This is a genomic window from Streptomyces sp. NPDC102278 (assembly GCF_044766345.1).
GTDB lineage: Bacteria > Actinomycetota > Actinomycetes > Streptomycetales > Streptomycetaceae > Streptomyces.
On sequence record NZ_JBIWLV010000003.1, the window covers coordinates 1 to 111245 of the forward strand.

Consider the following 111245-nt stretch of genomic DNA (forward strand, 5'->3'; position numbering starts at 1 on the left):
AGGGGCACCCGTGTACTGGACGTACTCGGGTGCCCCGACAACGCCGCCAGGGGCGGCACCGGGCGCCGCGACCCCGGCAAGATCCGAAAGAGACGGCCAGGGCGCGCCGCGCTTCGAGGCGCCCGGACGGGCCTCAGGCGCTCTCGCGCGGGTCCTGCCGGAGCTGGGCCGCCTGGCCGCCCACCAGGGTCACACCGGCCGCGTGGAGCTCCTCCAGGGCCCGCGCGGTGGTGTGCGGGGACACGGCGGCCGTCAGGTCCAGCAGCACGCTGGTGGTGAAGCCGGCCCGGGCGGCGTCCAGGGCGGTGGCGCGGACGCAGTGGTCGGTGGCGATGCCGACGACGTCGACCTCGGTGACGTGCCGCTCGCGCAGCCACTGGGCGAGGCCCTCGCCGTTCTCGTCCTGGCCCTCGAACCCGCTGTACGCGGCCTCGTACGCCCCCTTGTCGAAGACGGCGGCGACGGCGCCGGACGCCACGGCGGGGGCGAAGTTCGGGTGGAAGCCGACGCCCTCGGTGCCCGCGACGCAGTGCACGGGCCAGGAGGTCTCGTAGTCCGGCTCGGCCGGCGGGCGGGCGAAGTGCGACCCGGGGTCGACGTGGTGGTCGCGGGTGGCGACGACGTGCCGGTAGCCGGGCGTGGCCTGGCCGATGAGCTCGGTGATGGCGGCGGCGACATCGGCTCCGCCGGTGACCGCGAGGCTGCCGCCCTCGCAGAAGTCGTTCTGTACGTCGACGACGATCAGTGCGCGGTGCATGTCGCGTGTCCTTAGGTCGATGTGATGTGCCGGTGCGCGTGGCTCCTCCCCCGCCCCACGCCTTCCCGAACCTGGGCCGTGAACGCGGCCGGGGCGCGGCCGGCGGGGCGGGGAGCGGCCCCCGGGGCCGGCCCGCCCCTCCCGTCGGCCGGCTACGCGTACTCGGTCGGGATCACGGCCTCGCCGCGCGACAGCTGCGTCGCCGACAGCGGCAGCCGACCGAGCACCGCCCGGTGCCGGTCCCGCACGGCCTCCAGCGGTTCACGAGCCACCACCTCGCCGCCCTTGACCAGCTGCACGAGCAGCTGCCGGTCGGCGAGCGCCGCCGGCACCGGGCCGGTGCCCAGGACCTCGGCCTCGGCCACGCCGTCGGCGTCCGTGCGACGGGCCGCCCACTTGCGGCCCCCGACGGAGGTCTTGCCGCCCGAGGACTTCTTCGCCACCGGAGCCAGCGCCGCCTTGGGGTCCGCGGACGTCGCCCGCGCCACCAGCTTGTAGACCATCGAGCACGTCGGGTGCCCGCTGCCGGTCACCAGCTGCGTCCCGACGCCGTACGCGTCCACCGGGGCGGCCGCCAGCGAGGCGATCGCGTACTCGTCCAGGTCCGAGGTGACCACGATCTTCGTCGCGGTCGCCCCCAGCTCGTCGAGCTGCTGCCGTACCCGGTGGGCGACCAGCAGCAGGTCGCCGGAGTCGATGCGCACCGCGCCGAGCCCGGTGCCGGCGACCTCCACGGCCGTGCGCACCGCCTCCGTGACGTCGTACGTGTCCACCAGCAGCGTGGTGCCGCTGCCCAGCGAGGCCACCTGCGCGGTGAAGGCGTCCCGCTCGTTGTCGTGCACCAGGGTGAAGGCGTGGGCGCTCGTGCCGACCGTGGGAATGCCGTACCGGAAGCCGGCGGCCAGGTCCGAGGTGGAGGTGAAGCCGCCCACGTAGGCGGCGCGGGAGGCCGCCACCGCCGCGAGTTCGTGGGTGCGCCGCGCGCCCATCTCGATGAGCGGCCGATCCCCGGCCGCCGAGGACATCCGGGAGGCCGCCGCGGCGATCGCCGAGTCGTGGTTGAGGATGGAGAGGATCACCGTCTCCAGCAGCACGCACTCGGCGAAGCTGCCCTCCACCCGCAGCACCGGCGAGCCGGGGAAGTAGACCTCGCCCTCGGGGTAGCCCCAGATGTCGCCGGAGAAGCGGTACGAGGCCAGCCAGTCCAGCGTCCGCATGTCGACGACGGCCCGCTCGCGCAGGAACTCCAACACGGCGGCGTCGAAGCGGAAGTTCTCCACCGCGTCCAGTACCCGACCGGTGCCGGCCACGACGCCGTAGCGACGCCCCTCGGGCAGCCGGCGGGTGAAGACCTCGAAGACCGAGCGCCGCTCGGCGGCGCCGTTGGCCAGGGCGGCTTGCAGCATCGTCAGCTCGTAATGGTCCGTGAAGAGCGCCGTCGACGGCACGTCCACCGGCAGGCCCAGGTCCGCAGGGTTCATGGCACGGATGCTAGCGCACATCTCGTCAAAGTGACGAGATGTGGGGGCCCGTTTGTGCGACCGGCCGGTCGCAGTGGCAGCATGGGACAAGTGAGTGTTGCTCCCGTAGAGATCGAACGCACCGAATCGGCTGAAGAGACCTTCGCGGTCCCCGAACCCGACGTCCCCTGGGTGACCCTGGTGCACAACGACCCGGTCAACCTCATGAGCTACGTGACGTACGTGTTCCAGGCGTACTTCGGCTATCCCAAGGACAAGGCGACCAAGCTGATGCTCGACGTCCACCGCAAGGGACGGGCCGTCGTCTCCAGCGGCACCCGCGAGGAGATGGAGCGCGACGTGCAGGCCATGCACGGCTACGGCCTGTGGGCGACGCTCACCCAGGACCGCAACTGATGAGCGGCGCGTTCGAACCCGCGCGGGACGGCGAGGGCGCCGCCGTCGCGTTGGAGGAGATCGAGATCTCCATCCTGCGCTCCCTGGCCGTGCAACTGCTGGAGCTGATCGGCCCGGGCGCACCCGAGCCGTCCCCCGACGCGGACCCGCTGGCCGTCCTCTTCGCCTCCGACGGCCCCACCGAGCCGCCGTCCGACCCGGCGCTGGCCCGGCTCTTCCCCGACGCGTACGGAGGCCCCGGCGCGCCGGAGCGGGGCGTGGACCCCGCCGAGCTGACCGCGCGGTCGGCGGAGTTCCGCCGCTTCACCGAGAACGACCTGCGCACCCGCAAGCGGGAGGACGCGCTGGCCGTCGTGCGCAGCCTGGACCGGCTCACCCCGGCCGGCGACGGCGCGGCGGTGCTGGAGCTGACCGGGGACCTGCGACTGCGCTGGCTCGGCGCCCTCAACGACCTGCGGCTGACCATCGCGGCCCGCCTGGACATCACCGAGGACGACGAGAGCGCCGTGCTGTTCCGGCTGCCGGACGACGATCCGCGCAAGCCGATGGTGATGGCCTACCTCTGGCTGGGCGGCCTCCAGGAAACGCTCATCGAGACCCTCTGAAGCACGGAGTCGTTCGCTCAGCGGACGCTCAAATCCGGATAACGATCAGATCACCACGATGCGGTGATCTGATCGCTTCAGGGACACAGTGTCCCGATTTTTTTATGCCCCGCGTCACATTTCTGCCGCTCCGGCACCCGTAAGCCCGTGATAAATCTTCACGACCGCCGACGGGGCGCCACCCATGTCCCCCGGCTCGCTTGAACCGGCTGATCGCCGGCGTGCAGCTCCATCCGTATCCGGGGGGATCGAGGACCCGATCCGCAGCCTTCGAAGGCGCGGGTCGGCGTGGAGAAAGGCGCACCAGACATGACCTCTGTGCAGGTCGAGCACGACAAGACGCCCGGCGAGGGCACCGGGGCCGAGGGCGGCGAGGGTTACCACCGCGCACTCGGCGCCCGCCAGATCCAGATGATCGCGATCGGCGGGGCCATCGGCACGGGCCTCTTCCTGGGCGCGGGCAAGGCCATCTCCAAGGCCGGCCCCAGCCTGATCCTGGCCTACGCCATCGCGGGCCTGGTCATCTTCTTCATCATGCGGGCCCTGGGCGAGCTGCTCATGTACCGCCCCGTGTCCGGGTCGTTCTCGGACTACGCCCGCGAGTTCCTCGGCCCCTTCTGGGGATACGTGACCGGCTGGACGTACTGGCTGTTCTGGGTGGTCACCGGCATCACCGAGGTCACCGCGGCCGCGCAGTACATGTCGTACTGGACCCATGACAGCTTCCCGCAATGGGCGTACGCGCTGATCTTCACGGTCATCCTCTACGGCGCCAACCTGATCTCCGTGAAGCTCTTCGGTGAGCTGGAGTTCTGGTTCTCCATGGTCAAGGTCACCGCCATCGTCGGCATGATCCTGATCTGCGCCGGCATCCTCACCATCGGCTTCTCCGACGCCGCCGACACGGCGACCGTCACGAACCTGTGGAACGACGGCGGCTTCTTCCCCAAGGGCATCGGCGGCACGCTGATGACCCTGCAGATCGTCATGTTCGCCTTCCTCGCGGTCGAGCTGGTCGGCGTCACCGCCGGCGAGTCCAAGAACCCCGAGAAGACCCTGCCCAAGGCCATCAACACCGTGCCGTGGCGCATCGCCGTCTTCTACGTCGGCGCGCTGATCATGATCCTGTCGGTCGTCCCGTGGCACGAGTTCCAGCCCGGTGTCAGCCCCTTCGTGGCCGCCTTCGAGAAGATGGGCCTCGGCGTCGGCGCCGCCATCGTCAACTTCGTCGTGCTGACCGCCGCCCTGTCGTCCTGCAACTCGGGCATGTACTCCACCGGCCGCATGCTGCGCGACCTCGCGCTCAACGGCCAGGGCCCGAAGTTCTTCACGAAGCTCACCAAGAGCGGCACCCCGCTGATCGGCACCACCTTCTCGGCCGCCCTGATGCTGGTCGGCGTCTGGATCAACTACGTCGCCCCCGGCAAGGCCTTCGACTACGTCGTCTCCTTCGCCACCATCTCGGGCATGTGGGCCTGGATCATGATCCTGGTCTGCCAGATCCGCTACCGCGCCAAGGCGGACCGCGGCCTGCTCCCGCAGTCCCCGTTCCGGGCGCCCGGAGCCCCGTACACGAGCTGGTTCGCGCTGCTCTTCATCGGCATGGTCATCGTGATGATGGGCGTCGACAAGGACGCGCGCGTCTCCCTGTACTGCGCCCCCCTGTGGGGCCTGATCCTGGGCGTCTCGTACCTGGTCATGAAGTCCCGCAACCCGGCGGGCGCCGCCTTCGGCAAGGGCGCCGAGCCCGCCCCGGTCGACGAGACCTCCAAGGGCGCGTAGCCCCTCAGACGGCCCCTCCGGGGCCTCGTGTCCGCCATTCGGGCCCGCTCGTACCACGCCTCGGTACGAGCGGGCCCGTCTGCTTATCCTGTCGGTCATGCTGACCCTCACCCAGGCGCTGTACGACCAGATCGTCGAGCACGCCCGCAAGGACCACCCCGACGAGGCGTGCGGGATCGTGGCCGGCCCGGCGGGCACCGGCCGCCCGGAGCGGTTCATCCCCATGCTGAACGCGGCCCGGTCGCCCACGTTCTACGAGTTCGACTCGAAGGACCTGCTCAAGCTCTACCGCGAACTGGACGACCGCGACGAGGAACCCGCGATCGTCTACCACTCGCACACCGCGACCGAGGCCCGTCCCTCGCGCACCGACATCACCTACGCCAACGAGCCCGGAGCGCACTACGTGCTGGTCTCGACGGCCGACCAGGACGGGCTCGGGGAGTTCCAGTTCCGCTCGTACCGCATCGTCGACGGGGTGGTCACGGAGGAGGAAGTACGGGTCGTCGAGGCCTACTGACCAGTATGTGAGCGGTATCGGTCCACGATGCGGGATCACACTCCAAACGGGGGACCGGGAATCGTTAACATGACCGCATGGTTTCCCACGACGTGAGCATCGAGACGCCCGGCAGGCTGCTGCTCGTGGCGCGGCTGCACGTCGATTTGTGCCGCCTCGCAAGCGCCATCTGTCCTGCTGCCTGAGCACCACAGCCCGCCGCGCCGGGCCCCCACGCGCGTTCCCACACTTCACGCTTAGACGACACTGGAGCCTGCCATGGCCATCGAGGTCCGCATCCCCACCATCCTCCGCACCTACACCGACGGCGAGAAGGCCGTCACCGGTGAGGGCAGCACCCTGGCCGACCTGTTCTCGGACCTGGAGACCCGCCACAAGGGCATCCAGGAGCGCATCGTCGACGAGTCCAAGGGCGGCGAGCTGCGCCGCTTCGTGAACGTCTACCTCAACGACGAGGACGTCCGCTTCCTCGCGGGCATCTCCACCGAGCTGAAGGACGGCGACAGCGTCACCATCCTCCCGGCCGTGGCCGGCGGCGCCGAGTAATGCGTTACGACTCCCCGCTCGCGGCCGTGGGCAACACGCCGCTGGTCCGGCTTCCCCGGCTCTCGCCCTCCGCCGACGTGCGGATCTGGGCGAAGCTGGAGGACCGGAACCCGACCGGCTCGATCAAGGACCGCCCCGCGCTCCACATGGTCGAGCAGGCCGAGAAGGACGGCCGGCTGTTCCCGGGCTGCACCATCCTGGAGCCCACCTCCGGCAACACGGGGATCTCGCTCGCCATGGCCGCGAAGCTCAAGGGCTACCGGATCGTGTGCGTCATGCCGGAGAACACCTCGCAGGAGCGCCGCGACCTCCTTCGGATGTGGGGAGCCGAGATCATTCCGTCCCCGGCGGCGGGCGGTTCGAACACCGCTGTGCGGGTGGCGAAGGAACTGGCGGCCGAGCACCCCGACTGGGTGATGCTCTACCAGTACGGAAACCCGGACAACGCGGGCGCCCACTACGCCACGACCGGCCCGGAGATCCTCGCCGACCTCCCGTCGATCACCCACTTCGTCGCGGGCCTGGGCACCACCGGCACCCTGATGGGCGTCGGCCGCTACCTGCGCGAGCACGTGCCCGGCGTCAGGATCGTCGCCGCGGAACCCCGCTACGACGACCTGGTCTACGGGCTGCGCAACCTCGACGAGGGCTTCGTCCCCGAGCTGTACGACGCGTCGGTGCTCACCACCCGCTTCTCGGTCGGCTCGGCCGACGCGGTCACCCGGACCCGGGAACTCCTGCGCGAGGAGGGCATCTTCGCGGGCGTCTCCACCGGCGCCGCCCTGCACGCGGCGATCGGCGTGGGCCGCAAGGCGGTCGCGGCCGGCGAGAGCGCCGACATCGTCTTCGTGGTGGCCGACGGCGGCTGGAAGTACCTGTCCACCGGCGTCTACACGGCCGAGACGACGGAGGAGGCCATCGAGGTCCTCCAGGGCCAGCTCTGGGCCTGAGCCCGACCGTCCCGTCCCCGCGTCCCGTCCCCGCCGGCCCGGCCCCGCGACCCGGCCCGCGGGGGTGGGATGCGCGGGCGGGACCCCACCCGCGCCGGCCCCACCGTCAGCCCGTTCCTCCGCCGAGCCCCTTGACCTCGTCCCACACCGTCGGGTCCACCACGCCCGACCGGCGCGCGAACTCCCACAGGGACACCTCCTGCGGCCGGTCCGCCTCCAGGAAGCTCTTGCGCCCCTGCGCCCCGACCACCCCCGGCGGCAACGGGATCACCCCCGCGTGCCGGTCGTCGTACTTGCGGGTGATCCACGCGACCCGCGCCCGCGCCGTACGGGCCCGTACGGACAACACCAGACACGGCCGGCCGTCCGCCAGGACCCACAGCTCACCCGGCCGCACCCGGGGCGGCGGCCCCGGACCGTGCGGCGTCACGGCGCCCCGCCCGACCCACCGGCGCGGCCCGGGGACCAGCACCAGCACGACCACGGCGACCGCCGCGGCCACGGCGGGCCACCAGGACGTGTCCATGTTCCGACCGTAGTCTCGCGGCCGCCCCCCGGCGCGGCAGCGGTGGCAACGTCCGTACCCGCCGTCGCTCCCCCGGGTGACAGCACAGGTGATTCGCCCCACAACGGCCCGCCGCGGAGGAGCGACCGGACGTTTCGCGCCTTACGCTCGACCCACGCACGGCCCGCATTCCGTCCACGGACCGTCCACGGAGGTTCACGCTCCATGAAGCTCACCGTCGTCGGCTGCTCGGGGTCGTTCCCGTCCGCGGAATCGGCCTGTTCGAGCTACCTCGTCGAGGCCGACGGCTTCCGGCTGCTCCTCGACATGGGCAACGGCTCCCTCGGCGCCCTCCAGCGGCACTGCGGCCTCTACGACCTCGACGCGATCTTCCTGAGCCACCTGCACGCCGACCACTGCATCGACATGTGCGCGTACTTCGTCGCCCGCTACTACCGGCACGAGGGCGGTCGCTGCGGAACGATCCCCGTCTACGGACCCGAGGGCACCGAACAGCGGCTCACCACGGCCTACGAGGACGTGCCCGACGCGAACTCGATGAGCGAGGTCTTCGACTTCCGCACCCTGAAGTCCGGCAGCTTCGAGATCGGCCCGTTCCAGGTCCGCACCGAGAAGGTCTGCCACCCCGTCGACTCGTACGCCATCCGCGTGGAACACGAGGGGCGCTCCCTCACCTACTCCGGGGACACCGGCACCTGCGCCGAACTGGGCCTGTTGGCCGAGGGCGCCGACCTGTTCCTGTGCGAGGCCTCCTTCACGCACGGCAAGGAGAACATCCCGGACCTCCACCTCAACGGCCGTGAGGCCGGGGAGTACGCGCGCGGCGGCAAGGTCGGTCGACTCGTCCTGACCCACGTGCCGCCGTGGACGGACGCCCGGCGCAACCTCGCCGACGCGCGCGCGGTCTACGACGGCCGGGTCGACCTCGCCCACCCGGGCGCCGTCTACGAGGTCTGACGCACCGGCGTCGTTGCCCGTTCCCCGCCCGTACGACGAAGCCCCCGCCCTCCCTTCCGGGAGCGCGGGGGCTTCGTCGTGCGAAGTGGCGCGGGGCCTACTTGGCCTCGGCCTTCTGCAGTTCGGCGAGCTCCTCGTCGGACTCGCGGCCCGGCGTCGGAAGGTTGAACTTGGTGATCGCGAAGCGGAAGACGAAGTAGTACAGGACCGCGAAGCACAGGCCGACGGCGACCAGGCCCCACGGGTTGTTCGCGATGCCCAGGTTCAGGAAGAAGTCGACCGCGCCGGCGGAGAAGCCGAAGCCGTCCCGCATGCCCAGGGCCCAGGTGAGGGCCAGGGAGACACCGGTCAGCACCGCGTGGATGGCGTACAGCACCGGGGCGATGAACATGAAGGTGAACTCGATGGGCTCGGTCACACCGGTGACGAACGCGGTGAGCGCGAGGGAGAGCATCATGCCGCCGACGACCTTGCGGCGCTCGGGGCGGGCGCAGTGGACGATCGCGAGACAGGCGGCCGGGAGGGCGAACATCATGATCGGGAAGAAGCCGGTCATGAACTGTCCGGCGGACGGGTCACCGGCGAGGAAGCGCGCGATGTCACCGTGGACGGCACCGTTGGAGGTGTCGAAGGAGCCGGCCTGGAACCACGGGAAGGAGTTCAGCAGGTGGTGCATGCCGATCGGGATGAGCGCGCGGTTGGCGACACCGAAGATGCCCGCGCCGACGGCGCCGGAACCGGTCAGCCACTCACCGAAGTTGTGCAGACCCGTGCCGAGGACCGGCCAGATGAGGCCGAAGACGATGCCGGTCACCAGACCCGCGAGGGCGGAGAGGATCGGGACGAGGCGGCGACCGCCGAAGAAGCCCGCCCAGTCCGGCAGCTTGGTCCGGTAGAACTTCTGGTAGAGCAGCGCGGTGATGACACCCATCACGACACCGCCGAGCACGCCGGCGTTGACCGGGGCGTCGACGTTGACGATCTTGCCGCCGACGACCTTGGCGACCTTCGGCAGGTTGCCGTCGGTGAAGGTGGCGAGCACCTTCTGGAAGACCAGGTAGCCGGTGACCGCGGCGAGGGCGGTCGAGCCGTCCGACTTCTTGGCGAAGCCGATCGCGATGCCGACGGCGAACAGCAGCGCCATGTTGTCGAGGATCGCGCCACCACCGGCGGCCATGTAGCCGGCGATCTTGAGGATGAACGTCGGGAAGACGTTCTTGTTGCCGAGCATGTCGTCCGCGCCCAGGCGGAGCAGGAGCGCGCCCGCCGGCAGCACCGCGACGGGGAGCATGAGGCTCCGGCCGATGCGCTGCATGACGGCCATCACGCCAGCGCCCTTCTTCGTTTCCGCAGCGGTGGCTGTGGACATGGTCTTCCTCCAGTGGGCAAGGCGCCGCCCGGGGACTGAAAAAGGGGGCTTGGCGGCGTCTCAGAAAGGGGGGACCCGGGGCCGGACAAGCCCTCATGGTCTACACCACTTAGTGGTGTAGACCAGTTGTAGCACGGTGAGGTCTACGTAAGGAACCCGTCATTTTCGTGGGGGAGAACACACGGGGGCACACACGGCAAAAGCCCCCGGATCCCTGAGGGTCCGAGGGTCTTGAGTCCGGGACTTGAGCCCGTCCTGCGACTATATCCACTGCTTTGGCAGTGTCGCGCCACCGGCCACCGGCCACCGGCCACCGGCCACCGGCCATCGGCGTGCGGGCCCCGGCGTGCGGGGCCCGCTCCCGCCGGGGCCGGCCGCTACGCCTTGGTGTTGTCCGCCTCCATCGCCTCGATCTCCTCGTCCGTCTCCCGGCCGGGCGTCGGGATGTCGAACCTGGTGATCGCGAAGCGGAAGACCGCGTAGTAGACCACCGCGAACCCCAGGCCGATCGGGATGATCAACCACGGCTTCGTCGCCAGTCCCCAGTTGATGACGTAGTCGATCAGGCCGGCCGAGAAGCTGAAGCCGTCGTGGACGCCGAACGCCCACGTCACCGCCATCGACACACCCGTCAGCAGCGCGTGGATCACGTACAGCAGGGGGGCCACGAACAGGAACGAGTACTCCAGCGGCTCCGTGATGCCGGTGACGAAGGACGTCAGGGCCACCGACAGCATCAGGCCGCCCACCTCCTTGCGGCGCGCCGGCTTCGCGCAGTGCGTGATGGCCAGCGCCGCCGCCGGGAGCGCGAACATCATGATCGGGAAGAAGCCGGAGAGGAACTGCCCGGCGTTCGGGTCGCCCGCCAGGAACATGGCGATGTCACCGTGGACCACCTGCCCGTCCGGCTTGGTGTAGCTGCCGAACTGGAACCACACCGGCACGTTCAGGAACTGGTGCAGGCCGATCACCAGCAGCGCGCGGTTCGCGACGCCGAAGATGCCCGCGCCCCACGAGCCCAGTCCCACCAGCCAGTCGGAGAAGCTCTCCAGCGCGTCACCGATCGGCGGCCAGATCCACAGGCAGATGACGGCGAACCCGATCGCGACGAACGCCATGATGATCGGGACCAGGCGCCTGCCGTTGAAGAAGCCCAGCCAGTCGACCAGCTTCACCCGGTGGTAGCGCTGCCAGAACCAGGCGGACAACAGGCCCATCACGATGCCGCCGAAGACCCCCGGGTTCTGGAAGGTGTACTCGGCGAACGCGCCGTCGGCCCCCAGACAGCCGCCCCCGATGTCGCGCGTCCCCTCCGGGCAGGGCTGGGGGAAGGCCCGCAGCACGCTCCGGTAGACGAGGAAGCCGACGACCGCGGCCAGGGCGGTCGAGCCGTCCGCCTTCTTGGCCATGCCGATCGCGACGCCGATGCAGAACAGGAGGGGGAGGCCCAGGTCGGCGTTGAGCAGGGAGCCGCCCGCACTCGCCATGACCCTGGCCACGTCGTTCCAGCCCAAGCCCTCCGCGCCGAACACGTCGGGCTGGCCGAGCCGGTTCAGGATCCCCGCGGCGGGCAGCACGGCGATGGGCAGCTGGAGGCTGCGTCCCATCTTCTGCAGTCCCTGGAAAAGGCCGTTCCACCACTGCTGTCGTGGCGCTGCCGCAGCGCTGCTCGTGCTCATCGGCGTCCTCCCTGGCCGGCCCGTTTTGGCAGTCGCCCCACGTGCGGCACACTGGTGTAGACCACTTGTGATGCGATGGCATTTCACCCGCCCGGAGGGCAGGTTGATGTTGATCGTCATCATTCGGCAGATGCCAGGCACGCGCTCGTGTAGATGGGCCAACCGTGAGTTACCGTGACGAAGCGGAGCTCCCGGGTGGGTAGTCAGGCATCCGGCCGCCGAGACTCGTTCTTCGTAAAACTCAGGGAGAAACACATGGCCACCAAGGCTGAGAAGATCGTCGCCGGGCTCGGCGGTATCGACAACATCGAAGAGGTCGAGGGCTGCATCACCCGCCTGCGCACCGAGGTCAAGGACCCGGGTCTGGTCGACGAGGTCGCGCTGAAGGCCGCCGGCGCCCACGGCGTCGTCAAGATGGGCACCGCGATCCAGGTCGTCATCGGCACCGACGCCGACCCGATCGCCGCCGACATCGAAGACATGATGTGAGCTGAGCGCACCCGCTCCGCACCCCCGTGCGCGCGCCCGGCGCGCGGACGAACAGGACCCCGTACCGGACCCTCCCGTACGGGGTCTTCCCGTTCCGCCGCACCGACTAGGCTCGCCACCATGTCTCGCATCGACGGCCGCACGCCCGCACAGCTCCGCCCGGTCACCATCGAACGCGGATGGAGCAAGCACGCAGAGGGCTCCGTCCTCATCTCCTTCGGCGACACCAAGGTCTTCTGTACCGCCTCCTTCACCGAAGGCGTCCCGCGCTGGCGCAAGGGCAGCGGCGAGGGCTGGGTCACCTCCGAGTACTCGATGCTGCCCCGATCGACCAACACCCGCGGCGACCGCGAGTCCGTCCGCGGCAAGATCGGCGGCCGCACCCACGAGATCTCCCGCCTCATCGGCCGCTCGCTGCGCGCCGTCATCGACTACAAGGCCCTCGGCGAGAACACCATCGTCCTCGACTGCGACGTCCTGCAGGCCGACGGCGGCACCCGCACCGCCGCCATCACCGGCGCCTACGTCGCCCTCGCCGACGCCGTCGCCTGGGGCCAGAAGAAGAAGCTGATCAAGGCCGGGCGCAAGCCCCTCGTCGGCACCGTCGCCGCCGTCAGCGTCGGCATCGTCGACGGCGAGCCCCTCCTCGACCTCTGCTACGAGGAAGACGTGCGCGCCGAGACCGACATGAACGTCGTCTGCACCGGCGACGGCCGCTTCGTCGAGGTCCAGGGCACCGCCGAGGGCGAGCCCTTCGACCGCAAGGAACTGAACGCCCTCCTCGACCTGGCCGCCGGCGGCTGCGCCGACCTCCAGGCCCTCCAGCTCGGCGCCCTGGAGCTCCAGACTCCGTGACGGCAACCGTCGGGCCTCGCCCGGCGTCTACGCGGATACGCGGTACGGGCGCACGGTGTCACCACCGTGCGCCCGTCCACGTGTCCGCGCATCCGGGTATCCGCGCTCGTGTACCCGGGGCATCCACGACTCCCGGGGGGACCCGCATGAAGCTCTCGCCCAAGCCGAAGCACCGCATAGCCGCCGTCGCCATCGCGGCCGCCCTCGCCATCCCGGCCCTCACCTCCTGCGACGCCATCTCCACCGCGATGGACTGCGCCAACACGGCCGTGGCCATCGCGGACAGCGCCAACGACCTCCAGCAGGCGGTCTCGCAGGCGGGCAACAGCCCGCAGGACGCCCAGAACGCGCTCAACGCCATCGACACCAACCTGAAGAAGATCGGCGACCAGACGGACAACGCCGACCTGAGCAAGGCCATCGACTCGATGACCGCCGCCGTGAAGAACGTCCGCACCTCCATCGAGAACGGCAACGTCAACCCCGACATCCAGCCGGTCGCCGACGCCGCCTCGGAGATCTCCAAGGTCTGCACCCCCGGCTGACCCGTCGCCGGGCACCGCGGGGCGACGCGGGATAATCGGCGCATGACGACCTCGCCGCGCCTGATCCTCGCCACCCGCAACGCGGGCAAGATCTCCGAACTCCACGCCATCCTGTCCGACGCCGGCCTGCCCCACGAGCTGGTCGGCGCGGACGCGTACCCGGAGATCCCCGACGTCAAGGAAACCGGCGTCACCTTCGCCGAGAACGCCCTGCTCAAGGCACACGCCCTCGCCCGGGCCACCGGCCTGCCGGCCGTGGCCGACGACTCCGGCCTCTGCGTGGACGTCCTGAACGGCGCCCCCGGGATCTTCTCCGCCCGCTGGGCCGGCGCCCACGGCGACGACAAGGCCAACCTGGACCTGCTCCTGGCCCAGATCGGGGACATCGCCGACGAGCACCGCGGCGCCCACTTCGCCTGCGCCGCCGCCCTCGCCCTCCCGGACGGCACCGAACGCGTCGTCGAAGGCCGGCTCCCGGGCACCCTGCGCCACACCCCGGCCGGCGCCGGCGGCTTCGGCTACGACCCGATCCTCCAGCCCTCGGGCGAGACCCGCACCTGCGCGGAACTCACCGCGGCGGAGAAGAACGCCATCTCCCACCGCGGCCAGGCCTTCCGGGCCCTGGTCCCGGTCATCCGCGAACTGCTCGGATAGCACAAAGGGCCTGTGAATCGTTCTGCGATTCACAGGCCCTCACGGTGCGGCGGAAGGGATTCGAACCCTCAAGCCGTTTCACGGGCCACAGATCCTAAGTCTGCTGCGTCGCCGTTGCGCCACCGCCGCCAACCGCCTGCCATGATAGCGGGCGGCCGGCGGCCCCCGCCGACGCGTTCGGCCGGCACGCGGCGACGGCCTCACCGGTGCCATGTGAGGGTGGTCGCGCGGCAGTTGGGGCAAGGCGGTCGACGGCCCCCGCGCCCGCCGGAATCAGATGCCCAGGTCCTTGATGATCTTGGCGACGTGGCCGGTGGCCTTGACGTTGTAGAAGGCGCGCTCGACCTTGCCGTCCTCGTCCACGACCACCGTCGAGCGGATCACGCCGGTGACCGTCTTGCCGTACAGCTTCTTCTCGCCGAAGGCTCCGTACGCCGTCAGGACCTCCTTCGCGGGGTCGCCGACGAGGGTCACCTTCAGGCTCTCCTGCTCGCGGAACCTCGCCAGCTTCTCCGGCTTGTCCGGGGAGACGCCGATGACGTCGTAACCCGCCTGGGCCAGTACGGCCAGATTGTCCGTGAAGTCGCACGCCTGCTTCGTGCAGCCCGGGGTCAGGGCGGCCGGATAGAAGTACACGATGACCTTGCGGCCCTTGTGGGAGGCAAGCGAGACCTCGTTGCCGTCCGCGTCGGGCAGGGTGAAGGCGGGGGCGGTGTCGCCCGGCTCAAGTCGCTCGCTCATGTCAGGAGTCTCCTCGGGAGGGGATCGGTACGGTCCGAGACTAAGCTGACAGACTGTTCATGGTGGGCTACGCCCCCTCAACGACCGACCACGACGACGGAGGCAGCGCGGTGCCGGAAGCCAGGACCCCCGCACAGGAAGCCAGGACCCCCGCACAGATCGAGGCGGACATCGTCCGCCGCCGCGAGCAGCTCGCCGAGACGCTCGACGAGATCGGTGTACGCGTGCACCCGAAGACGATCGTCGGGGACGCCAAGGCCCGGGTGGTCGGCGTCGTCGATCACACCGCCGGGCGGGCCGTCGTCGCCGCGAACCGTCTGGTGACGGACGTGAAGGGCGGCCTGCGGCACGACGACGGAGCGCCGCGCCTCGAACGGATCGTGCCGGTGGCGCTGTTCGCGGTCGGTGTCGTCGGACTGGTGGTACTGGCCGTGCGCCGCAAGCGCTGATGGCCCGGCGTCGTACACGGCGCGCGCGGGCGGGTAGGTTCGGGGCGTGAGCGACGACACCACCACCCACGACAAGCTGCCCATCCGCATGCTGCACGACCGCGTGCTCGTACGGTCCGACTCGCCCGAGGGCGAGCGGCGCTCGGGCGGCGGCATCCTGATCCCGGCGACGGCCGCGGTGGGCAAGCGGCTCGCCTGGGCCGAAGTCGTCGCCGTCGGACAGAACGTCCGGGGCGTGGAGCCCGGCGACCGGGTGCTGTACGACCCCGAGGACCGCGCCGAGGTCGAGGTGCGCGGGGCGACGTACGTGCTGATGCGCGAGCGGGACCTGCACGCGGTGGCCGCGGAGCGGCTCGCGGGGTCCGAGGACTCCACGGGGCTGTACCTGTAGGAGCGCCACGCGCGCGGCGAAGGGCTGGTGGCCGAGGTCACCGGCCCTTTTCGTCGTCTTTTGCTACGGTGGGAAAGAACCCCGACGAGACGCGCCGTACCGGGTGGCCTTGGCTGTACGACAAGACGACGCACCCCGTTCGCTCTCGTTCCGGAGGTGCCTGTCATGGCCTGGGTTCTGCTCATCGTCGCCGGTCTGCTCGAAGTCGGCTGGTCGATCGGCATGAAGTTCACCGAGGGATTCACCCGGCTGTGGCCGAGTGTGTTCACGGGCGCCGGGATCGTCGCCAGCATGGTGCTGTTGTCCTACGCCGCCAAGACCCTGCCCATCGGCACGGCCTACGGGGTCTGGGTGGGCATCGGCGCGGCCGGCGCCGCGGTGCTGGGCATGGCGGTGCTGGGCGAGCCCGTCACCGCCGCCCGGATCTTCTTCATCTGCCTGCTGTTGGTCGCCGTGGTCGGCCTGAAGGCGACGTCCGGTCACTGACCGCCGACCGGACGCCGCCCCGCCGCGGGCGTCATTCCAGATAGTCCGCCGGGGGGCGGCCCCGGAGGGTCCCGCCCTGACTCGGGCCGCCCGGGGTCTGATCGCCCCGGGTGTCGCCCCCGGTGCTCTGGCCGCCCCGGGTCGGGCCGCCGGCGGTGTCGCCCCCGGTGGTCTGGCCCGCGGTGTCCTGTCCGCCGTTGGTCTGGCCGCCCTGGGTGTCGCCCCCGGTGGTCTGTCCGCCGTTGGTGTCGCCGCCCGTGTTCCGGCCCCCGTTGGTCTGTCCCTGGTCGCGGCCCTGGCCCTCGTTCCGCCCCTGTCCCTGCGTCTGCCCCTGGTCCCGGCCGCCCCGGTCCCCGCCGTCGGTCGGCCGGGCGGGCCGGCTCGGCGGTACGGGCGCCACGGGGGTCCGGCTACCCGGGGGCTGCGGGCGGCCCGGCTCGACGTCCGGCGCGGGGGGTGGGGCCGCGCCCTCCTGGAGTTCGAGGTCGAAGTCGACGGGGTCCGTGGTCTCCAGGGCCGTCTTCGTGTACGCCGCCCAGATGCGCGCCGGGTACCCGCCGCCGCCGATGCGGTTCTCGCCGAGGGCCCCGTACAGGGACTCCAGCCTGCCCGTGTCGGGGTCCTGGCCCATCATCGACACCACCGTGACCAGGTCCGGGGTGTACGCGGCGAACCACGCGGCGCGGTCCAGTTCGGCGGTGCCGGTCTTGCCGGCCGCCGGCCGGCCGGCGGCGAGGGCCGCCGTTCCCGTGCCGTTGTCCACCACGCTGACCAGCATCGAGGTGGTGGTGTCGGCCGATTCGCGGCTGACGGCCTGCTGTGGGGTGCGGTCGGGCAGGCGGACGGCGTCGCCGCCCTTGCTGATCTTCTCCAGGAAGGTGTACGGGGTGCGGCGGCCGTGGTCCGCGAGCGTCGCGTAGGCCTGGGTCATGTCGAGGACGCTGGCCTGGATGGTGCCGAGCGCCATCGCCGGTCCGGGATCCCAGTTCGGGGTGTCCGCGGGGATGCCGAGGGCGACCGCGGTCTCCTTGACCTTGTCGGTGCCGACGTCGACGACCATCTGCGCGAAGACGGTGTTCACGGAGAGGTCGGTGGCGGTGTTCACGGTGATGTTCCCGTACGACAACCGCCCCTCGTTCTCGGGTGCGTAGACCAGCCTGGTGCCCACGACGCGGCGCTTGTCGTCGCCGTTGTACAGGGTGTTCGGGGTGATGGGACGGCCGTCCTGGGTGCGGGAGCCGTTCTCGACGGCGGCCGCGAACACGAACGGCTTGAAGGTGGAGGCCACCTGGTGGTCGTGCCGGGTCGCGTTGTTCACGTACTGCCGGGTGTAGTCGATGCCGCCGTACAGGGCGACGACCTTGCCGGTGGCCGGGTCGATGGAGACCCCGCCGGCCCGCACGACGCGGTCGGCCTTGCGCGCCTTCGGGTCGAGTTTGGCGACCAGCTCGCCGTCGACGGCGGCGACGAAGGCGTTCTGGCGGCGCCTGTCGATGGTCGTGGTGATCCGGTAACCCCCCTCGGCGAGGGTCTTGTCGTCGAGGATCCCGCGATCGACGACGTAGTCCTTGACGGCCTCCACGAGGTAGCCGCGCTGCCCGGAGAGCCCCGCCGCCGGCCGGAGCTTGCCGGGTTCGGGGAACCGGGCCGCCGCGCGTTCGGCCGGGGTCATCCAGCCCTTCTTCACCATGCCGTCCAGGACGTAGTTCCAGCGGGCGACGGCCCGGCCGCGGCTCTGCGGGTGGGCGACGACGTCGAAGGCGCTCGGGGAGTTGAGAAGGGTGGCGAGGTAGGCGCCCTCGGCGGTGCCGAGGGCGGTCACGTCCTTGCCGTAGTAGGCCTGGGCTGCGGCCTGGACGCCGTAGGCGTTGCGGCCGAAGTAACTGGAGTTCAGGTAGCCCTCCAGGATGTAGTCCTTCGACTTCTCGCGCCCGAGTTTGATCGCGATGAAGAACTCCTTGGCCTTCCGCTTCACCGTCTGTTCCTGGCCCAGGTAGTAGTTCTTGACGTACTGCTGGGTGATGGTCGAGCCGGACTGCCTGCCCTTGCCGGTGAGCGTGTTCCAGGCGGCGCGGAGCATCGCCTTGGGGTCCACCGCCCGTTCGGAGTAGAAGTCCCGGTCCTCGGCGGCCAGTACGGTCTCCTGGACCGTGCGCGGGATCTGGGAGAGCGCGACGTTGACCCGGTCGACCTCGCCGTCACGGGCGAGCGGGGAGCCGTCGGCGTAGAGGTAGACGTTGGACTGGGCGGTGGCGGCGGCGTTGGCGGGCGGGATGTGGACCAGCAGGTAGCCGGCGATCAGGGCCCCGCCGACCAACAGGGCGAGCAGCAGGATCCCGCCCAGGAGCATGCGCCAGGTGGGGACGATCCGGCGCCAACCGGTGCGCCCGCGTCCGGACTTGGCCGACTGCGGGCCGGTGTTCACGGCCGCGTTCCCGGCGGTGTTCGCGGCACCGTCCCCGTCCCGGTGCGTGCTCCCGGGGCCGCGTCCGATGCTCGGCGTCGGTGGTGGTTCGTCGGGGGAGTCCGGGTCGCGAGGAGTCCAGCCCGGGGGTGGTGACTGGTCGCTCATCTCCTGGGCTCCTCGCGGCCGCCTTGCCAAATGTCCACATCTGTCCCTCATGGTGTCTACCCGATGGCCGGTGATTCCGCGTCGGACGGGCATAAAACGGTCGCGTGGATCGCCCCTCCGCACTAAGCTCGCGCGCTTTGGCCGACACAGGAACGACGTGGGAAACGGAGGGATACGGTGCGTCAGAGAGCTGCTCTCTACACGGCCGTCGCGGCCGGCGGATTCCGGCGCTACGCCACCTACGGGACGGCGACCGCCGCCGGTGTGTTCACCAACACCGTGTTCGGTTTCATCGTCGCGTACACATACATCGCGCTCTGGGACGAGCGCCCCGGCCTCGGCGGGTACGACCAGGCCGAGGCCCTCACGTTCGTCTGGGTCAGCCAGTCGCTGCTGGCGGCCGGCGCGCTCATCGGGGGCGGGTTCCAGGAGGAGATCCAGGAGCGGGTCCGCACGGGGGACATCGCCGTGGACCTGTACCGCCCGGCGGACCTCCAGATGTGGTGGCTCGCCTCCGACCTGGGCCGGGCCGCCTTCCAACTGCTGGGGCGCGGGGTGCTGCCGATCGTGGCCGGCGCGCTCGCGTTCCGGCTGGCGCTGCCGACCGACCCGTGGCGCTGGCTGCTCATCCTGGTGTCCGTGACGCTCGGGCTGGTGGTCGGCTTCGGGGTGCGCTACCTGCTCGGGCTGGCAGCCTTCTGGCTGATGGACGGGACCGGGATCAACATGATGGCGACGGTCGTGTCGATCTTCTGCTCGGGGATGCTGCTGCCGCTGACGGTCTTCCCGGGCGCCTTCGGGGAGTTCGTCCGGGCCCTGCCGTGGGCGGCGATGCTCCAGGTGCCGATGGACGTGCTGATGGGCAAGCACTCCGGGGCCGGCGACGCCGCCGGGGCGTTGGCGTTCCAGGTGTTCTGGGCGGTCGTCCTGCTCGGGCTCGGACGACTGGTCCAGGCCGCGGCGACGCGCAAGGTGGTGGTCCAGGGTGGCTGAGGCGACGCTGGAGCGGCCGCCGGTCGGGGCGCGGGAGGTCCCCGGGCGCGGACGCGTGCGGGAGGGGCTGCGCGGCTACGGGCTGATCGCGGCGATGTGGATCCGGTCGACGATGACGTACCGGACGTCCTTCCTGCTGTCCACCTTCGGGAACGCGGCGATCACCCTGCTCGACTTCGTGGGGATCTACATCATGTTCTCGCACGTGGACGAGCTGGGCGGCTTCACCCTGCCCGAGATCGCCCTGCTGTACGGCTCCTGCTCGGCCTCGCTGGGCCTGGCGGACCTGCTGTTGGGCAACACCGACCGGATCGGCGTCCGGATCCGGGACGGCTCGCTCGACACGATGCTGGTCCGGCCGGTGCCGGTGCTCGCGCAGGTGGCGGCGGACCGGTTCGCGTTGCGACGGGTGGGGCGGATCGCCCAGGGGCTGGGCGTGCTGACCTGGGCGCTGTGGACACTGGGCCCCCAGGTGACGTGGACGCCCGGGAAGGTGCTGCTGGTACCGGTGATGATCACGGCCGGTGCGGCGATCTTCGGGGCGGTGATGGTGGCCGGGGCGGCGTTCCAGTTCGTCGCGGGGGACGCGGCGGAGGTGCAGAACTCCTTCACGTACGGCGGCTGCACGATGCTCCAGTACCCGCCGACCGTCTTCGCGAAGGACCTGCTGCGCGGGGTGACCTTCATCGTGCCGCTGGCCTTCGTCAACTGGCTGCCCGCGCTGCACGTGCTGGGGCGGCCCGATCCGCTGGGCCTGCCGGGATGGGCGGCGTACCTGAGTCCCCTGGTGGCCTTCGTGGTGTTCCTGCCCGCGTCGCTGGCGTGGCGCGCGGGAGTTCGTTCGTACCGCAGCACGGGGAGTTGAGCAGGGATGGCAACGGACACGTTGATCTCGCTGGACGGGGTCGAGAAGGTCTTCGACGTACGGCGCCGCGTGGGCCTGGTGCGTCGGGAGAAACGTCGGGTCAGGGCCGTGGACGGGATCAGCTTCGAGGTCGCCCGGGGCGAGGTGGTCGGCTACATCGGGCCGAACGGCGCCGGCAAGTCCACCACGATCAAGATGCTGACGGGGATCCTCACCCCGAGCGCGGGCCGGCTGCGTGTGGCCGGCATCGACCCGGCGCGGGAGCGGATGCGGCTCGCGCACCGGATCGGCGTGGTGTTCGGGCAGCGCACCACCCTCTGGTGGGACCTGCCGCTGAAGGACTCGTACGGGCTGATGCGGCGGATGTACCGGATCCCGCCGGGGCGGTTCAAGGAGAACCTGGAACGCTGCGTGGACCGCTTGGACCTGGCCGAGCTGCTCGACGTACCGGTACGCCAACTGTCCTTGGGGCAACGGATGCGCGGCGACATCGCGGCGGCGCTGCTGCACGATCCGGACGTGCTGTACCTGGACGAGCCGACGATCGGCCTCGACGTGGTGAGCAAGGCGAAGGTGCGCGGTTTCCTGCGGCAGTTGAACGAGGAACTCGGCACGACGGTCCTGCTGACCACGCACGACCTGCAGGACATCGAGCAGCTCTGCGAGCGGGTGATGGTGATCGACCACGGGCGGTTGATGTACGACGGCCCGCTCGGCGGGTTGCACACCTCGGTGGCCGGCGGCGAGGGCGAGCGGACGCTCGTGGTGGACCTGGAGCGGGAGGTCCCGCCGATCGAGGTGGTCGGGGCGCGGGTGGTGCGGGTGGACGGGCCCCGGCAGTGGCTGGCGTTCCCGGCGCGTGCGTCGGCGGCGCCGCTGGTGGCCGCGGTGGCGGCGCAGTACCCACTGGTGGACCTGTCGGTACGGGAGCCCGACATCGAGGACGTGATCGCGCGGATGTACGCGGGGCGGGGGTGAACTCGGGGTGAAGCCCGGGTCGGGCGGCCTCCTCGGGCCGTACACCTCGCCGGGATCACTGCATAGGCTGGGCCACATGAGTGACGATCGGCCGGAAAGGCCGTTGCCGGAACTGAGGGCGTCCGATGCCGACCGGGACCGGGTGGTGGAGCGTCTGCGGGACGCCGTCGCCGAGGGCCGGCTGGACATGGAGGAGTTCGAGGAGAGGCTGGAGGTCGCGTACACGTCCCGCACGTACGGAGAGTTGGAACCGCTGACGCGCGACCTGCCCGCGGAGCCGGGAGCCGCGGCCCCCCTGGCGTCCGGGCAGCCCGCGCCCGCCGGCTCCGGTGTCGCCTGGCCCGCGCGGATCGGCGGCTCGGGCACCTCCGCGACAGCCGTCGCCGTGATGTCGGGATTCCAGCGCAAGGGGTACTGGACGGTGCCCGCGCGCTTCAACGCGGTGGCGTTCTGGGGCGGCGGCGAGCTGGACCTGCGGGAGGCGAACTTCGCGCAGCGCGAGGTGGTGATCACCTGCCTGGCCGTCATGGGTGGCATCGAGATCACCGTGCCGCCGGGCGTGGAGGTGGACGTACGGGGCATCGGGGTGATGGGAGCCTTCGACCAGCGGCTCACCTCGGATCCCGTGGAACCGGGCGCTCCGCGGGTGGTCGTGACGGGCCTCGCCTTCTGGGGCGGAGTCCAGGTCAAGGTCAAACCGCCGAAGCAGCCGAAGCAGGCGCGCGGCGGGAAGCCCCGCAAGGAGCTGTAGGGCGGACGCCGCGGGTCGGGGGGCGTTCGCCCGGATCGCCGACGGTCGTCCCTCGGGGGGACCGGTACGGCGCGCCGGGAACTCCTCGGGCCTCCCGGGAGTCGGATGCTATGCAGACAAAACCGGCCACCGGGGGAAGGCAGGAGCACGTGGAAGACGTGGACAACCGCGACAAGGCGCACGTCGGGGCCGCCGCCCCGGCCGTACCACCCGCCCGAGGCACGTTCGTGTTCAACGCGGCGGACGAGGAGCGGCAGCGGGGCGTACGCCGGATGAAGACCACCGCCACCGGTCTGCTGATCCTGGTGGCGCTGGTCTACGTGCTCGCCACGTGGGCCGAGCACAGGGGTGCGGGCGGCTGGGCCGGGTACGTCGCGGCGGCGGCCGAGGCGGGCATGGTCGGCGCGCTCGCCGACTGGTTCGCGGTCACCGCGCTGTTCCGGCGGCCGCTGGGCCTGCCCATCCCGCACACCGCGATCATCCCGACGAAGAAGGACCAGCTCGGCGTCTCCCTCGGGGAGTTCGTCGGGGAGAACTTCCTCTCCGCGGAAGTGGTGCGGGCCCGCCTCGGCGCGCTCGGCATCGGCGGCCGGCTCGGGTCCTGGCTGGCGGAGCCCGCCCACGCCGACCGGGTCACGGCCGAGTTGGCCACCGCACTGCGCGGGGCCCTGACCGTCCTGCGCGACGCCGACGTCCAGGCCGTCGTCGGCGAGGCGATCACCAGACGGGCCGAGTCCGCCGAGATCGCTCCCGGCATCGGCAAGACGCTGGAGCGGGTCGTCGCGGACGGTGGGCACCACCGCGGCGTCGACCTGATCTGCGTCAAGGCGCACGACTGGCTCGTGCTGCACGGGGACTCGGTCATGGACGCGGTGCAGGGCGGCGCCCCCGGCTGGACCCCCCGGTTCGTCGACCGCAAGATCGGCGACCGGGTGTACAAGGAACTGCTGCGCTTCGTCACCGAGATGCGCGACATGCCCGAGCACCCGGCGCGGGCCGCCGTGGACCGGTTCCTGAAGGACTTCGCGACCGATCTGCAATCGGACACCGACACCCGGGCGCGGGTCGAGCGCCTCAAGAACGAGATCCTGGCCCGGGGCGAGGTACAGGACGTGATCGCCTCCGCCTGGACCGCGATCCGGTCGATGATCCTCTCCGCGGCGGAGGACGAGCAGAGCGAACTGCGCCTGCGGGTGCGGTCCTCCCTGATGTCCCTGGGCGCGCGACTGGCCACGGACGGCAGGCTCCAGGGCAAGCTGGAGGGCTGGATCGAGGGCGCGGTGGTGTACGTGGTCACCACCTACCGGGCCGAGATCACCTCGCTGATCACCGACACGGTGGCGGGGTGGGACGCGGAGCACACCTCGCGGAAGATCGAGGCGCACATCGGTCGGGACCTGCAGTTCATCCGGATCAACGGCACCGTCGTGGGCGCGTTGGCGGGACTGCTCATCTACTCGGTGTCGAAGGCGTTCGGGGCGTAGGCCCTGTCGTCGCGGTGACACCCGGCCCGGCCGCGGGCCCCGCACCCCGAACGGAGCCGGGGCCCGCCGGGCCGGGTCAGCCCCGGTCGGCCACGGCCCAGGCGGCGGCCGCGACCACGCCCGCCGCGCCGACGACGGCCGGCCAGGCGCCGACCTTCCGGGCCAGGGGGTGGGCGCCCGCGAAGCCGGCCACGTACAGTGCGCCGAGTCCGGCCGCGGCGGGCGCGCCGGCCCGGCGGTGCCACTCACGGCCGGCGGCGATGCCGGCGGCGCCGAGGACGACCCCGCCCAGGGGGCGCTTCCCGGTCCACCGGGCGACGGCGTAGCCGCCCACCAGCCCGGCCGCCGCCACCAACGAGGTCGGTACCCGCTCCATGTGTCCCACTCCCTCTGCGCGTTCTGACGTGGCCGCCCCGCACGGCCCGGTGCTCCGGCAGTCCGGCGGCCCGGCGGTCCGTGGGTACGGCTGTTCCCACGAGGCTAACGCGAGCGCCGGGCCATCCGACGGGCACCCAGCGCCCCGCACACCATCACGATCCCGCCGATCACCGAGTCCGGCACCGCGGCCTGCACCGCACGCGGCAGCAGGGCCACGCACCCGAGCACGAGGAGGAAGGCGAGAACGCACCCGCCGACCGCACGCAACAGTCTGTCCACGGCTGGACAACGCGCCGTCCGGTTTCCCGACACGCAGACCGGGGAGGGGATTTGTCGCACACTCTCCTGATCCGCGTGATGCCCGTCCCGGCAACCCGAAGCGCATAAATTCGCTCTCCCAAGACAAACGGGAAATTCCCCACCACGGCCCTCGGGTCACCACGGCCCTCGGGCCACCACGCCCCCCGGTTCCCGTCCGCGGGAACCGCCACCCCCACCGCCCCACCTCGACATCAGGAGCCCGGACATCGTGATCTGCTACGGACAGGCCGTCCTCGACCTCGCGGACGAACTGGTCGACGCCTACGCCGACGTCTTCTCCGCCCCACCGTGGAACGAGGATGAAGAAACCATTCGCCTGTTCGCGGCCCGCCTCCCGGCGGACGCCCGGCGCCGTGGCTTCCGTACCGCCCTCGCCCAGTCCGCGACCGGCATCGACGGCTTCGCCACCGGCTGGCTCACCCCGACCGTCTTCCCCAAGAACCGCGCGTACGCCCAGGTCGCCGCCCAGCTCGGACCGGCCCGGGTGAAGGAACTCCTCACCGGCGCGCTGGAGATAGACGAACTCGCCGTGCGCCCCTACGCGCGCGGGCGCGGCACCGCCCGCGACCTGCTCACCGAGATCACCGCCGACGCCCCCGACCGGCGCGCCTGGCTGCTGACCTCCCGACTGGCCCGCGACACCGTGGCCACGTACCGGCGCCTGGGCTGGCACGAGGTCACCGCGCTCCCCGGCACCGAGACCGGCGTCGTCGTCTTCCTGGCCCCGGACCACCCGAACCGCTGATCCCGGCCCCGCCCGGGGGTGGGCCGCACCGCCACCGGGCAGGTCCGCGCCATGACCACCACGCAGCGGACCCGCCCGAACCGGCCGATCCGACCGACCGAACCGAGCCGCCCGCCCCGGCCGGCACGCCCGGCCCGCCCGACGAAGGGGGCCGGCACGCCCCGGCCCACCCGGCACCGGTACGACCTGGCCACCCGCCGGCAGCTCCTCGCCGCCGGCGTCCCCTCCGGGACGATCACCTCCCGGAGCCGGCCGGGCGGCCCCTGGCAGCGGCTGCTGCCCCGCGTCCACTTGCTCCAGACCGGCCCCCCGGACCAACGGCAACGCGCCCTCGCCGCCGTGATGTACGCCGCCGAACCCGCCGCCGACCCGCTCACGGGGGACACCGCCGCCCTCACCGGCGGCGCCGCCCTCGCCCTCCTCGGCGTCCGCGACGCCCCCGACACCCCGGCCGACGTCCTGATCCGGGCCCCGCGCCGGGTCGCCGCCGCGGCCGGCGTCCGTCCGGTCCCCACCCGCCGGTGGCCGCGCACCATCGCCGTCCACGGGGTGCCGAGCACCCGCCCGGTGCGTGCCGCGGCCGACTTCGCGGCCCGCGCCGCGGACCCCGACCTCATCCGCACCGTCCTGGCCCAGGTCGTCCAGGTCGGCTGGTGCCACCCGCAGGACCTGCACGCCGAACTCCGCTCCGCCCGCCTGTTGGCCCGCCCGGCCGTCCGGGGGGCCGCGTCGGAACTCCTGGTGGGCGTCCGCTCGGTCGCCGAGGCCCTGGCCTGCGAGGCCCTGACCGCCGGTGACCTGCCCACCCCCCTGTGGAACGCCCGTCTCCACACGCCCGGGGGCGCCTTTTTGGCCTCCCCGGACGCCTACTGGCCCGACGAGGGCGTGGCCCTGGAGATCGACTCGGTCGAGTACCACTTCACCCGCGACGCCTGGCACGCCACCCTCCGGCGCCGACTGCGCCTGGAGGCCCACGGCGTCCTGGTGGTCAGCGCGACCCCGGCGATGGTGCGCGACACCCCGGCGGAGGTCCTGGCGGCCCTGCGCGTCCTGCTCGCGCTGGGTGGCGGGCCGCGCCCCGGGCGACCGAGGGTCGTGGCCCGGGGCCACGTCCAGTTGGCGCTGCCCGTGGCACCACAATGAAGGGGTGGAAGCCCTGGAGAGCACTCCCGACGTCCGCGCTCGCATGAGCCGGCAGAAGAGCAAGGACACCAAGATCGAGGTGGCCCTGCGGAAGGCCCTGCACGCCTCGGGGCTGCGGTTCCGCGTCCACGGCCGCCCCGTGAAGGGAGTGCGCAGGGAGGCCGACATCGTCTTCGGTCCGGCGCGGGTCGCGGTCTTCGTGGACGGCTGCTTCTGGCACGGCTGTCCGGAGCACGCGACCTGGCCCCGGCGCAACGCGGACTTCTGGCGGGCGAAGATCGAGGGCAACCGGGCCCGGGACCGGGACACCGACGCGCGGCTCGCGGAGGCGGGCTGGCTGGCCGTACGGGTGTGGGAACACGAGCCGCCGGCCGAATCGGCGGTCCGGGTCGCCGAGGTGGTGGCGCGCCGGAGGGCGGAACGCACCGCCCGCGCCGTCGCCCGTACCGCCGCCCGCGCCGCGGTCGCCCGCCCGGTCGCCGGCGGTGTCCGTACCGTTGCCGGTGAGGCTCCTGCCGAGGACGGCGGGCCGTCGGCCGGGTGACCTCAGGTCACATGTGGCGGGCGAGGAAGGTGTGGATGGCCTCGGCCAGCGCCGTGCCGAGACCGACGGGGACGGCGTTGCCGATCTGACGGGCGATCTGGATCTTCGTCCCGTACCACTTGAAGTCCTCGGGGAACCCCTGGATGAGGGCGGCCTCGTAGTGGGTGATGGGGCGATCCGCGGTGGGGTGGAGGTACCGGCCCTTCTCGGGCTTGTAGAACTCGGTACGGATGGTCACCGACGGCGTGTGCGCCCGCAGGCGCCCCATCACGTCCCCCGAACCCGAGTTGTGGTTGTCCCAGCTCTCCGTGGAGAGGTAGAACTCGGGCCCCTTGAGGCGCTTGTAGTCCGGCCCCTCGGTGGACAGGCGGATGTTCCCCGACCGGTCGAGGCGGTAGTGGACGCCCCGGAGGTCCTTGCGGTTGCCGTTCTCGGGGATCGCCTTGTACCTCGCGCGCGAGAGGTCTTCCGGGCTGCGGCCGAAGTGCAGGTCGGTGGTGAGGTGGTGGCCCTGCACGCCGTTCACGAGGGCGGGCTCGCCGCCGCGCGGATCCGGCATCCGGTCGAGGAGGGGCCGCTTCGCCGACCTCTCGAAGACCGTCGAGACCGGCTCCCAGCGCGGCAACGTGGGCGGGGCGTCGAACAGGGACGTCTGCCGCTTCGGGTCGGTGCCGGTGCCGGTGCGGTCGCCGGTGCCGTCGCCTCGCGGGAAGCCGGAGGCGGTGTCGGCCCCGTCCGTGTCGGGCCCGTCCGTGTGGCCGTGCTTCGCGTGCGTGGGTTCGGGGTGCCGCAGCACCTCGCCCAGGTCCTTGCGGGTGCAGATGACGATCACGCGCCGGCGGGCCTGCGGCACGCCGTAGTCGGCGGCGTTGAGCAGCGCGGGCACCACGGTGTAGTCGTACAGGGGGTGCCCCGGCGTCTGAGAGGCCGTCCGCAGGTCCTCGAACTGGGGGGACTTCAGGAACCGGTCGACGTTCTCGATCACGAAGACCTTGGGGTGGACCCTGGCCACGACCCGGACGTATTCCTGCCACAGCTCGTTGCGGGGGTCGTCCGGGTTCTGCTTGCCCAGTCCGGAGAACCCCTGGCACGGCGGGCCGCCCATGATCACGTCGACCTCGCCCTTGAACGGCGTGGGGTCGAAGCCGGCGATGTCGCCGGGGTAGACGTGCGCCCCGCCGAAGTTCGCCGCGTACGTGGACGCCGCCGCGGGGTCGAACTCGACCGCCGCCACCGAGGTGAACGGGTTCACGCCCGATCGCGGGGTGTAGTGCGAGAAACCAGCAGAAAAGCCGCCCGCCCCGGCGAAGAGGTCCATGACCCGGATCTGGCCAGGCCGGGACGGCTGGGGCTGCTTTCTGGTCATGGGGGGCAAGTGTAGTCGGGGGGCATCGCCTCGAAGGCCCCTCCGGCGGCCCCCGCCCGGGGGCCTATTCGCCGTGGCACTCAGCGTACGGCTTGCCCGAGGCGCACCAGCAGGAGTCCGTCCGGGCCGGCGGCCACGAGGTGGCCTTGCCGCGGGCGGCGAGGGTGGTGGCGAACTCCGCGAGCAGGCTCGGGGAGGCCGGGGAGGTCTTCTCCGAGGCCGCGAAGGCCTCGAACGCGGGCACGCTCGCGGTGACGATCCCCAGGTTGGTGGTCCCCGAGGCGGCCAGGGCGCGCAGGGAGGCCTCGATGTCCCGCAGGTGGGCCTCGTGCGAGGGGTACTCGGCGGCGAGGGTCGGATAGCTGGTCAGGAGTTCGGCCAGTTCCCGCTGGGGCCAGTGCAGGATGGCCACCGGGAAGGGGCGGGAGAGGGCGGCCCGCCGGTCGCCCAGTTCGGCCCGCAGACGGGCGATCTCGGCGCGGAGCTCGGCCGGGTCGTCGGAGCCCAGGGCCCAGATCCGCTTCGGGTCGTGGAGCTCGTCCAGCGGGATCGGCCCGATGTGGCGGGTGTCGGCGACCATGTCCCAGTCGTCGTGCGGAACCCCGAGGAGACGGCGGACCCGGTGCCGGCCGGTGATGAGGGCGGCAGTGGCCCGGGTCAGGGGGGTGTTGTCCGGAATGAGGAGGTTCGCGGCCTCGGTGAAGCACTCCTCCGAGGCGGTCAACTCGTCGTGGGCCTCCAGGGCTTCGGCGATCACCTCCCAGGGGGCCGGATCGACCGGCGCGGCGGTACGGATGCCCTGGATCAGGGCGCGAGCCTCGGCCTCGTGACCGTACTCCCACAGGTTCGCGGCCTGGAGGGCCTTGACGAGGTGCGGGTTGGCCGGCTCGCCGGCGAGGAGTTGGTCGTAGAGCGTGCTCGCCCGGTCGCGTGCGTCGGCCAGTTCGAGGTGGGCCGCGGCCTGGAGGAGCAAGGGCTCCTGGTCCTCGGGGTAGCGGGTCGCCGTGCGGATGAGGCGCTCGGCTTCGGCGATGTGCTCGGCAGGCGTGTCGGGGCGCATGGTTCACACCGTACTGGCCATGGTCAGTTGACGGGGGAGGACTTAGGGTGCCGCCCGTGCGGGATCACATACCTGTGGTGGTGCAGGGGAGCGGCCGGCGGGGGCGTCGGGCCGGTCTCGCGGGGACGCTGTGGGCGGCCGCCGAGCTGACCGTCACGGCCGGCGTGGTGGTGTTGTTGCTGGTGGTGCACCAGGTGTGGTGGACCAACCGGCAGGCCCTCGCCTCCGCACGCGACGAGGTCCACGCCCTGGAACGGTCCTGGGCCGAGGAACCGCCCCGGCGCCCGGCCCCCGCCCCCGACCCGTCGCCCTCGGGCGGGGGGACGGCGCCGACCCCCGACGACGGCCCGGAGCCTCGGGTCGACCCGGGGTCGGGCGCGGGCGCCGGGGCCGGTCCCGGTTCCGGCGGGTCCTCCTCGGCCGGCGCCCCCGGCCGCGCCGGCGAGCCGCCGGCGCGGGAGCGGTCGTACGCGATCCTGCGCATCCCGCGCCTGGGCCTCGTGGTGCCCGTCGCGCGGGGGATCGACAAACGGGCCGTCCTGGACAAGGGGTACGCCGGGCACTACCCCGGCACCGCAGCGCCCGGCGCGCGCGGGAACTTCGCGCTGGCCGGGCACCGGAACACCCACGGCGAGCCCTTCCGGTACATCAACCGGCTGCGCGCGGGGGACGAACTGATCGTCGACGTGCGGGGCGAGCGGTACACGTACGTCGTGGGGAAGGTCCTGGCGCAGACCACCGAGCGGGACACCGGGGTGATCGCGCCCGTGCCCCACAGCGTGGTCGGGCCCGATCAGGGTTACGGCGAGCCGGGTTCCTACATCACCCTGACGACCTGCACGCCCGAGTACACGTCCAGGTACCGGCTGGTGGTGTGGGGGACCCTGCGGAGCTGAGGGAGATCGGGGGCCCGGAGCCGGGACCGTTGTCGGTAGGGGCGGTTATCATCGGGGCGAGCAGCAGGTCTCGTACGCGAGTTAGTGAGAGGAGGCGGTCCACATGACCGGACGACCCGTCGGTCGTTCCACCGGTCGCTCCGGCGCGCGCCTCTCCGCCCTCCTGTCCTGCGTGGTCTTCTCACGGGGATCGCAGCTGGTGATGACCCTGCTGCTGCTCGGCGGGTTCCTCGGACTGCTGCTCGGGGAGAACGGCCTGGCCGCGGCCGTGGTCGCGCTCGCCGCCGCCGTGGCCGTGGGCGCCGCTGCCCGGGCCGCCGGCCTCGTGCGGCCCGTGCCGCCCCATCGCATACGCACCGCCATCCGCGATCGCGAGCACCGTACGGCGTTCCTGCCGCAACGCGATCCCGACGCCTCCGGCCGGTCGCGGCCCAGGGCACCCGGCCGCCTCGTCCCGACGGCCGCGTAGGGGCGCGCAGATCGCCTTGTCCCACCACTGATCACTGCTGTGCCCCTCGCGGGTCGTCACGCCGAAAAGCATCTCTTTCGACGTTCGACGAGACCCTTCGGAGGGCCCGCGTGTCCGTTTTCACTCATCTTGTTGCCCAGCTGGGCCGGCTCTTGGAGCCGGTGCTGGCCGAGTCCGCGACCGCTGCCGCGATCGTGCTGTTCACCGTGCTCGTCCGGCTCGCCCTGCACCCGCTCAGCCGGGCCGCCTTCCGGGGCGCGACCCCGATGGCCGGCTGCCTGCCGATGCTGCTGCAACTGCCGGTGTTCTTCGTGATGTACCAGGCCTTCTCCTCGGCCGAGGTGAGCGGGGCGGCCAACGAACTGCTCGGCCACCGCCTCTTCGCCGCGCCGCTCGGGGACCGCTGGAGCGACGCCCTCGGCGAGGGCGGCGTGTTCGGGGCGTCGGGGCTGGTGTTCCTCGGGCTGTTCGCGGCGATCGCGGTGGTGGCCGCCTGGAGCGCGGTCCGGGGGCGGCGGGCCGCCGCGGCCGCGCCGCCGGTCCCGATCGCCCTGCCCGTCGGCGCGGCGAAGGGCGCCGCGGCCAAGGGGGCTGCGGCCAAGGGAGCCGCGGCAAAGGTCGGTGCGCACGGGAAGGCCGGCGCCAAGGGGGGTGCGGCGGTCGGCGCGGGCGCGCTGCCGCAGGTCACGGCCGAGCAGCAGGCGATGATGCGCAAGCTGGGCGGCGTACTGCCCCTGCTGTCCTTCGGCACGTTGATCACCGCCGCCGTGGTGCCGCTGGCGGCCGGTCTGTACCTGCTGACCACCACCGCGTGGACCGTCGCCGAACGCGTCTGGCTCCAGTACCGCAAGGAACGGCGGGGCGACGGAGCGCAGCGTTCCAGTCTGTGAACAGGGTCTTGCGGATCGGTCATCCATCTTGGAGGATCGACCAATCCTCCGATGGCCGCAACCCATCGGCCGGCCCGGGCACGCCCATGGGCCGACCACCCACGACCACGGGAGAATGCCCATGAAGCTGCTGCGTGTCGGACCGGTCGGGTCGGAGCGCCCCGCGCTGCTCGACCAGGACGGAACCCTGCGGGACCTCTCGGGCCTGATCACGGATGTGGACGGCGCCCTGCTCGCCGACGACTCCGTACTGTCCCGCGTACGGGACGCGGCGACCGCCGGGGAGCTGCCCGTGCTCGCCGCCGAGGGGCTGCGCGTCGGGTCTCCGATCGGCCGCATCGGCAAGATCGTGGGCATCGGGCTGAACTACTTCGCCCACGCGACCGAGGTCGGCGCGGAGCCCCCGGCCGAGCCGATCCTGTTCCTCAAGGCCGCGGACACAGCGGTCGGCCCGGACGACACGGTGCTGATCCCGCGCGGCAGCGTGAAGACCGACTGGGAGGCGGAGCTCGGCGTCGTCATCGGCGCCACCGCCCGCTACCTGGACTCCGCCGAGGAGGGCCTGGCCCACGTCGGCGGGTACACGCTGGTGAACGACGTCTCCGAGCGCGAGTTCCAGATCGAGCGCGGCGGCACCTGGGACAAGGGCAAGAACTGCGAGACCTTCACCCCGCTCGGCCCCTGGCTGGTGACGGCCGACGAGGTCGCCGACCCGCAGCGGCTGGACGTGCGGCTGTGGGTCAACGGCGTCCTGCGGCAGGACGGCAACACGGCGGACCAGATCTTCCCCGTCGGCGAGGTCGTGCGGTACCTGAGCCACTTCATGACGCTGTACCCCGGCGACGTCATCGTCACCGGCACGCCGGCCGGCGTGGCGATGGGCCAGCCGGAACCGAAGCCGTACCTGCGGGCGGGCGACGTCGTGGAGCTGGAGATCGAGGGTCTCGGCCGGCAGCGCCAGGAGTTCAAGGGCGCGTAGGTCGTCTCCGCAAGGGCCCGGCCGGTCGGGCACACGGGGGGAGGGGCGGGTCGCCGATCGGGCGGCCCGCCCCTTCGCCGTCACTGCCTCAGAGGCACGTCACTGCTCCAGTGACACCGCCACGCCCTCGTCGGACGACCGGCGGGCCGCCTCCAGGACCGTCAGGCAGTCGGCCGCCTCCCGGGCGGTGACCGGGGCGGGACCGCCCGCGCGCAGGGCCCGCTCGACCGCCGCGTAGTACGCCGGGTAGTCGCCGTGCTCCGTCGGCACCGGGATACCGCCGCCGGTCAGCGGGGATTCGCCGGAGCCCAGCCGGCCCCACAGGTGCGGTTCCTCCTCGCCCCACAGCACGGCCTCCGCCGTGCTCGGCCGCAGGCCCTCGCGCAGCGCGGCCTCCTGCGGGTCGAGGCCGTACTTGACGTAGCCCGCGCGGGAGCCGAGGACCCGGAACCGGGGCCCCAGCTGCGCGGTCGTCGCGCTGACGTACAGGTGGGAGCGGACCCCGCTCGCGTGGGTGATCGCGATGAACGTGTCGTCGTCCGCCTCCGCGCCCGGGCGGCGCACGTCGGCTTCCGCGTAGACCCGCACGGCCGGACCGAACAGCACCAGCGCCTGGTCGACCACGTGGCTGCCGAGGTCGTAGAGCAGGCCGCCGAGCTCCTCGGGCTTGCCGGACTCCCGCCAGCCGCCCTTGAGCTGCGGCCGCCACCGCTCGAACCGGGACTCGAAGCGCTGCACCTCGCCGAGTTCGCCGTCCGCGATGAGCCGGCGCAGGGTGAGGAAGTCGTTGTCCCAGCGGCGGTTCTGGAAGACGGACAGGAAGACGCCGGTGCGCTCGGCGAGGGCGGCGAGTTCGCGGGCCTCGGCCGCCGTCGCGGCGAGCGGCTTGTCCACGACCACCGGGACGCCGGCGGTCAGGGCGGCCGTGGCGAGCGGGACGTGCGTCTTGTTGGGGGCAGCGATCACGACCAGGTCGACGGGCTGGGTGCCGTCGCCGTCGGACCAGAGCGCTTCGGGGGACTCCGCGATCCGGACGCCCGGGTGGGCCTCGCGGGCCTGGGCCTGGCGGTCCGGGTCGGAGGTGACGACCGTGTCGAGGACGAGCCCCTCGGTGGCGGACACCAGCGGAGCGTGGAAGACGGAACCGGCGAGTCCGTAGCCGATGAGTCCGACGCGGAGCGGGGAGGTGGCGTTCATGGGCATACTTTGGCAACAGTGTTGCCTAAGTGCAAGGAGAGTCGGCAGGGTGAACCGGGGCAATCAGCCCAATGAGGGCAACGACGGAAGTCGGGGCGGTGCCAACCTGCCGGCGCTGCGCGGCCACAACGAGGCACTGCTGCTGGACCTGTTGCGCGCGGCCGGACCGGCCGGACTCGGGCGCACCGAACTCGCCGCCCGCACCGGCCTCACCCCGCAGGCCGTCAGCAAGATCACCGTACGGCTGGTCGCGGACGCGCTGGTCACGGAGGCCGGGCGCGGCGCATCGACCGGCGGCAAGCCGCGCACCCTGCTGCGGCTGGTCCCCGAGGCCCGGCACGCCATCGGGGTGCACCTGGACCGCGACGAGCTGCGCGCCGTACGGGTCGACCTCGCGGGCGGCGTCGTCGAGCGTCGGCAGGGTCCCCTCGACTTCGGGGCCGGACCCCGGGCGGCGGTGGAGGAGGTGGCGCGGGTGATCACGGGCCTCCGCGATGACGCCGGGGCGCCGCCGCTGCTCGGCGCGGGGGTCGCCGCCCCGGGCCCGCTCGACTGGCGCACCGGCGTGTTCGGCCCGGTGACGGGCTTCCCCGAATGGGAGGGTTTCGCGCTGCGGGCGGCGCTGGCGCAGCGGCTGGGGCCGGACCTGCCGGTGGTGGTGGACAAGGACACCAACGCCGGGGTCGCCGTGGCCGGCCCCGACCCGGGCGGCTCGGTGTACCTGCACGTCGGGACCGGCCTGGGCGCGGGGCTGCGGCTGGCCGGCGAGGTGTACCGGGGGGCGCGCTCGGCGGCCGGGGAGTTCGGCCACCAGGTGCTGGAACTGGATGGGCCGCGCTGCCGGTGCGGGGGGCGGGGGTGCGTGGAGGCGCTCTGTCTGGGCGCGGTGGACCGGGGCGACCTCACCGGGGCGGCGCGGATCCTGGGCGAGGGCGCCGCGAACGTGGTGGCGCTGCTGGACGTGGAGCGGGTGCTGCTCGGCGGGCGGGTGGTGGAAGGCGCCCCGCAGGTGTTCCTGGCGGGGGTGCGGGCCGCGCTCGCCGCGCGGAAGGCGATCCCCGCACCGGTCGTCGCGGTGGCGGCGGGCGGTGTCGCGGAGGGCGCGGCGGAACTGGTGCTGGGGGCGTTCTTCGGGCGGGGCCTGGGCCGGTAACGCCCGGGCAGGGCGGGGTCGGTGGGGTCGGTGGGGTCGCCGGTGGGGGTGGGGTCGGTGGGCCGCCGGTGAGGGCGGGTGTGGCCGGCTGGGCCGGGGTCCGCGGGCCGGTGTCGCGGTCGGCGGATCGGCGGGGCCGGACGGGCAGGGGTCGACCTCAGACGGGCAGGGGTTGACCTCGTGGGCTGATCGGGCGTAAACCGGGACGGACCGGGCGCGGCGGCCCGCTCGGCGTCTCGCGCGCGTGGAAAGGTGCGAGCAGGGCCGGAGTGATTGTCGCCTGGTCCGATCATCGTCCCCGTCCGGCGAGCTGCGAAGGTCTTCCATGCGAATGCGCAAAGCCCTTGCCCTCCCCGCCGCGTTTCCCGCCGTGCTTCCGCCCGCCCGCCCGGCCGCCCTCCCGGCCGTGCTCCCGGCCGTTCTCTCCGCCTGCGTCTCCGCCGCCCTCCTCGTCGCCCTCGCGCCCGGCGCCCGCGCCGACGTCGGTGCGGGCGGGGGAGCCCGCCCCGCGCCCGCGCTGCCCTCCCGGGTCCAGGCCACCTGCGGGGACGGCAAGAGCACCGCCTTCCCCATCGGGGCCCGGATCCGAGGCGGTCCGGCCGTCTACCGGACCGGCGGCGGCGCGCAGTCCTGGTTCCTGGACCTGACCAATACCACCGGCGATCGCTGCACGGCCATCCACCCCGTGATCGTCTTCACCGACAAGGCGCGCGCCCTGCGCCCCGCCGATCTCCGGATGGACTTCGACGCCCCCGGCGGCCCCTACCCCGTCTCCCTGGAGCACACCGACCGCGACGAGATCATCGCCGTCTTCGACGGCGGGGACGCCTTCTCCGGGTTCTCCGTGGCCGGCGGGGGTTCCCTCACCGTCAAGGTGCAGCTGGCCTTCGCGCCCGACGCCCCGCTCGGCGAGGTGGTCGCCGACGCGGCCCTGGTCCAGCGCAAGGCCGACGACGGGGACTGGGTCGGCGAGGCCGGCGGGTACCGGTTCTTCGTGGAGGGCGCCGAGGACTCCGCCGAAGGGGGCGCGCTCGCGCACACCGGCCCCCGCGAGTGGGTGTACGCCGCCGGTTCCGCGGTCGCCCTCGCCACCGGCGGCGGCCTCCTGCTCGCGGCCCGCCGACTGCGCGCGCGGGCCGCGCGTTGATCGCCGTACACCTGGCCCACGTACAGTCCCAGGGTGGAAGAACACCTCAGGTACCAGCCGCACCGCCCCGGCCGGCCCGTGCGTTCGGGGATCCCCGAGCACGGTCGCGTCCCCAAGTACTACGCGGTCAAGGCCCGTATCTCCGTGCTCGTCGAGGAGCTGGGGGAAGGCGGGTCGCTGCCCACCGAGCGTGATCTCGCCGAGCGGTACGAGGTGTCGCGGGAGACGGTGCGCCAGGCCCTGCGCGAACTGCTGCTGGAGGGGCGCCTGCGGCGTTCGGGGCGCGGCACCGTCGTCGCCGGGCCGAAGCTGGAGCAGCCGCTCTCACTGGCGAGCTACACCGAGGGCGTACGCCGTCAGGGCCGCCGCCCGGGCCGTACCCTCATCGGCCTGGAGCAGTTCCCCTGCCCGACCGAACTGAGCGGCGGCATCGGCGCCGAGGTCGGCGAGCCGGTCTGGCACCTGGAGCGGGTGCTCCTCGCGGACGACGAGCGGGTGGGCCTGGCGAGCACGTACATCCGGGTCGCCCGGGCGCCCCGGCTGGACAGCGATTTCAAGCCGGACTCCTCCTTCTACGGCTACCTCGGCGACAGCCTCGGCATCGCGTTCGGCGGCGCCGACGAGAAGCTGGAGACGGTGCTCGCGACACCGCGCGAAGCGCTGCTGATCGGCACCCCGCCCGCCCTTCCGATGCTGCTCATCCACCGTTTCTCACGGGACCAGGGGGGCGCCCCCCTGGAGCGCGTGCGTTCGCTCTACCGTGGTGACAGGTTCAGCTTCACGACGCGGCTTCGGCCCGAATAGCGGAGCACCATCCACGAACAACCACCTCCAAAGGGGCGTAATGTCATCACAGAATGGTAACGGGTCTAGTCCAAACGTCGAGGTCTGTTCACCGTCGCGCCACCGGCCGGCCCCTCGTGGGACACGGCCCGCGCCCACCGTGGACGGCGTGAGAGTCATAGTCGTCGGAGGCGGCGTGGTCGGCACCATGCACGCCTGGCAAGCAGTCGAACGCGGCCACGAGGTCGTCCAGATCGAACGGGAGGCCGAGGCCCGGGGCGCGTCACTGCGCAATTTCGGTCAGATCTGGGTCAGTGGACGGGCCGGTGGCGAGGAGCTCGACACCGCCCTGCGGGCCCGCGAGCTCTGGGAGCGCATCGGCGCGCAGGTGCCCGGCCTGGGCTTCCGCGCGATCGGCTCCCTCACCCCCGTACGGGGCGCCCGCGAGTACGCCGTGGCGGAGGCGGCCGCGGCCCGGCCCGACGCCGCCGCCCGCGGCTACGAGCTGGTCGGCGCCGCCGCGGCCCGGAAGATCAACCCGGCACTGCGCGGCGAGTTCGACGCCGCCCTGTGGTGCGAGCGGGACGCCGCCGTCGAACCGCGCACCGCGCAATTGCACCTGCGGGAGGCCCTGCGCGCCACGGGCCGGTACACCTTCCTCCCCGGGCGCGAGGTCCGCGAGGTCGTCGGCCCCGGCGCCGTCCGCGACGACCACGGCGACGTCCACCGCGGCGACGCGGTGATCCTCGCCACCGGCGCCTGGCTGAGCGGCCTGGTCCGCGAGTTGGAACCCGACCTCCCCGTGCGCCGGGTCCGGCTGCAGATGATGCAGACCGCCCCGCTCGGCGAGCCGTTGACCACGTCGGTAGCCGACGCGGACAGCTTCCGCTACTACCCCGCCTACCGGAGCGACGCCCTGGACGCCCTCAACGCCGAGCAGGCCCAGGCGCCCGTCGCGGCCGAGCACAGGATGCAGCTCCTGATGGTCCAGCGCCGGGACGGCGGACTGACCATCGGCGACACCCACGAGTACGAGCACCCCTTCGCGTTCGACACCCTCGAAGACCCCTACGAGCACCTCACCGGGGTCGTCGAATCCCTCCTGGGCCGCCCGCTGCCGAAGATCCGGCACCGCTGGGCGGGCGTGTACGCGCAGTGCACCGACACCACCCGCGTCGTCCACCGCAAGCAGGTGAGCGACGGCGTCTGGCTGGTGACCGGACCGGGCGGGCGCGGCATGACCTGCTCGCCCGCCATAGCCGAGACCACCGCGAACGAACTGGGCTGGTAACCACACATGAGCACCGAATCCACGAGCATCACGAGCACCGCGAGCACCACGGGCACCACCGAATCCACGGGCACCACCGACCGCACGGGCACCACCGCTGGCACGGTCACCCCCGGCGGGCTGATCGTCCTCGACATGGCCGGCACCACCGTCGCCGACGGCGGCCTCGTCGAGCGGGCCTTCGAGCGCGCCGCCGAGCGCCTCGGCGTCGAACCCGGCACCGCCGACCACGCCGCGAAGCTCCAGTACGTCCGCGACACCATGGGCGAGTCGAAGATCTCCGTCTTCCGCCACCTCTTCGGCAGCGAGGACCTCGCCCGACAGGCCAACGCGACCTTCGAGGAGGCCTACGCGGAACTCGTCGACGGGGGCCTGGTCAGCCCGATCCCCGGCGCCCGCGAGACCATCGAGAAGCTGCGCGGCGACGGCCGCACCGTCGTCCTGACCACCGGCTTCGCCCGCGTCACCCAGGACGCCATCCTGGACGCCCTCGGCTGGCGGGACCTCGCCGACCTCACCCTGTGCCCCGCCGACGCGGGCGGTCGCGGCCGGCCCTACCCGGACATGGTGCTGGCGGCGTTCCTGCGCACCGGCGCGGTGGCCGACGTACGCGAGACGGTCGTCGCCGGCGACACGGCGTACGACATGCTCGGCGGCCGCCGCGCCGGCGCCGGGATCGTGGCGGGCGTCCTCACCGGCGCCCACGACCGCCGGGCCCTCGACGAGCACGGCGCGACCCACGTCCTCGGCTCGATCGCCGAACTCCCCGCGCTGTTGACCCGGGAGTCCGGCACGTGAGCGGAATCCGCTTCGAGTCGGTCTCGGTCGCCTACGACGGCAACACCGTGCTGGACTCCCTGGACCTGACGATCGAGCAGGGCGAGGTCATGGCCCTGCTCGGTCCGTCGGGCTCGGGCAAGACCACGGCCCTGCGGGCGGTCGCCGGCTTCGTACGGCCCTTCGCGGGCCGGGTGTTCATCGGAGACCGGGACGTCACCGCCCTCCCGCCCCACACACGCGGCATCGGCATGGTCGTCCAGCAGTACGCGCTCTTCCCGCACCTGCGCGTCGAGGACAACGTCGCGTTCGGGCTCAAGGCGCACAAGACGCCCCGGTCCGAGATACCCGGCCGTGTCGCGCAGGCCCTGGAGATGACCGGGATGGCCGCCTACGCCAAGCGCCACCCCCGCGAACTCTCCGGCGGGCAGCAACAGCGCGTGGCCATCGCCCGCGCGCTCGCCATCCGGCCCGGCGTGCTCCTCCTCGACGAGCCGCTGTCCGCGCTGGACGCCCAACTGCGCTCCGGGATGCTCGCCGAACTGGCCCGACTGCACCGGGAACTCCCCGACGTGTCCATCCTGTACGTCACACACGACCAGATCGAGGCCCTGACCCTGGCCGACCGGATCGCCGTCATGGACAAGGCCCGGCTCCAGGACTGCGGCACCCCGCGCCGGTTGTACCGGTCGCCGCGCACCGAGTTCACGGCCTCCTTCGTCGGCAACGCCAACCTGCTCCCGGTGACCGTCGCCGACACCGGTGCGGTGTTCGAGGGACGCGCCCTGGAACTCGACCGGGGCCGCGCCGCGCCCGGCGCCGGCGCCACCCTGTGCGTACGCCCGCACCTGATCGGCCTCGGTACGGGCCCCAACGCCCTGGACGGCACGATCACCGAGGTGCAGTGGCGCGGCTCGACGCACCGGCTGTACGTGGACGTCGCGGGCCACCGGATCAAGGCGGACCTGCCCGAACTGCGCGAGACCCCGGCGCCGGGCGACCGGGTGACCCTGCACTTCGAGCCCCGGGACGCGGTGCTGCTGTCGGCGGGGGTGACGGATGGCTGAGGTCGCGGACCCGCGAACGGCCGCCGCCGGGCCGTCGTCCGCCGGGTCCGTGCCCGCCGGGTCCGTGCCCGCCGGGTCCGTATCCGCCGGGTCCGTGCCCGCCGCGCGCGGTGTCCCGCGCTGGGTGTGGAGCCTGCCCCCGGTGGTCGTCCTCGCGCTGGTCTTCCTCTACCCGCTCGCCCTGGTCGTCCGGCAGTCCTTCACCCCCGAGAACGGCGGCGGCGCCTTCGACGCGTACTCCTCCGTCTTCGCCTCCACCGCCTTCCGCGAGGCCCTCGGCACCACCGTCTGGTTGGCCGTCGGCGCCACCGTCGGATGTCTCGTCCTCGGCTTCGCGCTGGCCCTCGTCATCGCCTTCGTGCCCTTCCCCGGGGCCAGGGCCGTCTCCCGGTTCATCGACGTCTTCCTCTCCTTCCCCTCCTTCCTCATCACCCTCGCCCTCCTCTTCATCTACGGCACGGTCGGGATGGCCAACGGGATCTGGACCGACGTCCTCGGCGTCGCGGACGGCCCCTTCCACTTCCTGGCCACACCCTGGGGCGTCCTCCTCGCGGAGATCACCTACTTCACCCCGTTCGTCATGCGCCCGCTGCTCGCCGCTTTCTCCCAACTGGACACCGCCCAGCTGGAGGTGGCCTCCTCGCTCGGCGCCGGACCCGCCCGGATCGTCCGACGGGTGATCCTCCCCGAGGCGCTCCCGGCCCTCGCCGCAGGCGGCAGCCTGGTCCTCGTCATGTGCCTCAACGAGTTCGGGATCGTCCTGTTCACCGGCGCCAAGGACGTCACCACGCTCCCGATGCTCGTCTACGGCAAGGCGATCCTGGAGTCCGACTACACCGCCGCCTGCGTCGTCGCCGTCGTCAACATCGCGATCTCCGTCGGCCTGTTCGGCCTCTACCGGGTGGTGAGCAAGCGTGCTGGTGCATAGCAGGGCCGGCCGCTGGGCCGCCTGGGCCCTCTTCGGCCTCCTCTTCCTGCCCCTCTTCGCACTGCCGCTGCTCGTCGTGGTGGCCGCCTCCTTCTCCACCCACTGGTCCGGCGCCTTCCCCTCCGGCCCCACCACCGAGAACTACGCCTCGGCCGTCCGGGGCGAATCCCTCCAGGCCCTCACCACGTCCCTGGTCACCGCCCTCGTCGCGAGCCTGCTCGCCCTCGTCGTCGGCACGTGGGCGGCGCTGGCCGCCGCCGGATCGAAGAAGCGCGGCAAGCGCGTCCTGGACGCCCTGTTCATGCTGCCGGTCGCCGTACCGTCGGTGGTGGTGGGCCTCGCCGTCCTCGTCGCCTTCAGCCGGCCACCCCTGCTGCTCAACGGGACGAGCGGGATCGTCATCCTCGCGCACACCGTCCTCGTCACGGCCTTCGCCCACCAGTCGGTCTCCGCCGCGATCGCGCGCCTGGACCCCGCGTACGAGCAGGCCGCCGCCTCCCTGGGCGCACGTCCCGCCCAGGTGCTGTGGCGGATCAGGATCCCCCTGCTGCTGCCCTCCCTGACGGCCGCCGCCGGGCTCTGCTTCGCCCTGTCCATGGGCGAGTTGAGCGCCACGATGATGCTCTACCCGCCGGACTGGATGCCCCTGCCGGTCCGCGTCTTCACCGCCACCGACCGGGGTTCGCTCTTCGGCGGATCGGCCGTCGCGGTGGTCCTGATGGCCACCACCCTGCTGGTGCTCCTGGTCGTCTCCCGCATCCGCACCAAGGCGTCCTACCGCTGACCCGCCCCGGTCACGCCCGCGCCACGCACCCCTCCCCGTCACGCCCCCTCGCCGCCACTCCCCACACCGTTGAACCCCTGCTGACTCCCTTTCCCGTAAGGAAGCCCCATGCCCGGCAAGCGCAACAGCCTCCGCATTCCCCTTCGCACCGTCGCCGCCGTCAGCGGGGGCCTCGCCCTCGCCGCCGGCCTCACCGCCTGCGGCGGCGGATCCGGCTCCGCCGACTCCAAGGCCGACGCGAAGGTCGTCACCGTCTACAGCGCCGACGGCCTCAAGGGCGAGAAGGGCGACGGCTGGTACGACAAGGTCTTCGCCGCGTTCACCAAGGAGACGGGCATCGAGGTCAAGTACGTCGAGGGCGGTTCGGGCGAGATGGTGCAGCGCGCCGTCCGCGAGAGGACCAACACCCAGGCCGACGTACTGGTCACCCTGCCGCCCTTCATCCAGCAGGCCGACGGGAAGGGCCTCCTCCAGGCCTACGCCCCCCGGGGCTCCGAGAAGGTCAACGGCGGCGACAAGGCCGGCGACGGGAAGTGGACCTCGATCGTCAACAACTACTTCGGCTTCGTCTACAACAAGAAGGAGTTGCCGCAGGCCCCCAAGACCTGGGAAGAGCTGCTGGACGCCAAGTACAAGGGGCGGCTCCAGTACTCCACCCCGGGCGTCGCGGGCGACGGCACCGCCGTGCTCGTCAAGTCGATGCACGACTTCGGCGGCAAGGAGCCGGCGATGGAGTACCTGAAGAAGCTGCAGGCCAACAACGTCGGCCCGTCCTCCTCCACCAGCAAGCTCGCCCCGAAGACCGACAAGGGGGAGCTGCTCGTCGCCAACGGCGACGTGCAGATGAACTTCGCGCAGGCCAAGTCCATGCCCAACCTCGGCATCTGGTTCCCGGCCAAGGACGGCGGCAAGCCCACCACCTTCTCCCTGCCGTACGCGGCCGGCCTGGTCGACAAGGCCCCGCACACCGAGAACGGCCGCAAGCTCCTGGACTTCCTGCTCGGCGAGGAAGCCCAGAAGCTGGTCAGCGAGGTCGGCGGCGGCTTCCCGGCGCGCACCGACGTCAAGCCGACCGACGCCAACGCCGTCCAACTCACCAAGCTCATGGCGGGCGTCGAGATCTTCGAGCCCGACTGGGCGGACATCGACAAGAACCTCACGGCCCACGTGGACGCGTGGAAGTCGGCAACCGGAAGCTGACCGGTCACTCTCCGGCCACCTGCCGCCGGGACAGTGACGTGGAGATAACGGGTCTGGACCAAGGAGCGCGCGCCTTCGGTCCGGACCCCCCGCACGCCCACCCGCGCCGTCCCCACGATCCCTCCCGGAGGATCACGTGCCCCCTGCCCTGCCACCGCGCCGTGTCCTGACGGTCGCCGCCGCCGCCACCCTGCTGGCCACCGCCCTCGGCGCGCACCCCGCCGGCGCCGCCGAGACCGCCACCACCGACAAGGTGCTCGTCATCGGCCTCGACGGCGTGGTCCTCGACCGCGTCAAGGCCGCCGACGCGCCCCACCTCAACGGCCTGATGGCCCAGGGTCTGACCGCGAAGAGCACCCTGTACGCGAATCCGATGGCCGCCACCTCCTCCGGCCCCGGCTGGTCCGGCATCGCCACCGGCGTCTGGCCCGACAAGCACGGCGTGAAGGACAACTCCTTCACCGGCAAGAACTACACGGCGTACCCGGACTTCCTGACCCGCGTCGAGAACGCCAAGCCGGCCCTCAACACCTACGCGGCCGCCGACTGGGAGCCCGTCACCTCCACCGACCAGAACGGCCCGATCTTCTCCTCGAAGGTCGACAAACGGCTCTCCCTCAAGGGCGATCGCGACGGCTACGGCAGCGAGGACCCCAAGATCGCCGCCGCGGCCGCCACCGAACTGCGCGACCAGAACCCGGACGCCGCCTTCGTCTACCTCGGCGAGGTGGACCACGCGGGGCACACCTCCGGCGCGGCGAGTCAGGAGTACCTGAACGCCATCGCCCGCGTCGACGTCCTGGTCGGCAAGCTCCTGACCGCCGTCGAGAGCCGCCCCACCCGCGACCGGGAGAACTGGAAGATCCTGGTCACCACCGATCACGGCCACACCGACGGCGGCGGCCACGGCGGGTCCACGATCGCGGAGCGCGGCACCTTCGTCATCGCCAAGGGCGCCGGGATCCCCGCCGGTTCGGTACGCACCGACGTACGGCTCGTCGACGTCGCCGCGACCGCCCTCGCCCAGGTCGGCGTCAGCGGCTCCGCCCTCGACGGGGTCCCGCTGGACGCCCCCGACAACGACCCCTTCGACACCCTGCGCCCCACCCTCCGGGCCCGCGTGGACGAGACGGGCATCCCGGCCGGCGTGAAGGGCTTCACGCACACCCCGCCGGCCGGCTGGGCCGTGGACAACTCGAAGATGGGCACGGGCGGCGTCACCGAGTGGGCCGGCTGGGCCTTCGCGACGGACGAGTTCTGGAGCCAGTCGCAGCGCGACCAGTGGCGCGAGCTGAACGTCCGCTCCCGCGACGTGTTCGCCGTGGCCGACTCCGACGAGTGGGACGACAAGAGCCACACCGGCACCTTCGACTCCACCCTGGTCACCCCCAAGTGGCCGGTCACCGGCGGCTCCACGAAGACCCTGGCCTACCGGACGCACTACCGCCACGAGGCCGGCCAGATCGCCCAGGTCCTGGTGTCGTACAACGGCGGCGCCCCGACCGTGGTCAAGACGCACACGGCCGACGCCCTCGCCAAGACCGAGAACCTGACGCTCCAGGTGCCGGCCGGCGCCACCGACGTCCAGGTCCGCTTCCGCTACAGCGGCACCAACAACTGGTTCTGGACCGTGGACGACGTCACCCTCGGCTGAGCCGCCCCGAGGGGCCCGATGTCCGGGCCGTGGACGGCCTCCACGCCCACGGCCCGCCCCGGATAGGGTGGTACAGACCAGAGACCCGAGGTCAGAGGCCCCGCAGAGCGGAGAACAGTCCCGTGGCAGAGCGCAAGCCGATCGAATCCTGGCTCACCGACATGGACGGGGTCCTCATCCACGAGGGCACCCCGATCCCCGGCGCGGATGCCTTCATCAAGCGGCTGCGCGAGTCCGGCAAGCCCTTCCTGGTGCTGACCAACAACTCCATCTACACCCCGCGCGACCTCCAGGCCCGCCTCAACCGCATGGGCCTCCAGGTGCCCGTCGAGAACATCTGGACCTCCGCGCTGGCCACCGCCAAGTTCCTCGACGACCAGCGCCCGGGCGGCACGGCGTACGTCATCGGCGAGGCCGGACTGACCACCGCCCTGCACGACATCGGCTACATCCTCACGGACCACGAGCCGGACTACGTGGTGCTGGGCGAGACCCGCACGTACAGCTTCGAGGCGATGACCAAGGCCGTCCGGCTGATCAACGGCGGCGCCCGCTTCATCTGCACCAACCCCGACGAGACCGGCCCGTCCACCGAGGGCCCGCTGCCCGCCACGGGCGCGGTCGCCGCGCTGATCACCAAGGCGACCGGCAAGCAGCCGTACTTCGCCGGCAAGCCCAACCCGCTGATGATGCGGACCGGCCTGAACGCCATCGGCGCGCACTCCGAGAGCAGCGCGATGATCGGCGACCGGATGGACACCGACGTCCTGGCCGGGCTGGAGGCGGGCATGCAGACCTTCCTCGTGCTGACCGGCCTCACCTCGATCGAGGACACCGAGAAGTTCCCCTACCGCCCGACGAAGACGGTCGACTCGATCGCCGACCTGGTCGATCTCGTCTGACACGGGATCACCCCGGTCCCAACGCGTACGGCTGACACGTACGGGGCGTACGGCTGACACGTACGGGCCAAGCGGGCGCCGCTCCGGATGCGGAGCGCCGCGCCGCGCGTGAGGCTCCTTGTCGAGGAGGTTCACCATGCGCAGTGCTCTGATCGCTTTCCGTGCCACCGGGGTGGCCGTCGCCCTGACGGCCCTCACGGCCGTGACCGCGCCCGCTGTCGTCGCCGAGGACTGGAACAGGGACCGGGACCGCGGCAGCGTCTCGGTCCGGCCCAATCCCGCCGAACCGGGGGACCGGGTCAAGCTGGAGGTCCGCGGCTGCGAGTGCGACGGGGCCGCCGCCAACTCGTCCGTGTTCGCCTGGGAGGCCAGGCTGTCCCCGGGGCGCGGCGACCGCAAGGTCCTGTGGGGCGAGGCGACCATCGCCCACCATGCCGAGCCCGGGTGGCACGAGATCCGGGTCAAGTGCGAGGGCCGCGAGGTGCGCGGCTCCCTCCAGGTCCACCGCGGCCGCCCGAACCCGCACCACACGCCGGTCTGGCCCGTCCACGCGGGCGGCGGCGGCATGGCCGCCGAACTCGCCGCGACCACGAAGATCGCCAAGGAGCGGGAACAGGCCCGGGCCGCGGAGGGCGCGCGGGCGAGCGTCACCGCGAAGAAGAGCCATGACGCCGACGGCCCGGGACTGCCGCACACGGTGATCGGCGCCGTCCTGGCCGCCGCCGCGACGCTGGCCGTCGCCGGTCGGGCCCTGACCCTGCGCCGCCGCCGCAGCGGCGCGTGAGGGTCCGCCTCCGGTGACCGGGGAGCCGAGGAGCTCCGGCGGATCCCGCGTGCTGACCGTCGCCGCGTGGTCGGTGCTGGTGTGCGGCCTGTGGCTGTGGGGTCGCGAGATCACCGGGGTGCCGCCCCCGGCCGGCGGTCAGGCGGGCGGGGTGGTGGTCCCGGGGCTGCCGGCGGCGCACGCGCCGCTGGACGGTTCCCTGCCCGCGCGGGTCGACGTACCCGCCATGGGCATCCGGGCGCCGGTGATCTTCCGCAGGCTCGACGCGCAGGGCGCGATCGAGCCACCGCCCTACGAGAGTCCGGGCACGGTGGGCTGGTGGAGCGGCGGCACCCTGCCGGGCGCGGCCGGGACGGCGTTGATGGTCGGCCACGTGGACACGAAGTCCAAGCCCGCGGTGTTCTTCGGGCTGAGCACCGTCGAGCCGGGCGGCAAGATCCGGGTGCGGCGGGCGGACGGTTCGGTCGCGGAGTTCACGATCGAGGACGTCAAGGTCCACGAGCGGGCGGGCTTCGACCCGGCCAAGGCGTACGGCCCGCGCGTCAAGGGGCGGGCCGAGCTGAGACTGGTGACGTGCGGGGGAACCTACGACAAGGCGGCCAAGCAGTACACGGCCAATGTGGTGGTTTCCGCCTACCTGACGGGCGTCGACTCCCGGACCGGAGAGGCCGCCTGAGACAGGGCCGGACGAGGGAACGAAGAAACCCCCCGAGGCTTTCGCCTCGGGGGGTTTCTTCTCGTCTGTGCGCCGCCAGGGACTCGAACCCCGGACCCGCTGATTAAGAGTCAGCTGCTCTAACCAACTGAGCTAGCGGCGCTTGGTGACAGGCAAAACTCTACCCCACCTCCAGAGGTGCTCGTGACCAGCCGCGCCCGTGTTGTCCGATTAACCCATGTTTAAGGGGTTTGTCGTGCACGATATGTCTGGGCCGAGCCGCATCTGATGCCCCGCCAGATGTGTGCCCGGACGCCGGACCAGTGGACGAGCAGGGGAGTGGACGGAACCGCATGACGATGCAGCCTCCGATGCATGTGCAGATGCCGCAGCCGATGCCCATGCCGGTCTTCGAGGAGTACGAGCCCGCGGGCGACTGCGTCTGCCTCGGGTGCGCGCAGCGCCGTCGCACCCTCGCCCGCGCGCGGGCCATACCGCTTCGCGACGGCGGCCACCTCGCGGCCCGCGGCGCGCGCCGGGCGCTGGTGCTCGCCACCGCCGCCGGCGTGGTCCTGGGCGGCGGCGGCTCGGCCGCGTTGGCCGCCTCCGCCGCGGTGCCCCACCTCGGCCCGGTGCGGCTCGACGGTCCCGACCCGGGCTCACCGCAGGGCGGTCGATCGCCGCTGCACGGGCCGAAGGGCACGCCCGCCAAACCCGGCGGCCTGCCCGGCGCCCCGTCGGCGATCCGGCGCATCGACCGGACGACGATCATCAACCGGGCGAAGCTGTGGCTGGACGCCAAGGTCCCCTACAGCATGTCCGAGTACTGGTCGGACGGCTACCGGCAGGACTGCTCGGGCTACGTCTCGATGGCCTGGAACCTCGGCACGAACGAGTGGACCGGCAGCCTCGACACCTTCGCCACCCGGATCACGAAGGAGGAGCTGCTGCCGGGCGACATGCTGCTCTTCCACAACCCGGCGGACCCCAACAACGGCTCGCACGTCGTCCTCTTCGGCGGCTGGGTCGACGGGACGCGGACGCACTACGTCGCCTACGAGCAGACCCGCCCGCACACCCGCAAGCTGGCCACCCCGTACGGCTACTGGTCCAACGCGACCAAGTACCTCCCCTACCGCTTCAACGGGGTCACGGGGGGCGTCACGGGCGGGGCGCCCCCGGTGACGCCCGTCGAACTGCCGGCGACCGGGTCCCCGCCCGCGGTGTCCTCGACCTTCCCCGGCGCCTCGAAGTTCGGGCCGGGCGCGAACAACGAGTACGTGACCCAACTCGGCCGGTTGCTGATCGAACGCGGCGGCGCCCGGTTCTACCCCACCGGCCCGGGCCCGGTGTGGTCCGACGAGGATCTGCTGGCCACCCGGGCGTTCCAGCGGGCACAGGGCTGGAGCGGCGCGGACGCCGACGGGATCCCCGGCGCCCACACCTGGCGGCTGCTGGCCCTGCGGCAGGGCAAGAACATCCCGCCGGCCGCATCGACCACACCCACCAAGCCCGCCACGCCGACCAAGCCCACCACGCCCGCCAAGCCCACCAAGCCGACCAAACCGACGACGACGCCGGTCAAGGCCGGCCTGCCGGGGCCGGGCGGGGTGCCCGCCTACCCGGGGAAGGCCGTCTTCCGCCCGGGCCAGTCCCACGCGCTCATCACCGCCCTCGGTCGCCGACTGGTGCAGAAGGGCTTCGGCACGCACTACACGTCCGCCCCGGGCGCCCTCTGGAGCGAGGCCGACCGCCGCAACGTCGAGGCCTTCCAGCGCGCCCAGGGCTGGCGCGGCGCCTCGGCCGACGGCTACCCGGGCCCGGAAACCTGGCGCCGGCTGTTCGCATGACGGAGGCAACGATGTACCCCACCCGCACCACGTCCACGACGGGCGACTTCCCCGTTCCTCCGGTCCCGAGCGGCAGCCGGCCCCACGCCGCGGGCGCCTGGGCGGCCACCGCCGCGGGGGAGGGCCCGACCCGGCCCGACCCGTCGGCGCCCTCCCGAGCCCCCCGCCCGGGGCGCTGGACCACCGCGGCCGCACCGGTCGAAGCGGTGCCCCCGGCTCCGGCTCCGGCCGCGTCTCCGGCTCCGGCCGCGACCGCGACCGCGACCGCGCCCGAACCTGCCCCGGCCGCGGTGCCAGCCCCGGCCTCGGCTCCGGCCGCGCCGGCGCCCGAACCCGCCCCGGCCCCGGCCTCGGTGCCAACCCCGACTCCGACCCCGACCCCGGTCCCGGCCCCGGTCCCGACCCCGACCCCGGCCCCGGCCGCGGCCGCGGTGCCGGCCCCGACCGCGGCCCCCGCCTCGGTCCCGCCCCGCCCCACGTGGGCGCCCGACGTGCGGGCCGCGACCGCCGTCCCCGCGACCGCCGTCCCCGCGCCCGGCGCCGCCGGCCGCGTCGACGAGCCGCCCGCGTACGGTCCGGCGCCCCTGCCGCACCCGGCGCACGCCGCCGACCGACCGGACGAGGCGCGGCCCCGGCCCGCCGACGACGCGCCCGCCCGGGCGGCCGTGCCCGAGCCGCCCGCCAGGGCGCCGCACCCGGCGCTCGCGTGGCCGGCGTTCGCCCACGCGGGTCCGCCCGGGGCGGCGGACCCCGGCGCGGGAGAGCCGCGCCCCCGCCACGCCCGCCCCGAGCCGGCGGAGCCGGTGCTCGTGCCGGAGTACCGCGGCTCGGTCCCCGTGGAGCCGGAGCGCCGCCCGCTGCGCGCCGTCCCACCCGGGCCGCCGGCCCCGACGGCGTACCCGACCCACGCCCACGGGCACCCGGCCGACGGTCCGTACCAGGACACCGCCCGGCCCCGCCGCGCCGACGGGTTCGCGCCGCCGTACCCGTACGAGGCGCCGGCCGACGCGGTCGAGCCGGTGGACCGCGCGGTCGAGGAGGACCCGGTCGAAGCGGTCCCGGACGCGTGGAGCCCGGACGCCTGGGCGCACCCGGACGGGGTGCCGGCCGCGCGCGGCGAGGTGGACGCGCCGCCGGAGGCCCCGCGGGCCAGGCCCGTGACGGACCGCCACCCCGCCCCGGCCCCCGAACCCCACCCCCCGGCCGTCCCCGCCGTGCAAGGTCACCCGCAGGACGAGCTCTGGCCGCCCGCCGAACCCCTCGTGCGAACGGTCCCGGGACCGGACACGGCCGGTGTCGCGGCGGACGACGTCGCCGATCTCGTCGCCCGGGCCGTTGCCCGGGGCATGGCGGAGGCCGAGGTGGACGACACCCGGGACCTTCCCCTCCTCGGGACCGCCGCGGGGGCCTCGGCCACCGCGGTGCCCGTGCACCTGCCCTTCCTCGGGCAGGCCTCGCCGGAGAGCCCGGCCCCGGCCGAGGCCCCGGCCGCGCGGCCGTCCGGGCAGGCGGCCCGCGCGCCCCGTCCCGCGGCCGGCCGTCGTGTCCCCCGGGGCGACGACCGGCTCCGCGAACACCGCGGGCCCGTGCTCCCCGGCTGGATCGCCGTGGCCGTCGGCGGCCTCGCGCTGGCCGGCTGCTCGGCGGTGCTCTGGCGGGCCGGCGCCGTCCCCGACGCGCTCGCCGCCGCCTTCGGGGCGGCCCCGCGCGCCTACCACGGGCTGCGGGCGACCCACTGGCCCCCGCTCGCCTTCCTCGGGATCGTCACGCTCCTCGCGCTCGGCGGGCTCGGCCGGGCCAAGGCCGGTCACGCCTGGGTGCTCACCCTCTTCGGCAGCTACCGGGGCACGGTGCGGCGCACCGGCCTCACCTGGGTCAGCCCCCTGCTGCTGCGCCGGCGGGTGGACGTACGGCTGCGCCACTGGCGCAGCGAGCCCATGCCCGCGGTGGACTCGGGTGGCCTCGCCCTCCAGGTGGTCGTGCAGGTCGTCTGGCAGGTCAAGGACACGGCCCGCGCGACCCTCGCCGTCGAGGACCACACGGACTACCTGGCCGAGCAGGTCGAGTCGGCGATGGCCCGGGTGCTGTCCCAACTGCCGGCCGACGCCTTCCACGACGACGCCCCGACGCTGCGCGACGCCGAGGCGGTCGGTGACGCGCTGACCCGCCTGCTGGCGGCCGAGACCGAGGCCGTCGGGGTCGAGGTCTTCTCCGCCCAGCCCACCCGGATCGAGTACGCCCCGGAGGTGGCGGAGGCCATGCGGCGCCGGCGGATCGCGGCGATCGACGCCAGGCACCGGGACGCCGTGCTGTCCTCGGTCGTCGACGCGGTGGACGACACGGTCCACCGGCTCACGTCACGGGGGATCGTCGAACTGGACGACTACGAGCGCAAGGCCCTGGTGAAGGACCTCACCGTGGCCTTCTACACCGGTCGCTCCGACCAGTAGCGGCGGGCGGCGGCCGGGACGCGGGAGAAGGCGGGGAAGACGGGAGCGACGCGGCAGAAGACGACGAGCGACGCGAAAGAACGGGTGGCCGGGAACGACCGGACCACCCGTTTTCCCATTGGTATAGACATGGCCAACTCCGGTCAATAATCTGGGACTTGGTCTAGACCTAGAAATCATCCCCACGCGTGCGCACGCTCTCGTCAGACTCCCCCCCCACGTCCAAGGAGCATCATGCGTTCCTTCCGCATGCCCAAACGAGCCGGCGTCACCGCCCTCGGTCTCGGCCTCGTCGCCGGCGCCACCCTCCTCGGCACCCCCACCGCCAGCAGCCACGGATACACCGACACCCCCATCAGTCGCCAGAAGCTCTGTGCCAACAAGACCGTCTCCAACTGCGGCCAGATCCAGTGGGAGCCGCAGAGCGCCGAAGGCCCCAAGGGCTTCCCGGCCGCCGGACCGGCCGACGGCAGGATATGCGCGGCCGGCAACGCCCAGTTCGCCGAACTCGACGACCAGCGCGGCGGGACCTGGCCCGCCACCCGGGTCAACAGCGGCCAGAGCTACAGCTTCCGGTGGCAGTTCACCGCCAACCACTCGACCACCGACTTCAAGTACTACGTCACCAAGAACGGCTGGGACCCCACCAAGCCGCTCACCCGGGCCGCCCTGGACCCCCAGCCCTTCCTCACGGTCGCCTACAACGGCGCCCGACCCCCCATGACCACCGTCCACCAGGGCGCCATGCCGAGCGGGAAGACCGGTCGGCACATGGTCCTGGCGGTCTGGACGGTCAACGACACCGCGATGGCCTTCTACTCCTGCTCCGACGTTCAGTTCTGACGTAACGTCAGCTAACCTCCGGCGGCATGCGGACGACGACCACACCCGAGACCGTCGCGGAGCTCATCGCGCGCCAATGGGGCGACCACCGACCCGGGCTGAGGCACGAGCACGCCGTCCTCAGCCGACACCGGACCGCCCAGGAGGCCGCGGCGCGCGCCGCGCTGCTCGTCGACCTCCTGCCGCCGGAGGCCGAGCCGCATCTGGGAGTGCTGCTCGACAACACCCCGGAGTTCCCGTTCTGGCTCGGCGCGGCGGCCCTGGCCGGGGCCGCCGTCGCCGGGATCAACCCGACCCGGCGCGGCCCCGAACTGGCCCGCGACATCCTGCACACCGACTGCCGGATCCTCGTCACCGAGCGCGCCCACCTGCCGCTGCTGCGCGGGCTCGACCTGCCGGGCGTACGGATCCTCGTGACCGACACCGAGGAGTACGCGCGGCTCCTCGCGCCCTACGCGGGAGCCGAGCCGGGGGAGGCCGTGCTCCGCGGTGGCCCCACCCCCGCCTCCCGGATGCTCCTCTACTTCACGTCCGGCTCCACCGGCGCCCCCAAGGCCGCCCTCTGCACCCAGGGCCGACTGGCCGCCGCCGGAGCCTCGCTGGCCCACCGGTTCTCGGTCACCCCCGACGACGTCCACTACGTGTGCATGCCGCTCTTCCACGGCAACGCGGTCATCGCCGACTGGCTGCCCGCGCTGGCCGGCGGCGCGTCCGTCGCCCTGCGGCGGCGCTTCTCGGCCTCCCGGTTCCTGGACGACGTGCGAACCCACGGGGCCACCTACTTCACCTACGTCGGCCGGGCCGTCCAGTACCTGCTGGCCACCGAGCCCCGCCCCGACGACCGCGAGCACACCCTGCGGCTCGGCTTCGGCACCGAGGCCGGCGCGGTGGACGCCGCCCGCTTCACCGAACGGTTCGGGGTCCGTCTGGTGGAGGGCTACGGGGCCACCGAGGGCGGCGCGTCCGTGGTCCGCACCCCCGACACCCCGCCGGCCGCACTGGGCCGCGCCGGCGCCGGGGACGACCTCGCGGTCATCGACCCGCGGACGGGAACGCAGTGCCCGGCCGCGGTGCTCGACGGCTCGGGCCGCCTCCTCAACGGCCGCGAGGCCATCGGTGAACTCGTCAACCGCCGCGGCGGCCTCTTCGAGGGGTACTGGCGCAACCCCGAGGCCGAGGCCGCCCGCACCCGCGACGGCTGGTACTGGACCGGCGACCTCTTCTTCCGGGACGCCGCCGGATTCCTCTACTTCGCGGGCCGCACCGACGACCGACTGCGGGTCGACAGCGAGAACCTGGCCGCCGCCGTCATCGAGAACGTCCTCGCCCGGTGGGAGGACGCGGCGGCCGTGGCCGTCTACGCCGTGCCGGACGAGGTCGCGGGCGACCAGGTGATGGCGGCCCTCGCCCTGCGTCCGGGCGCGGATTTCTCCCCGTCGGCGTTCGCCGCCTTCCTCGCCGCGCAGCCCGACCTGGGCACGAAGATGCCGCCGCGCTACGTCCGGATCGTCCCCGAGATGCCGACGACGGCCACGAACAAGGTCCACCGCGTGGCCCTGCGCCGCGCCGGCTTCCGCTGCCCGGACCCCGTCTGGTGGTCCCCGCCGGGCGAGCCGGGATACCGGCTCCTGGACGCGGACGCCCTGGCCGGCCTGCTCTGCGCCTACGAGGCCCGGGGCCGCGCCGACCTCCTGGACCGCTGACCCGGGCACCGCGTCGGTCATGGTTTTGAGCACCCCCGGGGACCGGGTACTATTTTTTCTGTCAGGCGCCGCTAGCTCAGTTGGTTAGAGCAGCTGACTCTTAATCAGCGGGTCCGGGGTTCGAGTCCCTGGCGGCGCACCTGTACTTCGGGCGGTTTCCGGTTCACCGGGAACCGCCCGAAGTGGTTTCCGGGGTTCGCCCCCGCGGGCGCGGCCCGTCAGAGCGTGAGCGACAGCAGCAGCGGCGCGGCCTTCCGGTTCAGCGTCTCGGCCGCGGCCCGCAACCGGTGCGCGTGCTCGACGGGCATCGACAGGGCCAGGCACCCCACCGCGGCGCCGGCGGTGATCGGTACCGCCGCGCAGACCGTGCCCACGGCGTACTCCTGGAGGTCCAGCACGGGCACGGTGGCGGGCTGACTGTCCAGCTTGGAGAACAGGACGCGTTCGTTCACGATCGTCTTCGACGTCAGTCGGGCGATCTTGTGCCGGGAGAGGTGGTCCCGTCGTCCGTTCTGGTCGAGCTGGGTCAGCAGGCACTTGCCGACCGCGCTGGCGTGCGCCGCCGATCGGAAGTCGACCCACTCGTGCACCTTCGGGGTGCGCGGGCTGTCCGCGAACTGGGTGATCCGGACCTCGCCGTCGACGTACCGGCTGATGTAGACCGCCGCTCCGACCGAGTCCCGCAGCCGGTCCAGGGTGTCCTGGAGCTTGTCCTGGAGGGCCTGCTGCCGGTCGACGCCGGAACCGAGGAGGACGAGCGAGTCCCCTATGGCGTAGGCGCCCTCGGACACCTGGAGCACGTACCCCTCCCGGCGCAGCATGAGCAGCATCGGGGACAGGTGGACGGAGGGCAGACCTGTCTCACGCGCGATCTGCGCGTCGGTCACACCGCCGGTGTGCCGTGCGATCGTTTCGAGTACGCGAAGGGCGTACTGCACCGAATGGAACGGCGCGGTCGGCTCGGGCTTCAGCGCCACGGTTTCCCCCTAGCAGGTTGTTACCGCTTGCTCTCCCACGATAGCCATCAAGAGGCCGGTGTGGAGCGCCTGTTGAAGAGATTGATGGCTCAATCAAGTCCCTCTGCCTGGATCTACCCGTCCGGCATATGCCATGGGCATGACCGGCCCCGGCGGGCTGTCGGGAATGCCCCGGCGCCCCCGATGGTTCGAATTCTTCGTACGGACATGCAGGAGGCCGCCAGGGCCGCACGGGACGGGAGCGACGATGAGTGACGCCGGGGACGAGGGAATCAGGGCAGCCGGGACGGAAGGGACCGCGGATCCGATCCGGGGGACCGTACGGGGGAGCGCGCCCGTCCCGCTCTCGGTACTGGACCTCGTCACCGTCGGGGCCGGCAGCACCGCCCACGCGTCGCTGCGCACCAGCGTGGCGATCTCCCGGCTGGCCGAATCCCGGGGGTTCCACCGGCACTGGGTGGCCGAACACCACTCCATGCCCGGCGTGGCCAGTTCCTCCCCGGCGGTGATCCTCGCCCACCTCGCCGCACACACCTCCCGGATACGACTCGGCTCGGGCGGGGTCATGCTGCCCAACCACGCCCCCCTGGCCGTCGCCGAGCAGTTCGGCACCCTGGAGGCCTTCGCCCCGGGCCGGGTCGACCTCGGACTGGGCCGCGCCCCCGGCACGGACCCCCGTACCGCGGCCGCGCTGCGCGGAGCCGGCCGGGCGGACGACGCGGCCGACGGATTCCCCCGCCAGTTGGGGGAGCTGATCCGCTTCCTGGACGACGACTTCCCCGACGGTCACCCCTACGCCCGGGTGCACGCCGTCCCCGGCCCGGTACAGGGCCCCGCCGGCCGGCCGCCGATCTGGCTGCTCGGCTCCTCCGGTTTCAGCGCCCGCCTCGCCGGCGAGCTGGGTCTGCCCTTCGCGTACGCCCACCACTTCTCGGCGGCCGGCACGATTCCCGCCCTGGACCTGTACCGGCAGAGCTTCCGGCCCTCGGCCGTACTGGACACCCCGTACGCCCTGATCGGGGCCGCGGCCCTGGCCGCCGACACCGACGAGGAGGCCCGGGCGCAGGTGCTCACGGGCGCGCTGTCGATGCTGCGGCTGCGCGGCGGTCGGCCCGGTCTGGTCCCGACGCCCGAGGAGGCGGCCGCGTACCCCTACTCGCCGCTGGAGCGGGAGTTCGTGGACGGTTGGCTCGCGAACATCGTCCACGGCACCTCCGACGAGGTCCGTGAGGGACTCGACGACCTGGTGAAGCGGACGGGCGCGGACGAGCTGATGTTGACCGCCAACGCCCACGGCGGGGATGCCCGGTTGCGCTCGTACGGGCTCATCGCAGATGCGTACGGCATGCCGACGGAGGACTCGAACTCCGCCTGAGCGGACAAGAACGGGGTTTGGCTGGTTTGTTGCCAAAACCTTGCCGGCACATGGCTTAGTGCAGCCTTAAACCGCTCGTCACCCGGGGTGGCGGGCGGTTCTTCATGTGCCCTCAGGTCTCTGACAAGGCACTTTGGCGCCCGAGTGGTCTAGTCCTTCTTTGGTCCAAACCATTGACTGGGGGCCGGGGTGATCGCTATCACTTCTCTCACCTGAAGCTGATGCCCCCCTCCCACCCCCCGGAGTCAGTTCATGCACATCCGTAAACCCCTCGTTGCGGCCGCCGCCACGGCCGCGCTGGCAGCCGGAGCGCTGGCCGGCTTCGCGGGCCTCGGCACCGCCCAGGCCGCGGACGCCGCGAGCACGGCGAGCGCCGGCGGCGTGAAGATCGCGTACTACGACCAGTGGAGCGTGTACGGGAGTGCCTTCTACCCGAAGCACCTCGACACCCGCGGCATAGCGGGCAAGCTGGACGTGATCAACTACTCGTTCGGCAACATCCACCCCACCAACCTCACCTGTTTCGAGGCGAACAAGGCGGCGGGCGACGACAACAACCCCAACGCCGGTGACGGCGCGGGCGACTCGTACGCGGACTACCAGAAGTCCTTCAGCGCGGCCGACAGCGTCAGCGGGGTCGCCGACAAGTGGGACCAGCCGATCGTCGGCGTCTTCAACCAGTTCAAGCAGTTGAAGGCCAAGTACCCCCACCTGAAGATCAACATCTCGCTGGGCGGCTGGACCTACTCGAAGTACTTCAGCGACGCGGCCAAGACCGACGCCTCCCGCAAGAAGCTCGTGTCGTCCTGCATCGACCAGTACATCAAGGGCAACCTGCCGGTCGAGGGCGGATTCGGTGGTGCGGGCGCGGCCGCCGGCATCTTCGACGGCATCGACATCGACTGGGAGTACCCCGGCTCCTCCGGCGGTCACCTGGGCAACCACTACGCCCCCGAGGACAAGCAGAACTTCACGCTCCTGCTCAAGGAGTTCCGCAGCCAGCTCGACGCCTACGGCGCGGCCAACGGCGGCAAGAAGTACCTGCTGACCTCGGCCCTCCCGGCCGGCCAGGACAAGATCAAGTACATCGAGACGGACAAGATCGGCGCGTACCTCGACTACGCGAACATCATGACGTACGACATGCACGGCGCCTGGGACAGCGACGGCCCGACGTACCACCAGTCCCCGCTGTACTCCCCGGCCGGCGACCCCACCGACCCGATCGCCCCGGGCACGCAGAAGTACAGCATCGACAACGCCATCGACTCCTGGATCGACGGCAACCCGGCCTACGGCATCGCCGGCGGCTTCCCCGCCAACAAGCTGACCCTGGGCTACGAGTTCTACTACCGCGGCTGGAAGGGCGTCCCCGCCGGGGCGAACAACGGCCTCGCCCAGTCCGCGACCGGCGCCTCCGCCGCCCGGCCCACCAGCCAGCAGGCGGGCATCGCCAACTACAAGGAGCTCGGCGGGCTCGTCGACAACCCGGCGAACACCTTCTGGGACGACCAGGCCAAGGCCTCGTACTTCTACAAGGACGGCGAGTTCTTCACCGGCCTGAACCAGAAGTCCATCCAGGCCCGGGTCGACTACGGCAAGCAGCGCGGCCTGGCCGGCGCGATGATGTACTCCCTCCTCGGGCTGGACAACAACACCACGCTGCTGAACCAGATCTCGGACGCCCTCGGCGGCACCACCCAGCCGCCGACCACCCCGCCGACCACGCCTCCGACCACTCCGCCCACCACCCCGCCGACCACGCCCCCCACCACGCCTCCGACGACGCCGCCCACCGGCTGCGGCTCGGTCCCGGCGTACGTCGCGGGCACGGTCTACACCGGCGGCAGCGAGGTCTCCCACAACGGTCACAAGTGGAAGGCCCAGTGGTGGACGCAGAACGAGGTGCCCGGCTCCACCGGTGAATGGGGTGTCTGGAAGGACCTCGGCGCCTGCTGATCCCCCCACCCCGCGCCGAGCGCCGGCCGCCCCCGCCCCCTCCCGGGGCGGGGGCGGCCGTGTTACGGGGCAGCGGCGGCCTTGTCCGCGCACCGGCGCGCCGGGAACAACCCCCGACCCGTCTCGGGTTGACTCCGGACATGACTGCCACGCCATTCGAGCCGCGCGCGCTGCTCGCGGGGAGCCGCCTCGGCGTCCTCGCCACGATCAAGTCGAACGGACTGCCCCAACTCTCGCCCGTCATGCCCTACTTCGACCGGGAGTCGGGTCTGCTCCACGTCTCGATGACCGAGGGACGGGCCAAGACGGCGAACCTGCGCCGCGACCCGCGGGCCGCCCTGGAGGTCACCGCCCCCGACGGCCGGTCCTGGGCCACCGCCGAGGGGCCCGTGACGCTCGTCGGCCCGGGCACCGACCCGCACGGCCCCGAGGTCGACGCGCTCGTCGACTACTACCGCCTCGCCGCCGGGGAACACCCGAACTGGGAGGAGTACCGCTCGGTGATGGTGTCCGACCGCAGGGTGCTGATGACGATGACGGTCGAGCGCGTGTACGGCGACAAGCTCGGCTGACCGCGCCCGCTACCCCAGGGCCCCGGGGCGCGAGCCGATCATCTCGGCGATCCGTTCCGGGGCCACGGCCCGCGAGTACAGCCAGCCCTGACCCGTGTCGCAGCCGACGCGGCGCAGGCGCGCCGCCTGGCCCGCCGTCTCCACGCACTCGGCGGTGACCGTCAGGCCCAGCCGGTGGGCGAGTTGGACGAGCGCCTCCACGATCGTCTCGTCGGCCGGGTTCGGGTGCGATCCCTCCTCGTACCGGAACCCCCGGACGAAGGAGCCGTCCAGCTTCAGCACCGACACCGGCAACCGGCTCAGGTAGGCCAGGTTCGAGTACCCGGTGCCGAAGTCGTCGATGGCGATCCGCACACCCATGTCGCTCAGCGCCTGGAGCGCCTGCAACGGCCGCCCCGCCGAGCCCATCACCGCCGACTCGGTCAGCTCCAACTGGAGCAACTGCGGGGCCAGTCCGGTCTCGGCGAGGATCTCCGCGACATCGCCGACCAGGTCCGAGTCCCACACCTGGCGCACCGCGACGTTGACGGAGACGAACACCGGCGCGTCACTGGGCTGTTCGATCTGCCAGCGACGCGCCTGCCGGCAGGCCGTCCGCAGCACCCACTGTCCCAACTGGACGATGGAGCCGTCCTCTTCGGCGATGCCGATGAACCGATTCGGCGTCAACATCCCGAACTGCGGGTGGTTCCAGCGCACGAGGGCCTCCACCCCGCGCACCGTCCCGCTCTCCAGGTCCACCAGGGGCTGGTACTCCAGCCGGAACTCGTCCCGCTCCACCGCCGGCCGCAGGGTCGAGGACAGGGCCTGACGGGTCATGCGGTGCGCGTTGCGCTCCGGGTCGAAGAGGGTCCAGCGGGCCTTGCCGTCGGCCTTCGCCCAGTACAGGGTCGTGTCGGCGGCCTGCATCAGCGCCGTCGCCGAGGTCCCGGCCGCGGCCCGCTCCACCACCCCGATCGAGGCGGAGACCGACAGCCGTTGCCCGGCCAGGTCGAAGGGCTCCTGTACGGCGTTCAGCACGCTCCGCGCCAGGTCGGCGAGTTGCTCGGTGCCGGTGGAGTCCTCGACCAGCAGGGCGAACTCGTCGCCGCCGAGCCGGGCCACCAGGTGCCCGCTCGTGCGCCCGTACCCGCACTGGTCGGCGCACTGCGTCAGTCGGGCCGCGACGGCCGTCAGCAGCCGGTCCCCGACCCGGTGGCCCAGGGTGTCGTTGACGGCCTTGAACCCGTCGAGGTCCAGGTAGCACAGCCCGATCCGGCCCGTCCCGCCGTGCTCGTACGAGGAGTGCTCCAGGGCGGCGGAGAGCCGCTCGAAGAACAGTGTCCGATTGGGCAGCCGGGTCACCGGGTCGTGCATCTGGAGGTGGCGCAGCCGGGCCTGGAGGTCGCGCCGGTCGCTGATGTCGGCGACCGACAGCAGCACGTCCCGGGTCCCGGGGACCGGCCCGAGGGTGACCTCGGTCCACAGCGAGTGCCCGTCGGGGTGCTTGAGGCGGCGGGTGCAGCGCAGTCGGGCCTGCCGGCCGCGGAGCACCTCCTGGTAGGCCTGCCAGGTGCGGGCCTCCGCGGCCAGGTCCACCAGGTCGGCGGCGGACCGTTCGACGAGCGCGAGCGGTTCGGCGCCCAGCAGCGCGGCGAGCGCCTCGTTGGCCGCGACGACGTGACCGCTCCGGTCGACGACGGCCATCGCGAGGTGGGCCGCGTTGAAGGCGGCCTGGAAGTCGCGCCCCCCGGACGTGCGCGGGGATCGCCGGGCCGACTTCGCCGGCGCCGCGGATCGGGTCGACGTACCGGGTTCCGTCGCCATGCCGGGCACGGCCGGCACCGCCGGGTGACGCTCCGTAGTGGCCGATCGGATGCTGTCGGCCGCCGAACCGGTTCCCTCTGAGGTTCCGCTCACCGTTGGCTCCCGCAGTGCTCGTGAGTGTCCGTGCAGGAAAGTGTGCCGATCATAGAGGCTGCCGGACGGCCCCATCCAGCGGCGTCGCCGTACGGAGGGCGGTGGTTCGCGGTGATGACGGATCGTCGGCCGATCGCCGCGTGATCGTTTCTGCGCGGCTGTGAGCGCCCGAAGGCCGCAGCTGATCTCCCGTGATCGGTCGTGACGTTCTGTAGGTGCGTCCATGAAGTCCGGGGGTCACCGACTTGACGTATTACTCACTCGTGTGGGGCAGCGGAACAGGGCATTAGTAAGACAATCGCCTCAAGGTGGACAGGAGGGTACGAATCCACCACCGGAGGTCGATGTGCCGCGACAGCAGACACCCGGGGGAGTGGACCGCTCCCGCATCCGAAGTACGGCGGCCGTCGTCACTTCCATGGCGGCGCTCGCCGCGATGTCGCTCGTCGCCACCCCCGCGGTGGCCGCTTCCGGTGCCGGCCCCTGCGCCCTGACCCGTACGACGGCGCACCATTCCCTCGGCCTGGACACCTGGAACGGCGCCTACCCCAGGCCCGAGCGCACCCTGAATGCGGTCATGGTCTTCCTCTCCTTCCCCGACCATCGCACCGCCGTCACTCCCGAGGAGTTGACCGGCGACTACTTCCCGGCCACCAGCGATTTCTTCCAGCGGGCCTCCTACGGGCGCTTCCGCCTGGCCCCGCACCCGCAGAAACAGTGGATCCGGATGCCCAAGCCGTCCACCGCGTACGGAATACAGCGCGACTGGGCCCCCGAGGACCGGGCGGCGTACCTGCGGGACGCCGTCGCCACCGCCGACCCCGAGGTGGACTTCAGCCGGTACGACGTCGTGTACTTCATCGCCGACCCGGACGCGCCCGGAGTGGACTCGGACGCCACGAAGGTCGTCAACTTCGACCGTCCGATCCGGGCCGACGGCACGGACCTGCGGCGGATCGTCACCGTCTTCGAGCAGCACCCGCCGGACCGCAACGTCCTCGCGCACGAGACCGGCCACGTCTTCGACCTGCCCGACCTCTACCACCGACCGTCCGACGGCAAGGGCGACTGGGACACGTACGTCGGCGACTGGGACGTCATGGGCAGCCAGTTCGGGATGGCCCCGGACCTGTTCGCCTGGCACAAGTGGAAGCTGGGCTGGCTGAGCCCGTCCCAGGTCGACTGCGTGCGCTCCGGCTCCTCGCTGCACACCCTGCAACCGCTCGCGGAGGGCGTTCCCAGCGGCGGCACCGGCGGAACCCGGCTGGCGGTGGTCCGCACGGGCCCCGGCAGCGCGATCGCCATCGAGGCCCGGGGCTCCGCGGGCAACGACGGGGACACCTGCACGGAGGGCGTCCTGATCTACCGGGTCCGCAACGAGCCGGCCTCGGGCGGCGGCCCGATCGAGGTGCTGGACGGCCACCCGGGCACCGAGGCCTGCTGGGACCGCTCCGTGTACCCGCCGCTGGCGGACGCCCCGCTGGAGGTCGGCGAGTCGTTCACGGTGCCGGGGGAGCGGATCCGCATCGAGGTGGCGGACCGGACCCAGTCCGGCGCGTACACCGTCAAGATCACCACATAGCCCCACGGGCCCCCGCCCCAAGGCTCCCGGGGCACGAAAAAGGCCCCCACTCGCGTGGGGGCCCTTCTCCGTCTGTGCGCCGCCAGGGACTCGAACCCCGGACCCGCTGATTAAGAGTCAGCTGCTCTAACCAACTGAGCTAGCGGCGCTTGGTGACGAGCTAGACATTAGCATCAGGATCGGCCGAACCAAAAATCGATACCTGCAGGCGGGCGGCGTGCAGGAAGGCCCAGAGCAGCGAATCCGCGCCCGGCAGCCAGGGACGCCGGGAGTCCGGGGCCACCAGCCAGCGGGACGGCCCGGGGGAAGGCGCCAGCGGCGGCACGGTGACGGCGTCGCCGTGGCCGTGACAGAGCGGGGCGGCCGTGGCCGGGTCCCACTCCTCCCAGGCGAGCAGGGCCGGCAGCCGCTGGGCGGTGCCCGGCGCGGCGAAGAGCAGCGTCCGGCCGCGGTGCACGGCGGCGGGCCCGGAACCGGGCCCCTCGGCCCAGAGCAGGTCGAGCATCCGGCGCCCGAGGACGACGGGGACGTTGACGACGTCGAAGGCGGTCCCGCAGGGCAGCACCGCCGGTGCGGCGGGCCGCTCCCACCACGCGGCGAGCGTGCCGTGCGGGCGGGCACACGCGGAGGCGAGCCAGGCCGCGCCCTCGGGGGTGACGAGGGTCGCGGACGCGGGGGCGGTGCGGACTTCGAGGGCGGCGCAGCCGGTCAGGGTCGTCATGCCGTCAGGTCTACCGGGCGTAGCGCGACCGTTCCGGGGAGTTACGGGAATCCGGGACAGACACGGCCGCCCGGGGGTATGGTGCGCCCCGCATATGCCAGATGTGACGTGCGCCGCACCCGGAACCGGATGCGGCGCACGGGCCGGCGCTTCGCGGACGCGCCCTAGGGGCCGTCCGGGTGGCCGTCCCGCAGCAGGGTCTCGCCGAACTCGATCATCTTGACCGCGTAGTCCTCGGTCCACTCCGCCTGCTCCGCGATCGCCGCCGCCGGCAGCCGGTCGAACCGGCGCGGGTCCGCCAGCTGCGCCGCCGCCACGGCCTGGAACTCCACCGCGCGCTCCTGGGCCGCCCGGAAGGCCAGCGTCAGCTCGGTCGCACGGGCCAGCAGCTCCCGCGGATCGTCCAGCGACTCCAGGTCGAAGAAGTGCTCCGGGTCCGTTGCCACCTCGGAAGGCTCGAAGAGCAGCGGCGCGGGCCGCAACCTCCGCTCGGTGCGCTCGGGCTCTGCCATGCGTGTCCTCCTGCTGCGCGTACGTCGTCCCTTCCGGGCCACCCTCCATTGTCCAACGTCGCGCAAGAGTGCACCCGGGGCGTCAGACGCCCGCCGGCTCCTTCGCGAGCGCCGCGATGTCGTCGAACACGCCGGTGAGCTCGCCCGCGAGCCCCTCCGGAGCCTCGAATCCCGCCTCCCCGACCAGCGCGTTGATGCCGGGGACGGCCACCGACCGCTCGGCCGGCACCATGCCCAGGCGGGTCAGGACCGGCCGCAGCATCTCGGCGGCGGGGGCTCCGCCGGTCGGGCCGGCGCTGTAGCTGACGATGCCGACCGGCTTGCCCCGCCATTCGCGGTAGAGGAAGTCGATCGCGTTCTTGAAGGGGGCGGTGTAGCCGCCGTTGTACATCGGCAGGACGAACAGCACGGCGTCGGAGGAATCGATCAGCGCGCTCCACGCCAGCGTGTGCGGATGGGTGTAGTTGCCGCTGGAGGCGTACTCGGGCTCGTCCAGGAAGGGCAGGGCGATCTCGGCGAGGTCGACCGGGGTGACCTCGAACGCGCCGTGCTCGCGGGCCCGGCCGACGACCCACTCGGCGAGCGGACGCCCCGAGGAGGTGGGGCGGGTGGCGGCGTAGATGACGTGCAGACGGGTCATGGGGCGTTCGTTCCTTCGGCTGTCGGTGCGGTGCGTCGGGGGCAGTCTGGTGGGTGACGCGGCCCCCGACCAAAGCCGGGGACGGGTGATGCGTCAACTGGGCGGATGACGTGCCGCCGAGGCGGGCGCCCGCGCGAGCGCCGCCTCAGGGCCGCCAGGCCACCCGGTGTTCCGCCAGGTGGGCCAGCACCGAGTGATTGGCCTCCCAACCATCCGGGAATTTCACCGTCACCCCCAACTGCACCGGCTCCGACGACGGATGGTCGTCCAGCAGTTCCGCTATGCCCGCCCGGGCCACCACCACGCAGGCGTGCCGGTGCCGGGACGCCAGCACGCACAACCGACCCGTCTCCAGATGGAACGCGGTCGCGTCCGGCCGGCCCGACAGCGGGTGCAGCACCACCGTCAGGTCGAACTCCCGCCCCTGGAGCCGGTTCGCGGTGTCCACCGTCACCCCCGGGACACCCAGCGCCGTCAGGGCCGCCCGCACGGCGGCGGCCTGGTCCCGGTGCGCGGTGCCCACCGCGATCCGGTCGGCGGTCAACGGCGTGGGGCCCGCGGACTGTTCGTCCGCCGTCACCGCGCCCCGGTCCAGTGCCCGGCGCACCACCAGGGCCACCGCCCGCACCGCCTCCGGGTCGGTGCGCGGGGTGTGCCGCGCGGGGAGCTCCAGCAGGCCCCAGCCCGACTCCGCGGCCTCGTCCAAGACCCGGTCCGGGCCCGACCCGTCCGAGGCGACCCCGTACGACAGCCGTCGCTCGCCGGGGCCCGTGCCGCTGCGGAACCGGTTGTACGGGTAGAACGCCCGGGACACCAGCGGCGCGGCCGACGCGGGCAACCGCCAGGACACCGGCAACCGGTGCTGTGGCAGATGCGGGTTGTGCGCGAGCAGGGTGGACACCGCCGAGGCGGAGGGATCGTAGGACAGCCCCGCCCACTGCTCCGCGCCGACCACGCTGAACGGGTCGAGCTGCCCGGGGTCGCCCACGAACAGCGCCCGCTCGAACAGCCCGGCCACGGCCAGCAGCGCGTCCGAGCGCATCTGGTACGCCTCGTCCACGATGGCGTGCTCCCACGGCTCCGTGTCCTTCACGTACGCCCACTTCGCCGCCGTCGAGATGGTGATCGGCAGCTCGGCGAGGTCGGCGGGCTTCGCCGACAGGGTCACCGACGCCAGCTCGCGCAGCGCCGGGTCGTAGGCGTCGCCGTCGCTGCTGTGCAGCCGGCCCACCTTCAGCCCCGGATCCTTGCCGTGCAACCGCAACACCAGATCGTCGACCTGCGCGTTCGTCTGCGCGACCACCATCAGTCGGCGCCCGGCGGCGGCCAGCTCCCGGGCGGCCCGGACCACGAGCGTGGACTTGCCGGCGCCCGGCGGGGAGTCGACGACCACGCCCCGCTCCGCGCCGTGCAGGGTGTCGTGCAGGATGGCGGCGGTCGCCTTGTCGGCGGCCGCGGCCGGATCGAAACTCACAACAGGTCCTCGGCGGTCACGGGATCGGGCGCGGGCAGGTGCGGTCGGTCGGCGCTCAGGTGCGCCGGCGGGCCTCCGTGCGTCCACGGGGTCTTCTCCGGATCGGGCAGCTTGGGGCCGCCGCGCGCGTCGTGCTCGAACAGCGTCCAGCAGAGCCGGTCGCCCTTCTCCGGCACCGAGCCGGGAGCGGGTTCCCTGCCACCGCCCATCTTGTCGAGCAGCCGCAGCACGATCCGCCCCGCCTCCTCGAACCGCACGAACTCGGCCGCCTGCGGACGGCCGTCGAGGGACCGGAACACCTTTGCGCCTCCGCCGTCCGCCAACTGCGGCCGGTCCTCGGTGTCCACCGTCACCAGCGGGCGCGGACGCGGCCGCTTGGCCTGCGTCCACTCCATGACCACCTCGGTGACCTCCCCGGCGAACGCCTCCCCGGACAGCCGCCGACCCGCCATCACCAGTGGGTCGTCCAGTGCCTCCTGGGCGTCGAGACGGACCTGCTCGGTCTCGCGCGTGGCCAGCTTCTGGGCCGCCGTCACCGCGTCGTCGCGGCGCGGCTGCGGGGGCTCGCCCGCCCGCACCCGGTCGCGGTGCCCGGTGTACGACCAGCGGTCGCGGGTCCAGCGCTCCTCGGTCCGCTCCCCGGACGGCAGCGCGCGCAGCAGCTCCAGCGACCGCCACACCGCCGCCCACGTGGGTCGCATCTGGTCCGCGACGAGTTCCCGGACCGCCCGCTCGGCCGGTTCGACGGCGGCGGGGTCACCCGAGGCGCGCGCCGCGTCGTAGCGGGCCATCGCCGGGGCCAGCAGCCGGTTGTCGAAGGCGGGGTCGGTGGCCGGTCCGGCGGGCGGGACCAGCAGCCCGCCCCGGGGGTCGCGGGCGACCTCGGCGCGCAGGGCCGCCTCCGCGCCGGATTCGCCCTCGGGGGGCGCGATCCAGGCGAGCAGGGCGCCCAGATGCTGGTCCTCCAGGTTGCTCTGGCCCGTCGCCCAGTGCCGACCGAGCAGGTCCGTCGCCGACAGCAGCATCGAGGAACCGGGCACCCGGGCCCGCTCCCCGAGGTGGGTGAACCAGCGCCCCAGCAGCGGCACCCGGGCCGGCGCCGGATACGGGTTCTCCGGATCCTCCTCGGCCGTTCGCCGGAACCGCATCGACCGGCCGAGGAGGCGTACGTACTCCACGCCCGCCCGGCTGGGCACGATCAGTTGGGGGGCGTCCAGGCACAGCTCGGCGGCGACCTTGCTCTTGGCGCCGGTCTCGGGGTCGGTCTCGTTGCGCTCCACGAGCTCGACGTCGTCCGCGTACGCGTCCACGTACGGCAGCACCAGGTCGGCCAGTTCCGCGAGGAAGGTCCAGCGCAGGTCGCGGTCGCGCGGCTGAGGGACCACGAGCAGCGCCGGCGCCTGCGGATCGGTGCCGACCATGGCGCCCAGCGGCGCCCCGGCCTCGCCGGCGGTGGTCAGCGGCACGACGACCAGCGGGCGCCCGCTCAGATGCCGGTGCCGTACGGTCGCCAGCGCCTGGGCCCGGCCCGCCCGGACCGCCTCCAGGCGCGCGAGGGTGTTCAGCAGGGGCATGTGGCGGCCTCCGGGGACGTCCGGGCGGGGACGAGCGAGAGGGCCTCGGCGCGCAGTCGGGCGGCCCGGTGCAGCGCGGCCGCGATCGGGTCCTGCGTGCCGCCCGCCCCGGCGGCCGCCGCGAGGGCCGCCTCGACGGTGGTCAGACCGCCCAGTTCGCCCCGCAGGGAACGGCCGAGGGCGGTCACCTCGTCGGCGCCGCGGGCCCGCTCCCGGCAGTGGAAGGCCAGTTCGCAGGCGGCCAGACACTCGGGGGCGTACGCGGCGGTGACGGCGGACACCGCCTCGGTCAGTTCCTCGGCCGGCCGGGCGGGATCGAAGCAGGTCCCCTCCGGCAGGGCGGCGGCCAGGTCCTCGACCCGGGTCAGCCGCTCCAACTGGCGCCGGGTCACGGCGCGCTCGCGCCGCACGTCGACGAGCGCGGCGGTGGGCAGGTTGGAGAAGTCCTTGGGGCAGACCAGCACCACCTGGTGGCCGACGGTGGAGCCGGGCAGCTTCTCGGCGGTCTTCTCCAGGGCCAGCACGTACACGGCGGCCTGCCGCGCGGCGGCGCCCACCTTCGCCGCGTCGGCGCCCCCGTCGATCATCGGGAACGACTTGATCTCCACGACGGTCCAGTGGCCGTCGGGGTGCACCACGACGGCGTCCGGCTCCAGGTAGGCGGGCGTGCCCGCCACCTCCAGGGCCAGCATCGGATGGTCGAGCAGGGTCCAGGTCCCGGCGGCCGTGGCCTCGCGCAGGGCCAGCGCGGGCCGGGCGGCCCGCCCTTCGGGACCGGCGGCGGTGAGATCGGGCAATGGGGCGGCCGGGCCGGGCGGCTCGGCCCCGGCGCCGAGCCGTTCGTGGACCAGGCGCAGCAGTTCGGCCCCGCCGTCGCCCTTGACCTTGGCCTCGAAGGAGTTGCCGCGCACTATCGCGAACTGGGACTGCCCGAAGGGGGCGGGGGAGCCGAGGGCCTGCGCGAGAGCCGTCTTGTCCACGCCGGCCCCGTCGAGCAGGGCCCGTCTGCCGCAGCCCGGGTTGGCGGCGAGGGCGGCCAGCGCCCTGGCGTCGAGCGGGCGGGGCGGCACGGAGGGGCCGCGCAGGTCAGCGAGCCGCTGCCGCAGTGTCGTCGTCTGCGGTGTTCGCTGCGGAGGGCCGCCGGCCGGGTAGGAGCTCACGGGCGGAAGTGTCCCATCCGCCACTGACAATCGTGGTCTTACGCCGGAAACCGGCTGTTCCCGAGTGGAACCGCCTGGTCAGGAGCAGGCCCAGACCCATCACGGCGGCTCCGGCGCCGGCGTCCAGGAAGTAGTGGTTGGCCGTGCCCATGACCACCAGCGTGGTGGCGGCCGGGTAGGCGATCCCCAGGGCCCGCACGAGGGGGCGCCGGCCGTGGGTCCACAGCAGCACCCCGCACCACAGGGCCCAGCCGACGTGCAGGCTCGGCATCGCCGCGTACTGGTTGGTGAAGGATCCGAGGCCGCGCGGGGCGCCGGCCTCGCCGCCCCACCAGCCGTACGCGCTGTACTGGGCCATCGTGTCCGTGAAACCGTGCGCGGCGTCGAGCAGCCGGGGCGGGCAGGTGGGCAGCAGGGCGAAGCCGACCAGCGCCGGCAGGGTGGAGACCACCAGCCAGGTGCGGGCGGCCCGGTAGTGCGCGGGCCGTCGGCGGTGGAGCCAGACCAGGACGGCCGGGGTGAGGAGGTAGTGGAGCGAGGCGTAGCCGAAATCGGCGGGCACGCCCCACCAGGGGGATCCGGAGAAGAGCCGGTTCAGGGGACGCTCGAAGTCGATCCCGAGCACCTCCTCGACGCGCAGGACGGCGAGGCCGTGCCCGACGGCGAGGTCCACGTCGCCCCGCGCCAGGAGCCGGCCGGCGGAGTACGCGCCGTAGACGAGTCCGAGGAGGAGCAGTTCCGTCCACCACCGAGGGGGCCGATGCCTGTCAGTCATGAGGTGTAGGACGCTTGTGCGACCGGGGGAGTTGCCCGGTGTTCATGTGATGGATGATGGACGGACGACGGAACCGCCTCGAAAGCGGGCCGATCCGTACACATCGATATGTACCGGGAGAAATTCACATGGCCCCCCGCATCCTGCTGGCCCGCCACGGACAGACGGCGTGGTCGCAGCTCGGCAAGCACACCGGACGCACCGACGTGCCCCTGCTGGAGGAGGGCAGGCGGGGAGCGAAGCTGCTCGGAGAACGGCTGGCCCGCGAACCGTGGGCGGGCCTGCCCGGCCTGGAGGTGCGCACCAGCCCCCTGGTCCGCGCGAGCGAGAGCTGCGACCTGGCCGGCTTCGGGGCCCGGGCCGAGCCCTGGGACACGCTGATGGAGTGGGACTACGGCGACTACGAGGGCATGACCCCGGCCGAGATCCAGGCGATCCGACCCGGCTGGTTGATCTGGCGCGAGGGGGTCCCCGGCGGCGAGTCCGTCGCGGACGTCGCGGCCCGCGCCGACGAGGTCGTCGCCTGGGCCCGCTCGGCCGAACGCGACGTCCTCGTCTTCGCCCACGGCCACGTCCTGCGCACCCTCGCCGCCCGTTGGCTCGGCTTCGAGGCCTCCTTCGGCGCCCGGATCCGGCTGGAGCCCACCTCCCTGTCGGTGCTGGGCTGGGCGTACGGCGAACCCGCGCTGGAACGCTGGAACGACACCGGCCACCTGGACGGCTGACCGCCGGCGTCGCAGCGCCCGGCCCGGCCGGGGCCCGATCGGCCGGCCCGGGGCCCGGGGCCCGATCGGCTCGACCGGCGCCCGCGCGCCGGGCGGGTCGTCGCGCGCAGGTCAGGCCGTGGCGTGCCGGATCAGGAAGGCGCCGACGCGCGGTGAACGCTGGTGCGGGACCAGCGTCTTGGCCGTCCCCGCCAGTATCGACCTGATCCGGGTCGACTGGACCTCGGCGAGCAGGTCCAGTACCCGGCCGCCCGCCCAGGCGGCCTCGTCGGGCGCCCCCGCGTGGGCCAGGTTGTCGGCGAGCTCGGCGGTGTAGAGGGCCACGTTCCGGGCGAAGTGCGGGTCCTGGAGGTCCGCCGCCCGGCGGGCGTGCCGGGCGGCGCGCGCGTGCTCCCCGAGCGCCGCCCAGCAGCGGGACTCCAAGGACTCCAACTCGGCCTCCCCGAAGAAGGACATCCACTCGGGGTCCGCGCCCGCCGCGCCCCGGGAGAACTCCGTGTGCGCCCGGGCGAGCGCGTCCTCGCAGGCCCTGCGGTCGTCCAGCCCCGCCCAGCCGCCCGCCTCCCGCAGGGCCAGCAGCGACAGCAGTCGGGGCGACCCCAGCGAGCGGGCCGCGCGCCGGCCCGCCTGGGCCGCCCGCACCGACTCGCGGGGCCGCCCGCAGTCCCGCGCCAGGAACGCCATGTTGCTGAAGGCGTGCGCCTCCAGGGCGGGGTCGCCCGACACCCGGGCCGTCGCCAGGGCCTCCGCGTAGTGCGAGCGGGCGTCCTCGAAACGGCCCGAGTCGTGCGCCAGCCACCCCACCGAGACCGCCAACTCACCCGCCCCCGCGTGCAGTCGGTCCTCGGTGGACTGCCGGGTGGCCCCGGCGTCGAGCAACGCGTAGGCGGTGCGCAGGGGTTCGGCCGCCCGCCGGTACAGGGCGTCGGCCCCGTGCCGGTCGTCCAGCAGCCGGATCTGACGCACGGCCTCCTCGACGGCGGCGGCCTCGGACTCGCCGGCCCGCGAGGGGAGCCGGCGGGAATCGCCGAGCGGGGCGAGGCCGAGCGTCGCGGCCGCCACGGTCGCGGAGCCGCCCGCCATGAACGCGCGACGCAGCACGTCGCTCTCCTTGGGACGGTGGATGAGGTGGGAGAGGGAGGGGGGTGCGGGGGCGCCGCGCTGCGCGGAGCGCCCGCGCACCGCCTCGCGTGCGCAGAAGCCCAGGTCGGCCAGGGTGTGACCGGGGAACATGTGCAGGAAGACCCGCTCGTAGGCGTAGTTGGGGCAGCGGATCTCGCCGGACTCCACCCGCCCGATGTAGCGGGCGTCGCAGGAAACCGTTTCGCCGATCTCCCGTGCGGCCCGGCGGACCGCCGCCGCGAACTCGGCCGGGGAGCGCGCTCCGCGCAATCGCCGGAAAGAGGAGTTGGGTGAGTGGGGGGACGCCGCCATGGACGTGGCCTCTCTGGACTTCGGGCTTTCCTCAGACTGTGCCCGGCGCGGACGAAGGTACCGCCGGCGAAGGACCGTTCATGCGGTGTTTGCCTACAAAACGGATATCTCACCCGCGATCCGCCATGAACTGCCATCCTTTGCGGCATCGTTGCGCCGCACCCGTTGACGTTCCGCCGCGTTGAACCCATGCGCAGTGGCTCGCACGCGGATCGAGGAGGGGTTCCCTTGGTGGAGGGCGGCATGGAGAGCATCGGAACGAACACCGCGCCCGAGCCGGGGGCGGTCGGGACGCTGGACACGCTCGAAGCGCCGGCTCCGGCCGAGGCGCCGGACCTGGTGACCGTGCCCGCCCGGCAGGGCCTGGAGGCGGTCGACATCATCCGGCGGGCCACCCACCACACCGCCCCAGGCGTGGGCCCGGTCCTGCACGACGGCTCCGGCGACACCCTCGGCTTCCTCGTCCCGCCCGGCACCGCCGACGCCTGGGACCTGCCCGGCAGCGCCTGTACGCAGACCAACGGACGCGGCCTGCGCATCGGCGACGCCGAGATCTGCGCCTCGCCCGCCGTGGACGGCACCGGCTGGCTGCTGCCCCCGGAGGCCGTCGGACCGGTCACCGACCCCGACGTGCTGCGCGCGGCGCTCGGCGAGGCCGCCCGACTGATCGAGGCGGCCGACAACTGCCGCTGATGCCCTGACCGGCGATAATGGGCGCATGGCAGGGAAGAGCAAGGGCAGCGGGCGCCGGGGCGCCGTGGAGCCGGTCGTCGGGCAGGTGGGCGGCGGCCGGGCGGAGTTGACCCCCGATCGCGAGCGCGCGGGCGCCTGGACCCTGCTGATCGACGGGGCGCCGCAGTCGCACGTCGACCTCGCCGACCCCGGGTACCTGGACTTCGCGTACCAGCGCCGGATCGGCCACCTGATCGACCTCGTCGCGCCCGCCCGGCAGCCCCTGAACGCGGTGCACCTGGGCGGCGGCGCCTTCACCCTGGCCCGCTACACCGCGGCGAGCCGCCCCCGCTCCACCCAGCAGGTGGTGGAGATCGACGCCGGCCTGGTGGCCTTCGTACGGGAACACCTGCCGCTGGACCCGCAGGCGCGGGTCCGGGTACGGGCGGTGGACGCGCGGGCGGGCCTCGCCAAGGTGCCGGACGGCTGGGCCGACCTGGTCATCGCGGACGTGTTCGGCGGCGCCCGCACCCCGGCCCACCTGACGAGCGCCGAGTTCCTCGACGACGTGCGCCGGGCCCTCGCGCCGGGCGGCTGGTACGTCGCCAACCTCGCCGACGGCCCGCCGCTGGCGCACCTGAGGGGCCAGATCGCCACCGCCGCCACCCGGTTCGGGGAACTGGCCCTGGCCGCCGACCCCGTGGTGTGGCGGGGGAAACGCTTCGGCAACGCGGTCCTCGTGGCCGCCGACCGGGAGCTGCCGGTCGCGGAGTTCACCCGGCGCGTGGCGAGCGACCCCCACCCCGGGCGGGTCGAACACGGCCGGGCCCTGGCGGACTTCGCGGGCGGCGCGGCCCCGGTCACCGACGCCTCGGCGGTGGCCTCGCCGGAGCCGCCGCCGTCGGTGTTCCGCTAGGGCCTGTCTTTCGCCCTGTCGCCCGTCTCCCCGGGATCCCGCCGGGCCGGCCCGCGCAGCCGGCGCTTGTCCGGTTTGCCGCGGTCCGTCAGGGGGAGGGCCGGCAGCCAGAACACCGCCGTCGGGCGGTGGTCCCGCGCCAGCTCCCGTTCCACCAGCGCGCACGCCGCGTCGGCCGTCTCCCCGGACGGGACCGATCCGGCGGCCGGCACCAGGAAGGCGCACACCTCCTCGCCGGTGACGTCGTGGAACCGGCCCACCACCGCGGCCTCGGCCACCGAGGGATGCCGGGTCAGCGCCGCCTCCACCGGCCCGCAGTAGATGTTCTCCCCGTCCACCATCACCACGTCCTTGACCCGGTCGTCGAGGTACAGGTACCCGTCCGCGTCGAAGTGCCCGAGGTCCCCGGTGCGCAGCCATCCGTCGCACAGCACCTGCGCGGTCAGCGCGGGCCGCTTCCAGTAGCCGGCCATCACCGTCGCGGACCGCACCCACACCTCGCCCGTGTCACCCTCGGGGCACACGCCGCCGTCCGCCGTACGGACCTGCGCCGTCACCCCGGGCACGGGCCGGCCGACCGAGCCGAGGAGGGCGGGGCGGTCACCGACCGCCGCCTCGTGGTCGGCCGCCGTGAGCCGGCAGATCACCCCCGACTCGTTCATCCCGTACCCCTGCCGCCACTCCACGCCCGCCCCCCAGCCGGTCAGCGCCCGCCGCAGCCGCTCCGGGTGGACGGGCGCGTCCCCGTACGAGACCTGCTCCAGGCCGGGCACCCCGGCCGCGGTCACCGGGTCGTCCAGCAGCCGGTAGACCATCGAGGTCGTCAGGTACGTGGACACGGGCCCCAGCCGGCGGCAGGCCTCCGCGAACCCGCGCGTGTCGAAGGGACCGAGGACCTCGCTGCGGCCGCCCGCCCGCAACTGCTCCAGGCACCGGCCCCCGGACCGCTGGGCCAGGGAGGTCACCGACAGGTAGACCAGCTCCGCGCTCCGCCCGCGATCGGCCTTGCGGGCCGCCATCGCCCCGAACGTGGAGGCGACCCCCTTCGGGCGGCCCGTCGTACCGCCCGTGTACGTCACCCGGGCCACGTCCTCCTCGCGGGCCCGTACCGGTACCGGCGTCGCGTCCAGGGCGCGGGCCGATTCCAGCAGCGCGCCCACGCCCACGCGGGCGACCCCGGTGTCCGGGACCGGGGTGTCGTGGACGACCAGCGCCGGTTCGCAGTCCCGCAACAGGAACTCCAGGCCGTGGGTGGCCGGCCCGACGACGACCTGGGTCAGCCGGGCACCGAGCAGGTGCGCCGCCAGCCGTACGAGCAGCTGCTCGGGCGGATTGCCGGCCGTCACGCAGGCCAACCCCGACCCGCGGTCGACACCGAGCCCGGACAGGGCGCCGGCCAGCCGGTACGCGTCGGACAGCACCTCGTCGAAGGTCAGCAGCCAGGACGGGCCGGCGCCGAGCGCGGGCTTCCCCGCGTACCGCTCGCACGCCCCGATCAGATCCGTGACGTACCGCGCGCCACCCATGTCCGCCGTCCCTCCCTCGTCACCACCGGTCGGTGCCGACGGTAGCCGAGGGGCCCGCGCGGACCCCGGGTCCCTCAGGGGTCCACGATCTGCACGCGCGGGGCCGTGTCGTGCCAGGTGCAGAACACCGACACCTCGCGGCCGTCCTTGGTGAAGGTGACCCGGATCCAGAAGTCCTGCTTCCACACCTGCATGCGCCAGCCCGCCGCCGGGGTGGCGGACACCAACTCGGCCGAGGACGTCCCCATGTCGAAGGCCACCCGACCGCCGGACACCCCGTACCCCTTCACGTCGTCCCCGCCGGCCCCGTCGTCCGGCTGCCGGTACGGGCGCGGGCTCGGCGACGCGGACGGCGGCTTCGGCTTCCCCGAGGACGGCGCCGCCGACGGGGACGGGGCCGACGCCGACGGGGAGGGCGACGCGGACCCGGGCGGCGGGACGGGGGAGGACGGCGGATCCGTGTGGTGCGTCGAGGAGGACAACGGCACCGCGGTCAGCGGAACGGCGAGCGGAGGATCGTAGGCCGTCCCGGACATGACGGTGTGCACGCCCCACCACGACAGCGTCACCGCCGCCGCCGTGGACAGCGTCCACGCCATGGCATGTACAAGTCCTCTGAGCATCAGGGCACATACTGCACCACCCGTCACAGAGACGGCCCGGCGCCTCCCGGCGTCCCCCGAATGGACTACGGTGCCGCCATGGCAAGTGTGCTCGTGGTCGAGGACGACCAGTTCGTACGATCCGCCCTCATCCGGCACCTGACCGAGGCCTCCCACACCGTGCGGAGCGTCGGCACGGCCCTGGAGGCACTGCGCGAGGTCGCGCACCACCGTTTCGACGTCGTCATCCTCGATCTGGGGCTGCCCGACCTGGACGGCGCCGAGGCCCTGAAGATGCTGCGCGGCATCACCGACGTCCCCGTCATCATCGCGACCGCCCGCGACGACGAGGCCGAGATCGTCCGGCTGCTCAACGACGGCGCCGACGACTACCTGACCAAGCCGTTCTCCGTCGAACACCTCTCCGCCCGGATGGCCGCCGTACTGCGCCGCTCCCGCGCCGCCACCGGCGTGGAACCGCCCTCCCGGGTCCTGCGGGTGGGCGGACTGGCCATCGACCCGCTGCGCCGGCAGGCCGAACTCGACGGGGCGGTACTGGACCTCACCCGACGGGAGTTCGACCTGCTGGCCTTCCTCGCCGGCCGGCCCGGCGTGGTCGTGTCCCGGCGCGAACTGCTCGCCGAGGTGTGGCAGCAGTCCTACGGGGACGACCAGACCATCGACGTCCACCTGTCCTGGCTGCGCCGCAAACTCGGCGAGACCGCCGCCAGCCCCCGCTACCTGCACACCCTGCGGGGTGTGGGCGTCAAGCTGGAGCCGCCGGCGTGAGATGGGCGCTGGTCAAGGTGTGCCTCGCGGTCACGGCCATGGTGGTGGTGGCCTTCGCCGTACCCCTCGGGCTCGTGGTCCAGGAGATGGCCAGCGACCGGGCCTTCTCCAACGCCGAACGACAGGCCGCCACCATGGGGCCCACCCTCTCCATCACCACCGACCCCGTACAGCTGCGCAAGGCGGTGGAGTCCACGCAGATGGGCGCCGCCGGGCGGATGGCCGTCCACGTGCCCGCGATCGGGGACAGCGCCCCCGTCGACATCGGTGACGGCTGGGCCGGGGAGCACGCCGTCACCCAGACCCGCACCATGGGCCGCGCGACCACCGCCGAGGTGTCCGGGGGCGGCTCGGCACTGCTCCAGCCCACCGCGCTCGGATCCGGGGACATCGCCGTGATCGAGATCCGCGTGCCGGAGAGCGAGGTCAGCAACGGGGTCGCGACCGCCTGGATGGTCCTCGCGGGCGTCGGGCTGGCACTGATCGTGGGCTCGGTGGCCGTCGCGGACCGGCTCGGCGCCCGCCTGGTGCGACCGGCCGAGCGGCTCGCCGACGCCGCCCACCAGTTGGGCGAGGGGCGACTCGGGGCCCGCGTACCGGAGGACGGCCCCAAGGAACTCCGCTCGGCGGCCGTCGCGTTCAACTCCATGGCGGACCAGGTGGTGGAACTCCTCGCCAACGAGCGGGAACTCGCCGCCGACCTCTCGCACCGGCTCCGCACGCCGCTGACCGTGCTGCGGCTCAACGCGGCCTCCCTCGGCGAGGGCCCGGCCGCCGACCACACCCGGGCGGCGGTGGAGCAACTGGAGCGCGAGGTCGACACCATCATCCGTACCGCCCGCGAACAGCGCGCACCGCACACCTCGGTGGGCGCGGGCTGCGACGCCTCCGAGGTGATCCGCGACCGGATGGACTTCTGGTCGGCGCTCGCGGAGGACGAAGGACGCGAGGTCCGGCTGGCGGGCGTGGACCGCGCCGTACGGATCCCCGTCGCCAGGGCCGAACTCGTGGCGGCCCTGGACGCCATGCTGGGCAACGTCTTTCGGCACACCCCCGAGAGCACCCCCTTCGCGGTGGACGTCCACGACGCCGGGGACGCCGTCATCGTGCTCGTCTCGGACGCGGGACCGGGCATCGCCGACCCGGACGCGGCGCTGCGCCGCGGCAACGACGGCGGGCGCGACGGTTCGACCGGCCTGGGCCTGGACATCGTGCGCCGGGTCGCGGAATCCACGGGCGGCGACGTGCGGCTGGGGCGCTCGGTGCTCGGCGGGACCGAGGTACGGGTGTGGATCGCCCTGGACGACCGGGCGCGGGGCGAGGCCCGACGCAGCCGCCGCAAACGCCGGGGCGCCTGACGCGCGGGGGCGCCAGGGTCGGCGGTTGCCGGTTGCCGGTTGCGGGTTGGTGGTTGCCGGTTGGTGGTTGGTTGGCAGGTCCGGGTCGGTTGGGCCGGCCGGGGGCGGTCGCGGTCACGTGCGGGCAGTCCGGGGCGCGCCTGGCCGTCCGGGCGTCCGCGGGTCGGTACGGTCCCACGGCACGGTTCGCGGCGCCGGTCGCCACGGACCCGCCCCCTCCGCACGACATCGGCACCCGGATCGGACGTGAGCATGCGCTACGCAGTGCTGGGCACGGGCACGGTCGGCCGCACGATCGCCGGCCGCCTGCTCGACCTGGACCACGAAGTGGTCATCGGCACCCGTATCCCCGAGGCCACCCGCCAACGCGCCGAGTTCGCCGACGGGCGCCTCCCGGTGGCGACCTTCGCGCGGGCCGCGCGGGACGGCGAGACCCTGATCAACGCCACGAACGGGCTGGCGAGCGTCGCCGCGCTGCGCGAGGCGGGCGCGGCGGACCTGGACGGCCGGATCCTGATCGACGTCGCGAACCCGCTGGACTTCGCGGAGGGATTCCCGCCCCGGCTGGACGTGGTCAACGACGACAGCCTGGGGGAGATGCTCCAGCGGACGTTCCCCGGACTCCGGGTGGTGAAGACGTTGAACACGATGAACTGCCGGATCATGGTGGACCCGGCGCGGGTCCCCGGGGACCACCAGGTGTTCCTGTCCGGCGAGGACCCGGACGCGAAGGCGACCGTACGCGAACTGCTGCGCTCCTTCGGCTGGCCGGACGCCCGCGTCCTGGACCTCGGCGGCATCGAGACCGCCCGCGGAACGGAGATGCTGCTGCCGTTGTGGCTGCGCCTGATGAGCGCGCTGGGGCACGCGGAGTTCAACTTCCGCGTCGAGACGGCAGACGTGGCCGAGACGGCCGAGACGGCCGAGGCGGCCGAGGCGGGAGCCGTCGGACCGGTGTGACGGCGAACGCGGTCCGGTGGCCGTTCGCCGCCGCCCGTGAACCGGCCACCGCCACCGCCCGCCGCGGCCGGGGTCGGGGTCGGGGTCGGGGTCGTGGGATTCAGGGGATTCAGTCGGCGGAGTCGAGCCGTTCGGCCTCGGTGCGCACCACCTCGGCGGCGCGGTGGAGGTAGTCGGCGATGACGGCGAGTTCGCCGTCCGAGTAGTCCCGCAGCGCGGCGCCGAAGGCGCGGTCGGGGGCCTCCCAGGCGGCGCCGATCCGCCGGCGGGCCTCGGGGGCCAGGGCGACGAGGGAGCGACGGCGGTCGTGCGGGTCGGCGTGCCGTTCCACCAGGCCCGCCTTGACCATCCGGTCGACCAGACGGGTGGCGGATCCGGAGGTCAGTCCGGTGAGGCGGGCGATGTGGCCGGTGCTGACCGGCTCCGCCTCGTTGGCGAGGAGGCGCAGGCACTGCGTGTCGGTGGGGTGCAGGCCGAGGTGGTCGGCCATGGCCTGATGGAGGCGGGTCTGGTCGGTGTGGTGCCGGCCGCTCTCGATCAGGATCCGCGCGAGGAGTTCCGCGCGGGTCCATTCCTTACCCGAACGAGGGGAATCGGTTGACATCGGCTTCTCCGTGCTTCAAATTTAACTGTGTGACGCAGGGAGTGCGTCACACAGCATCTGTGCCAGGGTCTCATTCTAGGGGGAGGAGGAGCCTGCCATGTCGAATCTCGTTGCCGGGCACCCGGCCGGGCGCGGCGCCGGGCCGGCGTCGGGGGGCGCCGAGCGAGGCGTATGTATATTCGGAGAATTCCCGGACGGTCCAGGAATCAGGGGGCGGAGGTGGAGGCATGGCCCCGCGCGCGGGTCTGACAACCGAGCGGGTCACCCGGGCCGCCGCCGACCTGGCCGACGAGGTCGGATTCGACCAGGTGACCGTGTCGGCCCTCGCCCGGAACTTCGGGGTGAAGGACGCCAGCCTCTACTCCCACGTCCGCAACCTCCAGGACCTGCGGATCCGGGTGGCCGTGCTGGCGGCCGGCGAGATCGCGGACCTGATCGGTGCGGCGGTGGCCGGGCGTTCGGGCCGGGACGCACTCGCCGCCTTCGCCGACGCCTACCGGGACTTCGCCCTGCGCCACCCCGGCCGGTACGCGGCCACCCAGATCCAGCTCCCCCCGGACCGGGGCGCCGCATCCGGTGGCCACCTCCGCTTCATCGAGCTCACGTACGGGGTGCTGCGCGCCTACGGCCTGGCCGAACCCGACCTGACCGACGCCGTCCGCCTGCTGCGGAGCACCTTCCACGGGTACAGCGGCCTGGAGGCCACCGGTGGATTCGGCCACCCCCGGGACGTCGGCGCGTCATGGGAGCGGATCATCGACGCGCTGCACGTCGCCCTGGAGAACTGGCCCCCCGCCCGGGGCTGAGCCCGCGTCACGGCCGATCCCCGTCACGGCCGGGCATCCGTCACGGCCGAGTCCCCGTCACCGCAGGACGCTGTTCCGGGCCAGGTCGGCGTACCAGTGGGCACTGGCGCGCGGGGTGCGGACCTGGGTCTCGTAGTCCACGTGGACGATGCCGAACCGCTTGCCGTAGCCGTGACTCCACTCGAAGTTGTCCATCAGCGACCAGAGGAAGTAGCCCTCCACGGGCGCCCCGTCGGCCAGTGCGCCGTGGATCGCCGCGAGGTGCCCGCGCAGATAGTCGATGCGCCGGGGATCGTCCAGCTCCGGGCCGTAGGCGGCGCCGTTCTCGGTGACGAGGAGCGGCAGCCCGGGTGCCTCGCCGGCGAACCGGGACAGCAGCTCGCGCAGCCCGGTCGGATCGATCGACCAGTTCATGTCGGTCCGCTCGCCCGGGGGTTGGTGGAAGGCCACGGACTCCGACCCGGGCCACGGCGAGTGCTCGCTGTCCCCGTGCCCGTCGGCGCGCGGGCCGCCCGCGGCAGCCGAGACCACGGCCGGGGTGTAGTAGTTCACCCCGAGGAAGCCGAGGGGCTGGTGGATCAGCGCCTCGTCGCCCGGCCGGACGAAGGACCAGTCGGTGAGCGCGGCCGTGTCGACCCGCAGGTCGTCGGGGTAGGCGCCGTGCAGCAGCGGCCCGGTGAAGATCCGGTTCGCGAGGGCGTCGATCCGCCGCCGGGCGTCCAGGTCGGCCTCCGAGTCGGTCAGTGGCCGTACCGCGCTCGGGTTGAGCGCGATGCCGACCCGCGCCGAGGACGGCAGGACCGAGGACAGCGCCGACGCGGCCAACCCGTGCGCCAGGTTGAGGTGGTGCGCGGCGCGCAGCGAGTCGGCGGGGGAAGTGCGCCCCGGCGCGTGCACTCCCGAGGCGTAGCCGAGGAAGGCGCTGCACCAGGGTTCGTTCAGGGTGGTCCAGCGCCCCACCCGGTCGCCGAGGGTCTTCGCGACCGTCTCCGCGTACGACGCGAAGGCGTACGCGGTCTCCCGTTCCGGCCAGCCGCCCGCGTCCTCCAGCTCTTGCGGCAGATCCCAGTGGTACAGCGTCGGGCACGGTTCGATCCCGTGCGCCGACAACTCGTCGACGAGCGCGTCGTAGAAACCGAGTCCGCCGGACAGCACCCGGGGCCAGGACACCGAGAACCGGTACGCCCCCAGCCCCAGCGCGGCCATCAGCCGGACGTCCTCGCGCCACAACCGGTGGTGATCGGCGGCCACGTCGCCCGTGTCGCCGCCGCGCACCTTCCCCGGCGTACGGCAGAAGGTGTCCCAGATCGACGGCCCGCGCAGCTCGGCCGCGCCCTCGATCTGGAAGGCGGCCGTGGCCGCTCCCCACAGGAACCCGTCGGGGAACCGCACGTCGCTCATCCCACTCATCCCGCTCAACCCTTCACCGCTCCCTGCATGATGCCGCCGACGATCTGGCGGCCGAAGACGAGGAACACCAGCAGCAGCGGGAGCGTGCCCAGCAGCGCACCCGCCATGATCACGGACTGGTCGGGGATGTACCCCCGGCCCAGACCCGTCAGGGCCACCTGCACCGTCGGGCTGCCGTTCTGCGTCAGCGCGACGATCGGCCAGAAGAAGTCGTTCCAGGCCATGACGAAGGTCAGCATCCCCAGCACCGCCATCGCCGGACGCGCCGCCGGGAACACCACGTGCCACACGACGCGCCACGAGCTCGCCCCGTCGGTCCGCGCCGCCTCCACCAGTTCGAACGGCAGCGCGTGCACCAGGTACTGCCGCATGAAGAACACCCCGAAGGCACCCACCAGGGCCGGCAGCACCACCGCCTGGAGCCGGTCGGTCCAGGACAGTTCGGCGATCAGCATGTACAGCGGGACCACGCTCAACTGCGGCGGCACCAGCATGGTCGCGACCACCAGCGCCATCAGCGGCCGGCGCCCCCGGAACCGCAGTTTCGCGAAGGCGAAGCCGGCCAGGGTGGAGAAGAGCACGGTGCCCGCGGTGATCGTGCCCGCGACGATCACCGTGTTCAGCAGGGCGGTGCCCATGTTCGCGTCGGTCCAGGCGACCGACAGGTTGTGGCCCAGGTTTCCGCCGAACCAGAACGGCGGCGGGGTCTGCGCCAGCCGCGTGTTGTTCCGGGAGGCGGCGATCGCCGTCCACACCAGGGGGAAGAGGGAGCCGAGGGTGAACACCCCGAGCACGACGTACGTCGGCTTCCCCGCGCGCAGCGATCTCATCGGGACACCCTTCGCAGCAGCCGGGCCAGGCCCGCGATCAGCAGCAGGATCAGGAACATCGCCCACGCGATGGCGGAGGCCCGCCCCAGGTGCAGGTTCACCCACCCCTGCTCGTACAGGTACAGCCCCAGCGTCTGGAACTGGTGGTCCGAGCCGCCCGTCGCGCCCGCCCCGCCGTTGAACAGCAGCGGTTCACCGAAGAGTTGGGTGGCCCCGATGGTCGACACCACGCAGGTGAAGAAGATCGTCGGCCGCAGCGAGGGCACGGTGACGTGGACGAACTGCTGCCACCGCGAGGCCCCGTCCAACTCCGCCGACTCGTAGAGATCGGCCGAGACGGCCTGCATGGCCGCCAGGTAGATCAGCGCGTTGTAGCCCGTCCACCGCCACACCACGATCGTGGACACCGCCACCTGGGAGGCGAAGGGGCCGTTCTGCCAGTCCACCGGCCCGAAGCCGACCGTCGACAGGGCCCAGTTGACCATCCCGTAGTCCCGGCCGAAGAGCAGCACGAAGACCAGCGTGGCCGCGGCCACCGACGTCGCGTACGGGGTGAGCACCGCGACCCGGAAGAAGGCCGAGCCGCGCATCTTGTAGTTGAGCAGGTGCGCCAGCCCCAGCGCGATCGCCAACTGCGGCACCGTCGACAACAGCCCGATGGTGAAGGTGTTGCGCAGCGCGTTCCAGAAGAACGCGTCGTCCCACAGTCGGGTGAAGTTCCGCAGTCCCACCCAGGTCATGGCGTCCGGGTCCGTCAACTCCACCTGGTGCAGCGCCGCCCAGCCGGTGTACAGCAGCGGGAACAGCCCGAACGCGGCGAAGAAGAGGAAGAAGGGGGCCACGAAGCCGTACGGACTCCAGCGCAGGTCCCACCGGTAGCGGCGGGAGCGCCACACCTGGCGCCGGTCGCCCCCCTCCGCCGCCGGCCGGTCGCTGCCGGCGGCGGAGGGGGCGAGAACAGCCGTCTCGTCCGTCACCGCCACCTCACTGCTCCAAGGCGTTGTCGATCGCCTTCACCGCGGCGTCCCAGCCCTCCTGCGGGGTGCGGCCCTTCTGGTCGACCTGGAGCATCCCGATGTCCGCCAGGTTCTGCGCGATGACCAGGTCCTTCGGGCCGATCACCGTGACCGGCACCCCCTCGGCCGCCCGCGCGAAGATCTCCCCGATCGGGGCGCCGCCGAAGTACGCGTGCTTCGCGCCCGACACCGCCGGCAGCTTGTACGCGGCGCTCGCGCTCGGGAAGCTCCCGCGCTTCTCGAACAACTTCGCCTGCTGCGCGGGGGCCGTCAGCCAGGCCGCCAGCTTCGCCGCCTCCTCGGCCTTCTTGCCCGCCTTCGGCACCACCAGGAACGAGCCGCCCCAGTTGCCGGCCTTCGGGGCCTGCGCCACGTCCCACTTGTCCTTGCCCGCCGGACCCGCCTTGTCCTGGATGTAGCCGAGCATCCAGGCCGGGCAGGAGACGGTGGCGAAGTTCCCGTTGGAGAAGCCCTGGTCCCAGGCCGGGGTGAACTGCTGGAGCTTCGCGCTCAACCCCTCGACGGCGAAGGAGGCCGCCAGGTCGAAGGCGCCGCGCACCGCCGGGTTCGTCTTGTACGCCACCTTGCCCTGCGCGTCGTAGAACCGCTCCGCGCTGCTGCCCGTGACGGCCGCCATCACGCCCGACGCCGAATCCACGAAGGCCTTGCCCGCACCGGACTTCGCCTTGTAGGCCTTGCCCGTCTCCAGGTACTTGTTCCAGTCGCCTGCCCACAGCGCGCCGACCGCGGCCCGATCGGTGGGCAGCCCGGCTGCCGCGAAGAGGTCCTTGCGGTAGCAGATGCCCTGCGGGCCTATGTCGGTGCCGAGAGCGACGGTCGCCCCGTTCTTCGCGGTCCCCTGGGCCCACTTCCACGGCAGGAAGGCGCCCTTGTCGACGCCCGGCGCCTTCGCGAGGTCAACCAGTTTGTCGGCCTGGGTCGCGGTGACCTCCGCGATGTTGTTGACCTCCACGGCCTGGATGTCGGCGAGTCCGCTGCCGGTGCCCAGGTGGGTGAGGAGCTGCGGGTAGTAGTTCTCGTTGCGCTCGATGGAGGTCTGCTCGATCCTGACCCCCGGGTTCTGCGCCATGTACTCGTCGTACAGACCGGCCTCCTGGAGCCCGAAGGCACCGAAGACCCCGACCGTGAGGGTGGTCTTCGCCTTGCCGCCGGTGGAGCCGCCCTGGGCGGGAGCCTCGCCGGGGTCCTGCGAGCACCCCGCGAGGAGCAACGCCGTCGCGCCCATCGCACCGACCGCGGTCACAAGTCTTCTTCGGGCTCGCATCAGGATCCTCCCTGGGGGATGGAACGTGCCGGGTGTCGTGTGCCACAGTGTGGGAGCGCTCCCACCATCGTCAAGAGGCAGTCAACGGGTAGATTCACCAGCCGGGAGGAAGCCATGAACGGGCACGGGCGCAGCGGGGGACGGCCGACGCTGGAGGAGGTCGCGGTCCGGGCCGGGGTCGGACGCGGCACGGTCTCCCGGGTGATCAACGGATCCTCCCAGGTCAGCGAGCAGGCCAGGGTCGCCGTCGAGGCCGCCGTCGCCGAACTCGGATACGTCCCCAACCGCGCGGCCCGGGCCCTCGCCGGGAACCGCACCGACGCCATCGCCCTCGTCATCCCCGAGCCCGAGGCCCGCTTCTTCGCCGAGCCGTACTTCTCCGACGTGGTGCGCGGGGTCGGCGCCACCCTCGCCGAGACCGACATCCAACTGGTGCTCACCCTCGCCGGCAGCGAGCGGGAACGCCGCCGACTGGCGCAGTACCTGTCGAACCACCGCGTCGACGGGGTGCTGCTGGTCTCCGTGCACGCCGGGGACCCGCTCCCGGAGCTGCTCGCCGAACTGGGCATCCCGGCCGTGATCAGCGGACGCCGCTCGGCCGACGAGACGTTGCCCAGCGTGGACTCCGACAACCTCGCCGGAGCCGCCGAGGCCGTACGCCACCTCCTCGGCCGGGGGCGCCGCGCGATCGCCACCGTCACCGGACCCCTCGACGTGTACGGCGCCCAGTGCCGCCTCGACGGCTACCGGCAGGCGCTCCTCGCCGCGGGGCACCCGGTCGACGAGGCACTGATCGCGGTCGGGGACTTCACCGAGGAGGGCGGCGGCCGAGCCGTGCGCGAGCTGCTGGAACGCCGGCCCGACCTGGACGCCGTCTTCGCCGCCTCCGACGTCATGGCGGCGGGCGCCCGCCGCGAGCTGCGGGCCGCCGGCCGCCGCATCCCGGGCGACGTGGCGCTGGTCGGCTTCGACGACTCGGTGGTGGCCCGCCACATGGACCCGCCGCTGACCAGCGTGCGCCAGCCGATCGAGGAGATGGGCCGCACCATGGCGCGGGTCCTGCTGGAGCGGATAGCGGGCCGGCCGGGGCAGACGGCGGTCGTGCTGCCGACGGAGCTGGTGGTCCGGGAATCCTCCTGAGCACGCGGTCGGGAACCGCCCTGAGCACGCGGTCCGGGAATCGCCTTGAGCACGCGAAAGGCCCCGGCCCGCTCGCGCGGGTCGGGGCCTTTCCACAGGGTGAGTGACGGGACTTGAACCCGCGGCCACCTGGACCACAACCAGGTGCTCTACCAACTGAGCTACACCCACCATGTCCGGTCGGAAAACCGACCGGCCGAAGAAAAGCGTACAGGGTCCGGGAGGGTGCTCGCTCCCCCCTTTCCCCGCCGCCCGCCTCCGGAGAGTGCTACGCGCCGCCCACCACGTGCCTGGCCGCGATGGTGCGGGCCGTGTCCGAGTCGGGTCCGGGCTGCGGCACGAAGACCGCCTCCCGGTAGTAGCGCAGCTCGGCGATGGACTCCTTGATGTCCGCGAGCGCCCGGTGGTTCCCGTTCTTCGGCGGGCTGTTGAAGTACGCCCGCGGGTACCAGCGGCGGGCCAGTTCCTTGACCGAGGACACGTCCACGATCCGGTAGTGCATGTAGCTCTCCAGCGCGGCCATGTCGCGCAGCAGGAAGCCGCGGTCGGTACCGACCGAGTTCCCGCAGAGCGGAGCCTTGCGGGGCTCCTTGACGTGTTCCCGTACGTACGCCAGGACCTGCGCCTCGGCGTCCGCGAGCGTGGTCCCGCCGGCCAGCTCGTCGAGCAGGCCGGACGAGGTGTGCATCTCGCGCACCACGTCGGGCATGGTCTCCAGGGAAGCGTCCGGCGGGCGGATCACGATGTCCACGCCTTCGCCGAGCACGTTGAGCTCCGAGTCGGTGACCAGTGCGGCCACCTCGATAAGTGCGTCGTCCGTCAACGAGAGCCCGGTCATCTCGCAGTCGATCCACACCATGCGATCGTTCATGCGCCCACCTTATGCGGTCTTCGCCGGATCGGACCGGGCCCGTACGCGCCCGAAGGCCCCTCTCGTCGGGGACGGCCGACGGGAGGGACCTTCGGGGTTCGGGCGGGCAGGACTACGCGTGCTCGCGCAGCACCCGGTTCGGCGCGTACAGCTCCGTCACCGACGGACCGGCCGCGGCCAGGGCCGCCGCCGTCCGCTGGGGCTGCGGAGTGCGCTGGTGCGGGAGCGGACCGTCCGAGATCTGCGTCACCTGCGACACGTCGGCCTGCGGCCTGCGTGCCCGGTAGGCGGACCGGTAGGCGGCCGGGGAGGACCCCAGCTGCCGGCGGAAGTGACCGCGCAGCGCGACGGGCGAACGGAACCCGCAGCGCCCGGCGACCTCGTCGACCGAATAGTCGGAGGTCTCCAGCAGCCGCTGTGCCTGGAGCACCCGCTGGGTGATCAGCCACTGGAGCGGAGCGCTGCCGGTGAGCGAGCGGAACCGCCGGTCGAAGGTGCGCCTGCTCATGTAGGCGCGGGCGGCCAGCGTCTCCACGTCGAACTGCTCGTGGAGGTGTTCCAGCGCCCAGGCGACGACCTCGGCGAGCGGGTCGGCGCCGATCTCCTCCGGAAGCGACCGGTCGAGATAGCGTTCCTGGCCACCCGTGCGACGCGGCGGCACGACGAGCCGGCGGGCCAGGGCCCCGGCCGCCTCGCTGCCGTGGTCCGTGCGCACGATGTGCAGGCACAGGTCGATTCCGGCCGCGGTGCCCGCGGACGTCAGCACGTCGCCGTCGTCGACGAACAGCTCGCGCGGGTCGACGTGGACGGACGGGTACCGCTTGGCCAGCGTCGGCGCGTACATCCAGTGCGTCGTCGCGGGTCGGCCGTCCAGCAGACCGGCGGCGGCGAGCACGAAGGCCCCCGTGCACAGTCCGACGATCCGGGCACCTTCCTCGTGCGCCAGACGCAGTGCGTCGAGCGCCTCCGGCGGCGGCGGTGAGGTGATGGAGCGCCAGGCCGGAACGACGACCGTGCCTGCCCGGGCGATCGCCTCCAACCCGTACGGCGCGGTCAGTTCGAGTCCGCCGGTGGTCCGCAGCGGACCGTCCTCACCGGCGCACACGAGCAGTCGATAGCGTGGAACTCCCGCGTCCTGCCGGTCGATGCCGAACACGGAGAGTGGAATGGAACTCTCGAAGATCGGGCCGCCGCTGAACAGCAGCACGGCGACGATCTCTCTGCGGCGACGCCCCGCGAGCTTCCGGCCCGCGTCCGCGACGACGGCGGTGGAATCCTGGCTCATGGCACTAAGCCCCCCTTGGGTGTCGCGACTCCTTGGTCTGGTCGCACCTGCACGTTTCCCCTCGGCCTTGCACGTGGATCCCCCGCCGTAAATACATGATCGAATCTACTGCGTCCCGTGGTGTCGGCGTGACAAGTTCAGCACGCAGCGCTATGTCGACTTGGCAACTTGGCGAAAAGCATTCGATCACCAAGGGTTCCACTCCGCTACCCGTGCGGGAAGCGCAGAGTCCGGCCATGGCCAGTACCCATGGGGTCGCGAGTCCCCCGGGGCTCTGTCGTCGCTGGTGATGGGGGGGTTGGGGGGACATTCCGGCAAGGGGGGCGACCTGCCGGGAAGTTGGCTGAAAACAGGCGGGTGTGTACGTGCGAATCGGTCAGTCGATGGGGGAGACGTCCGCGGAACCGTGGCAGCCGCGGTGCGAACCGGCCCCGCCGCGCGAGTGCCGGCCGCGAGGGGCGGGCGGGAACGGATCCTCGGCGGGCACCGGGGTCGCGGACCGCTCCGCCTTCTCGGAGTGACGCAGCAGCACCCGGCAGGCGGCGGTGACGGCGGCGAGCCCCAGGGTCGCGACGGCCGCCCCGCCGAAGGAGGTTCCGTAGACGACCAGGACCACGGGCACGAGCAGGCAGCTGAAGGCGGCCCAGCGCACCACGTCACCCGCGGGGTCGTCGTGCGGGGGGCGGGCGCGACGCACGGAAGAGTGAAGAGGAGCGGGCGCGAAACGCGCGGTCGCGTCGCCGGCGCGGGCGCCGGAATGGACGCCGGAGTGCAGGGGCGCGGGGGGTTGGACGGAACGCGTCGGCGGAGCGGGCTGGACGGGATGAACCGGATGGCCGGGCACGGCGTACTCCCTGCGGGGCTCTTCCTGGACGGTCGGACGTCTGTCCAACGGTGCGCGGCGCGGCTCGGTCACTGCGCGCACGGGTGGTGCCCGCCCCGCTCGTCACTGGCTGTAGGGGCCAGCCGCCATTGCCATTGCGCCGCCGCTCCGGCATGCTCCCTGGGACGCTCTCCAAGGGCGGCATGCCCTGTGCAGGACAGGAGTGTCGCCGTACCCTGGAGGGGATGGGCTTGGGAAGATGCTTCCCGGACAGAGCCCCGTCACACTGCGTCGCCGATACCGCCCCTGTCGCTTCCCCCGAGGACCCTTCGCCGAGACACCATGGCCGGTCACGAATTCTCCGAACCCGCGGACCGCAAGCGCAAACCCCTCGCCGACTCCGCGTCGGCCGACCTGCGCGCGGTGGAACAGACGCGCCTTCCCTGCGACCCGGCCTTCCGGCACGGCGTCGTGGTGGGCTTCGACGGCTCCACCTCCAGCGAGCGGGCCCTCGCGTACGCCATCGGGATGGCCCGCCGCTCCGGCTCCGGTCTGATCATCGTGCACGTCGCCAACCGGCTGCCCACCACGGTGTGGGCCGGTTGCGAGCCCCCCGTCTTCGTCGACGTCCCCGACCACCGCACCGAGGTGCTGGGGCTGGAGCTGGCGTGCGCGGACTACCTTTCCGAGGTGCCCTGGATCCTGGTCGAGCGGGGCGGGGACATCTGCCACGAGCTGGAGGAGGTCGGCCGGGAGTACTCGGCGGACGCCATCGTGGTCGGCTCCACGCACGGGATCGTGGGTCGGATCTTCGGTTCGGTCGCGGGCCGGCTGGCCAAACGGGCGCAGCGACCGGTCGTTGTGATTCCGTGAAGCCTCCCGGCCCTGTGGGGGACGGGATACCCGGCTCACGCCGCTCGGTCGTCCGGCGGACGGCCAGGGACCATGCGATCGGTGCCGGCCGGGTCGAAACCTGCCCGGACGAGCACGACGCGTGCCGAGTTCTTGTCCCTGGCAGATGAGGCTCCGGACGCGGTGCACGTGTATGTACGTTCAGACAGGGGCAGTGCGTGCTCGGCTCTCGCGCCGCATCGTCCGCAGTCCGTGGTGGTGTACGCGGGGTGCACGAGCCGCAGGTCGCGTCCGTGCTTGCGCGCCATGTTGATCAATTCACGTTTGGCGGTCGAGATCGCCGCATCGGCCACCTCGCGGGCCACGGTGGACCTGGCGCACTTGCGAGCGGTGTCCTGTCGCTGCCGGGCGATCTTCTCCGATCGATTCTTCGTTGCGTGGCAGTGTTTCCGGTTCGGCCGGGACGACGAAGGAGGCGTACCAGTGACCGAGGCTGTCCTGATGGACGCGGACGCTGGATGGATCGGCCTTCAGCGCACGTGACCGCACCACCGTGAGGGTGATTCCCTTGGCCAGGTGCAGACGGCCGGCATCCCGGCCCGCCGACGCATCGGCAGCCGCGCCACGATGTCCTTCACGGCCTGGGTGCGGGCCTTCGCTGCTCGTGACTGTGCGACGCATTCGTTCCACACCCATCGGCAGCGATCCCACTCGACCAACGGGGCCACATGGGCGGTGGACGACAGGCGAAGGCGGAAGGCCTGTCGGGCGTACCCGACGTCCTCCGCTTCCTGAAGAGCCGTCATGGCCCGATTGTTGTCGACCAGTTGGGCCGTCAGGGCTGAAATCCGGACAGAAACTGCGAGTGATCTCGCGATGTAAAGGGTAGATAAATGCTGCTGGGACGCAGCAAACAACTGCAGATCGAAGGGAGCCCGCCGTGGACAACGGTGTCTCTGCGGGAAGCACTGCCTCTACTTCGACCCTCGGGCACATTGCCCTGGGTCTCACCCTTCTCGCGTTCGGTATCGGCCACACCGGCATCATCGACGGCGTGAGCGCCGCGAACTCCGTGTCGCTCGCCACCTACGTCGGCGGTCTCGCCCTGTTCGTCCTCGGGATCCTCGAATTCCGCGGCGGCAACGGCTTCAACGGCACCGCGTTCGCGGGACTCGGCGCCTTCTGGTTCACCTGGGCCGCGGGAGCCGACGGAAAGGTTTCGGCGGATGCGGCCGGAGCGTTCCTCGTCCTGTTCGCCCTGCTCGGCCTGAGCCTCACGGTGGGGGCGGCGAGCGGACTGTTCGGCCAGGGCGTGTACGCCCTGTTCACCCTCTCCCTGCTGCTCCTCGCGGTGGGTGCCTTCGCCGACAGCGGCATGCTCGCCAAGATCGCGGGCTGGGTGGCGGCGGTCGCCGGGCTGCTGGCCTGGTACGGGGCCACGGCCGCGCTGGCGCACTGGCCGGTGGCGCTCGGCAGCAGGGCTCGCGGGGACGCGGTCCCCGCGAGCTGAGCCGCACGAGGGAGCCGTGGGGTACGCGGAAGGCCCCCGGGGGACGTGATCCCCCGGGGGCCTTCCGTGCGCTCCGCCGTCCGACCTACTCGACGGTGACCGACTTGGCCAGGTTGCGCGGCTTGTCGATGTCCCGGCCCAGGGCCAGGGCGGTGTGGTACGCCAGCAGCTGGAGCGGGATGCCCATCAGGATCGGGTCGAGCTCGTCCTCGTTCTTGGGCACGAGGATCGTGTGGTCGGCCTTCTCCTGCTCGCGGTGGGCGACCGCGAGGATGCGTCCGCTGCGGGCCTTGATCTCCTCCAGCGCCGCGCGGTTCTTCTCCAGCAGGTCGTCGTCCGGGACGATCGCGACCGTCGGCATCGCCGGCTCGATGAGCGCGAGCGGGCCGTGCTTGAGCTCGGAGGCCGGGTAGGCCTCGGCGTGGATGTAGGAGATCTCCTTGAGCTTCAGGGAGGCCTCCAGGGCCACCGGGTAACCGCGCACCCGGCCGATGAACATCATCGACTTGGCGTCGGCGTACTCGGCCGCCAGCTTCTTGATGTCCTCCTCGCCTTCGAGGATCTCCTGGATCTGCGCGGGCAGCTTGCGCAGGCCCTCGATGATCCGCTTGCCGTCGGTGACCGAGAGGTCCCGGATCCGGCCGAGGTGCACGGCGAGCAGCGCGAACGCCACGACCGTGTTGGTGAAGCACTTGGTGGAGACGACGCAGACCTCGGGGCCGGCGTGCACGTACACGCCGCCGTCGGCCTCGCGGGCGATGGCGGAGCCGACCACGTTGACGACGCCGAGGACGCGGGCGCCCTTGCGCTTGAGCTCCTGGACGGCCGCGAGGACGTCGTAGGTCTCGCCGGACTGGGAGACCGCGATGTAGAGGGTGTCGGGGTCCACGACCGGGTTGCGGTAGCGGAACTCGGAGGCCGGCTCGGCGTCGGCGGGGATGCGGGCCAGGCCCTCGATGAGGCCGGCGCCGATCAGACCCGCGTGGTACGAGGTGCCGCAGCCCAGGATCTTGACCCGGCGGATGCCGCGCGCCTCGCGCGGGTCCAGGTTCAGGCCGCCCAGGTGCACGGTGTTGAAGCGGTCGTCGATCCGGCCGCGCAGGACGCGGTCGACCGCGTCGGACTGCTCGGAGATCTCCTTGTGCATGTACGTGTCGTGACCGCCCATGTCGTACGAGGCGGCCTCCCACTCCACGGTCTCGGGCGTGGCGGTGGTCGTCGTGCCGGAGGTGGTGTAGGTGCGGAAGTCGTCGGCCTTCAGGGTGGCCATCTCGCCGTCGTCGAGGGTGACGATCTGGCGGGTGTGGGCGACCAGCGCGGCGACGTCCGAGGCGACGAACATCTCCTTCTCGCCGATGCCGAGGACCACCGGGGAGCCGTTGCGGGCCACGACGATGCGGTCCGGGAAGTCGGCGTGCATGACGGCGATGCCGTACGTGCCCTCGATGACCTTGACGGCCTCGCGGACCTTCTCCTCCAGGGTGTCGGCCGTGGAGCGGGCGACGAGGTGCACGATGACCTCGGTGTCGGTCTCCGAGAGGAAGACGACGCCCTCGGACTCCAGCTTGGCGCGCAGCTCGGAGGCGTTGTCCACGATGCCGTTGTGGACGACCGCGACCTGGTTGTCGGCGTCCAGGTGCGGGTGGGAGTTGATGTCGCTCGGGGCGCCGTGGGTGGCCCAGCGGGTGTGGGCGATGCCGGTGGTGCCGGCGAAGCGCTTGGGAACCCGGGACTCCAGCTCCCGGACGCGACCCTTGGCCTTGACGACCTTCAGGGCCGCGGACTTCGGGCTGTTGACGACGATGCCGGCGGAGTCGTAACCCCGGTACTCCAGCCGCTGGAGGCCTTCCAGCAGCAGCGGTGCCACGTCGCGCTTGCCGATGTAACCCACGATTCCGCACATACGGTCTTGCCCCTCCTGAAGTCCTGAACGAGTGCTCCGGTCGCCTCCGCGCGTCCGTCCGCGCGGTCACCGGTCAGCCGTAGACGATGCGGCGCAGTTGCCGGAGCGAGAGCTCCGGCGGCGCCACGGCGCGGTGCGGCAGTTCGGCCGCGATCCGCTCGAAGATCTCCGTGTTGACCGCGCCACCGGACTGCAGTTCACGGTGGCGGCGGCGGACGAATTCCTCCGTCGTCTCGTCGAAGTAGGCGAGCACGTCGAGTACCACCCGGGCCGCCTCGCCCCGTTGGAGCGAGGTGCTGCGCACCAGGTGGTCGACGAGATCGTCATGCGACGGGCGGCGGTCGAGCACCCGTAGATACTGGCGGGATGTGAGCTGGAATGCAAAGATCCTGCCCGAATTCGGGCAGGATCTTGCTGGTCTGGACCAGGAGAATGGGTAATTCCGGTCCCGGTCGGTCAGAAACGGCGCAAAATCGCCGCTTTCGTCACCGCGAACTCCTCGGCGGTGAGGACGTCCGACCGGTGCAGCTCCCCGAGCTCGCGCAGTCGACGCAACAGGGCGTCGTGGTCGGCCCCGTCCGCGGCCGGCGAGGCGGGGGCCGGGGCCGCGGCCGGGAGCGGGGCCGGTGCCGGAACCGGTGCCGGAACCGGGACGGGCGCCGCGGCCGGGTGGGGCATGCGGGCCGTCACGGCCGCCGCGACCAGCGCGGTCACCAGCTCCTTGCGGCCCATGCCGAACAGTTCCAGCGCGTACGGGTCGTACTTGGGGGACGGCGGCGCCTGGGCCCCCGCCAGGGTGAACCGCAACACGCCGTTGGAGAGCCCCCGGGACGGGTTCCACTCCACCGCCCGGACGTCGGCGACCCGGAACTGCCGGGCACCCGCGGACTGCTTGGCCTCCTCCGTCGCCCAGTTCCAGTCCAGGGTGATCCGGTCGCCGTCGAAGGACACCGTGCCGTCGCCCGCGCTCGCGGTGATCGGCACCGACGGGCCCGGCAGCAGGTAGCGGTCGCAGGGGCCGGGATCCACCTGGTCCAGCAGCAGCGCGTTGCGGATCTCGTCGACGAAGTACTCCGCCACTCCGGTGCGGTCCGACTCCACGGTCAGTCTGTAGGGGTCCGAGGCCTCGGGCAGCCGGCCACCCGTCACCTGGATCAGGGGATCGGCGCCGTCGCGCGGCCGCAGCCGCAACCGGCCCGACTTGCGGCCCGGTTCGTACGAGACGCCGGCGATCGCGCCCAGCGGCACGACCAGCTCACCGAGCGCCTGCCGCAACGGTCCGACCTCTTTGTCGCGACCCGGCACGATGCGCACCGCGTCCCCGTCGAAGGTCCACGTGCCGTCCTTCTGGATGATTTCCGCCATCCCGCGATTCTCGCATCGGCGTGTCGCGCTCCATTGGCCTATACCTGAGGTCATGAGAGTCCTCCGACGCACGCTCGGCATCCTCCTCGTCCTCGGCGCGGCGGCCGTGTCCTGCACCGCCGCCCACGGTGACGACTCGCGGCCCGGGGGCGTGCGCGCCGTCACGGTCGGCCCCTACGAACGACTGCTGCCCGCGCCCGTGTCCGCGCGGGCCGGGGGCGCCGGGTACGCGTTCGGCGCGGGCACGGTGATCCGTACCGCGCCGGGCTCCGACGAGGAGGTGCGGCGGGTCGGGGAACTGCTCGCCGAGCAACTGCGCGGGGCCGCCGGCCTGCCGCTGCCGGTGGTGGTCGGGGCGGAGGGCGACGGGATCCGGCTGAGGCTGGACCGGGGAGCCGGCGGGCTCGGCGAGGAGGGCTACCGGCTGGAGGCCGGCCCGACCGGGGTCACGCTCACCGCGCGCACCGCGGAGGGGCTGTTCCACGCGGGGCAGACCCTGCGGCAGCTGGTGCCGGCGCGGGGCGCGGGCACGGTGCCGGGCGGGCGGGTGCAGGACACGCCCCGGTTCGCGTACCGGGGCGCCATGATCGACATCGCCCGCCACTTCTTCACGGTGGAGCAGGTGCGGCGGTACGTGGACCAGCTCGCCCAGTACAAGGTCAACACCCTGCACCTGCACCTGACCGACGACCAGGGCTGGCGGCTCGCGAGCGACACCTGGCCGCGACTCGCGGAGCACGGCGGCGCCGGCGAGGTCGGCGGCGGGCCGGGCGGCCACTGGACGAAGGACGAGTACCGGGGCCTGGTCGCGTACGCGGCCCGGCGGTACGTGGACGTGGTCCCCGAGATCGACATGCCCGGACACGTCAACGCGGCTCAGGCCGCCTATGCCGAGTTGAACTGCGACGGAAAGGCGCGCGAGCGCTACACCGGGACCAAGGTGGGCTTCAGCTCCCTGTGCGTGGGCAGCGAGCGGACGTACGAGTTCATCGACGAGGTGCTCGGCGAGCTCGCGGAGATGACCCCGGGCAGGTACCTGCACATCGGCGGGGACGAGGCGCACTCGACGCCGGCGGCGGACTACGCGGCCTTCATGGACCGGGCGCAGGCCGTCGTCGGCACGTACGGCAAGACGGTGGTGGCCTGGCACCAGCTGGCCTCGGCGCGCCCGGCGGCGGGCGCGGTGCTCCAGTACTGGGGACACGACCGGACGTCGGCGGCCGAGAAGGCGGGCGTGGCGGCGGCGGCGAAGGCGGGCCACCCGGTGATCCTGTCCCCGGCCGACCGGCTCTACCTGGACATGAAGTACGACAAGACGACGAAGCCGGGGTTGGCGTGGGCCGGGTACGTGCCGACCCGGCGGGCCTACTCCTGGGACCCGGGCACCTACCTGCCCGGGGTCCCCGAGTCGGCGGTGCTGGGCGTGGAGGCGCCGCTGTGGACCGAGACGATCGCCACGCGACAGGACTGGGAGTACATGGCCTTCCCGAGGGTGCTGGGGCTGGCCGAGCTGGGCTGGTCGCCGGCGGCCGCACTGGACTGGGACCGCTACCGCGAGCGGCTGGCGGCCCAGGGCCCGCGACTGGAAGCGCAGGGCATCGCCTACTTCCGGGCGCCGGACGTCCCCTGGTCACAGCCCCTGTCGTAGGGGCGTCGTCGCCGGGGTTTCACAGGTGGGCCGTGGCGTCCTCGACGGGGGCCGGCCCGCGCCGGCCTCGGCGAGCAGCTCTTCCTCGCTCGCGCCGAGGCGCCAGTAGCCGACGAAGCGCACCGCGCGCCGATCGACGGAGCGTTCCCGCACGAGGTGGCGCCGCACCGCGCGGATCGCGCCGGCCTTTCCCGCGATCCAGGCGTACGGGGCCCGCGCGGCGGGCAGTTCGGCCGCGCGGATCACGTCCACGCCGGCCCGAGCAGGTGGGTCCCTCTCGGGAGTGCGGTCGGCGCCGGTCGGTGGCGCCCGGGGTCAGCTGACCTTCTTGGCGCCCTGGATGGACTTCGCCAGGTCTTCGAGCAGCTGGGCGCACTTCTCGTAGGAGTAGATCGGCTCGGTCACGCGCGGGGTGATCTGACCGGCCTTGACGGCGGGCATCTCGGCCCAGGTCGGCCGGGCCGCCAGGTCCTTCGGCTGAAGGGTGCCGGTGCGGTTGTCGAGCAGGATGACGTCGGCCTTGTACTTGCCGGCGTTCTCCCAGCTGAGGCTCTCGAAGAAGCCGCCCTCGTCCAGCTTCTCCGGGGTGACGAACTCGACGCCGAGGGACTGGAAGTACTTCAGGTCGGCGGAGGTCTTCGGGGTGGAGACGTAGAACAGGTCGGCGGCGCCGGAACCGACGAGCACCTTGATGCCCGGGTTCGCCTTGGTGGCCTCGCGGACCTTGGCGGCGGCGGCCTCGAAGCGGGCCTTGGCGTCCACGGCCTTCTTGGCGTTCATGTCGGCGCCGAGGGACTTGGCGAGGTCCGCGGTGCGGGCCAGGGCCTGGTCCATGGCGACATCGCCGCCGACCTTGATCGCGGCGGCCGGGGCCAGCTTGAGGATCTTGTCCTTGGAGGCCTCGGGGACGTACCAGTACGAGCCGTCCCAGCTGTTGGTGACCAGCAGGTCGGGCTGGAGGGAGGCGTACTTCTCGACGTTGAACTCGTCGTAGACGTTGCCGAGGATCGCGACCTTGGATATGTCCATCGAGCCGGCCTGCACGTCGGGCTTGCCGTCTGCGGTCTTGGTCGGGCCGAAGACGCCCTTGACGTTCACGCCGTAGTCGTACAGCGCGGCGGCCGTGCCGGTGAAGGCGACGACGTTCTTCGGGGTGGACTTCGCGGAGACGTTCTTGCCGAGGTCGTCCTTGAAGGTCCAGGGACCCGAGGCCGCGGCGGCGTTGTCCGCGTCGCCGGTCCCGTCCTTCGCCTTGTCGGCGCCGCCGCAGGCGGAGAGCGCCGCGACGAGGCCGAGGGCGCCGCCGGCCGCGATGAGACCGCGGCGGGTGAGGAGGGAGGATCGGGACTTGGGCATGTCGATGTCCGCTTTCGTGCGTGCCGGCCGGCCACGGGGCCGTTCGGAGGGAAGGTTAGCCTAACCTTTGCTGAAAGCGGTAAGGGGGCCCTGGTCTCCCCGGGCCCCCTCGCTGCGAGCTGCCGCTCGGCCGACCTCCCGGTCGGCGACCGGTCAGCCGGCGAAGCCCAGTTCGCGGGCGATCAGCATGCGCTGCACCTCGCTGGTGCCCTCACCGATCTCGAGGATCTTCGAGTCCCGCCACATGCGGGCCACCGGGTACTCGTTCATGAACCCGTAGCCGCCGTGGATCTGGGTGGCCTCACGGGCGTTGTCGACGGCGACCGTGGAGGAGTACAGCTTCGCGATCGCCGCCTCCTTCTTGAACGGCTCGCCGGCCACCAGCCGCGAGGCCGCGTCCCGCCAGCCGACACGCGCCATGTGGGCGCGCATCTCCATGTCCGCGAGCTTGAACTGGATGGCCTGGTTGTCGCCGATGGGACGGCCGAAGGCCTTGCGTTCCTTGGCGTACTTCACCGACTCGTCGACACAGCCCTGGGCCAGGCCCGTGGCGAGCGCGGAGATGGCGATCCGGCCCTCGTCGAGGATCCGCAGGAACTGGGCGTAACCGCGGCCCTCCTGGCCGACCAGGTTGGCCAGGGGCACCCGCACGTCCTGGAACGACAGCTCACGGGTGTCCGAGGAGTTCCAGCCGACCTTGGAGTACGGGGCCGCCACCGTGAACCCGGGCGTGCCCGACGGCACGATGATGGAGGAGATCTCGGGCCGGCCGTCCGCCTTGCGCCCGGTCACCGCCGTGACCGTGACCAGCCCGGTGATGTCCGTGCCGGAGTTGGTGATGAAGCACTTCGAGCCGTTGATCACCCACTCGTCACCGTCCTTGACGGCGCTCGTGCGGGTGCCGCCCGCGTCCGAGCCGCCGTCCGGCTCGGTCAGACCGAAGGCGCCCAGCACCTCGCCGGAGCACATCCTCGGCAGCCACTCCCGCTTCTGCTCCTCGGTGCCGAACAGGTGGATCGGCATGGCGCCGAGCGAGACCCCGGCCTCCAGGGTGATGGCGACCGAGGAGTCGACGCGGGCCAACTCCTCCAGGGCGATGCCGAGGGCGAGGTAGTCGCCGCCCATGCCGCCGTACTCCTCCGGGAAGGGCAGGCCGAACAGGCCCATGCGGCCCATCTCGCGGACGATCTCGTACGGGAACTCGTGCCGCTCGTACAGGTCGCCGATCTTGGGGGCGACGACGTCGTGCGCGAAGGCCTCGACGGTGCGGCGGAGTTCCTCGTGCTCGGGGGTGAGCCGGTGGTCGAGGGACATGTCTTCGTTACTCCTTGTGGGAGAGGGCGCGGACGGTACGGGAGGGGCTGGGGCGCCCCAACCGCTCGGCCATCCACACGCTCGTGGCGGTGAGGGCGGCCAGGTCGACCCCGGTCTCGATGCCGAGGCCGTCGAGCATCCACACGAGGTCCTCGGTGGCCAGGTTGCCGGTGGCGCTCTTCGCGTACGGACAGCCGCCGAGGCCGCCGGCGGAGGCGTCGACCGTGGTCACGCCGTGCCGGAGCGCGGCGAGGGTGTTGGAGAGGGCCTGGCCGTAGGTGTCGTGGAAGTGCACACCGATCCGGCCGACCTCCACGCCCTCCCCGTCGAGCCCGTCGAGGAGGGCCCGGACGTGCCCCGGGGTGGCGACGCCGATGGTGTCGCCGAGGCTCAGTTCGTCGCAGCCGAGGTCCAGCAGCGCCTTGGCCACGGAGACCACCTGCGGGACGGGGACGGCCCCCTCCCAGGGGTCGCCGAAGCACATGGAGAGGTACCCGCGCACGTGCGCCCCGTGCTCCTTCGCGCGGGCCACCACGGGCTCGAACATGGCCAGGGACTCGGCGACGGTCCGGTTGAGGTTGCGGGCCGCGAAGGTCTCCGTCGCGGAACCGAACACCGCGATCCGGTCGGCCCCCAGGGCGAGCGCCCGGTCCAACCCGCGCTCGTTGGGGACGAGGACGGGCAGGTCCGCGGACACGTCGCGGAGCAGCGGGAAGAGCTGCTCCGCGTCCGCGAGCTGGGGCACCCACTTGGGGTGGACGAAGCTGGTGGCCTCGATGGTGGTGAGGCCGGCCGCGGCGAGCCGGTGGACGAACTCGGCCTTCACCCCGGTCGGTACGGGCGTCTTCTCGTTCTGCAGTCCGTCGCGGGCGCCCACCTCGTGGATGCGGACGCGGGTCGGCAGCCCGGGTTCGGGGACCGTCATGGGCAGGCCGTTCACTCGGCGCCCTCCTCTTCCTCCGGGGTGACCACGGCCAGGATCTGGTCCATGGCGACGGTGGTGCCGGGGGTCACGTCGAGCTCGGTGACCGTGCCGGCGTGCGGGGCGGAGATGACGTGCTCCATCTTCATCGCCTCGACCACGAGCAGGCTCTGACCGGCCGCCACCCGGTCCCCGACGGCCACCTTGACGACGGTGACGGTGCCGGGCATCGGGGCGGCCAGCGTGCCCGCGCCGCCGTGGCCGCGGCCGGTGAGCGCCGCGGCGACGGGGTCGTGGCGCTGGAGGTGCCAGGAGTCGCCGTCGCGGCCGAGCCAGATCCCCTCGGGGGAGGCGGCGTGGCTGAAGCGGTGGGTGACGCCGTCGAGTTCCACCGTGAGCGTGTCGGGGGTCCGGGTCACGACGCGGCCGCGGACCGGTGCGCCGGAGCTGCCCGCGAGGAGCTCCGTGTCCCGCCCGGCCGGGCGGGTACGGACCTCCACCGGGTCCCGGCCCGGCAGGCGGAGGTGGTGGACCGTCCAGGCGGGGGTGCCGCCCAGGCGCCAGCCGTCGGCGGCGTCGAACGGGTCCACCCATCCGCCCGGCTCCGCCGGCGCGGCCTCCCGGGCCGACAACGCCGCCGCCGCGTACACCTCGTCCGGGATCCCCTCCGGGAGCAGGGACGCCAGATCGCGTTCGACCAGCCCGGTGTCGAGGTCGCCCGACACCACGTCGGGGTGCGCCAGCAACCGCCGCAGGAAACCGACGTTGGTCTGGACGCCCAGGATCACGGTGTCCGCCAGCGCCCCCCGCAGCACGCGCAGGGCGGTGGCCCGGTCGGGCCCGTACGCGATCACCTTCGACAGCATCGGGTCGTACGTCGAGCCGGTGTCCACCCCCGCCGCCAGCCCGGAGTCGGTGCGCACCGCTCCGGCGGACGGCTCCGACAGGGCCAACACCGTGCCGCCGGAGGGCAGGAACCCGCGCGCCGGGTCCTCCGCGCAGACGCGGGCCTCGATGGCGTGGCCGGTGAGGGTGACCCCGGACTGGTCGAATCCGAGCGGCTCGCCCGCCGCGACCCGCAGCTGCTGTTCGACCAGGTCCAGCCCGGTGATCAGCTCCGTCACCGGGTGCTCCACCTGGAGGCGGGTGTTCATCTCCATGAAGTAGTACGAGGACGGGTCGCCGCCCGGCACGATGAACTCCACGGTGCCCGCGCCGACGTACCCGCAGGAACGGGCCGCCTCCACGGCCGCCGCGCCCATCGACGCCCGCAGCTCCGGCGTCAGCAGGACCGACGGGGCCTCCTCGACGACCTTCTGGTGGCGTCGCTGGAGCGAGCACTCCCGCTCGCCCAGGTGCACCACGTTCCCGTGCGCGTCCGCCAGCACCTGGATCTCGATGTGCCGGGGCCGGTCCACCCACCGCTCGACGAGCAGGGTGTCGTCACCGAAGGAGGAGCGGGCCTCGCGGCGGGCCGCGGCGATCTCCTCGCCGAGCAGGTCCGCGTCGCGGACCAGCCGCATGCCCTTGCCGCCGCCGCCCGCGGAGGGCTTCAGCAGCACCGGCACGCCGATCTTCTCGGCGGCGGAGGTCAGTTCGGCGTCGGTGAGGCCGCTGCCCGAGGAGCCCGGGACGACGGGCACGCCCGCCTCCTTCACCGTCTCCTTCGCCCGGATCTTGTCGCCCATCAGGGAGATCGCGCTCGCCGGCGGCCCGATGAAGGCCAGTCCGGCGTCGGCGCAGGCGGCCGCGAAGGCGGCGTTCTCCGCGAGGAAGCCGTAGCCGGGGTGGACGGCCTCGGCGCCGGTGCGGCGGGCCGCGTCCAGCAGCCGCTCCACCGACAGGTAGCTCTCCGCGGCTGCCGCCGGGCCGATCCGGACGGCCGTGTCGGCCTCCCGTACGTGGCGGGCGTCCGCGTCCGCGTCGCTGAAGACGGCCACGGAGCGGATGCCGAGCTGCCGCAGCGTGCGGATGACCCGTACCGCGATCTCGCCCCGGTTCGCGACCAGAACAGTGCTGAACATCGAAGAGGTCCTCACGTCACATGCGGAAGATGCCGAAAGCGGAGTCGCCCAAGGGGGCGTTCGCGCACGCGGTCAGGGCCAGTCCCAGCACCTGCCGGGTCTCCATGGGGTCGATGACCCCGTCGTCCCAGAGGCGGGCGGTGGCGTAGTAGGCGTTGCCCTGTTCCTCGTACTGCGCGCGGACCGGGGCCTTGAAGGCCTCCTCGTCCTCGGCCGGCCATTCCTGGCCCGCGCCCTCGATCTGGTCGCGCTTGACGGTGGCCAGCACGGAGGCCGCCTGTTCGCCGCCCATCACCGAGATCTTCGCGTTGGGCCACATCCACAGGAAGCGGGGCGAGTAGGCCCGGCCGCACATCGAGTAGTTGCCCGCGCCGTAGGAACCGCCGACGACCACCGTCAGCTTCGGGACCCGGGTGCACGCCACGGCCGTCACCATCTTGGCGCCGTGCTTGGCGATGCCGCCGGCCTCGTAGTCGCGGCCGACCATGAACCCGGAGATGTTCTGGAGGAAGAGGAGCGGGATCCCGCGCTGGTCGCACAGCTCGATGAAGTGCGCGCCCTTCTGGGCGGACTCGGAGAAGAGGATGCCGTTGTTGGCGATGATGCCGACCGGGTGTCCGTGGATCCGGGCGAAACCGGTGACCAGCGTCTGCCCGAACTCCGCCTTGAACTCCTGGAAGCGGGACCCGTCCACGATCCGGGCGATGACCTCGCGGGCGTCGTAGGGGGTGCGGGAGTCGACCGGCACCGCGCCGTACAGGCCGTACGGGTCCACCTTCGGCTCCTCGGGAGCCTCCACCGACCAGGGCAGCGCCGCGCGCTCGGGCAGCGTCGCCACGATGTTGCGTACGATCCGCAGCGCGTGCGCGTCGTCCTCCGCGAGGTGGTCGGTCACACCCGACACCCGGGAGTGGACCTCGCCGCCGCCGAGCTCCTCGGCCGTGACCACCTCGCCGGTCGCGGCCTTCACCAGCGGCGGGCCGCCGAGGAAGATCGTGCCCTGGCCGCGCACGATGACGGCCTCGTCGCTCATCGCCGGGACGTACGCCCCGCCGGCGGTGCAGGAGCCGAGCACGGCCGCGATCTGCGGGATGCCGGCGCCGGACATGCGGGCCTGGTTGTAGAAGATGCGGCCGAAGTGCTCCCGGTCGGGGAAGACCTCGTCCTGCATCGGGAGGAAGGCGCCGCCGGAGTCGACCAGGTAGAGGCAGGGGAGACGATTCTCCAGTGCCACCTCCTGGGCGCGCAGGTGCTTCTTGACGGTCATCGGGTAGTAGGTGCCGCCCTTGACGGTGGCGTCGTTCGCGACGATGACGCACTCGCGGCCGCTGACCCGGCCGATGCCCGCGATGACCCCGGCGGCCGGGGCCGCGCCCCCGTACATGCCCTCGGCGGCCAGCGGGGCCAGCTCCAGGAAGGGCGATCCGGGATCGAGGAGGGCGTCCACGCGGTCGCGGGGAAGCAGCTTCCCGCGGGCGGTGTGGCGGGCGCGGGCCCGCTCCCCGCCGCCCAGGCGGGCCGCCTCCAGCCGGGCGCGCAGGCCCTCGGCGAGTTCGCGGTGGGCGGCCTCGTTGGTCCGCCAGGCCTCGGACGCCGGGTCCGCGGCGCTCGTCAGCACTGGTGCCTGCTGCATCGGTCGAGCTCCCTTGCTCGGTGCACGCGGTTAATGGTCGTTAACGCGTATGGGCCTTAGGTTAACGAGCGCTAACGGCCCTGTCTAGAATGGTTTCCCATGAGCACCAGAGCGGCCGCCCCGACCCGTCGCGAGCAGATCCTCAGTGAGGCCGCTCGTCTCTTCGCCGAGCGCGGCTTCCACGGCGTCGGGGTGGACGAGATAGGGGCCGCGGTGGGCATCAGCGGACCCGGCCTGTACCGGCACTTCGCCGGCAAGGACGCCATGCTCGCCGAACTGCTGGTCGGGATCAGCGAGCGGCTGCTCACCGGCGGCCGACGGCGCGCCGAGGAGGCGGCCGGCGACCCGGAGGCACTGCTGGCCTCCCTCGTCGAGGGCCACATCGACTTCGCGCTCGACGACCGGGCGCTGATCACCCTGCACGACCGGGAGCTGGACCGGCTGCGGGAGGCCGACCGCAAGCTCGTACGGCAGTTGCAGCGCCAGTACGTCGAGCTGTGGGTGCGGGTCGTGCGCGAACTGCACCCGGAGGTGGGGGAGGCGCAGGTACGGGTCTCCGTGCACGCGGTCTTCGGCCTGCTGAACTCCACCCCGCACCTGGCGGCCCTGGGCCGGGAGGCCACCGAGTCCTTGCTGCGGCGGCTGGCCAACGGTGCTTTCGGGGCGCTGTCGGGGTGACGCCCGGCGTCCGCGGGTCGAAATGGTTCCGGCGCGTGACGGCGCGCGACGGCAGAATGGGCCGTATGCCGAAGCCGATAGAGACGCCCGCCCAGTCCGCTCACACGCCGAGCCGCGCCGAACTCGTCGACCACCTGGTCCGCACGCGGATCGCGGGCGACGTCGCCACCCCGCGCGAGAACAACCTGTCCCACTACCGCAAGCTCGCCAACGGCGACCGCCACTACTGGCTGGGACTGGAACTCGGCGACCGCTGGGCCGACGAGCAGGACGTGCTCGCCGTGATGGCGGAACGCTGCGGAGTGGTGGACGACGCGACCCACCGCTTCGGCCAGGACACCATCGACCCCGAGCTGACGGTGGCCGCCCTGGACCGGCTCGCCGCCCGGCTGCGCAAGGCGGCGCTGGATCGGCAGAGCGTCCTGCTGGCCACCGGGCACCCCGGCGGCCTCCTGGACGTGCACCGGGCGACCGGCGAGGCCCTGCGGGCGGCCGGTTGCGAGATCGTGGTCATCCCGCGCGGGCTGGTCGCGGACGAGGGCTCCGTGTGGCAGTTCGCCAACGTGGCCGTGCTGGAGCGGGGCGCGACCCTGTGGCACACCCACTCGCCGGAGCCCATGGCCGCGATCCTGGACGGGCTGGCGGCCGAGAACCGCCCGCAGCCCGACCTGGTGCTGGCCGACCACGGCTGGGCGGGCTGCGCGGCGCAGCGCGGCCTGGACGCGGTGGGGTACGCCGACTGCAACGACCCCGCCCTGTTCCTCGCCGAGGCGGAGGGCACCCTCCAGGTGGCGATCCCGCTCGACGACCACGTCCGGGACCCGCGCCACTACGACCCGATGGTGGCCTACCTGCTGGACGCCGCGGGCCTGGCCTGAGGGTCGCGCGGGGCGGGGCGTGCGCCCCGCCCGACGGGTGCGGTCACGGGTCGGCCGCCCGGTCGGCCGCGGGCGGGGCTACTTCAGCCAGCCGGCCGTGAAGTCCTGGACGGCCGAGCCGTCGAGGTCCGCGAGCTTGAGGGCGACGAAGTCCCGCGCCCAGTCGGAGGTCTGCACCCGGAACGGCATCCGCTCCGCGGTCAGCGCCTCGATGACGGGCGCGGCCGCCTCGGCCGAGGTCTGGGCGTGGTCGTAGGCCTGCGAGGTGCGCCCGAGGTAGGCCCGCAGCGCCGGGGCGTACGGACCGGCCTCGGTGAGCAGGGTCGGTACGTCGATCCCGATGGTGGCGACGAACTCGCTGGTGACGGCGCCCGGTTCGACGACGGCCACCTGTACTCCGGTGGTGGCGACGACCGGGGCGAGCGACTCCATGAAGCCCTCGACGGCGAACTTGGCCGCGCAGTAGGCCTCGTTGAACGGCTGGCCGATCATGCCGCCGACGCTCGTCACCGTGATGACCCGCCCGCCGGAGGCGCGCAGGTGGGGGAGCGCGGCCCGGGTGACCTCGACGACGCCGAAGTAGTTGACTTCCATCGCGGCCCGGACCGGTTCCATGCCGTGCTGTTCGATCGTGCCGACGAACCCGGCGCCCGCGTTGTTCACGACCGCGTCGAGTCGTCCGTGTTCGGCGACGACCTCCGCCACGCAGCGGGCCACGGACGCGGCGTCCGTCACGTCGAGCGGCTTGACCTGGATCAGCTCGGCGACGCCGGCTTCGGCGGCCGCCTCCCGCAGGGCGTCGGCGCGGCCGGGGTCGCGCATGGTGGCGACGGTGTGCAGGCCCGCGCGGGCGGCGGCGACCGCCACGGCCAGGCCGATGCCGGTGGAGGTGCCGGTGACGAGGACGACCTTGGGGTCGGCGGGGGTGGGGGTGGCGGACATGGGGGCTCCTGAGGATCGATGCATTCCTGTGCGTGCACACACACATTAACCATGTGTGCGTGTGCACGCAATTAGGTAGGCTCCTCGTCATGGCGCACAACGAGCTCTCCATGGGCGGACTCAGCCCCCGCGACCACGCCTTCTACGGCCTGGTCTGGGCCGGCACCACGCTCACCGCCCGGGTCGACCAGGCCCTGACCCGACGCCACGACCTGCCGCTCTCGTGGTTCGAGGTGATGCTGTGGCTGCACGCCCAGCAGGAGCCGGTCGCCTCCTCCGAACTGGGGGCCCGGACCCTGCTCAGCCGCAGCCAGGTCTCCCGCGTCGCCGACTCGCTCCAGGCGCGCGGCCTCGTCGAGCGGATACCCTCCCCGACCGACGCGCGCTCCGTGCGGATCGGCCTGACCGAAGCGGGCCGGCGCGCCTTCCGGGAGGCCGACGCCACCCGCCGCGAGGCCCTCGCCGAGGTCTTCGACGACCGGCTCGACGACGCGGACATCGCCGCCCTCGGGGCGATCTGGGCCAAGCTCAAGGCGTAGGCCGTCGCACGCCGTCAACGGCGAGCGGGCGACCGGGCGTTGTCAGTGCCGGCGCCTACGGTCGCCCCATGACGAAGACGCCGAACCCGCTGTCCGTGCTGTCCACCGACCCCCAAGGCGGTTCCCTGGGGCTCGGGTTGCCGCCCGGCGCGCTGATCGACGGGCCCGGCCGGCGGTTCGCGCGCCGGTCGCCGCTGGTGTGGGTGTCCGACGAGCCGGTGGGCCCCGGCGCGCTCGCCGCCCACCGCGGCCCGGCCCGGGCGGCCGGCCTCCAGGCGGTGCTGTTCCAGGATCGGAGCGGCCTGGAGAACTGGTGGACCCGCGGCGAGCTGCGGCCCCGCGAGATGTCCGACCCCGACGACCACCACGTCGAACCGGTCCTGCGCGCGTACTGGGCCGGGGTGGTGCCCGATCCCGAGGAGGGCGCCGAGGGCGCGGAGCTGATCGCGCCCTTCGGCCGGGAGTGGCCGGGACTCGCCGAGCCCGGGGTCCCGGACGGGGATCCGGAGGAACAGGCCGTCGCGCGGGCCGACGAGCTGATCCGGGAGGGCGTCCTGCCGAGCCCCCGACTGGCCCTGATACCCGCGGCCCGGGGAGCGGACGCGCCCACCGCGATGGGGTGGCGCGGCCCCCTGAACCACGAGAACGACACGGCGCTCGTCAGCACCGTCCTGCGCTCCTGGGAGGACCGCTACGGCGCCCGAGTCCTCGCCCTCGGCTTCGACGAACTCCACCTGTCGGTGGCCGCCCCGCCCGCGACGCGGGCCGCCGCGCTCCCCGTCGCCGCCGAGCACTTCGCCTTCTGCCCCGACAACGTCTGGCAGGGCTCCGGCAGCGTGCACGCCTACGCGGACGAGGCCGTCGTCGGCGCCCGGACCTGGGGATTCTGGTGGGACTGAGGGGCGTCCGGCCGGCCGCGGCCGCACCGCCCGCTCAGTCGCCCCGGCCGGGCGGCGGCGGAGCCGCGGCGGGAGGCGCGGGCGGGGCCGCCGGGGTCGGCGTCGGGTCCAGGTAGACGCGGCGGATCGCCGGGAAGCGCTCCCGCAACTGGTCCTCCGCGTCCTCGCACGCGGCCTCCACCTGCCGCGCCGACGCCAGGTCAAGGAAGTCGATCTTCGCCGCGATCAGCACCTCGGCCGGCCCCTGCACCAGGGTCGTCAGCTCCAGCACCGCCTCGATGTGCGGCACGGTCAGCAGCTCCTCCCGGACCTGCGCCCGGGTCGCGGCGGGCAGCGGGCGGCCGATCAGGTACCGCGCGTTCGAGCGGCCCAACTCCCACGCCACCCAGACCAGGAGCAGCCCGATCAGCAGCGACGCCACCCCGTCGTACACCCCCGACCCGGTCAGCTGCGCCCCCAGCAGCCCGCCGGCGGCCAGGACCAGGCCGATCAGCGCGGCCACGTTCTCCGGCAGCACGGCCTTCACCGCCGTGTCCGGGGTGTGCTTCACGTACCGGCCCAGGGGCGCGGCCGGCCGCGCGGCCTCGCCCTTCATCTGGCGCCACGCCACCAGCAGGGAGTAGCCCTCCAGCAGGAACGCCACCGCCAGGATCACGTACGAGACCACCGGGTCCCCGGGTTCCTCCCCGTGCACCAGCGTGTGGATCCCGTCGTACACGGCGAACACCGCACCGCCGACGAAGGTGGCGACCGACGCCGGCAGCGCCCAGATGTAGCGCTCCGGCCCGTAACCCAGCGGGTGCGCCTGGTCCGGCGGCCGGGCGCTGCGCTTGAGCGAGACCAGCAGCATCACCTCGGTCACCGTGTCGGCCACCGAGTGCGCCGCCTCCGACAGCATGGCGCTGGATCCGCTCACGACCCCGCCGACCGCCTTCGCGGCGGCGATGCCGAGGTTGGTGACGACCGCGACGACGACCGTCGCGAGACTTTCCGCTTCTTCGGGCACGAGGCGACGGTACGTCCGACGCCCGGGTCGCGAGGTCGGCGACACCCGGACGCGGACTCAGCCGCGCGGGACGCGCACCACGCCCTCCTGGATGACGGTGACGGCCAGCCGCCCGTCCTGGGTCCATATGCGGGCCTGTCCCAGACCCCGGCCGGCGGCGGCCGAGGGGGACTCCTGGTCGTACAGCAGCCACTCGTCGGCGCGGAACGGCCGGTGGAACCACATCGCGTGGTCCAGCGAGGCGCCCACCACGTCGCCGACGGCCCAGCCGCCCCGGCCGTGCGCGAGCAGCACCGAGTCGAGCAGGGTCATGTCCGAGACGTACGTGGCCAGGCAGGTGTGCAGCAGGGCGTCGTCGCTCTCCAGCTTCCCGGCGGTACGGAACCACACCTGCGAGCGCGGCTCGACCGGCTGCCCGACACTGCCCCACGGAGGGGTCGTCGCGTACCGCAGGTCCACCGCGCCCCGCGCCTCGATCAGCCGCTCCACCGTGTCCGGGTCGCGGAAGATCCCCCGGTACGCGGGCAGGGCCTCGGCGGCGGTGGGCAGGGTCTCGGGATCGGGGGCGTCCGGCATCGCCGTCTGGTGGTCCAGCCCCTCCTCGTACGTCTGGAAGGACGCGGAGAGGTGGAAGATCGGCTGGCCGTGCTGGACGGCCACCACGCGGCGCGTGGTGAAGGAACGCCCGTCGCGGATCCGGTCCACCGAGTACACGATGGGCGCGCCGGGGTCGCCGGCGCGCAGGAAGTAGGAGTGCAGCGAGTGCGCGGTGCGGTCCCCGGGCACGGTCCGCCCGGCCGCGACCAGCGCCTGGGCCGCGACCTGTCCGCCGAAGACGCGCGGTACCAGCGCCGAACGGCTGGTACCGCGGAAGATGTTCTCCTCGATCTGCTCCAGGTCGAGCAGATCGAGGAGCGTCGTCAGAGCCTCGTTCATGGGGGGAAGGGTAGGTCCCGGAAGGGGTCCGGAATCCCTTACAGGCCCATGGACTTGGCGATGATGGACTTCATGACTTCGCTGGTGCCGCCGTAGATGCGGTTCACGCGGTTGTCGGCGTACAGGCGGGCGATCGGGTACTCGTTCATGTAGCCGTAGCCGCCGTGCAGTTGGAGGCACTTGTCGATGACGCGGTGCGCGACCTCGGTCGTGAAGAGCTTCGCGGACGCGGCCTCGGCGGCGGTCAGTTCACCGGCGTCCAGGGCCTCCAGGGCGCGGTCGGCGACGGCCTCGGCCGCGTCCACCTCGGCCTGGCAGGCGGCCAGTTCGAACTTGGTGTTCTGGAAGTGCGCCACCGGCTTGCCGAAGACGGTGCGGTCCGTCACGTACTGCTGGGCGAACCGGACGGCGGCCTTGGCCTGGGCGTACGCGCCGAAGGCGATGCCCCAGCGCTCGGAGGGCAGGTTCGCGCCCAGGTAGTAGAAGCCCTTGTTCTCCTCGCCCATGAGGTCCTCGACCGGGACCTTCACGTCGACGAACGCCAGCTCGGCGGTGTCGGAGGTGCGCAGGCCCAGCTTGTCGAGCTTGCGGCCGATCGAGTAGCCCGCGGACTTGGTGTCCACGGCGAAGAGGGAGATGCCGAAGCGGCGGTCGTCCTCGCGGGGGGAGGAGGTGCGGGCGCAGACGATCACCCGGTCGGCGTGCACGCCACCGGTGATGAAGGTCTTGGAGCCGTTGAGGACGTAGTGCGTGCCGTCCTCGGAGAGCTTGGCGGTGGTCTTCATGCCCGCGACGTCGGAGCCGGTGCCCGGCTCGGTCATCGCCAGCGCCCACATCTCCTCGCCGGTGACGAACTTCGGCAGGAAGCGCTTCTTCTGCTCGTCGTCGGCCAGCATCTTGATGTAGGGCAGGGCGAGCAGCACGTGCACGCCGGAGCCGCCGAAGTTGACGCCCGCGCGGGAGGTCTCCTCGTAGAGGACGGCCTCGAACTTGTGGGTGTCCAGACCCGCGCCACCGAACTCCTCGGGCACGTTGATGCCGAAGATGCCCAGCTCGCCGAGCTTGTAGTAGAACTCGCGGGGCGCCTGGCCGGCCTGGAACCAGTCGTCGTAGACCGGCACGACCTCGGTCTCGATGAAGTCGCGGATGGTCTCGCGGAACGCCTCGTGGTCCTCGTTGAAAACGGTACGGCGCACGGCCGGACTCCCTTCGTCGCGGCGGTCCGCCGCTTATGTCTAAGCGCTTGCTCATACAAAGTTACCGGCGAGTTGTCCATCCGTCCAGAGAGGAGGCCCGCCGGGCGGCGCGCAGCGCCCGGCACGGGTCTGCCGGGCGCTGCGCGCGGTCGGTCGAACGGGGTGATCGGGAAAGAGTGCGTGCGGTTCGGGCCCGGCCCCGCGCCGGCGTGTCGCCACGCTCCACGGGGCCGGCGCCCGGCGGGTCAGGAGTAGTGGCACACGGTGACCCAGCCGCCGGGGACGCCGACGCCGCTCTTCGCGCCGCAGCCCATCTTGGTGTAGTGGGGCTGGACCATGTTGTGGTAGTGGCCCCAGTACCGGTACGAGGCGCTGTTCGTGTCGTAGTCGGGGCCCGCCGCGTCGTAGGCGGCCTTCTCGGAGGCCCACTGGCCGACGGCCCCGCCCGGTCCGACGCTCGATATGTTCTCGGCGACGTTGATCGAGCTGTGGTGCAGCTCGTCGCCCGCGGAGGACTGCGGGTCGTCCGCCCATCCCTGGGCCTGGTTGGCCAGGCCGCCGTCCCAGCCGAGGGGTGGCTGCCCGTTCTGTTGGCGGACGCTGTTGGTCTCGGCGAGCATGGCCTGCTGGTCGGCCGGGCTGACCGCCGACGGGAGCCCCGCGGAGGCGGCGACGGTCGTCGAGGCGCCTGTCGCCAGCAGCAGACCTCCGGTCAGCAGGGCCGCCGAGGCGACGGCCGTGGCGCGGCGGCGGTGTTCGCGGCGTGTCCGGGTGTGGTTCATCGCGACCTCCTGGTCGCCCGGGGGCATGCGGGAAGGTCCGGCGCACATCGGGGCGGTCCCGAAGAGGGGCCGCACGGCCGGCTCGGGGCGATGACGCGCAACGGCCATCGTCGGTGCGAGATCCGGTCGGCGGCAGCACCGCCGCCTCCGGTCAGTCCAGCGTATGGCCCGGGTATGCGTGCGGCGACCGGAGCCGGGGCGGCCCCCGGCCACGGCGGGCCCCCTCCTGATGCACAACTGCCCGGTGTCCGCGCGCCCTTCGCGGCCGCGGCGGTGGGGCGGCGAGGGCCCGGGTCGACCCCGTCAGTCCCCGTGCGGGGGCGGCGTGGGCGGCGCCGGGGGAGCGGCGGCCCAGCGCAGGGCGAACCACCACTCCATCCGTACGTCCGCGTCGTCCGGGTCCCGGTCCAGCAGGGCCGCGCAACGGGCCACGCGCTGGCGCACGGTGTTGCGGTGCACGCCCAGGGCGGCCGCGGTCCGGTCCCAACTGCCGTGGTGGGCCAGCCAACCGCGCAGGGTTTCCCGCAGCACGGGACTCAGTGGCGCCAGTACCGCCTCGGCGTGTGCGCGGGCCTCCGCCTCGGCCACCAGCCCGGCCACTCCGGTGTCCGCGTGCCGGGCCAGGGGCGCGCGGGCGCTCTCGGCGCGCTGGAGGGCGCGGGCGGCCTGCGCGTCGGCGGCGGCCAGCGCGGCGGCCTCGGCCGGGGCGGGGGCGCTCACCCCGAGCCGCCAGCCCGGCCGGGGGCCGGGATCGCGCGGGGCGAGGAGGCGTACGAGGGACCCCTCGGCGGCGTACAGCGGGGTGCCGAG

Annotated in this window: 110 protein-coding genes, 5 tRNA genes, 1 pseudogene and 1 riboswitch (1 of these 117 running past the window's edge); of the genes and pseudogenes, 64 read left to right on the top strand and 52 right to left on the bottom strand. The window is 72.7% G+C overall.

The genetic code is table 11. From position 1 onward, the window contains the following. Positions 1-133 precede the first annotated feature (133 nt). Both ACIRO3_RS09025 and ACIRO3_RS09030 read right to left on the bottom strand, forming a co-directional pair. Positions 134-757 carry a nicotinamidase gene (locus ACIRO3_RS09025; protein ID WP_366149718.1) on the bottom strand — a complete coding sequence of 208 codons (624 nt, stop codon included), beginning with the start codon at positions 755-757 and terminating at the stop codon, positions 134-136. Positions 758-909: 152 nt separating this feature from the next. Then, positions 910-2238, bottom strand: coding sequence for a nicotinate phosphoribosyltransferase (locus ACIRO3_RS09030; protein ID WP_365997713.1), 1329 nt, complete (start codon positions 2236-2238; stop codon positions 910-912). An 81-nt stretch (positions 2239-2319) separates the two neighbouring features. Here ACIRO3_RS09030 and clpS point away from each other — a divergent pair, with 81 nt between their 5' ends. The 7 genes from clpS to ACIRO3_RS09065 all read left to right on the top strand — a co-directional run bounded on the left by clpS (position 2320) and on the right by ACIRO3_RS09065 (position 7037). Then, the gene (clpS, locus tag ACIRO3_RS09035) at positions 2320-2634 is read left to right on the top strand and encodes an ATP-dependent Clp protease adapter ClpS (protein WP_267802824.1); all 315 of its coding nucleotides are present in this window, start codon (positions 2320-2322) and stop codon (positions 2632-2634) included. Next, entirely contained in the window at positions 2634-3239 is a 606-nt protein-coding gene (locus ACIRO3_RS09040; RefSeq protein WP_404134178.1) for a DUF2017 domain-containing protein, read from the top strand. Before clpS ends, ACIRO3_RS09040 begins: the two co-directional genes overlap by 1 nt. 309 nt (positions 3240-3548) lie before the next feature. Beyond that, positions 3549-5021 (top strand): amino acid permease, encoded by a 1473-nt coding sequence (locus ACIRO3_RS09045; protein ID WP_361771687.1) that lies wholly within the window; start codon positions 3549-3551, stop codon positions 5019-5021. Between the two features lie 97 nt (positions 5022-5118). Then, positions 5119-5541: a M67 family metallopeptidase gene (locus tag ACIRO3_RS09050; RefSeq protein ID WP_365997716.1), complete on the top strand. Its 423-nt coding sequence runs from the start codon at positions 5119-5121 to the stop codon at positions 5539-5541. Positions 5542-5618: 77 nt separating this feature from the next. Then, positions 5619-5726: a putative leader peptide gene (locus ACIRO3_RS09055; RefSeq protein WP_311736929.1), complete on the top strand. Its 108-nt coding sequence runs from the start codon at positions 5619-5621 to the stop codon at positions 5724-5726. Between the two features lie 73 nt (positions 5727-5799). Beyond that, positions 5800-6087 (top strand): MoaD/ThiS family protein, encoded by a 288-nt coding sequence (locus ACIRO3_RS09060; RefSeq protein WP_361771685.1) that lies wholly within the window; start codon positions 5800-5802, stop codon positions 6085-6087. Next, positions 6087-7037: a PLP-dependent cysteine synthase family protein gene (locus ACIRO3_RS09065; RefSeq protein WP_053683079.1), complete on the top strand. Its 951-nt coding sequence runs from the start codon at positions 6087-6089 to the stop codon at positions 7035-7037. Before ACIRO3_RS09060 ends, ACIRO3_RS09065 begins: the two co-directional genes overlap by 1 nt. A gap of 106 nt (positions 7038-7143) precedes the next feature. Here the strand turns inward: ACIRO3_RS09065 and ACIRO3_RS09070 are convergent, their stop codons facing one another. Next, entirely contained in the window at positions 7144-7563 is a 420-nt protein-coding gene (locus ACIRO3_RS09070; RefSeq protein WP_404134182.1) for a hypothetical protein, read from the bottom strand. A gap of 204 nt (positions 7564-7767) precedes the next feature. On the opposite strand from ACIRO3_RS09070, the gene ACIRO3_RS09075 reads away from it, so the two are divergent. After that, positions 7768-8520: an MBL fold metallo-hydrolase gene (locus tag ACIRO3_RS09075; RefSeq protein ID WP_404134185.1), complete on the top strand. Its 753-nt coding sequence runs from the start codon at positions 7768-7770 to the stop codon at positions 8518-8520. A 97-nt stretch (positions 8521-8617) separates the two neighbouring features. Here ACIRO3_RS09075 and ACIRO3_RS09080 read toward each other — a convergent pair whose 3' ends face one another. Together ACIRO3_RS09080 and ACIRO3_RS09085 are read right to left on the bottom strand one after the other, a co-directional pair. Beyond that, on the bottom strand, positions 8618-9889 hold the full coding sequence (locus ACIRO3_RS09080; RefSeq protein WP_404134188.1) for a PTS transporter subunit EIIC: 1272 nt from the start codon (positions 9887-9889) through the stop codon (positions 8618-8620). Between the two features lie 377 nt (positions 9890-10266). After that, the gene (locus ACIRO3_RS09085; protein ID WP_365997720.1) at positions 10267-11568 is read right to left on the bottom strand and encodes a PTS transporter subunit EIIC; all 1302 of its coding nucleotides are present in this window, start codon (positions 11566-11568) and stop codon (positions 10267-10269) included. 195 nt (positions 11569-11763) lie between these two features. Between ACIRO3_RS09085 and ACIRO3_RS09090 the strand changes: the two genes are divergently transcribed. The 4 genes from ACIRO3_RS09090 to rdgB all read left to right on the top strand — a co-directional run bounded on the left by ACIRO3_RS09090 (position 11764) and on the right by rdgB (position 14111). Next, positions 11764-12057 carry a glucose PTS transporter subunit EIIB gene (locus ACIRO3_RS09090; protein ID WP_404134191.1) on the top strand — a complete coding sequence of 98 codons (294 nt, stop codon included), beginning with the start codon at positions 11764-11766 and terminating at the stop codon, positions 12055-12057. Between the two features lie 120 nt (positions 12058-12177). Continuing rightward, positions 12178-12912, top strand: a complete 735-nt coding sequence (gene rph / locus ACIRO3_RS09095; RefSeq protein ID WP_361771680.1) for a ribonuclease PH — start codon at positions 12178-12180, stop codon at positions 12910-12912. Positions 12913-13058: 146 nt separating this feature from the next. After that, a complete protein-coding gene (locus ACIRO3_RS09100) occupies positions 13059-13457 on the top strand; it encodes a hypothetical protein (RefSeq protein WP_366149716.1) in 399 nt (132 codons plus the stop codon). A gap of 42 nt (positions 13458-13499) precedes the next feature. Then, positions 13500-14111 carry an RdgB/HAM1 family non-canonical purine NTP pyrophosphatase gene (gene rdgB, locus ACIRO3_RS09105; protein ID WP_365997722.1) on the top strand — a complete coding sequence of 204 codons (612 nt, stop codon included), beginning with the start codon at positions 13500-13502 and terminating at the stop codon, positions 14109-14111. Between the two features lie 45 nt (positions 14112-14156). Here rdgB and ACIRO3_RS09110 read toward each other — a convergent pair. Both ACIRO3_RS09110 and bcp read right to left on the bottom strand, forming a co-directional pair. Then, a tRNA-Leu gene (locus ACIRO3_RS09110) sits at positions 14157-14240 on the bottom strand. Positions 14241-14384: 144 nt separating this feature from the next. Continuing rightward, positions 14385-14852 (bottom strand): thioredoxin-dependent thiol peroxidase, encoded by a 468-nt coding sequence (gene bcp, locus ACIRO3_RS09115; protein ID WP_404134196.1) that lies wholly within the window; start codon positions 14850-14852, stop codon positions 14385-14387. A gap of 59 nt (positions 14853-14911) precedes the next feature. Here bcp and ACIRO3_RS09120 point away from each other — a divergent pair, with 59 nt between their 5' ends. The 3 genes from ACIRO3_RS09120 to ACIRO3_RS09130 all read left to right on the top strand — a co-directional run bounded on the left by ACIRO3_RS09120 (position 14912) and on the right by ACIRO3_RS09130 (position 16178). After that, a complete protein-coding gene (locus ACIRO3_RS09120; RefSeq protein ID WP_361771676.1) occupies positions 14912-15301 on the top strand; it encodes a DUF3618 domain-containing protein in 390 nt (129 codons plus the stop codon). A gap of 88 nt (positions 15302-15389) precedes the next feature. Further along, positions 15390-15692, top strand: coding sequence for a co-chaperone GroES (locus ACIRO3_RS09125; protein WP_267801653.1), 303 nt, complete (start codon positions 15390-15392; stop codon positions 15690-15692). A gap of 52 nt (positions 15693-15744) precedes the next feature. Then, positions 15745-15827, top strand: a riboswitch (guanidine-III (ykkC-III) riboswitch). A 30-nt stretch (positions 15828-15857) separates the two neighbouring features. Then, the gene (locus ACIRO3_RS09130; protein ID WP_266947600.1) at positions 15858-16178 is read left to right on the top strand and encodes a multidrug efflux SMR transporter; all 321 of its coding nucleotides are present in this window, start codon (positions 15858-15860) and stop codon (positions 16176-16178) included. 31 nt (positions 16179-16209) lie between these two features. Here the strand turns inward: ACIRO3_RS09130 and ACIRO3_RS09135 are convergent, their stop codons facing one another. Beyond that, the gene (locus ACIRO3_RS09135; RefSeq protein WP_404134199.1) at positions 16210-18750 is read right to left on the bottom strand and encodes a transglycosylase domain-containing protein; all 2541 of its coding nucleotides are present in this window, start codon (positions 18748-18750) and stop codon (positions 16210-16212) included. A gap of 177 nt (positions 18751-18927) precedes the next feature. Here ACIRO3_RS09135 and ACIRO3_RS09140 point away from each other — a divergent pair, with 177 nt between their 5' ends. The 5 genes from ACIRO3_RS09140 to ACIRO3_RS09160 all read left to right on the top strand — a co-directional run bounded on the left by ACIRO3_RS09140 (position 18928) and on the right by ACIRO3_RS09160 (position 23821). Continuing rightward, entirely contained in the window at positions 18928-19743 is an 816-nt protein-coding gene (locus ACIRO3_RS09140; protein ID WP_404134202.1) for an ABC transporter permease, read from the top strand. Beyond that, positions 19736-20608, top strand: coding sequence for an ABC transporter permease (locus ACIRO3_RS09145; RefSeq protein ID WP_404134205.1), 873 nt, complete (start codon positions 19736-19738; stop codon positions 20606-20608). The genes ACIRO3_RS09140 and ACIRO3_RS09145 overlap by 8 nt, the downstream gene beginning before the upstream one ends. Positions 20609-20614: 6 nt before the next feature. Next, positions 20615-21586: an ATP-binding cassette domain-containing protein gene (locus ACIRO3_RS09150; RefSeq protein ID WP_404134208.1), complete on the top strand. Its 972-nt coding sequence runs from the start codon at positions 20615-20617 to the stop codon at positions 21584-21586. Positions 21587-21662: 76 nt separating this feature from the next. Then, positions 21663-22337 carry a DUF1707 domain-containing protein gene (locus ACIRO3_RS09155; protein WP_404134211.1) on the top strand — a complete coding sequence of 225 codons (675 nt, stop codon included), beginning with the start codon at positions 21663-21665 and terminating at the stop codon, positions 22335-22337. A 110-nt stretch (positions 22338-22447) separates the two neighbouring features. Further along, a complete protein-coding gene (locus ACIRO3_RS09160) occupies positions 22448-23821 on the top strand; it encodes a DUF445 domain-containing protein (protein ID WP_404134213.1) in 1374 nt (457 codons plus the stop codon). Between the two features lie 76 nt (positions 23822-23897). Here ACIRO3_RS09160 and ACIRO3_RS09165 read toward each other — a convergent pair whose 3' ends face one another. Together ACIRO3_RS09165 and ACIRO3_RS09170 are read right to left on the bottom strand one after the other, a co-directional pair. Then, entirely contained in the window at positions 23898-24197 is a 300-nt protein-coding gene (locus ACIRO3_RS09165; RefSeq protein ID WP_361771670.1) for a hypothetical protein, read from the bottom strand. 104 nt (positions 24198-24301) lie between these two features. Next, entirely contained in the window at positions 24302-24478 is a 177-nt protein-coding gene (locus ACIRO3_RS09170; RefSeq protein WP_365997729.1) for a hypothetical protein, read from the bottom strand. Between the two features lie 250 nt (positions 24479-24728). Between ACIRO3_RS09170 and ACIRO3_RS09175 the strand changes: the two genes are divergently transcribed. From ACIRO3_RS09175 to ACIRO3_RS09185, 3 genes are read left to right on the top strand one after another with little or no spacing between them, the layout of a single operon-like run. Next, positions 24729-25265 (top strand): GNAT family N-acetyltransferase, encoded by a 537-nt coding sequence (locus tag ACIRO3_RS09175; protein WP_361771668.1) that lies wholly within the window; start codon positions 24729-24731, stop codon positions 25263-25265. Positions 25266-25316: 51 nt separating this feature from the next. Further along, positions 25317-26408, top strand: a complete 1092-nt coding sequence (locus ACIRO3_RS09180) for a hypothetical protein (RefSeq protein ID WP_404134217.1) — start codon at positions 25317-25319, stop codon at positions 26406-26408. A gap of 4 nt (positions 26409-26412) precedes the next feature. Next, positions 26413-26952 carry a very short patch repair endonuclease gene (locus tag ACIRO3_RS09185; RefSeq protein WP_365997732.1) on the top strand — a complete coding sequence of 180 codons (540 nt, stop codon included), beginning with the start codon at positions 26413-26415 and terminating at the stop codon, positions 26950-26952. A 7-nt stretch (positions 26953-26959) separates the two neighbouring features. On the opposite strand, the gene ACIRO3_RS09190 is transcribed toward ACIRO3_RS09185, so the two are convergent. Both ACIRO3_RS09190 and ACIRO3_RS09195 read right to left on the bottom strand, forming a co-directional pair. Further along, a complete protein-coding gene (locus ACIRO3_RS09190; protein ID WP_404134220.1) occupies positions 26960-28318 on the bottom strand; it encodes a DNA cytosine methyltransferase in 1359 nt (452 codons plus the stop codon). Positions 28319-28382: 64 nt separating this feature from the next. Then, positions 28383-29378, bottom strand: coding sequence for an SEC-C domain-containing protein (locus tag ACIRO3_RS09195; protein WP_361771664.1), 996 nt, complete (start codon positions 29376-29378; stop codon positions 28383-28385). Between the two features lie 47 nt (positions 29379-29425). On the opposite strand from ACIRO3_RS09195, the gene ACIRO3_RS09200 reads away from it, so the two are divergent. The 4 genes from ACIRO3_RS09200 (at position 29426) to ACIRO3_RS09215 (ending at position 32612) form a co-directional block, all read left to right on the top strand. After that, positions 29426-30274, top strand: coding sequence for a class E sortase (locus ACIRO3_RS09200; RefSeq protein WP_404134222.1), 849 nt, complete (start codon positions 29426-29428; stop codon positions 30272-30274). A gap of 202 nt (positions 30275-30476) precedes the next feature. Then, the gene (locus ACIRO3_RS09205) at positions 30477-30743 is read left to right on the top strand and encodes a DUF6412 domain-containing protein (RefSeq protein ID WP_361771741.1); all 267 of its coding nucleotides are present in this window, start codon (positions 30477-30479) and stop codon (positions 30741-30743) included. 110 nt (positions 30744-30853) lie between these two features. Then, positions 30854-31633 carry a YidC/Oxa1 family membrane protein insertase gene (locus ACIRO3_RS09210; protein WP_404134225.1) on the top strand — a complete coding sequence of 260 codons (780 nt, stop codon included), beginning with the start codon at positions 30854-30856 and terminating at the stop codon, positions 31631-31633. Positions 31634-31754: 121 nt separating this feature from the next. Beyond that, positions 31755-32612 (top strand): fumarylacetoacetate hydrolase family protein, encoded by an 858-nt coding sequence (locus ACIRO3_RS09215; RefSeq protein ID WP_361771661.1) that lies wholly within the window; start codon positions 31755-31757, stop codon positions 32610-32612. A gap of 99 nt (positions 32613-32711) precedes the next feature. On the opposite strand, the gene ACIRO3_RS09220 is transcribed toward ACIRO3_RS09215, so the two are convergent. After that, entirely contained in the window at positions 32712-33809 is a 1098-nt protein-coding gene (locus ACIRO3_RS09220) for a Gfo/Idh/MocA family oxidoreductase (RefSeq protein WP_404134228.1), read from the bottom strand. A 49-nt stretch (positions 33810-33858) separates the two neighbouring features. Here ACIRO3_RS09220 and ACIRO3_RS09225 point away from each other — a divergent pair, with 49 nt between their 5' ends. The 13 genes from ACIRO3_RS09225 to ACIRO3_RS09285 all read left to right on the top strand — a co-directional run bounded on the left by ACIRO3_RS09225 (position 33859) and on the right by ACIRO3_RS09285 (position 46955). Then, positions 33859-34962 carry an ROK family protein gene (locus ACIRO3_RS09225; RefSeq protein WP_404134230.1) on the top strand — a complete coding sequence of 368 codons (1104 nt, stop codon included), beginning with the start codon at positions 33859-33861 and terminating at the stop codon, positions 34960-34962. 331 nt (positions 34963-35293) lie between these two features. Further along, positions 35294-36109 carry a hypothetical protein gene (locus ACIRO3_RS09230; RefSeq protein ID WP_404134232.1) on the top strand — a complete coding sequence of 272 codons (816 nt, stop codon included), beginning with the start codon at positions 35294-35296 and terminating at the stop codon, positions 36107-36109. 33 nt (positions 36110-36142) lie between these two features. Continuing rightward, positions 36143-36913 carry a GntR family transcriptional regulator gene (locus ACIRO3_RS09235; RefSeq protein WP_404134235.1) on the top strand — a complete coding sequence of 257 codons (771 nt, stop codon included), beginning with the start codon at positions 36143-36145 and terminating at the stop codon, positions 36911-36913. A 148-nt stretch (positions 36914-37061) separates the two neighbouring features. Further along, entirely contained in the window at positions 37062-38183 is a 1122-nt protein-coding gene (locus ACIRO3_RS09240) for a TIGR03364 family FAD-dependent oxidoreductase (protein WP_404134238.1), read from the top strand. A 6-nt stretch (positions 38184-38189) separates the two neighbouring features. Further along, on the top strand, positions 38190-38981 hold the full coding sequence (locus ACIRO3_RS09245) for a phosphonatase-like hydrolase (protein WP_404134241.1): 792 nt from the start codon (positions 38190-38192) through the stop codon (positions 38979-38981). Beyond that, the gene (locus ACIRO3_RS09250) at positions 38978-40027 is read left to right on the top strand and encodes an ABC transporter ATP-binding protein (RefSeq protein WP_404134244.1); all 1050 of its coding nucleotides are present in this window, start codon (positions 38978-38980) and stop codon (positions 40025-40027) included. Before ACIRO3_RS09245 ends, ACIRO3_RS09250 begins: the two co-directional genes overlap by 4 nt. Further along, on the top strand, positions 40020-40955 hold the full coding sequence (locus ACIRO3_RS09255; protein ID WP_404134247.1) for a 2-aminoethylphosphonate ABC transporter permease subunit: 936 nt from the start codon (positions 40020-40022) through the stop codon (positions 40953-40955). Before ACIRO3_RS09250 ends, ACIRO3_RS09255 begins: the two co-directional genes overlap by 8 nt. After that, positions 40942-41739, top strand: coding sequence for an ABC transporter permease (locus tag ACIRO3_RS09260; RefSeq protein ID WP_404134250.1), 798 nt, complete (start codon positions 40942-40944; stop codon positions 41737-41739). Before ACIRO3_RS09255 ends, ACIRO3_RS09260 begins: the two co-directional genes overlap by 14 nt. Before the next feature lie 108 nt (positions 41740-41847). After that, positions 41848-42939: a 2-aminoethylphosphonate ABC transporter substrate-binding protein gene (locus ACIRO3_RS09265; protein WP_404134253.1), complete on the top strand. Its 1092-nt coding sequence runs from the start codon at positions 41848-41850 to the stop codon at positions 42937-42939. Between the two features lie 136 nt (positions 42940-43075). After that, entirely contained in the window at positions 43076-44593 is a 1518-nt protein-coding gene (locus tag ACIRO3_RS09270) for an alkaline phosphatase family protein (protein WP_404134255.1), read from the top strand. A 122-nt stretch (positions 44594-44715) separates the two neighbouring features. Next, positions 44716-45495 (top strand): HAD-IIA family hydrolase, encoded by a 780-nt coding sequence (locus ACIRO3_RS09275; protein WP_361771649.1) that lies wholly within the window; start codon positions 44716-44718, stop codon positions 45493-45495. A 136-nt stretch (positions 45496-45631) separates the two neighbouring features. Continuing rightward, entirely contained in the window at positions 45632-46279 is a 648-nt protein-coding gene (locus ACIRO3_RS09280; RefSeq protein WP_404134258.1) for a hypothetical protein, read from the top strand. 49 nt (positions 46280-46328) lie between these two features. After that, a complete protein-coding gene (locus ACIRO3_RS09285; protein WP_365997743.1) occupies positions 46329-46955 on the top strand; it encodes a class F sortase in 627 nt (208 codons plus the stop codon). A gap of 68 nt (positions 46956-47023) precedes the next feature. Here the strand turns inward: ACIRO3_RS09285 and ACIRO3_RS09290 are convergent. Then, positions 47024-47097 (bottom strand) — tRNA-Lys (locus ACIRO3_RS09290). Positions 47098-47329: 232 nt separating this feature from the next. On the opposite strand from ACIRO3_RS09290, the gene ACIRO3_RS09295 reads away from it, so the two are divergent. The 5 genes from ACIRO3_RS09295 to ACIRO3_RS09315 all read left to right on the top strand — a co-directional run bounded on the left by ACIRO3_RS09295 (position 47330) and on the right by ACIRO3_RS09315 (position 53919). After that, positions 47330-48784 carry a peptidoglycan-binding protein gene (locus tag ACIRO3_RS09295; RefSeq protein ID WP_404135279.1) on the top strand — a complete coding sequence of 485 codons (1455 nt, stop codon included), beginning with the start codon at positions 47330-47332 and terminating at the stop codon, positions 48782-48784. Positions 48785-49275: 491 nt separating this feature from the next. Then, a complete protein-coding gene (locus tag ACIRO3_RS09300) occupies positions 49276-51234 on the top strand; it encodes an SPFH domain-containing protein (RefSeq protein WP_404134261.1) in 1959 nt (652 codons plus the stop codon). 249 nt (positions 51235-51483) lie between these two features. Further along, the gene (locus ACIRO3_RS09305) at positions 51484-52077 is read left to right on the top strand and encodes a lytic polysaccharide monooxygenase (protein ID WP_404135282.1); all 594 of its coding nucleotides are present in this window, start codon (positions 51484-51486) and stop codon (positions 52075-52077) included. Between the two features lie 26 nt (positions 52078-52103). After that, positions 52104-53780 (top strand): AMP-binding protein, encoded by a 1677-nt coding sequence (locus tag ACIRO3_RS09310; protein ID WP_404134264.1) that lies wholly within the window; start codon positions 52104-52106, stop codon positions 53778-53780. Positions 53781-53845: 65 nt separating this feature from the next. Next, positions 53846-53919, top strand: a tRNA-Lys gene (locus ACIRO3_RS09315). Positions 53920-53998: 79 nt separating this feature from the next. On the opposite strand, the gene ACIRO3_RS09320 is transcribed toward ACIRO3_RS09315, so the two are convergent. Further along, entirely contained in the window at positions 53999-54757 is a 759-nt protein-coding gene (locus tag ACIRO3_RS09320; RefSeq protein WP_361771644.1) for an IclR family transcriptional regulator C-terminal domain-containing protein, read from the bottom strand. A gap of 247 nt (positions 54758-55004) precedes the next feature. Here ACIRO3_RS09320 and ACIRO3_RS09325 point away from each other — a divergent pair, with 247 nt between their 5' ends. The 3 genes from ACIRO3_RS09325 (at position 55005) to ACIRO3_RS09335 (ending at position 58663) form a co-directional block, all read left to right on the top strand. Next, positions 55005-56132: an LLM class flavin-dependent oxidoreductase gene (locus tag ACIRO3_RS09325; RefSeq protein WP_404134268.1), complete on the top strand. Its 1128-nt coding sequence runs from the start codon at positions 55005-55007 to the stop codon at positions 56130-56132. A gap of 252 nt (positions 56133-56384) precedes the next feature. Further along, positions 56385-58091 (top strand): glycosyl hydrolase family 18 protein, encoded by a 1707-nt coding sequence (locus ACIRO3_RS09330; RefSeq protein WP_365997747.1) that lies wholly within the window; start codon positions 56385-56387, stop codon positions 58089-58091. A 140-nt stretch (positions 58092-58231) separates the two neighbouring features. Next, complete coding sequence (locus ACIRO3_RS09335; protein WP_404134272.1) at positions 58232-58663, top strand: PPOX class F420-dependent oxidoreductase; 432 nt, start codon at positions 58232-58234, stop codon at positions 58661-58663. Positions 58664-58672: 9 nt separating this feature from the next. On the opposite strand, the gene ACIRO3_RS09340 is transcribed toward ACIRO3_RS09335, so the two are convergent. Then, positions 58673-60562: a putative bifunctional diguanylate cyclase/phosphodiesterase gene (locus tag ACIRO3_RS09340; protein ID WP_404134275.1), complete on the bottom strand. Its 1890-nt coding sequence runs from the start codon at positions 60560-60562 to the stop codon at positions 58673-58675. A gap of 346 nt (positions 60563-60908) precedes the next feature. On the opposite strand from ACIRO3_RS09340, the gene ACIRO3_RS09345 reads away from it, so the two are divergent. Further along, entirely contained in the window at positions 60909-62144 is a 1236-nt protein-coding gene (locus ACIRO3_RS09345) for a M6 family metalloprotease domain-containing protein (RefSeq protein ID WP_404134277.1), read from the top strand. 75 nt (positions 62145-62219) lie between these two features. On the opposite strand, the gene ACIRO3_RS09350 is transcribed toward ACIRO3_RS09345, so the two are convergent. The 8 genes from ACIRO3_RS09350 to ACIRO3_RS09385 all read right to left on the bottom strand — a co-directional run bounded on the left by ACIRO3_RS09350 (position 62220) and on the right by ACIRO3_RS09385 (position 69000). After that, a tRNA-Lys gene (locus ACIRO3_RS09350) sits at positions 62220-62293 on the bottom strand. Positions 62294-62304: 11 nt separating this feature from the next. Beyond that, positions 62305-62865 (bottom strand): bifunctional DNA primase/polymerase, encoded by a 561-nt coding sequence (locus ACIRO3_RS09355; protein WP_361771638.1) that lies wholly within the window; start codon positions 62863-62865, stop codon positions 62305-62307. A gap of 164 nt (positions 62866-63029) precedes the next feature. Further along, the gene (locus ACIRO3_RS09360; protein ID WP_361771637.1) at positions 63030-63377 is read right to left on the bottom strand and encodes a hypothetical protein; all 348 of its coding nucleotides are present in this window, start codon (positions 63375-63377) and stop codon (positions 63030-63032) included. An 82-nt stretch (positions 63378-63459) separates the two neighbouring features. Then, positions 63460-64017: an NADPH-dependent FMN reductase gene (locus tag ACIRO3_RS09365; protein WP_404134281.1), complete on the bottom strand. Its 558-nt coding sequence runs from the start codon at positions 64015-64017 to the stop codon at positions 63460-63462. Between the two features lie 145 nt (positions 64018-64162). Beyond that, positions 64163-65491: an AAA domain-containing protein gene (locus ACIRO3_RS09370; RefSeq protein ID WP_404134284.1), complete on the bottom strand. Its 1329-nt coding sequence runs from the start codon at positions 65489-65491 to the stop codon at positions 64163-64165. Next, positions 65488-67065 (bottom strand): hypothetical protein, encoded by a 1578-nt coding sequence (locus tag ACIRO3_RS09375; protein WP_404134286.1) that lies wholly within the window; start codon positions 67063-67065, stop codon positions 65488-65490. The genes ACIRO3_RS09370 and ACIRO3_RS09375 overlap by 4 nt, the downstream gene beginning before the upstream one ends. Then, positions 67053-68225, bottom strand: a complete 1173-nt coding sequence (locus tag ACIRO3_RS09380) for a hypothetical protein (RefSeq protein ID WP_404134288.1) — start codon at positions 68223-68225, stop codon at positions 67053-67055. The genes ACIRO3_RS09375 and ACIRO3_RS09380 overlap by 13 nt, the downstream gene beginning before the upstream one ends. Next, on the bottom strand, positions 68152-69000 hold the full coding sequence (locus ACIRO3_RS09385) for a phosphatase PAP2 family protein (protein WP_404134290.1): 849 nt from the start codon (positions 68998-69000) through the stop codon (positions 68152-68154). Before ACIRO3_RS09385 ends, ACIRO3_RS09380 begins: the two co-directional genes overlap by 74 nt. Positions 69001-69128: 128 nt before the next feature. Between ACIRO3_RS09385 and ACIRO3_RS09390 the strand changes: the two genes are divergently transcribed. Further along, positions 69129-69725: a histidine phosphatase family protein gene (locus ACIRO3_RS09390; RefSeq protein WP_404134292.1), complete on the top strand. Its 597-nt coding sequence runs from the start codon at positions 69129-69131 to the stop codon at positions 69723-69725. A gap of 111 nt (positions 69726-69836) precedes the next feature. Here the strand turns inward: ACIRO3_RS09390 and ACIRO3_RS09395 are convergent, their stop codons facing one another. Then, a complete protein-coding gene (locus ACIRO3_RS09395; RefSeq protein WP_404134295.1) occupies positions 69837-71159 on the bottom strand; it encodes a tetratricopeptide repeat protein in 1323 nt (440 codons plus the stop codon). Positions 71160-71402: 243 nt separating this feature from the next. On the opposite strand from ACIRO3_RS09395, the gene ACIRO3_RS09400 reads away from it, so the two are divergent. Both ACIRO3_RS09400 and ACIRO3_RS09405 read left to right on the top strand, forming a co-directional pair. Continuing rightward, positions 71403-71852, top strand: coding sequence for a hypothetical protein (locus tag ACIRO3_RS09400; protein ID WP_404134297.1), 450 nt, complete (start codon positions 71403-71405; stop codon positions 71850-71852). Between the two features lie 25 nt (positions 71853-71877). Then, positions 71878-72747: a spermidine synthase gene (locus tag ACIRO3_RS09405; protein ID WP_404134299.1), complete on the top strand. Its 870-nt coding sequence runs from the start codon at positions 71878-71880 to the stop codon at positions 72745-72747. On the opposite strand, the gene ACIRO3_RS09410 is transcribed toward ACIRO3_RS09405, so the two are convergent. Together ACIRO3_RS09410 and ACIRO3_RS09415 are read right to left on the bottom strand one after the other, a co-directional pair. After that, positions 72744-74273 (bottom strand): class I adenylate-forming enzyme family protein, encoded by a 1530-nt coding sequence (locus tag ACIRO3_RS09410; protein WP_404134302.1) that lies wholly within the window; start codon positions 74271-74273, stop codon positions 72744-72746. The two genes, ACIRO3_RS09405 and ACIRO3_RS09410, sit on opposite strands and share 4 nt — an antisense overlap. 74 nt (positions 74274-74347) lie before the next feature. Further along, on the bottom strand, positions 74348-74896 hold the full coding sequence (locus ACIRO3_RS09415; protein WP_404134305.1) for a hypothetical protein: 549 nt from the start codon (positions 74894-74896) through the stop codon (positions 74348-74350). Between the two features lie 78 nt (positions 74897-74974). Here ACIRO3_RS09415 and ACIRO3_RS09420 point away from each other — a divergent pair, with 78 nt between their 5' ends. The 3 genes from ACIRO3_RS09420 (at position 74975) to ACIRO3_RS09430 (ending at position 77982) form a co-directional block, all read left to right on the top strand. Then, positions 74975-75664 carry a response regulator transcription factor gene (locus tag ACIRO3_RS09420; protein ID WP_361771624.1) on the top strand — a complete coding sequence of 230 codons (690 nt, stop codon included), beginning with the start codon at positions 74975-74977 and terminating at the stop codon, positions 75662-75664. Beyond that, positions 75661-77022, top strand: a complete 1362-nt coding sequence (locus ACIRO3_RS09425) for a sensor histidine kinase (protein ID WP_404134308.1) — start codon at positions 75661-75663, stop codon at positions 77020-77022. The genes ACIRO3_RS09420 and ACIRO3_RS09425 overlap by 4 nt, the downstream gene beginning before the upstream one ends. Before the next feature lie 252 nt (positions 77023-77274). Then, complete coding sequence (locus ACIRO3_RS09430) at positions 77275-77982, top strand: NADPH-dependent F420 reductase (RefSeq protein WP_404134310.1); 708 nt, start codon at positions 77275-77277, stop codon at positions 77980-77982. 109 nt (positions 77983-78091) lie between these two features. Here ACIRO3_RS09430 and ACIRO3_RS09435 read toward each other — a convergent pair whose 3' ends face one another. Continuing rightward, positions 78092-78586 carry a MarR family winged helix-turn-helix transcriptional regulator gene (locus ACIRO3_RS09435; protein WP_404134313.1) on the bottom strand — a complete coding sequence of 165 codons (495 nt, stop codon included), beginning with the start codon at positions 78584-78586 and terminating at the stop codon, positions 78092-78094. 227 nt (positions 78587-78813) lie between these two features. On the opposite strand from ACIRO3_RS09435, the gene ACIRO3_RS09440 reads away from it, so the two are divergent. Beyond that, positions 78814-79392, top strand: coding sequence for a WHG domain-containing protein (locus ACIRO3_RS09440; protein ID WP_361771620.1), 579 nt, complete (start codon positions 78814-78816; stop codon positions 79390-79392). 57 nt (positions 79393-79449) lie between these two features. Here the strand turns inward: ACIRO3_RS09440 and ACIRO3_RS09445 are convergent, their stop codons facing one another. From ACIRO3_RS09445 to ACIRO3_RS09460, 4 genes are read right to left on the bottom strand one after another with little or no spacing between them, the layout of a single operon-like run. After that, a complete protein-coding gene (locus ACIRO3_RS09445; RefSeq protein ID WP_404134316.1) occupies positions 79450-80793 on the bottom strand; it encodes a GH1 family beta-glucosidase in 1344 nt (447 codons plus the stop codon). A 14-nt stretch (positions 80794-80807) separates the two neighbouring features. After that, positions 80808-81632: a carbohydrate ABC transporter permease gene (locus tag ACIRO3_RS09450; protein ID WP_329445081.1), complete on the bottom strand. Its 825-nt coding sequence runs from the start codon at positions 81630-81632 to the stop codon at positions 80808-80810. After that, positions 81629-82609 carry a carbohydrate ABC transporter permease gene (locus ACIRO3_RS09455; RefSeq protein ID WP_404134319.1) on the bottom strand — a complete coding sequence of 327 codons (981 nt, stop codon included), beginning with the start codon at positions 82607-82609 and terminating at the stop codon, positions 81629-81631. The genes ACIRO3_RS09450 and ACIRO3_RS09455 overlap by 4 nt, the downstream gene beginning before the upstream one ends. 7 nt (positions 82610-82616) lie before the next feature. Further along, positions 82617-83933, bottom strand: coding sequence for an ABC transporter substrate-binding protein (locus tag ACIRO3_RS09460; protein ID WP_361771618.1), 1317 nt, complete (start codon positions 83931-83933; stop codon positions 82617-82619). A gap of 114 nt (positions 83934-84047) precedes the next feature. Between ACIRO3_RS09460 and ACIRO3_RS09465 the strand changes: the two genes are divergently transcribed. Beyond that, positions 84048-85073, top strand: coding sequence for a LacI family DNA-binding transcriptional regulator (locus tag ACIRO3_RS09465; protein WP_404134324.1), 1026 nt, complete (start codon positions 84048-84050; stop codon positions 85071-85073). A 98-nt stretch (positions 85074-85171) separates the two neighbouring features. Here the strand turns inward: ACIRO3_RS09465 and ACIRO3_RS09470 are convergent. The 4 genes from ACIRO3_RS09470 to ACIRO3_RS09485 all read right to left on the bottom strand — a co-directional run bounded on the left by ACIRO3_RS09470 (position 85172) and on the right by ACIRO3_RS09485 (position 87926). Continuing rightward, positions 85172-85244, bottom strand: a tRNA-His gene (locus ACIRO3_RS09470). Between the two features lie 97 nt (positions 85245-85341). Further along, positions 85342-85944: an oligoribonuclease gene (gene orn / locus ACIRO3_RS09475; RefSeq protein WP_053674688.1), complete on the bottom strand. Its 603-nt coding sequence runs from the start codon at positions 85942-85944 to the stop codon at positions 85342-85344. A gap of 112 nt (positions 85945-86056) precedes the next feature. Next, positions 86057-87229 (bottom strand): helix-turn-helix domain-containing protein, encoded by a 1173-nt coding sequence (locus ACIRO3_RS09480; protein ID WP_361771616.1) that lies wholly within the window; start codon positions 87227-87229, stop codon positions 86057-86059. Between the two features lie 376 nt (positions 87230-87605). After that, positions 87606-87926, bottom strand: coding sequence for a hypothetical protein (locus tag ACIRO3_RS09485; protein ID WP_404134329.1), 321 nt, complete (start codon positions 87924-87926; stop codon positions 87606-87608). 468 nt (positions 87927-88394) lie between these two features. Between ACIRO3_RS09485 and ACIRO3_RS09490 the strand changes: the two genes are divergently transcribed. After that, positions 88395-88925: a universal stress protein gene (locus ACIRO3_RS09490; RefSeq protein ID WP_361771614.1), complete on the top strand. Its 531-nt coding sequence runs from the start codon at positions 88395-88397 to the stop codon at positions 88923-88925. A gap of 22 nt (positions 88926-88947) precedes the next feature. Here the strand turns inward: ACIRO3_RS09490 and ACIRO3_RS09495 are convergent. Continuing rightward, positions 88948-89710: pseudogene (locus ACIRO3_RS09495) on the bottom strand (zinc ribbon domain-containing protein); the annotation flags it as partial. 134 nt (positions 89711-89844) lie between these two features. Here ACIRO3_RS09495 and ACIRO3_RS09500 point away from each other — a divergent pair. Then, complete coding sequence (locus ACIRO3_RS09500) at positions 89845-90414, top strand: acetate uptake transporter (protein ID WP_361771613.1); 570 nt, start codon at positions 89845-89847, stop codon at positions 90412-90414. Positions 90415-90499: 85 nt separating this feature from the next. Here the strand turns inward: ACIRO3_RS09500 and glmS are convergent, their stop codons facing one another. The 3 genes from glmS to ACIRO3_RS09515 all read right to left on the bottom strand — a co-directional run bounded on the left by glmS (position 90500) and on the right by ACIRO3_RS09515 (position 93682). After that, complete coding sequence (gene glmS, locus ACIRO3_RS09505; protein WP_267799508.1) at positions 90500-92317, bottom strand: glutamine--fructose-6-phosphate transaminase (isomerizing); 1818 nt, start codon at positions 92315-92317, stop codon at positions 90500-90502. A gap of 73 nt (positions 92318-92390) precedes the next feature. Further along, entirely contained in the window at positions 92391-92666 is a 276-nt protein-coding gene (locus ACIRO3_RS09510; RefSeq protein WP_053674701.1) for a hypothetical protein, read from the bottom strand. Positions 92667-92773: 107 nt separating this feature from the next. After that, positions 92774-93682 (bottom strand): DUF4429 domain-containing protein, encoded by a 909-nt coding sequence (locus ACIRO3_RS09515; protein ID WP_404134333.1) that lies wholly within the window; start codon positions 93680-93682, stop codon positions 92774-92776. 52 nt (positions 93683-93734) lie between these two features. Here ACIRO3_RS09515 and ACIRO3_RS09520 point away from each other — a divergent pair, with 52 nt between their 5' ends. After that, a complete protein-coding gene (locus tag ACIRO3_RS09520) occupies positions 93735-95330 on the top strand; it encodes a beta-N-acetylhexosaminidase (RefSeq protein ID WP_404134336.1) in 1596 nt (531 codons plus the stop codon). Here the strand turns inward: ACIRO3_RS09520 and ACIRO3_RS09525 are convergent. The 6 genes from ACIRO3_RS09525 to ACIRO3_RS09550 all read right to left on the bottom strand — a co-directional run bounded on the left by ACIRO3_RS09525 (position 95313) and on the right by ACIRO3_RS09550 (position 102579). Next, entirely contained in the window at positions 95313-95582 is a 270-nt protein-coding gene (locus ACIRO3_RS09525; protein WP_404134339.1) for an SIP domain-containing protein, read from the bottom strand. The two genes, ACIRO3_RS09520 and ACIRO3_RS09525, sit on opposite strands and share 18 nt — an antisense overlap. Before the next feature lie 63 nt (positions 95583-95645). Next, the gene (locus tag ACIRO3_RS09530) at positions 95646-96686 is read right to left on the bottom strand and encodes an ABC transporter substrate-binding protein (protein ID WP_365997767.1); all 1041 of its coding nucleotides are present in this window, start codon (positions 96684-96686) and stop codon (positions 95646-95648) included. A 153-nt stretch (positions 96687-96839) separates the two neighbouring features. Continuing rightward, positions 96840-98000 carry an acyl-CoA dehydrogenase family protein gene (locus ACIRO3_RS09535; protein WP_361771609.1) on the bottom strand — a complete coding sequence of 387 codons (1161 nt, stop codon included), beginning with the start codon at positions 97998-98000 and terminating at the stop codon, positions 96840-96842. Between the two features lie 7 nt (positions 98001-98007). Continuing rightward, positions 98008-98925 (bottom strand): hydroxymethylglutaryl-CoA lyase, encoded by a 918-nt coding sequence (locus tag ACIRO3_RS09540; RefSeq protein WP_404135285.1) that lies wholly within the window; start codon positions 98923-98925, stop codon positions 98008-98010. Between the two features lie 11 nt (positions 98926-98936). Further along, entirely contained in the window at positions 98937-100946 is a 2010-nt protein-coding gene (locus tag ACIRO3_RS09545) for a biotin carboxylase N-terminal domain-containing protein (protein ID WP_404134344.1), read from the bottom strand. Positions 100947-100962: 16 nt separating this feature from the next. Beyond that, the gene (locus ACIRO3_RS09550; protein WP_361771607.1) at positions 100963-102579 is read right to left on the bottom strand and encodes a carboxyl transferase domain-containing protein; all 1617 of its coding nucleotides are present in this window, start codon (positions 102577-102579) and stop codon (positions 100963-100965) included. Between the two features lie 99 nt (positions 102580-102678). Between ACIRO3_RS09550 and ACIRO3_RS09555 the strand changes: the two genes are divergently transcribed. Further along, on the top strand, positions 102679-103257 hold the full coding sequence (locus tag ACIRO3_RS09555) for a TetR/AcrR family transcriptional regulator (RefSeq protein ID WP_361771606.1): 579 nt from the start codon (positions 102679-102681) through the stop codon (positions 103255-103257). Between the two features lie 56 nt (positions 103258-103313). After that, entirely contained in the window at positions 103314-104135 is an 822-nt protein-coding gene (locus ACIRO3_RS09560; protein WP_361771736.1) for a phosphatase, read from the top strand. 78 nt (positions 104136-104213) lie between these two features. Here ACIRO3_RS09560 and ACIRO3_RS09565 read toward each other — a convergent pair whose 3' ends face one another. After that, positions 104214-105077 (bottom strand): SDR family NAD(P)-dependent oxidoreductase, encoded by an 864-nt coding sequence (locus ACIRO3_RS09565; protein WP_404134348.1) that lies wholly within the window; start codon positions 105075-105077, stop codon positions 104214-104216. An 89-nt stretch (positions 105078-105166) separates the two neighbouring features. On the opposite strand from ACIRO3_RS09565, the gene ACIRO3_RS09570 reads away from it, so the two are divergent. After that, positions 105167-105616 (top strand): MarR family winged helix-turn-helix transcriptional regulator, encoded by a 450-nt coding sequence (locus tag ACIRO3_RS09570; RefSeq protein WP_404134351.1) that lies wholly within the window; start codon positions 105167-105169, stop codon positions 105614-105616. A gap of 68 nt (positions 105617-105684) precedes the next feature. Continuing rightward, positions 105685-106515 (top strand): DUF4253 domain-containing protein, encoded by an 831-nt coding sequence (locus ACIRO3_RS09575; protein WP_404134354.1) that lies wholly within the window; start codon positions 105685-105687, stop codon positions 106513-106515. A gap of 34 nt (positions 106516-106549) precedes the next feature. On the opposite strand, the gene ACIRO3_RS09580 is transcribed toward ACIRO3_RS09575, so the two are convergent. From ACIRO3_RS09580 to ACIRO3_RS09600, 5 genes are all read right to left on the bottom strand, one after another. Continuing rightward, on the bottom strand, positions 106550-107521 hold the full coding sequence (locus ACIRO3_RS09580) for a cation diffusion facilitator family transporter (protein ID WP_404134357.1): 972 nt from the start codon (positions 107519-107521) through the stop codon (positions 106550-106552). 57 nt (positions 107522-107578) lie between these two features. Beyond that, positions 107579-108457, bottom strand: a complete 879-nt coding sequence (locus ACIRO3_RS09585) for an acyl-CoA thioesterase II (RefSeq protein ID WP_267799520.1) — start codon at positions 108455-108457, stop codon at positions 107579-107581. A 38-nt stretch (positions 108458-108495) separates the two neighbouring features. Beyond that, positions 108496-109653 (bottom strand): acyl-CoA dehydrogenase family protein, encoded by a 1158-nt coding sequence (locus ACIRO3_RS09590; RefSeq protein WP_361771602.1) that lies wholly within the window; start codon positions 109651-109653, stop codon positions 108496-108498. 245 nt (positions 109654-109898) lie between these two features. Then, a complete protein-coding gene (locus ACIRO3_RS09595; RefSeq protein ID WP_404134361.1) occupies positions 109899-110435 on the bottom strand; it encodes a CAP domain-containing protein in 537 nt (178 codons plus the stop codon). 303 nt (positions 110436-110738) lie between these two features. Continuing rightward, positions 110739-111245 carry the 3' portion of a PucR family transcriptional regulator gene (locus ACIRO3_RS09600; RefSeq protein ID WP_404134364.1) on the bottom strand. Its footprint extends 1263 nt past the window's final position, so only the last 507 of its 1770 coding nucleotides appear in the window; its start codon lies off the right edge, out of view — the gene reads right to left on this strand; the stop codon is at positions 110739-110741.

Bases quoted from the DNA above. Each gene is read 5' to 3' on its own strand.
- ACIRO3_RS09325 (WP_404134268.1), top strand. From the start codon at position 55,005: ATGAGTGACGCCGGGGACGAGGGAATCAGGGCAGCCGGGACGGAAGGG.
- ACIRO3_RS09560 (WP_361771736.1), top strand. From the start codon at position 103,314: ATGGGCCGTATGCCGAAGCCGATAGAGACGCCCGCCCAGTCCGCTCAC.
- ACIRO3_RS09335 (WP_404134272.1), top strand. From the start codon at position 58,232: ATGACTGCCACGCCATTCGAGCCGCGCGCGCTGCTCGCGGGGAGCCGC.
- ACIRO3_RS09520 (WP_404134336.1), top strand. From the start codon at position 93,735: ATGAGAGTCCTCCGACGCACGCTCGGCATCCTCCTCGTCCTCGGCGCG.
- rph (WP_361771680.1), top strand. From the start codon at position 12,178: ATGTCTCGCATCGACGGCCGCACGCCCGCACAGCTCCGCCCGGTCACC.
- ACIRO3_RS09565 (WP_404134348.1), bottom strand. From the start codon at position 105,077: ATGTCCGCCACCCCCACCCCCGCCGACCCCAAGGTCGTCCTCGTCACC.
- ACIRO3_RS09195 (WP_361771664.1), bottom strand. From the start codon at position 29,378: ATGCGCCCCGACACGCCTGCCGAGCACATCGCCGAAGCCGAGCGCCTC.
- ACIRO3_RS09135 (WP_404134199.1), bottom strand. From the start codon at position 18,750: ATGAGCGACCAGTCACCACCCCCGGGCTGGACTCCTCGCGACCCGGAC.
- ACIRO3_RS09390 (WP_404134292.1), top strand. From the start codon at position 69,129: ATGGCCCCCCGCATCCTGCTGGCCCGCCACGGACAGACGGCGTGGTCG.
- ACIRO3_RS09045 (WP_361771687.1), top strand. From the start codon at position 3,549: ATGACCTCTGTGCAGGTCGAGCACGACAAGACGCCCGGCGAGGGCACC.
- ACIRO3_RS09545 (WP_404134344.1), bottom strand. From the start codon at position 100,946: ATGTTCAGCACTGTTCTGGTCGCGAACCGGGGCGAGATCGCGGTACGG.
- bcp (WP_404134196.1), bottom strand. From the start codon at position 14,852: ATGAGCGAGCGACTTGAGCCGGGCGACACCGCCCCCGCCTTCACCCTG.
- ACIRO3_RS09050 (WP_365997716.1), top strand. From the start codon at position 5,119: ATGCTGACCCTCACCCAGGCGCTGTACGACCAGATCGTCGAGCACGCC.
- ACIRO3_RS09420 (WP_361771624.1), top strand. From the start codon at position 74,975: ATGGCAAGTGTGCTCGTGGTCGAGGACGACCAGTTCGTACGATCCGCC.
- ACIRO3_RS09180 (WP_404134217.1), top strand. From the start codon at position 25,317: ATGACCACCACGCAGCGGACCCGCCCGAACCGGCCGATCCGACCGACC.
- ACIRO3_RS09120 (WP_361771676.1), top strand. From the start codon at position 14,912: ATGGTGGGCTACGCCCCCTCAACGACCGACCACGACGACGGAGGCAGC.
- ACIRO3_RS09155 (WP_404134211.1), top strand. From the start codon at position 21,663: ATGAGTGACGATCGGCCGGAAAGGCCGTTGCCGGAACTGAGGGCGTCC.
- ACIRO3_RS09085 (WP_365997720.1), bottom strand. From the start codon at position 11,568: ATGAGCACGAGCAGCGCTGCGGCAGCGCCACGACAGCAGTGGTGGAAC.
- ACIRO3_RS09160 (WP_404134213.1), top strand. From the start codon at position 22,448: ATGCAGACAAAACCGGCCACCGGGGGAAGGCAGGAGCACGTGGAAGAC.
- ACIRO3_RS09055 (WP_311736929.1), top strand. From the start codon at position 5,619: ATGGTTTCCCACGACGTGAGCATCGAGACGCCCGGCAGGCTGCTGCTC.
- ACIRO3_RS09255 (WP_404134247.1), top strand. From the start codon at position 40,020: ATGGCTGAGGTCGCGGACCCGCGAACGGCCGCCGCCGGGCCGTCGTCC.
- ACIRO3_RS09030 (WP_365997713.1), bottom strand. From the start codon at position 2,238: ATGAACCCTGCGGACCTGGGCCTGCCGGTGGACGTGCCGTCGACGGCG.
- ACIRO3_RS09280 (WP_404134258.1), top strand. From the start codon at position 45,632: ATGCGCAGTGCTCTGATCGCTTTCCGTGCCACCGGGGTGGCCGTCGCC.
- ACIRO3_RS09450 (WP_329445081.1), bottom strand. From the start codon at position 81,632: ATGAGATCGCTGCGCGCGGGGAAGCCGACGTACGTCGTGCTCGGGGTG.
- orn (WP_053674688.1), bottom strand. From the start codon at position 85,944: ATGAACGATCGCATGGTGTGGATCGACTGCGAGATGACCGGGCTCTCG.
- ACIRO3_RS09430 (WP_404134310.1), top strand. From the start codon at position 77,275: ATGCGCTACGCAGTGCTGGGCACGGGCACGGTCGGCCGCACGATCGCC.
- ACIRO3_RS09265 (WP_404134253.1), top strand. From the start codon at position 41,848: ATGCCCGGCAAGCGCAACAGCCTCCGCATTCCCCTTCGCACCGTCGCC.
- ACIRO3_RS09330 (WP_365997747.1), top strand. From the start codon at position 56,385: ATGCACATCCGTAAACCCCTCGTTGCGGCCGCCGCCACGGCCGCGCTG.
- ACIRO3_RS09215 (WP_361771661.1), top strand. From the start codon at position 31,755: ATGAAGCTGCTGCGTGTCGGACCGGTCGGGTCGGAGCGCCCCGCGCTG.
- ACIRO3_RS09230 (WP_404134232.1), top strand. From the start codon at position 35,294: ATGCGCAAAGCCCTTGCCCTCCCCGCCGCGTTTCCCGCCGTGCTTCCG.
- ACIRO3_RS09550 (WP_361771607.1), bottom strand. From the start codon at position 102,579: ATGCAGCAGGCACCAGTGCTGACGAGCGCCGCGGACCCGGCGTCCGAG.
- ACIRO3_RS09400 (WP_404134297.1), top strand. From the start codon at position 71,403: ATGGAGAGCATCGGAACGAACACCGCGCCCGAGCCGGGGGCGGTCGGG.
- ACIRO3_RS09060 (WP_361771685.1), top strand. From the start codon at position 5,800: ATGGCCATCGAGGTCCGCATCCCCACCATCCTCCGCACCTACACCGAC.
- ACIRO3_RS09245 (WP_404134241.1), top strand. From the start codon at position 38,190: ATGAGCACCGAATCCACGAGCATCACGAGCACCGCGAGCACCACGGGC.
- glmS (WP_267799508.1), bottom strand. From the start codon at position 92,317: ATGTGCGGAATCGTGGGTTACATCGGCAAGCGCGACGTGGCACCGCTG.
- ACIRO3_RS09220 (WP_404134228.1), bottom strand. From the start codon at position 33,809: ATGAACGCCACCTCCCCGCTCCGCGTCGGACTCATCGGCTACGGACTC.
- ACIRO3_RS09585 (WP_267799520.1), bottom strand. From the start codon at position 108,457: ATGAACGAGGCTCTGACGACGCTCCTCGATCTGCTCGACCTGGAGCAG.
- ACIRO3_RS09435 (WP_404134313.1), bottom strand. From the start codon at position 78,586: ATGTCAACCGATTCCCCTCGTTCGGGTAAGGAATGGACCCGCGCGGAA.
- ACIRO3_RS09355 (WP_361771638.1), bottom strand. From the start codon at position 62,865: ATGACGACCCTGACCGGCTGCGCCGCCCTCGAAGTCCGCACCGCCCCC.
- ACIRO3_RS09515 (WP_404134333.1), bottom strand. From the start codon at position 93,682: ATGGCGGAAATCATCCAGAAGGACGGCACGTGGACCTTCGACGGGGAC.
- ACIRO3_RS09375 (WP_404134286.1), bottom strand. From the start codon at position 67,065: ATGCCCCTGCTGAACACCCTCGCGCGCCTGGAGGCGGTCCGGGCGGGC.
- ACIRO3_RS09125 (WP_267801653.1), top strand. From the start codon at position 15,390: ATGCTGCACGACCGCGTGCTCGTACGGTCCGACTCGCCCGAGGGCGAG.
- ACIRO3_RS09405 (WP_404134299.1), top strand. From the start codon at position 71,878: ATGGCAGGGAAGAGCAAGGGCAGCGGGCGCCGGGGCGCCGTGGAGCCG.
- ACIRO3_RS09080 (WP_404134188.1), bottom strand. From the start codon at position 9,889: ATGTCCACAGCCACCGCTGCGGAAACGAAGAAGGGCGCTGGCGTGATG.
- ACIRO3_RS09395 (WP_404134295.1), bottom strand. From the start codon at position 71,159: ATGGCGGCGTCCCCCCACTCACCCAACTCCTCTTTCCGGCGATTGCGC.
- ACIRO3_RS09295 (WP_404135279.1), top strand. From the start codon at position 47,330: ATGCCCATGCCGGTCTTCGAGGAGTACGAGCCCGCGGGCGACTGCGTC.
- ACIRO3_RS09595 (WP_404134361.1), bottom strand. From the start codon at position 110,435: ATGAACCACACCCGGACACGCCGCGAACACCGCCGCCGCGCCACGGCC.
- ACIRO3_RS09150 (WP_404134208.1), top strand. From the start codon at position 20,615: ATGGCAACGGACACGTTGATCTCGCTGGACGGGGTCGAGAAGGTCTTC.
- ACIRO3_RS09190 (WP_404134220.1), bottom strand. From the start codon at position 28,318: ATGACCAGAAAGCAGCCCCAGCCGTCCCGGCCTGGCCAGATCCGGGTC.
- ACIRO3_RS09460 (WP_361771618.1), bottom strand. From the start codon at position 83,933: ATGCGAGCCCGAAGAAGACTTGTGACCGCGGTCGGTGCGATGGGCGCG.
- ACIRO3_RS09480 (WP_361771616.1), bottom strand. From the start codon at position 87,229: ATGAGCCAGGATTCCACCGCCGTCGTCGCGGACGCGGGCCGGAAGCTC.
- ACIRO3_RS09165 (WP_361771670.1), bottom strand. From the start codon at position 24,197: ATGGAGCGGGTACCGACCTCGTTGGTGGCGGCGGCCGGGCTGGTGGGC.
- ACIRO3_RS09360 (WP_361771637.1), bottom strand. From the start codon at position 63,377: ATGGCAGAGCCCGAGCGCACCGAGCGGAGGTTGCGGCCCGCGCCGCTG.
- ACIRO3_RS09535 (WP_361771609.1), bottom strand. From the start codon at position 98,000: ATGTCCCTCGACCACCGGCTCACCCCCGAGCACGAGGAACTCCGCCGC.
- ACIRO3_RS09365 (WP_404134281.1), bottom strand. From the start codon at position 64,017: ATGACCCGTCTGCACGTCATCTACGCCGCCACCCGCCCCACCTCCTCG.
- ACIRO3_RS09075 (WP_404134185.1), top strand. From the start codon at position 7,768: ATGAAGCTCACCGTCGTCGGCTGCTCGGGGTCGTTCCCGTCCGCGGAA.
- ACIRO3_RS09530 (WP_365997767.1), bottom strand. From the start codon at position 96,686: ATGCCCAAGTCCCGATCCTCCCTCCTCACCCGCCGCGGTCTCATCGCG.
- ACIRO3_RS09130 (WP_266947600.1), top strand. From the start codon at position 15,858: ATGGCCTGGGTTCTGCTCATCGTCGCCGGTCTGCTCGAAGTCGGCTGG.
- ACIRO3_RS09065 (WP_053683079.1), top strand. From the start codon at position 6,087: ATGCGTTACGACTCCCCGCTCGCGGCCGTGGGCAACACGCCGCTGGTC.
- ACIRO3_RS09070 (WP_404134182.1), bottom strand. From the start codon at position 7,563: ATGGACACGTCCTGGTGGCCCGCCGTGGCCGCGGCGGTCGCCGTGGTC.
- ACIRO3_RS09575 (WP_404134354.1), top strand. From the start codon at position 105,685: ATGACGAAGACGCCGAACCCGCTGTCCGTGCTGTCCACCGACCCCCAA.
- ACIRO3_RS09410 (WP_404134302.1), bottom strand. From the start codon at position 74,273: ATGGGTGGCGCGCGGTACGTCACGGATCTGATCGGGGCGTGCGAGCGG.
- ACIRO3_RS09570 (WP_404134351.1), top strand. From the start codon at position 105,167: ATGGCGCACAACGAGCTCTCCATGGGCGGACTCAGCCCCCGCGACCAC.
- ACIRO3_RS09440 (WP_361771620.1), top strand. From the start codon at position 78,814: ATGGCCCCGCGCGCGGGTCTGACAACCGAGCGGGTCACCCGGGCCGCC.
- ACIRO3_RS09205 (WP_361771741.1), top strand. From the start codon at position 30,477: ATGACCCTGCTGCTGCTCGGCGGGTTCCTCGGACTGCTGCTCGGGGAG.
- ACIRO3_RS09385 (WP_404134290.1), bottom strand. From the start codon at position 69,000: ATGACTGACAGGCATCGGCCCCCTCGGTGGTGGACGGAACTGCTCCTC.
- ACIRO3_RS09540 (WP_404135285.1), bottom strand. From the start codon at position 98,925: ATGACGGTCCCCGAACCCGGGCTGCCGACCCGCGTCCGCATCCACGAG.
- ACIRO3_RS09555 (WP_361771606.1), top strand. From the start codon at position 102,679: ATGAGCACCAGAGCGGCCGCCCCGACCCGTCGCGAGCAGATCCTCAGT.
- ACIRO3_RS09310 (WP_404134264.1), top strand. From the start codon at position 52,104: ATGCGGACGACGACCACACCCGAGACCGTCGCGGAGCTCATCGCGCGC.
- ACIRO3_RS09490 (WP_361771614.1), top strand. From the start codon at position 88,395: ATGGCCGGTCACGAATTCTCCGAACCCGCGGACCGCAAGCGCAAACCC.
- ACIRO3_RS09445 (WP_404134316.1), bottom strand. From the start codon at position 80,793: ATGAGCGACGTGCGGTTCCCCGACGGGTTCCTGTGGGGAGCGGCCACG.
- ACIRO3_RS09415 (WP_404134305.1), bottom strand. From the start codon at position 74,896: ATGCTCAGAGGACTTGTACATGCCATGGCGTGGACGCTGTCCACGGCG.
- clpS (WP_267802824.1), top strand. From the start codon at position 2,320: ATGGGACAAGTGAGTGTTGCTCCCGTAGAGATCGAACGCACCGAATCG.
- rdgB (WP_365997722.1), top strand. From the start codon at position 13,500: ATGACGACCTCGCCGCGCCTGATCCTCGCCACCCGCAACGCGGGCAAG.
- ACIRO3_RS09465 (WP_404134324.1), top strand. From the start codon at position 84,048: ATGAACGGGCACGGGCGCAGCGGGGGACGGCCGACGCTGGAGGAGGTC.
- ACIRO3_RS09040 (WP_404134178.1), top strand. From the start codon at position 2,634: ATGAGCGGCGCGTTCGAACCCGCGCGGGACGGCGAGGGCGCCGCCGTC.
- ACIRO3_RS09305 (WP_404135282.1), top strand. From the start codon at position 51,484: ATGCCCAAACGAGCCGGCGTCACCGCCCTCGGTCTCGGCCTCGTCGCC.
- ACIRO3_RS09025 (WP_366149718.1), bottom strand. From the start codon at position 757: ATGCACCGCGCACTGATCGTCGTCGACGTACAGAACGACTTCTGCGAG.
- ACIRO3_RS09100 (WP_366149716.1), top strand. From the start codon at position 13,059: ATGAAGCTCTCGCCCAAGCCGAAGCACCGCATAGCCGCCGTCGCCATC.